93 protein-coding genes and 1 pseudogene (1 of these 94 running past the window's edge) are annotated in these 115343 nt (G+C 72.1%); 32 read left to right on the top strand and 62 right to left on the bottom strand.

Going from position 1 to position 115343, the window contains the following annotated elements; translation table 11 throughout:
- Nucleotides 1–91, bottom strand: partial view of a pyruvate kinase gene (gene pyk, locus ACFXOA_RS10295; protein ID WP_385024645.1) — the start only. It extends 1343 nt beyond the left edge of the window; the window shows 91 of its 1434 coding nt (coding positions 1–91); the start codon lies at nucleotides 89–91; its stop codon lies beyond the left edge, outside the window.
- Between the two features lie 250 nt (nucleotides 92–341).
- On the opposite strand from pyk, the gene ACFXOA_RS10290 reads away from it, so the two are divergent.
- Nucleotides 342–2153: a bifunctional metallophosphatase/5'-nucleotidase gene (locus ACFXOA_RS10290; RefSeq protein WP_385024643.1), complete on the top strand. Its 1812-nt coding sequence runs from the start codon at nucleotides 342–344 to the stop codon at nucleotides 2151–2153.
- A 67-nt stretch (nucleotides 2154–2220) separates the two neighbouring features.
- Here the strand turns inward: ACFXOA_RS10290 and ACFXOA_RS10285 are convergent, their stop codons facing one another.
- From ACFXOA_RS10285 to ACFXOA_RS10265, 5 genes are all read right to left on the bottom strand, one after another.
- On the bottom strand, nucleotides 2221–2523 hold the full coding sequence (locus ACFXOA_RS10285; RefSeq protein WP_385024641.1) for a hypothetical protein: 303 nt from the start codon (nucleotides 2521–2523) through the stop codon (nucleotides 2221–2223).
- Between the two features lie 132 nt (nucleotides 2524–2655).
- Entirely contained in the window at nucleotides 2656–4083 is a 1428-nt protein-coding gene (locus tag ACFXOA_RS10280) for a lysine N(6)-hydroxylase/L-ornithine N(5)-oxygenase family protein (RefSeq protein WP_385024639.1), read from the bottom strand.
- Nucleotides 4080–5480: a pyridoxal phosphate-dependent decarboxylase family protein gene (locus ACFXOA_RS10275; RefSeq protein ID WP_385024637.1), complete on the bottom strand. Its 1401-nt coding sequence runs from the start codon at nucleotides 5478–5480 to the stop codon at nucleotides 4080–4082. The genes ACFXOA_RS10280 and ACFXOA_RS10275 overlap by 4 nt, the downstream gene beginning before the upstream one ends.
- 218 nt (nucleotides 5481–5698) lie before the next feature.
- Nucleotides 5699–8239 (bottom strand): aminopeptidase N, encoded by a 2541-nt coding sequence (gene pepN, locus ACFXOA_RS10270; protein WP_385024635.1) that lies wholly within the window; start codon nucleotides 8237–8239, stop codon nucleotides 5699–5701.
- 226 nt (nucleotides 8240–8465) lie between these two features.
- A complete protein-coding gene (locus ACFXOA_RS10265; RefSeq protein ID WP_385024633.1) occupies nucleotides 8466–8789 on the bottom strand; it encodes a chorismate mutase in 324 nt (107 codons plus the stop codon).
- Nucleotides 8790–9059: 270 nt separating this feature from the next.
- Between ACFXOA_RS10265 and ACFXOA_RS10260 the strand changes: the two genes are divergently transcribed.
- Nucleotides 9060–9968 (top strand): hypothetical protein, encoded by a 909-nt coding sequence (locus ACFXOA_RS10260; RefSeq protein WP_385024631.1) that lies wholly within the window; start codon nucleotides 9060–9062, stop codon nucleotides 9966–9968.
- Nucleotides 9969–10006: 38 nt separating this feature from the next.
- A complete protein-coding gene (locus ACFXOA_RS10255; protein WP_385024629.1) occupies nucleotides 10007–11086 on the top strand; it encodes an ankyrin repeat domain-containing protein in 1080 nt (359 codons plus the stop codon).
- Between the two features lie 136 nt (nucleotides 11087–11222).
- Here the strand turns inward: ACFXOA_RS10255 and ACFXOA_RS10250 are convergent, their stop codons facing one another.
- The 3 genes and pseudogenes from ACFXOA_RS10250 to ACFXOA_RS10240 form a co-directional block, all read right to left on the bottom strand.
- A complete protein-coding gene (locus tag ACFXOA_RS10250; protein ID WP_385024627.1) occupies nucleotides 11223–12878 on the bottom strand; it encodes a DEAD/DEAH box helicase in 1656 nt (551 codons plus the stop codon).
- Nucleotides 12879–13080: 202 nt separating this feature from the next.
- Complete coding sequence (locus ACFXOA_RS10245) at nucleotides 13081–13284, bottom strand: cold-shock protein (protein ID WP_362543040.1); 204 nt, start codon at nucleotides 13282–13284, stop codon at nucleotides 13081–13083.
- A 587-nt stretch (nucleotides 13285–13871) separates the two neighbouring features.
- Nucleotides 13872–14403, bottom strand: a pseudogene (locus ACFXOA_RS10240) (pyridoxamine 5'-phosphate oxidase family protein).
- Nucleotides 14404–14770: 367 nt separating this feature from the next.
- Between ACFXOA_RS10240 and ACFXOA_RS10235 the strand changes: the two are divergent.
- Together ACFXOA_RS10235 and ACFXOA_RS10230 are read left to right on the top strand one after the other, a co-directional pair.
- Entirely contained in the window at nucleotides 14771–15685 is a 915-nt protein-coding gene (locus tag ACFXOA_RS10235) for a rhomboid family intramembrane serine protease (protein WP_385024625.1), read from the top strand.
- 99 nt (nucleotides 15686–15784) lie between these two features.
- A complete protein-coding gene (locus ACFXOA_RS10230) occupies nucleotides 15785–17047 on the top strand; it encodes an SLC13 family permease (protein ID WP_385024623.1) in 1263 nt (420 codons plus the stop codon).
- Nucleotides 17048–17165: 118 nt separating this feature from the next.
- Here ACFXOA_RS10230 and ACFXOA_RS10225 read toward each other — a convergent pair whose 3' ends face one another.
- From ACFXOA_RS10225 to ACFXOA_RS10215, 3 genes are all read right to left on the bottom strand, one after another.
- Nucleotides 17166–18626 (bottom strand): glutamate synthase subunit beta, encoded by a 1461-nt coding sequence (locus ACFXOA_RS10225; RefSeq protein WP_385024621.1) that lies wholly within the window; start codon nucleotides 18624–18626, stop codon nucleotides 17166–17168.
- Nucleotides 18619–23181, bottom strand: coding sequence for a glutamate synthase large subunit (gltB, locus tag ACFXOA_RS10220; RefSeq protein WP_385024619.1), 4563 nt, complete (start codon nucleotides 23179–23181; stop codon nucleotides 18619–18621). The genes ACFXOA_RS10225 and gltB overlap by 8 nt, the downstream gene beginning before the upstream one ends.
- 423 nt (nucleotides 23182–23604) lie before the next feature.
- Nucleotides 23605–24336, bottom strand: coding sequence for a VIT1/CCC1 transporter family protein (locus ACFXOA_RS10215; protein ID WP_385024617.1), 732 nt, complete (start codon nucleotides 24334–24336; stop codon nucleotides 23605–23607).
- Between the two features lie 223 nt (nucleotides 24337–24559).
- On the opposite strand from ACFXOA_RS10215, the gene ACFXOA_RS10210 reads away from it, so the two are divergent.
- The 7 genes from ACFXOA_RS10210 to ACFXOA_RS10180 are packed head-to-tail and all read left to right on the top strand — an operon-like array spanning nucleotide 24560 to nucleotide 32403.
- Complete coding sequence (locus ACFXOA_RS10210) at nucleotides 24560–25690, top strand: ADP-ribosylglycohydrolase family protein (RefSeq protein WP_385024615.1); 1131 nt, start codon at nucleotides 24560–24562, stop codon at nucleotides 25688–25690.
- A gap of 59 nt (nucleotides 25691–25749) precedes the next feature.
- On the top strand, nucleotides 25750–27000 hold the full coding sequence (locus tag ACFXOA_RS10205; RefSeq protein WP_385024768.1) for an ADP-ribosylglycohydrolase family protein: 1251 nt from the start codon (nucleotides 25750–25752) through the stop codon (nucleotides 26998–27000).
- A complete protein-coding gene (locus ACFXOA_RS10200) occupies nucleotides 26936–28132 on the top strand; it encodes an ADP-ribosylglycohydrolase family protein (protein WP_385024613.1) in 1197 nt (398 codons plus the stop codon). Before ACFXOA_RS10205 ends, ACFXOA_RS10200 begins: the two co-directional genes overlap by 65 nt.
- Entirely contained in the window at nucleotides 28129–29496 is a 1368-nt protein-coding gene (locus ACFXOA_RS10195; protein WP_385024611.1) for an ADP-ribosylglycohydrolase family protein, read from the top strand. Before ACFXOA_RS10200 ends, ACFXOA_RS10195 begins: the two co-directional genes overlap by 4 nt.
- Nucleotides 29493–30377, top strand: a complete 885-nt coding sequence (rbsK, locus tag ACFXOA_RS10190) for a ribokinase (RefSeq protein WP_385024609.1) — start codon at nucleotides 29493–29495, stop codon at nucleotides 30375–30377. Before ACFXOA_RS10195 ends, rbsK begins: the two co-directional genes overlap by 4 nt.
- Nucleotides 30374–31573 carry a CaiB/BaiF CoA transferase family protein gene (locus ACFXOA_RS10185; RefSeq protein ID WP_385024607.1) on the top strand — a complete coding sequence of 400 codons (1200 nt, stop codon included), beginning with the start codon at nucleotides 30374–30376 and terminating at the stop codon, nucleotides 31571–31573. Before rbsK ends, ACFXOA_RS10185 begins: the two co-directional genes overlap by 4 nt.
- Nucleotides 31570–32403, top strand: coding sequence for an HpcH/HpaI aldolase/citrate lyase family protein (locus ACFXOA_RS10180; RefSeq protein WP_385024605.1), 834 nt, complete (start codon nucleotides 31570–31572; stop codon nucleotides 32401–32403). The genes ACFXOA_RS10185 and ACFXOA_RS10180 overlap by 4 nt, the downstream gene beginning before the upstream one ends.
- 56 nt (nucleotides 32404–32459) lie before the next feature.
- On the opposite strand, the gene lgt is transcribed toward ACFXOA_RS10180, so the two are convergent.
- The 11 genes from lgt to hisI form a co-directional block, all read right to left on the bottom strand.
- Nucleotides 32460–33434 (bottom strand): prolipoprotein diacylglyceryl transferase, encoded by a 975-nt coding sequence (gene lgt, locus ACFXOA_RS10175; protein WP_385024603.1) that lies wholly within the window; start codon nucleotides 33432–33434, stop codon nucleotides 32460–32462.
- A 106-nt stretch (nucleotides 33435–33540) separates the two neighbouring features.
- On the bottom strand, nucleotides 33541–34362 hold the full coding sequence (locus ACFXOA_RS10170) for a DsbA family protein (RefSeq protein WP_385024601.1): 822 nt from the start codon (nucleotides 34360–34362) through the stop codon (nucleotides 33541–33543).
- A gap of 75 nt (nucleotides 34363–34437) precedes the next feature.
- Nucleotides 34438–35250, bottom strand: coding sequence for a tryptophan synthase subunit alpha (gene trpA / locus ACFXOA_RS10165; RefSeq protein WP_385024599.1), 813 nt, complete (start codon nucleotides 35248–35250; stop codon nucleotides 34438–34440).
- Nucleotides 35247–36527, bottom strand: coding sequence for a tryptophan synthase subunit beta (gene trpB / locus ACFXOA_RS10160; protein WP_385024597.1), 1281 nt, complete (start codon nucleotides 36525–36527; stop codon nucleotides 35247–35249). The genes trpA and trpB overlap by 4 nt, the downstream gene beginning before the upstream one ends.
- Nucleotides 36528–36659: 132 nt before the next feature.
- A complete protein-coding gene (gene trpM, locus ACFXOA_RS10155) occupies nucleotides 36660–36836 on the bottom strand; it encodes a tryptophan biosynthesis modulator TrpM (protein ID WP_385024766.1) in 177 nt (58 codons plus the stop codon).
- A 48-nt stretch (nucleotides 36837–36884) separates the two neighbouring features.
- On the bottom strand, nucleotides 36885–37694 hold the full coding sequence (gene trpC / locus ACFXOA_RS10150; RefSeq protein WP_014045367.1) for an indole-3-glycerol phosphate synthase TrpC: 810 nt from the start codon (nucleotides 37692–37694) through the stop codon (nucleotides 36885–36887).
- 113 nt (nucleotides 37695–37807) lie between these two features.
- Nucleotides 37808–38284 (bottom strand): DUF2752 domain-containing protein, encoded by a 477-nt coding sequence (locus tag ACFXOA_RS10145; RefSeq protein ID WP_385024595.1) that lies wholly within the window; start codon nucleotides 38282–38284, stop codon nucleotides 37808–37810.
- 102 nt (nucleotides 38285–38386) lie between these two features.
- Nucleotides 38387–38638, bottom strand: a complete 252-nt coding sequence (locus tag ACFXOA_RS10140; protein WP_385024593.1) for an HGxxPAAW family protein — start codon at nucleotides 38636–38638, stop codon at nucleotides 38387–38389.
- Nucleotides 38639–38733: 95 nt separating this feature from the next.
- Complete coding sequence (locus ACFXOA_RS10135; RefSeq protein ID WP_385024591.1) at nucleotides 38734–39393, bottom strand: TIGR02234 family membrane protein; 660 nt, start codon at nucleotides 39391–39393, stop codon at nucleotides 38734–38736.
- A 14-nt stretch (nucleotides 39394–39407) separates the two neighbouring features.
- Nucleotides 39408–40901: an anthranilate synthase component I gene (locus ACFXOA_RS10130; RefSeq protein ID WP_385024589.1), complete on the bottom strand. Its 1494-nt coding sequence runs from the start codon at nucleotides 40899–40901 to the stop codon at nucleotides 39408–39410.
- A gap of 11 nt (nucleotides 40902–40912) precedes the next feature.
- A complete protein-coding gene (gene hisI / locus ACFXOA_RS10125; RefSeq protein WP_385024587.1) occupies nucleotides 40913–41293 on the bottom strand; it encodes a phosphoribosyl-AMP cyclohydrolase in 381 nt (126 codons plus the stop codon).
- 84 nt (nucleotides 41294–41377) lie between these two features.
- Here hisI and ACFXOA_RS10120 point away from each other — a divergent pair, with 84 nt between their 5' ends.
- Nucleotides 41378–42010, top strand: coding sequence for a TIGR03085 family metal-binding protein (locus ACFXOA_RS10120; protein ID WP_385024585.1), 633 nt, complete (start codon nucleotides 41378–41380; stop codon nucleotides 42008–42010).
- 49 nt (nucleotides 42011–42059) lie between these two features.
- Here ACFXOA_RS10120 and ACFXOA_RS10115 read toward each other — a convergent pair whose 3' ends face one another.
- From ACFXOA_RS10115 to ACFXOA_RS10105, 3 genes are all read right to left on the bottom strand, one after another.
- Complete coding sequence (locus tag ACFXOA_RS10115) at nucleotides 42060–43664, bottom strand: cation acetate symporter (RefSeq protein WP_385024583.1); 1605 nt, start codon at nucleotides 43662–43664, stop codon at nucleotides 42060–42062.
- A gap of 563 nt (nucleotides 43665–44227) precedes the next feature.
- Nucleotides 44228–45565, bottom strand: a complete 1338-nt coding sequence (locus ACFXOA_RS10110; RefSeq protein WP_385024581.1) for a PucR family transcriptional regulator — start codon at nucleotides 45563–45565, stop codon at nucleotides 44228–44230.
- A 247-nt stretch (nucleotides 45566–45812) separates the two neighbouring features.
- Nucleotides 45813–48563, bottom strand: coding sequence for a LuxR C-terminal-related transcriptional regulator (locus ACFXOA_RS10105; RefSeq protein ID WP_385024579.1), 2751 nt, complete (start codon nucleotides 48561–48563; stop codon nucleotides 45813–45815).
- A 160-nt stretch (nucleotides 48564–48723) separates the two neighbouring features.
- Between ACFXOA_RS10105 and ACFXOA_RS10100 the strand changes: the two genes are divergently transcribed.
- Nucleotides 48724–49497 carry an alpha/beta fold hydrolase gene (locus ACFXOA_RS10100; RefSeq protein WP_385024577.1) on the top strand — a complete coding sequence of 258 codons (774 nt, stop codon included), beginning with the start codon at nucleotides 48724–48726 and terminating at the stop codon, nucleotides 49495–49497.
- A 68-nt stretch (nucleotides 49498–49565) separates the two neighbouring features.
- On the opposite strand, the gene ACFXOA_RS10095 is transcribed toward ACFXOA_RS10100, so the two are convergent.
- From ACFXOA_RS10095 to hisD, 9 genes are all read right to left on the bottom strand, one after another.
- Nucleotides 49566–50501 carry an alpha/beta hydrolase family protein gene (locus ACFXOA_RS10095; protein WP_385024575.1) on the bottom strand — a complete coding sequence of 312 codons (936 nt, stop codon included), beginning with the start codon at nucleotides 50499–50501 and terminating at the stop codon, nucleotides 49566–49568.
- A gap of 173 nt (nucleotides 50502–50674) precedes the next feature.
- The gene (gene hisF, locus ACFXOA_RS10090) at nucleotides 50675–51430 is read right to left on the bottom strand and encodes an imidazole glycerol phosphate synthase subunit HisF (RefSeq protein ID WP_385024573.1); all 756 of its coding nucleotides are present in this window, start codon (nucleotides 51428–51430) and stop codon (nucleotides 50675–50677) included.
- On the bottom strand, nucleotides 51427–51825 hold the full coding sequence (locus ACFXOA_RS10085; RefSeq protein ID WP_385024571.1) for a RidA family protein: 399 nt from the start codon (nucleotides 51823–51825) through the stop codon (nucleotides 51427–51429). Before ACFXOA_RS10085 ends, hisF begins: the two co-directional genes overlap by 4 nt.
- A complete protein-coding gene (gene priA / locus ACFXOA_RS10080) occupies nucleotides 51822–52547 on the bottom strand; it encodes a bifunctional 1-(5-phosphoribosyl)-5-((5-phosphoribosylamino)methylideneamino)imidazole-4-carboxamide isomerase/phosphoribosylanthranilate isomerase PriA (protein ID WP_362547665.1) in 726 nt (241 codons plus the stop codon). The genes ACFXOA_RS10085 and priA overlap by 4 nt, the downstream gene beginning before the upstream one ends.
- Entirely contained in the window at nucleotides 52547–53188 is a 642-nt protein-coding gene (hisH, locus tag ACFXOA_RS10075) for an imidazole glycerol phosphate synthase subunit HisH (RefSeq protein ID WP_385024569.1), read from the bottom strand. The genes priA and hisH overlap by 1 nt, the downstream gene beginning before the upstream one ends.
- A gap of 8 nt (nucleotides 53189–53196) precedes the next feature.
- Complete coding sequence (locus tag ACFXOA_RS10070; protein WP_014156783.1) at nucleotides 53197–53364, bottom strand: hypothetical protein; 168 nt, start codon at nucleotides 53362–53364, stop codon at nucleotides 53197–53199.
- Complete coding sequence (hisB, locus tag ACFXOA_RS10065; RefSeq protein WP_385024567.1) at nucleotides 53361–53963, bottom strand: imidazoleglycerol-phosphate dehydratase HisB; 603 nt, start codon at nucleotides 53961–53963, stop codon at nucleotides 53361–53363. The genes ACFXOA_RS10070 and hisB overlap by 4 nt, the downstream gene beginning before the upstream one ends.
- Complete coding sequence (locus ACFXOA_RS10060; RefSeq protein WP_385024565.1) at nucleotides 53960–55078, bottom strand: histidinol-phosphate transaminase; 1119 nt, start codon at nucleotides 55076–55078, stop codon at nucleotides 53960–53962. Before ACFXOA_RS10060 ends, hisB begins: the two co-directional genes overlap by 4 nt.
- Entirely contained in the window at nucleotides 55075–56397 is a 1323-nt protein-coding gene (hisD, locus tag ACFXOA_RS10055) for a histidinol dehydrogenase (RefSeq protein WP_385024562.1), read from the bottom strand. Before hisD ends, ACFXOA_RS10060 begins: the two co-directional genes overlap by 4 nt.
- A 162-nt stretch (nucleotides 56398–56559) precedes the next feature.
- Between hisD and ACFXOA_RS10050 the strand changes: the two genes are divergently transcribed.
- From ACFXOA_RS10050 to ybaK, 4 genes are all read left to right on the top strand, one after another.
- Entirely contained in the window at nucleotides 56560–58161 is a 1602-nt protein-coding gene (locus tag ACFXOA_RS10050) for an oxidoreductase (RefSeq protein ID WP_385024560.1), read from the top strand.
- 220 nt (nucleotides 58162–58381) lie between these two features.
- Nucleotides 58382–59422: a hypothetical protein gene (locus tag ACFXOA_RS10045; RefSeq protein ID WP_385024558.1), complete on the top strand. Its 1041-nt coding sequence runs from the start codon at nucleotides 58382–58384 to the stop codon at nucleotides 59420–59422.
- Between the two features lie 11 nt (nucleotides 59423–59433).
- Nucleotides 59434–60210 (top strand): LON peptidase substrate-binding domain-containing protein, encoded by a 777-nt coding sequence (locus ACFXOA_RS10040; protein WP_385024556.1) that lies wholly within the window; start codon nucleotides 59434–59436, stop codon nucleotides 60208–60210.
- Between the two features lie 16 nt (nucleotides 60211–60226).
- A complete protein-coding gene (ybaK, locus tag ACFXOA_RS10035) occupies nucleotides 60227–60727 on the top strand; it encodes a Cys-tRNA(Pro) deacylase (protein WP_385024554.1) in 501 nt (166 codons plus the stop codon).
- A gap of 49 nt (nucleotides 60728–60776) precedes the next feature.
- On the opposite strand, the gene ACFXOA_RS10030 is transcribed toward ybaK, so the two are convergent.
- The 4 genes from ACFXOA_RS10030 to ACFXOA_RS10015 all read right to left on the bottom strand — a co-directional run bounded on the left by ACFXOA_RS10030 (nucleotide 60777) and on the right by ACFXOA_RS10015 (nucleotide 64790).
- On the bottom strand, nucleotides 60777–61490 hold the full coding sequence (locus ACFXOA_RS10030) for an ABC transporter permease (RefSeq protein WP_385024552.1): 714 nt from the start codon (nucleotides 61488–61490) through the stop codon (nucleotides 60777–60779).
- A gap of 34 nt (nucleotides 61491–61524) precedes the next feature.
- On the bottom strand, nucleotides 61525–62373 hold the full coding sequence (locus ACFXOA_RS10025) for an ABC transporter permease (RefSeq protein ID WP_385024550.1): 849 nt from the start codon (nucleotides 62371–62373) through the stop codon (nucleotides 61525–61527).
- A gap of 55 nt (nucleotides 62374–62428) precedes the next feature.
- Nucleotides 62429–63412, bottom strand: coding sequence for an ABC transporter ATP-binding protein (locus ACFXOA_RS10020; RefSeq protein ID WP_385024764.1), 984 nt, complete (start codon nucleotides 63410–63412; stop codon nucleotides 62429–62431).
- 118 nt (nucleotides 63413–63530) lie between these two features.
- On the bottom strand, nucleotides 63531–64790 hold the full coding sequence (locus ACFXOA_RS10015; RefSeq protein ID WP_385024548.1) for an NYN domain-containing protein: 1260 nt from the start codon (nucleotides 64788–64790) through the stop codon (nucleotides 63531–63533).
- 271 nt (nucleotides 64791–65061) lie between these two features.
- On the opposite strand from ACFXOA_RS10015, the gene ACFXOA_RS10010 reads away from it, so the two are divergent.
- The gene (locus ACFXOA_RS10010; RefSeq protein WP_362665696.1) at nucleotides 65062–65241 is read left to right on the top strand and encodes a hypothetical protein; all 180 of its coding nucleotides are present in this window, start codon (nucleotides 65062–65064) and stop codon (nucleotides 65239–65241) included.
- A gap of 87 nt (nucleotides 65242–65328) precedes the next feature.
- Complete coding sequence (locus ACFXOA_RS10005; protein WP_385024546.1) at nucleotides 65329–66543, top strand: IS30 family transposase; 1215 nt, start codon at nucleotides 65329–65331, stop codon at nucleotides 66541–66543.
- A gap of 77 nt (nucleotides 66544–66620) precedes the next feature.
- Here ACFXOA_RS10005 and dnaE read toward each other — a convergent pair whose 3' ends face one another.
- A complete protein-coding gene (dnaE, locus tag ACFXOA_RS10000) occupies nucleotides 66621–70160 on the bottom strand; it encodes a DNA polymerase III subunit alpha (protein ID WP_385024544.1) in 3540 nt (1179 codons plus the stop codon).
- A gap of 213 nt (nucleotides 70161–70373) precedes the next feature.
- Here dnaE and ACFXOA_RS09995 point away from each other — a divergent pair, with 213 nt between their 5' ends.
- Genes ACFXOA_RS09995 through ACFXOA_RS09985 form a run of 3 tightly spaced genes read left to right on the top strand, consistent with a single transcriptional unit; the run spans nucleotide 70374 to nucleotide 73350 of the window.
- Entirely contained in the window at nucleotides 70374–71699 is a 1326-nt protein-coding gene (locus tag ACFXOA_RS09995) for a DUF2252 domain-containing protein (RefSeq protein WP_385024542.1), read from the top strand.
- A 60-nt stretch (nucleotides 71700–71759) separates the two neighbouring features.
- Nucleotides 71760–72485, top strand: a complete 726-nt coding sequence (locus ACFXOA_RS09990; protein WP_385024540.1) for a hypothetical protein — start codon at nucleotides 71760–71762, stop codon at nucleotides 72483–72485.
- 49 nt (nucleotides 72486–72534) lie between these two features.
- Complete coding sequence (locus ACFXOA_RS09985) at nucleotides 72535–73350, top strand: DsbA family protein (RefSeq protein WP_385024538.1); 816 nt, start codon at nucleotides 72535–72537, stop codon at nucleotides 73348–73350.
- Nucleotides 73351–73746: 396 nt separating this feature from the next.
- On the opposite strand, the gene ACFXOA_RS09980 is transcribed toward ACFXOA_RS09985, so the two are convergent.
- Nucleotides 73747–74325 carry a dienelactone hydrolase family protein gene (locus tag ACFXOA_RS09980; protein WP_385024536.1) on the bottom strand — a complete coding sequence of 193 codons (579 nt, stop codon included), beginning with the start codon at nucleotides 74323–74325 and terminating at the stop codon, nucleotides 73747–73749.
- A gap of 37 nt (nucleotides 74326–74362) precedes the next feature.
- On the opposite strand from ACFXOA_RS09980, the gene ACFXOA_RS09975 reads away from it, so the two are divergent.
- Entirely contained in the window at nucleotides 74363–75508 is a 1146-nt protein-coding gene (locus ACFXOA_RS09975; protein ID WP_385024534.1) for a mechanosensitive ion channel family protein, read from the top strand.
- 76 nt (nucleotides 75509–75584) lie between these two features.
- On the opposite strand, the gene ACFXOA_RS09970 is transcribed toward ACFXOA_RS09975, so the two are convergent.
- The 5 genes from ACFXOA_RS09970 to ACFXOA_RS09950 all read right to left on the bottom strand — a co-directional run bounded on the left by ACFXOA_RS09970 (nucleotide 75585) and on the right by ACFXOA_RS09950 (nucleotide 80757).
- Complete coding sequence (locus ACFXOA_RS09970; RefSeq protein ID WP_385024532.1) at nucleotides 75585–77171, bottom strand: Na+/H+ antiporter; 1587 nt, start codon at nucleotides 77169–77171, stop codon at nucleotides 75585–75587.
- 110 nt (nucleotides 77172–77281) lie between these two features.
- A complete protein-coding gene (locus tag ACFXOA_RS09965; protein ID WP_385024530.1) occupies nucleotides 77282–77755 on the bottom strand; it encodes a GNAT family N-acetyltransferase in 474 nt (157 codons plus the stop codon).
- Nucleotides 77752–78693, bottom strand: coding sequence for an RluA family pseudouridine synthase (locus tag ACFXOA_RS09960; protein ID WP_385024528.1), 942 nt, complete (start codon nucleotides 78691–78693; stop codon nucleotides 77752–77754). Before ACFXOA_RS09960 ends, ACFXOA_RS09965 begins: the two co-directional genes overlap by 4 nt.
- Before the next feature lie 70 nt (nucleotides 78694–78763).
- A complete protein-coding gene (gene lspA, locus ACFXOA_RS09955) occupies nucleotides 78764–79372 on the bottom strand; it encodes a signal peptidase II (protein ID WP_385024526.1) in 609 nt (202 codons plus the stop codon).
- A 527-nt stretch (nucleotides 79373–79899) separates the two neighbouring features.
- A complete protein-coding gene (locus ACFXOA_RS09950) occupies nucleotides 79900–80757 on the bottom strand; it encodes a TraR/DksA C4-type zinc finger protein (protein ID WP_385024524.1) in 858 nt (285 codons plus the stop codon).
- A gap of 576 nt (nucleotides 80758–81333) precedes the next feature.
- Between ACFXOA_RS09950 and ileS the strand changes: the two genes are divergently transcribed.
- On the top strand, nucleotides 81334–84483 hold the full coding sequence (gene ileS / locus ACFXOA_RS09945) for an isoleucine--tRNA ligase (protein ID WP_385024522.1): 3150 nt from the start codon (nucleotides 81334–81336) through the stop codon (nucleotides 84481–84483).
- Nucleotides 84484–84933: 450 nt separating this feature from the next.
- On the opposite strand, the gene ACFXOA_RS09940 is transcribed toward ileS, so the two are convergent.
- From ACFXOA_RS09940 to rsmH, 16 genes are all read right to left on the bottom strand, one after another.
- Nucleotides 84934–86079, bottom strand: a complete 1146-nt coding sequence (locus ACFXOA_RS09940) for a DivIVA domain-containing protein (RefSeq protein WP_385024520.1) — start codon at nucleotides 86077–86079, stop codon at nucleotides 84934–84936.
- Nucleotides 86080–86128: 49 nt separating this feature from the next.
- The gene (locus ACFXOA_RS09935) at nucleotides 86129–86425 is read right to left on the bottom strand and encodes a YggT family protein (protein WP_014156754.1); all 297 of its coding nucleotides are present in this window, start codon (nucleotides 86423–86425) and stop codon (nucleotides 86129–86131) included.
- A 68-nt stretch (nucleotides 86426–86493) separates the two neighbouring features.
- Nucleotides 86494–87105 (bottom strand): cell division protein SepF, encoded by a 612-nt coding sequence (locus ACFXOA_RS09930; RefSeq protein WP_362547593.1) that lies wholly within the window; start codon nucleotides 87103–87105, stop codon nucleotides 86494–86496.
- 127 nt (nucleotides 87106–87232) lie between these two features.
- The gene (locus ACFXOA_RS09925) at nucleotides 87233–87952 is read right to left on the bottom strand and encodes a YggS family pyridoxal phosphate-dependent enzyme (RefSeq protein ID WP_385024517.1); all 720 of its coding nucleotides are present in this window, start codon (nucleotides 87950–87952) and stop codon (nucleotides 87233–87235) included.
- 3 nt (nucleotides 87953–87955) lie between these two features.
- Entirely contained in the window at nucleotides 87956–88690 is a 735-nt protein-coding gene (pgeF, locus tag ACFXOA_RS09920; RefSeq protein WP_385024515.1) for a peptidoglycan editing factor PgeF, read from the bottom strand.
- A gap of 17 nt (nucleotides 88691–88707) precedes the next feature.
- Nucleotides 88708–89925, bottom strand: a complete 1218-nt coding sequence (gene ftsZ / locus ACFXOA_RS09915) for a cell division protein FtsZ (protein WP_385024513.1) — start codon at nucleotides 89923–89925, stop codon at nucleotides 88708–88710.
- A gap of 276 nt (nucleotides 89926–90201) precedes the next feature.
- Complete coding sequence (locus ACFXOA_RS09910; protein ID WP_385024511.1) at nucleotides 90202–90996, bottom strand: cell division protein FtsQ/DivIB; 795 nt, start codon at nucleotides 90994–90996, stop codon at nucleotides 90202–90204.
- A 49-nt stretch (nucleotides 90997–91045) separates the two neighbouring features.
- On the bottom strand, nucleotides 91046–92140 hold the full coding sequence (gene murG, locus ACFXOA_RS09905; protein ID WP_385024509.1) for an undecaprenyldiphospho-muramoylpentapeptide beta-N-acetylglucosaminyltransferase: 1095 nt from the start codon (nucleotides 92138–92140) through the stop codon (nucleotides 91046–91048).
- Between the two features lie 6 nt (nucleotides 92141–92146).
- Nucleotides 92147–93571, bottom strand: a complete 1425-nt coding sequence (gene ftsW / locus ACFXOA_RS09900; protein ID WP_385024507.1) for a putative lipid II flippase FtsW — start codon at nucleotides 93569–93571, stop codon at nucleotides 92147–92149.
- Between the two features lie 131 nt (nucleotides 93572–93702).
- On the bottom strand, nucleotides 93703–95136 hold the full coding sequence (gene murD, locus ACFXOA_RS09895; protein ID WP_385024505.1) for a UDP-N-acetylmuramoyl-L-alanine--D-glutamate ligase: 1434 nt from the start codon (nucleotides 95134–95136) through the stop codon (nucleotides 93703–93705).
- Entirely contained in the window at nucleotides 95118–96188 is a 1071-nt protein-coding gene (gene mraY / locus ACFXOA_RS09890; protein ID WP_385024503.1) for a phospho-N-acetylmuramoyl-pentapeptide-transferase, read from the bottom strand. Before mraY ends, murD begins: the two co-directional genes overlap by 19 nt.
- Nucleotides 96185–97603 (bottom strand): UDP-N-acetylmuramoyl-tripeptide--D-alanyl-D-alanine ligase, encoded by a 1419-nt coding sequence (gene murF, locus ACFXOA_RS09885; RefSeq protein WP_385024501.1) that lies wholly within the window; start codon nucleotides 97601–97603, stop codon nucleotides 96185–96187. Before murF ends, mraY begins: the two co-directional genes overlap by 4 nt.
- A gap of 4 nt (nucleotides 97604–97607) precedes the next feature.
- Entirely contained in the window at nucleotides 97608–99338 is a 1731-nt protein-coding gene (locus ACFXOA_RS09880; RefSeq protein ID WP_385024499.1) for a UDP-N-acetylmuramoyl-L-alanyl-D-glutamate--2,6-diaminopimelate ligase, read from the bottom strand.
- 16 nt (nucleotides 99339–99354) lie between these two features.
- On the bottom strand, nucleotides 99355–101343 hold the full coding sequence (locus tag ACFXOA_RS09875) for a peptidoglycan D,D-transpeptidase FtsI family protein (RefSeq protein WP_385024497.1): 1989 nt from the start codon (nucleotides 101341–101343) through the stop codon (nucleotides 99355–99357).
- A gap of 4 nt (nucleotides 101344–101347) precedes the next feature.
- A complete protein-coding gene (locus ACFXOA_RS09870) occupies nucleotides 101348–101857 on the bottom strand; it encodes a septum formation initiator family protein (protein ID WP_385024495.1) in 510 nt (169 codons plus the stop codon).
- A 49-nt stretch (nucleotides 101858–101906) separates the two neighbouring features.
- Nucleotides 101907–102872 carry a 16S rRNA (cytosine(1402)-N(4))-methyltransferase RsmH gene (rsmH, locus tag ACFXOA_RS09865; RefSeq protein ID WP_385024493.1) on the bottom strand — a complete coding sequence of 322 codons (966 nt, stop codon included), beginning with the start codon at nucleotides 102870–102872 and terminating at the stop codon, nucleotides 101907–101909.
- A 408-nt stretch (nucleotides 102873–103280) separates the two neighbouring features.
- Between rsmH and ACFXOA_RS09860 the strand changes: the two genes are divergently transcribed.
- From ACFXOA_RS09860 to ACFXOA_RS09830, 7 genes are all read left to right on the top strand, one after another.
- Nucleotides 103281–103835 (top strand): beta-class carbonic anhydrase, encoded by a 555-nt coding sequence (locus tag ACFXOA_RS09860; protein ID WP_385024491.1) that lies wholly within the window; start codon nucleotides 103281–103283, stop codon nucleotides 103833–103835.
- A 189-nt stretch (nucleotides 103836–104024) separates the two neighbouring features.
- Complete coding sequence (locus tag ACFXOA_RS09855; protein WP_385024489.1) at nucleotides 104025–105068, top strand: AAA family ATPase; 1044 nt, start codon at nucleotides 104025–104027, stop codon at nucleotides 105066–105068.
- Nucleotides 105068–106441 carry a DUF58 domain-containing protein gene (locus ACFXOA_RS09850; protein WP_385024487.1) on the top strand — a complete coding sequence of 458 codons (1374 nt, stop codon included), beginning with the start codon at nucleotides 105068–105070 and terminating at the stop codon, nucleotides 106439–106441. The genes ACFXOA_RS09855 and ACFXOA_RS09850 overlap by 1 nt, the downstream gene beginning before the upstream one ends.
- A complete protein-coding gene (locus ACFXOA_RS09845; protein WP_385024486.1) occupies nucleotides 106438–108963 on the top strand; it encodes a DUF3488 and DUF4129 domain-containing transglutaminase family protein in 2526 nt (841 codons plus the stop codon). Before ACFXOA_RS09850 ends, ACFXOA_RS09845 begins: the two co-directional genes overlap by 4 nt.
- A gap of 600 nt (nucleotides 108964–109563) precedes the next feature.
- Nucleotides 109564–110571, top strand: a complete 1008-nt coding sequence (locus ACFXOA_RS09840; RefSeq protein ID WP_385024484.1) for a hypothetical protein — start codon at nucleotides 109564–109566, stop codon at nucleotides 110569–110571.
- A 142-nt stretch (nucleotides 110572–110713) separates the two neighbouring features.
- Nucleotides 110714–114022, top strand: coding sequence for a S8 family serine peptidase (locus tag ACFXOA_RS09835; protein WP_385024482.1), 3309 nt, complete (start codon nucleotides 110714–110716; stop codon nucleotides 114020–114022).
- Nucleotides 114023–114206: 184 nt separating this feature from the next.
- Complete coding sequence (locus ACFXOA_RS09830) at nucleotides 114207–115235, top strand: aspartate-semialdehyde dehydrogenase (protein WP_385024480.1); 1029 nt, start codon at nucleotides 114207–114209, stop codon at nucleotides 115233–115235.
- Nucleotides 115236–115343 lie beyond the last annotated feature (108 nt).

Here is a 115343-nt window from a genome sequence, read left to right as displayed (position 1 = left end):
CGATGTCCATTCCCGCTTCCACGAGCGCTTTGATCTGCTCGTATGTGTCGGTTGCGGGTCCCAGGGTACAAACGATTTTCGCTCGGCGCATGATTCGAGCCTAGACCTTACCTGCGGGTAGGTAATTGTGTCCGCATGACTGGTCAACGGCCTTTACGTGAAGGGTTATTGACAACTGTTGAATTGTGCGACGGCGTGCTCCTTTGAGCGCGCGCCGGGGGTGGCGGGGTCGGGTGCGGCAGGCGCCCGGGTCATCAGATCGAAACCTGCGCGGGGTGTTGCCGGTGGGGGTGGCTGGGCCAGAATCTACGCGCGTTGTTCGATCGAGCGAGGAGTCAAGGATGTCGTTGAACCGCAGGGCGTTTCTGGGCAGTTCGGCCGTGGCCGGGGCGGGTGTGGCGCTGGCCGGCGGGGCCGGGGCGGGAACGGCGGTGGCCTCGGAGTCGAAGGGGCGTGGTCACGGGCGTCCGCCGAAGCGCTACTCGTTCACGGTGATGGGGACGACGGACCTGCACGGGAACGTCTTCAACTGGGACTACTTCACGGACAAGGAGTTCGACGACTCGGCGCACAACGACGTCGGCCTGGCGAAGATCTCGACGCTGGTGAACCGGATCCGCGAGGACCGGGGGCGCCGGAACACCCTGTTGATCGACGCGGGTGACACGATCCAGGGCACCCAGCTGTCGTACTACTACGCGAAGATCGATCCGATCACGGCGAAGCGCGGACCGGTGCATCCGATGGCGCAGGCGATGAACAGGATCGGCTACGACGCGGCGGCGCTGGGGAACCACGAGTTCAACTACGGCATTCCGGTGCTGCGGAAGTTCGAGGAGCAGTGTGATTTCCCGTTGCTGGGGGCGAATGCGCTGGATGCGAAGACGTTGCGGCCGGCGTTCGCCCCGTACGTCATCAAGCGGGTGCGTACTCCGCACGGCCGGGACGTGCGGGTGGCGGTCCTGGGGCTGACGAATCCGGGGATCGCGATCTGGGACAAGGCCAACGTGAGCGGGAAGATGGTGTTCCCGGGGCTGGAGGAGCAGGCCGCGAAGTGGGTTCCGAAGCTCCGCTCGATGGGTGCGGACGTGGTGATCGTCTCGGCGCACTCGGGCTCGTCGGGGACGTCGTCGTACGGTGACCAGCTGCCCTACGTGGAGAACGCGGCCGGCCTGGTGGCCGAGCAGGTACCGGGGATCGACGCGATCCTGGTGGGTCACGCGCACGCGGAGATCCCCGAGTACTTCGTGACCAACAAGCGGACGGGCAAGCGGGTCGTGCTCTCGGAGCCGCTCAAGTGGGGGCAGCGGCTGACCCTGTTCGACTTCGACCTGGTGTGGGAGAAGGGCCGTTGGGTGGTCGAGAAGGCCGGCGCCTCCGTGCTGAACTCGAACACGGTGGAGGAGGACCCGCGGATCACCTCGCTGCTCGCGGACGAGCACCGGGAGGTCGTGGCGTATGTGAACCAGGTGATCGGTACGTCGGTGGCGGCTATGACCACGGCCGACGCACCGTGGAAGGACGAGCCGGTCATCGACCTGATCAACCTGGTGCAGGCGGAGACGGTGAAGGGCGCTCTGGCGGGCGGGGAGTACGCGGCGCTTCCGGTGCTGTCGCAGGCCGCGTGTTTCTCACGTACGGCGGCGATTCCCGCGGGCGAGGTGACGATCAAGGATGCGGCGGGCCTGTACCCGTTCGAGAACACGCTGGAGGCACGGCTTCTGACGGGTGCCCAGCTGAAGGACTATCTGGAGTATTCGGCTCGGTACTACGTACAGACGGCCGCGGGTGCTCCGGTGGACACGTCGAAGGTGACGAATGCGGAGGGCATTCCGGATTACAACTATGACGTGGTGTCCGGGGTGACATATGACATCGATATCGCGAAGCCGGTGGGCTCGCGGATCGTGGGGCTGTCGTTCGGGGGTGCGCCGGTGGATCCGGCGGCGCAGTTCGTGTTCGCGGTGAACAACTACCGGGCGAGTGGCGGGGGCAATTTCCCGCATGTGCCGGGTGCGAAGCAGTTGTGGGCGAATTCGGACGAGATCCGGAACACGATCATCGGGTGGGTGAAGGCGAAGGGTTCGGTGGATCCGGCGGAGTTCGCCTCGGTGGACTGGCGTCTGACGCGGGATGGTGTGCCGGTGTTCTGAGGGGTGCGCTGATCCGGTGGCGGCCGTTCTCCTTCGGGAGGGCGGCCGCCGACGTGTCGGGGCGGGTTCAGTGGGTGGCGATGATCGCGCTGATCGCGACGAGTACGAGTCCTCCTGTGCTGATGACGATGCCGAAGTATCTGAAGTAGGAGCGGCCGACACCGTCCGTCTCGCTGAGGCCGAGATTGCCGGTCTGCTGTGCTTTGAGTTCGAGCGCGGCTCTTCGGCGAGCCAGGGTCGCGTCTATGGCGCCTCGGACGTCGAGAGCCCATCGTCCTCCGTATCCGACGGCGCCGATTCCGAGCAGTGCGATGAGGACGACGGCTCCGGTGGGGGTGGGGTCGCTCGCGGGTGATGCGGTGATGATCATGGTGGGCATCATGGCATCCGGTGGCGGTGGCGTGCAGGGGTTGCGGCCTGGGCTTTTCTGATTCGTGGTGTATGGGTCCGGGGTTCGGGGCGCTGGTCGAGACGAGTGCGAGTCGTCGGGCTGTCCGCCGCGTCAGTTGCCTTGTGCGAGGGGGGTGAGTGGGGTGCCCTGTCCGGGGACGGCGGGTGTGGTGCGGGGGCTGAGGCCGAAGGTGGTGAAGGCCGTCCGGCTGGGGAGGCGGTAGGGGGTGGCGCCGGTGAGGTGGTTGAGGATGGTGGCGCTGCGCCAGGCGGCGAGGCCGAGGTCGGGGGCGCCGACTCCGTGGGTGTGGCGTTCGGCGTTCTGGACGTAGATGTTGCCGGTGACCGCGGGGTCGAGGTCGAGGCGGAAGTCGGCGTGGATGCGAGGGCGTCCTCGGGTGTCGCGGCGGATGTGGGGGGTGATGCCGGTGAGGAGGGTGTCGAGGGGGCGTTCGCGGTAGCCGGTGGCGAGGACGACGGCGTCGGTGGTGAGGCGGGTGCGGGTGTTCTGCTGGGTGTGCTCGAGGTGGAGCTCGATCCGGTTGCCGGCGCCGGAGAGGCGGCCGGCGGTGCGGACGCTGACGCCCGGGGTGAGAGTGGCGTCGGGCCATCCGCCGTGGAGGGTGCGCCGGTAGAGCTCGTCGTGGATGGCGGCGATGGTGTCGGTGTCGATGCCTTTGTGGAGCTGCCACTGCTGGGGGACGAGTGTGTCGCGTACGTCTTCGGGGAGTGCGTGGAAGTAGTGGGTGTAGTCGGGGGTGAAGTGTTCGAGGCCGAGTTTCGAGTACTCCATGGGCGCGAACGCCTGGGTGCGGGCGAGCCAGTGGATCCTCTCGATGCCGCGGGGGCGGGCGCGCAGGAGGTCGAGGAAGATCTCGGCGCCTGACTGGCCGGAGCCGATGACGGTGATGTGGTCGGCCTTGAGGAGTCCTTCGCGGTGGTGGAGGTAGTCGGCGGAGTGGATGACGGGGACGCCGGGTGCTTCGGCGAGGGGGCGCAGGGGCTCGGGGATGAAGGGCGCGGTGCCGACGCCGAGGGCGATGTGACGGGTGCGGGTGCGGCCGTGTGCTTGGCCGTGGGGTCCTCGGTGGGTGTGCTCGACTTCGAAGAGCTGGTGGCCGGGGTTCCAGCTGACCGCGTCGACGTGGTGGTCGAAGTGGATGGTGGGGAGCTGTTCGCTGACCCAGCGGCAGTAGGCGTCGTACTCGGCGCGGTGGATGTGGAACTGCTCGGCGAAGTAGAAGGGGTAGAGACGGTCGCGGGTGCGGAGGTAGTTGAGGAAGGTCCAGGGGCTGGTGGGGTCGGCGAGGGTGGTGAGGTCGGCGAGGAAGGGGACTTGGAGGGTGGCGCCGTCGATGAGGAGGCCGGGGTGCCAGTGGAACGCGGGGCGCTGTTCGTAGAAGGCGGTGGTGAGGGGCTGCCGGCCGGGGGTGGTGGGGATGCCGTCGGCGAGGGCGGCGAGGGAGAGGTTGAAGGGGCCCAGGCCGATGCCGATGAGGTCGTGGGTCCGGTCGCCTTCGGGGGTGGTCCGGTCGCTCATCGGGGGGTGCTGCCTTCCGTGGTGGCGCGGGTGTGGGCGTGGGTGACGAGGGTGAGGAGTTGCCGCAGGTCGTCGGGGGTGGTGTGGGGGTTGAGGAGGGTGGCTTTGAGCCAGAGGCCGTCGGCGGTGCGGGCGCGGCCGAGGACGGCTCGGCCTTCGTCGAGGAGGGTGCGGCGGATGGTCGCGACGGTGGTGTCGTCGGTGTTCCTGGGGCGGAAGAGGACGGTGCTGATGGCGGGGCGGTCGTGGAGGTCGAGTGCCGGGTCTTCGTCGATGAGTGCGGCGAGCTGGTGTGCGGCGGCGATGGTGCGGTCGATGAGGTCGGCGAGTCCGTCGCGGCCGAGTGCCTGGAGGGTGACGGCGATCTTGAGTGCGTCGGGGCGGCGGGTGGTGCGGAGGGAGCGTCCGAGGAGGTCGGGGAGGCCGGCTTCGGTGTCGTCGTGGGCGTTGAGGTAGGGGGCGTGGTGGTGGAGGGGGTCGAGGTCGTGGTGGTGGGGTACGGCGAGGATTCCGGCGGATGCGGGCTGCCAGCCGAGTTTGTGCAGGTCGAGGGTGACGCTGTGGGCATGGTGGAGGCTGCGTAGGGCGTGGCGGTGGGTGGGGCTGAAGAGGAGGGGTCCTCCGTAGGCGGCGTCGATGTGGAGTTCGGCGTCGTGGGTGGTGGTGAGGTCCGCGATGTCGGTGAGGGAGTCGATCTGGCCGGTGTCGGTGGTACCAGCGGTGGCGGTGACGAGGAGGGGGCCGTGGTGGTGGGTGAGGGCGTGGTGGAGGGCGGTGGTGTCCATGACGCCGGTGGGGGCGGGGATGACGATGGGGCGGGGCAGGCCGAGGAGCCATGCGGCCCGGGTGATGCTGTGGTGGGCGTTCTCGGCGCAGATGGTCTGTACGGGGCCGTGGCGTTCGCGGGCGAGGAGCAGGGCGAGCTGGTTGGCTTCGGTGCCGCCGGTGGTGATGAGGGCGTCGGGCCGCTGGGTCTGGGGGTAGATCTCGGCGGCGAGCGCGGCGGTGAGGGTGGCTTCGAGGGCGGACGCGGCGGGGGCCTGGTCCCAGGAGTCCATGGAGGGGTTGAGAGCGGAGGCGGCGAGGTCGGCTGCCGCGGCGAGGGCGAGGGGCGGGGTGTGGAGGTGGGCGGCGCAGTGGGGGTGTGCGGGGTCGGCGGCGCCTTCGGCCAGGGCGGTGACGAGGGTGCGCAGGGCCTGGTGGGGGCCGGTGCCGTGGTCGGGGATGAGGGGTGTGGTGGTGAGTTGGAGGTGCCGGTCGACGGTCTGGGGGCCGCCGGTGGGGAGGGGGCCGTTTCTGCGGGTGGCACCTTCGTGGAGCGCGGTGAGGACGGTGTCGAGGAGGGGGCGCAGGTGGGTGGGGCCTGCGGTGCCTCCGGCGAGGGGTGGGGTGGGCATGGGCGGTGTGGTCCTTCGGGTGCGCGGGGCGGTGGGGCCAGCTTGTCCGGATTGCGGAGGGGGCGGCCGAAGAGCCCAACGATCTGAACCCGAAAGGGGTACTGGGGTGTGGTGTGGGGGCGTGGGCGGCGGTGGGGCTGGTATGGGCGTTCGTGGTTCGCATGGGTGTGCCCGGCCTCCTGGTGGGGGCCGGGCACGGTGGTGGGGTGTGTTCCGGGTCAGTGGGCTTCGCGTACGGCGAGGGCGCGGCGGAGGTCGTCGATCTGGTCGGTGAGTTTGCGCCGGAGGGCGGGGGTGAGTGCGGGGTTGGCCAGGGCTTGTTCGCCGAGTTCGACGGTGCGGGGGTCGACGGCGTGGGCGGGGAAGGCGTGTCGTCCGGCGGCCTCGGCGATGGCGGGTCCGCGGCGTGCGGCGAGGGCGATGGCGTCGGGGAAGTACCGGCTGGTGTAGGGGTGGAGGAGTTCGGTCTGCTCGGGTTGCCAGAAGCCCTGGGCGGTGGCGGTGAAGAGGTAGTTGGACAGGGTGTCGTCGGTGAACATGGCGTGCCAGGCGGCTTGTTTGGCTTCGGGGGTGGGGAGGGCGGCGCGGCAGCGGGCTGCGCCTTCCTGGCCGGTGGCGCTGGGGTCGTGGTCGAGTTCGCGGGCGATGGCCGCTTCGTCGGTGGCCCCGAGGACGGCGAGGCGGGTGAGGATGCGCCAGCGGAGTTCGGGGTCGAGTTCGGGTCCGCCGGGGACGGTTCCTTCGCGCAGCCAGTCCTGGATGGTGTCGGGCTGGGTGGCGGCGTCGATGAAGTGGCGTACGGCGGTGAGGCGGAGGCCGGGGTCGGGGCTGTCGGGTGTGGCCGCGTGGTGTTGTTCCCAGTCCTTGGCGGTGAGTCCTTCGGTGCGGCGGAGGAGGTCCCGGCAGAGGGCCGTGAGGGTGGTGAGGGCGGTGGGGCGGTCCTCGGGTGTGAGGTAGCGGTCGGCGATGTGGGTGGTGGCGAAGCCGAGGACGCCCTGGACGAGGGCGAGGTCGGTTTCGTAGGGGAGGTGGGTGCGGGCGGCGGTGAGGTGGACGGTGGGGTGGAGGAGGCCGTCGCGGACCATGTCGCGGGCGGTGTTCCAGACGAGTGCGCGGGTGAGGCCGTCGGGGATGCCGGAGAGGTGGGTGAGGGCGGTGTTCCAGGAGTGGGGGTCGAGGCGGATCTTGGCGTAGGTGAGGTCGTTGTCGTTGATGACGACGAGGTCGGGGCGGTTGCCGGGTCGGGTGGTGGGTGTCTTCTGGGGGATGTCGATGTCGAAGCGGTCGCGCAGGACGAGTTGTTCGGCGCCGGTGAGCGTGTCGAGGCTGTGGTCGTAGGCGCCGGCGGTGATGCGGTGGGGGCGTTCTCCGTCGTGGTCGACGGTGAGGGTCCAGTTGTTGTCGGCGTTCTCGGTGTGTGCGCTGAGGGTGTCGATGCCGGTGGTGCGGAGCCAGGCGGTGGCCCAGGTGTGTACGTCGCGGTCGGTGGCGCCGGCGAGGTTGTCGATGAAGTCGGCGAGGGTGGCGTTGGCGAACTTGTGGCGGGCGAAGTGGGTGTTGATCCCGGCGAGGAAGTCCTTCTCGCCGAGCCAGGCGACGAGTTGGCGCAGCGCCGAGGCGCCCTTGGCGTAGCTGATGCCGTCGAAGTTGAGGAGGGCGGAGGCGGTGTCGTTGACGGCGTCGGGGGCTACGGGGTGGGTGGTGGGGCGTTGGTCGGCGTCGTAGCCCCAGCCCTTGCGGGCGACGGCGAAGTCGGTCCAGGTGTCGGTGAAGCGGGTGGCTTCGGTGAGGGTCTGGTAGCCCATGTACTCGGCGAAGGACTCGTTGAGCCAGATGTCGTCCCACCAGGTGAGGGTGACGAGGTCGCCGAACCACATGTGGGCCATCTCGTGGGCGATGACCATGGCGCGGGTCTGGCGCTCGGTGTCGGTGACGGCGGAGCGGTAGATGAATTCGTCGCGGAAGGTGACGAGTCCGGGGTTCTCCATGGCGCCGGCGTTGAATTCGGGGACGAAGGCCTGGTCGTAGGAGTCGAAGGGGTAGGGTTCGTCGAATTTCTCGTGGTAGCGGTCGTAGCAGGCGCGGGTGATGCCGAGGATCTCGTCCGCGTCGGTGTCGAGGTGGGGGGCGAGGGAGCGGCGGCAGTGGATGCCGAAGGGGATGCCGGCGTGGTGGGTGGTGATGCTGTGCCAGGGGCCCGCGGCGATGGCGACGAGGTAGGTGGAGACGGGTGGCGTGGGGGCGATGGTCCAGTGGCCCCGGGTGACCTGGGTGGCGGTGCCGTTGCCGAGGACGGTCCAGGTGGGGGGTGCGGTGACGGTGATGTGGAAGACGGATTTGAGGTCGGGTTGGTCGAAGGCCGCGAAGACGCGCTGGACGTCGTCGAGGAAGAGTTGGGTGTAGACGTAGGTTTCGCCGTCGGCGGGGTCGGTGAAGCGGTGCATGCCTTCGCCGGTGCGGGAGTAGCGCATGGTGGCGTCGACGGTGATTTCGTGGGTGCCCGGGGTGACGCCTTCGAGGGGGTAGCGGTTTCCGTCGAGGCGTCCGGGGTCGAGGGGGTGTCCGTCGAGGCTCAGGGAGCGCAGGGTTTCCGGCTTGATCTCGACGAAGGTGTCTCCGGTGGTGTGTGCCGTGAACCGGATGACGGTGCGGGAGTCGAAGGTCTCCTCGCCGGTGGTGAGGTCGAGGTCGACGGAGTAGCTGTGCACGTCGAGGAGCTTGGCGCGGGTCTGCGCTTCGTTGCGCGTCAGTACGGACATGGGGGCCATGCTGCCGTACGGGGAGGGGCCCGTGCAGGGGGGTTCTCGCAGGGCTGACGCCGCGGGGTCCGCCCGGGTGGGGCCGGTGTGGCGGGCGGGTCCGCGGGGGCGCGGCGGGCGGTTCCCGGGGGGTGCGGGTGCGCTCGCCGGAGCGGCGTGGAGGGGCACCTGGGTGCGGATTCCGGGGGCCGGCGGTGCGGGCCCCCGGGTCTCCGGGCGGGGTGGGTCAGGCGTCGGGGCCGGCGGCTTCCTCGGCGATGCGTTCGTGGTGGCGGATGACTTCGGCCACGATGAAGTTGAGGAGCTTCTCGGCGAAGGCGGGGTCGAGCCTGGCGCTCTCGGCGAGCTGGCGCAGCCGGGTGATCTGGCGGGCCTCGCGGGCGGGGTCGGCGGGCGGCAGGTGGTGTTCGGCCTTGAGGTGGCCCACCTGCTGGGTGGCCTTGAAACGCTCGGCGAGCATGTGGACGACTGCGGCGTCGATGTTGTCGATGCTTTCGCGCAGCCGGTTCAGTTCTGTGGTGACGTACTCGTCGGTGTCGCTCGTGGTCATGGTCGTCGAGCTTAGACGTCCGGGGCGCGGGGGTGCGGGTGGGTGCGGTGTGCGGGGACGGGGGGCGCCCGTCGTGGCGGGCCCCGTGCGGGGTGGGTCGGCGTGTGGCGTCGGAGCCGGTGCGTCGCCTGGCGGGGGAGGTCCGAAAGGCGGACGCGTTCGTACGTCCCCGCGACGGGTCGAGCCCCGTGCCCGGAGTCGCGCGCCTGCCGGGCGGCGTGTGGCTGCCCTTAGAGTGAAGACCGGCCGAGGGCGCGAGGGGGTTGGGGCATGGGCGGTGCCGGCAACGGTGGCGGCGGTCCGGTCGTCCACGGCTTTCCGCATCTCGGGGCGGTCCGCTCCGCGATCACCGCGCTCTACCGGCGCGTCTCCCCCGACGGTGTCCGCGCGTACGCCACGAGTCTGGCCCCGGCGGAGGCGGCCTTCTCCGACGTGGACGACCTGCACCTCGGCGCCCAGCGGGTGGCCGGCGCCCTCGTACGGCACCTGCGGCTGCCGCAGGCCCGGGTGGTCGTCGGCTTCCGGCGGATGGAGCATGCCGCGAGCGTCGAACTGACCGCGGGTCCGGAGTACTTCATCGAGCTCAACGACCGGTTCCGGACGCACCGCAGGGACATCGGGGCGGCGCTGTCGCACGAGATCACTCATGTGCTGCTGCACCGGCTGGGGCTGGAGCTCCCCGGCACCCACGAAAACGAGATCCTCACGGACACGGTGACGGCGTACCTCGGAGCGGGGTGGCTCCTGCTGGACGCGTTCCGTCAGGACGCGGTCTCCAGCCAGAAGCTCGGCTATCTCACGCCGGAGGAGTTCGGGTACGTCCTGGCCAAGCGCGCGCTCGTGTTCGGTGAGGATCCCTCCGTGTGGTTCACCAGCCCTCAGGCGTACACCGCCTACACGGAGGGAAGGGCCGAGGCGCTGCGGGATCTGCGGCGGCCCCCGCTGACCGCCGCCGGGTGGGCCGGCCGGCGGCGCTACGCCCGGGACCGCCGCCGTGCCGCGGATCATCCGGGCGCCGCCCAGGACCCCTCGGTGCCGTACGCCTTCGAGAGCGCTGACGACGGGCTGCGGGTGTGCTTCGCGTGCCCCGTGTGCCACCAGCGGGTCCGGGTGCCGGCGCGCGGACGGACACGGGCCAGGTGCGGGCTGTGCCGCACTGTCCTCGAGTGCGACACCTGAGCATTCGTCCCCGCTGCGGGTGGTCGTAGGGTCGGTGTATGACAAATGGTCCGGTTGGGGGTGCGAGGCGCCTTTTCGAGGCATTGCACGAGGACGAGAACGCGGTGGTGAGAGCGCTTCGCGCCGGGGCCTCGGCCGAGTCGGCCGACGAGGACGGCACGACCGCGCTGTATCTCGCCTCCGTGCAGGACCTGCCCGGGGTGGTACGCCTGCTGCTGGCCGCGGGTGCCGATCCGGACCGGGCGAGCGGCCCCGACGCGGGTGACCTGCCGTTGTGCGGTGCGGCGTGCGGCGGTCACGCGGAGGTCGCCGAGGCGCTTCTGTCGGCGGGGGCGGACCCGGACCTGAGCGAGGAGTTCGGCTTCACCGCGCTGCGCTGGGCGGCGGGCCTGGGCCACGCGCGGGTCGTGGAGGTCCTCCTGGCCCACGGCGCGAACCCTGATCTGCCGGGGCCGCGGGGTGAGACTCCTCTGGTGGTCGCGGCGCGGCGGGGGTCCGCGCACACCGTGCGGGCCCTGCTCCGCCACGGCGCCCGCGCCGTGGCACCGGCGCTGGAGGAGGCGGTGCGGATGCTCGCGGTGGACGTGGAGCAGGAGCTGCGCGACGCGCTTCGGGCGATGTACGGCGAGGAGGGCCACGAGAGCGCGGTGCACCGGGAGACGGTCGACGGCGGGGTGACCGTCACGGTCGAACTCCTGCGGGACGGCGAGCCGTTCGCCGCCCAGGACGTGCAGACGGGTCACGGGGCGATCGCCACGCTGCTGGAGGGCGAGCTGGGGGTGCGGGCCCCGTTCGACGAACTGGCCGCTCGCGGGGTGCGCGGCGGGGGGCCCGGGCTGGACAACTGGCTGGTGACGGTGGGGGCGTTGTGGCTGCGCGGCGACGAGGAGACGTTCCAGGCGGCCGCCGCCTGGACGGCGAGCGAGGATCCGCTGCGGCAGGCGTTCGGCGCGGACGTGCTCGGGCGCCTCGGGTTCCACGACGGTGAGAAGCCCTTCGCCGCACGGGCGGTCCCCCTGCTCCGGGAGCTCGCCCGGTCGGGTTACCCGGTGGCGGCCGAAGCGGCGGTGCGTGCGCTGGACCGTTACGAGGAGGGTCCGGCGGGTGCGCGGGACTGAGGCGTGACGCTCACACAGGCCCCCGCTTTCCCGTGGACCCCGGCTTCCCCGTGGACCCCGGCACCGGGGCCTGTGCGGAGCTCCCCGGGTGAGCGGGGCGCGGTGGCCGGCTGGACCGGTCACCGCGCCCCTCGTGTCATGCCGCCCTGCGGCCCCGGCCCTGGGCGGTGCCACGCCCGCTGCCGCCGGACCGCCCGGATCCGGCACCGCGGGCGGAACCGCCGGCGCCGCCGCGGGCCGTGCCTCCTGCGGTCGCGCCGCGTGCGCCTCCGCCGGTGCCACCGCGGGCGGCGCCACCGGTCTGGGCCGCGCCCGAACCGGCACCCGCTCCCCCGCGCCGGCCCCGGCCCCGGCTGCCGGAGCGGAAGGCGCCTCCGCCGCCCTGGCCCGTGCCTCGGGTGCGCGGTGCCGGCTGTGCCTGCTGCGGTACCTCGATGACGACCGCGACGCCCGACGGCTCACGGGCGCCGGTGATACGGCTGAGTTCCTCGTCGCTGGACTTGATGCGGGTGGTACGCGGGTCGATTCCCGCGTCCTGCATCAGCCGGCTCATGTCGCGCTTCTCCTCGGGGAGCACGAGCGTGACGACGCTGCCGGACTCCCCGGCGCGGGCGGTGCGCCCGCCTCGGTGGAGGTAGTCCTTGTGGTCGGTCGGCGGGTCGACGTTGACGACGAGGTCCAGGTCGTCGATGTGGATGCCACGGGCTGCCACGTTCGTCGCGACGAGGGCCGTGACCTGCCCGTTCTTGAACTGGTCCAGGGTCCGGTTGCGCTGCGGCTGGGACCGTCCGCCGTGCAGGGCCGCCGCGCGCACACCGCTGGCGAGGAGCCGCTTGGCGAAGCGGTCGGCGGCCCGCTTGGTGTCCACGAACATGATGACCCGGCCGTCACGCGCGGCGATCCGGGTGGCGACGGCCTTCTTGTCGGTCTCGTCCGCCACGTGCAGCACGTGGTGCTCCATGGTGGTCACCGCTCCGGCCGACGGGTCGACGGAGTGGACGACGGGGTCGGTGAGGAACATCTTGACCAGCCGGTCGATGTTCTTGTCGAGGGTCGCGGAGAACAGCATCCGCTGGCCGTCGGGCTCGACCTGCTTGAGCAGCCCGACGACCTGCGGCATGAAGCCCATGTCGGCCATCTGGTCCGCCTCGTCGAGCACGGTGACCGAGACCTCGTCGAGGCGGCAGTCGCCTCGTTCGATGAGGTCCTTGAGCCGGCCCGGGGTGGCGACGAGTACCTCGGCGCCGCGCCGCAGCGCGCCGGACTGCCTGCTGATCGACATGCCGCCGACGACGGTGGCCAGGCGCAGGTTGACGGAGGTGGCGTACGGGGTGAGGGCGTCGGTGACCTGCTGGGCGAGCTCGCGCGTGGGGACGAGGACGAGGGCGAGCGGGGCGTGCGGCGCCGAGCGGCGTCCCGCGGTGCGTGCGAGCAGGGCCAGGCCGAAGGCCAGGGTCTTGCCGGAACCGGTGCGGCCCCGGCCGAGGATGTCCCGGCCGGCCAGCGAGTTCGGCAGGGTCGCGCCCTGGATGGGGAACGGGTCGGTGACGCCCTGCGCGGCGAGGGTCTTCAGCAGCGCGGCGGGCATGTCCAGGTCGGCGAACGCGTCGACGGCGGGCAGCGCGGGGGTCAGCGTCTCGGGCAGGGCGAATTCGCCGCCCTGGACGGGTGCGGGCCTGCGCCGGGCCGGTGCCCTGCCGGATCCTCGGTTGTTCGCCTGTGTACGGTCGGCGCCGCGCGCCCTTATCGGGCGGTTGCGGGCGGGTCGGTCCTGGCGTTCGGAACGGGTCATACGGAATTTCCCTCCTGGGGGATTCCTGGGATTACTGGCCGGCTGCTGCGGACTGCAGTTCTTCTGTGCGCCCCAGGATGCGAGCACAGAGCAGTTTTCCCGGAGGCGTGGACGACCGGGGACGGTATGAGCCGGAAACAGCACAAACCGGGGCCCGCACCGTGTAGGTGCGGGCCCCGGCTGCGAGGTACGCGTCCGGTGATCAGGCCGGGACGATGTTCTCCGCCTGCGGGCCCTTCTGGCCCTGCGTGACGTCGAAGGAGACCTTCTGGCCCTCCAGGAGCTCACGGAAGCCCGAGGTGGCGATGTTGGAGTAGTGGGCGAAGACGTCGGCGCCGCCGCCGTCCTGCTCGATGAAGCCGAAGCCCTTTTCCGAGTTGAACCACTTCACGGTTCCAGTAGCCATGTCATTCTCCTAAAAGAGGTGCAGTGCCGGAAATCCGCACTTTACGGATTCCAAGTCGCCGCATTGAGCCCCATCCGGAGAAAGCCGGAAAACAATAATGCGCCTGAGGAAAGTTCCCGTCAGGCGCACATAAAGTTCATGGGTACCAAAACTGCAACGCGGCAACCGTAGCACGTTCCGTCGGCGGCGGGTGGATCATGCCCTCCCGGCGCGCCCGGAGATCCGGCCTGCCCGGCGACGGGGCGGGGCGTCCGCGGTGCCTGGGAATCGGCTTCCGGGTGCGCCCGGATCAGTTCTCCCTTGGCTGCCGGCCCCGGCACGGCCTGCCGGGTCCCGGACGTCCGCGACGGTCCGCCCCGGGTCCGGGGCGCGCGGCGCCGGATGCTGTTTCACCCGGACGCCGTAGTGGATCCCCCGGGCGGCTCGGGGACCGCGGTGGGGATTCCCCGGAGGGTGTTGCGCCGTCCGGGTGAGCGGCCTCGGGCCGCCTGAAGGCCGTCCTCCGGCGTGCCGGTGGTCCGGCACGCCGGAGGACGCCGTGCCGGACGGGGCGGACCGCGAGGCGGGACGGCCCTCCGGCGGGGTCGTCACGATTCACGGACGGGGCTGTCGTCGGCGCCCCGGCGAAGGGTGCGCAGGCGGTGACCCGGGCGCCAGACCTGCAGGACGAGGTCGTCGCCGTCGATGCCGGTGCGGACGACTTCTGCCGGATCGGCGCGGAAGAGGAGGGAAGGGCTCCGGTGGGGTGACCTCCTCGACGAAGCAGGCCAGTACGGCCGGGTCGGTGATCTCGACGGCTCGACCCGAGATCCGCACGTCCCCGTCGGCCATCTCGGCGTCGGGGCCCGGGTTCGCCTGGACGGCGAAGCGCGGGTCCCGGCGCAGGTCGAGCGCTTTGCGGGAGTGGGGCATCATGCCGAACCACATGGCGTCCATCCTGAACTCCACCTCCAGGCCGGTGACGCGCGGGGACCCGTCGGCGCGGACGGTGGCGAGGACGTGGTGCTTGTACTGCTTGAACCGTGTGCGCACGGTGTCCGCGAGGTCCGGTTGCTCCGTGCGGAAGGTCTGCCAGGGGACGGGGCCGGTGTTCGGTGTCTTGGGTGTCATGGGTGTCATCGAACCCGTCGATCCGGACATCCTCTGTCGTGATTCACGGCGGATTCACCGGATCGGACGCTCGTGGGTGCCTGGGCCCGGTTCTCCGGGGACCGCCCGGCACGGGCCGCTCGCGCCCGGGGCCACTCGGGCACGAGCCGTTCGCGCTCGTGGCCCCTCGCGCCCGGGGCCACCTCGGGCGTCGGTCGCCCGGCTGTGGAAGAGCCCCGGCGACTTCCGAAGGGCCCGGAGTGCGCCGCGTAACGGCTGACGGGAGCTCAGGGGCCGCCGTCGCCGTACCCGGTGACCGGGCCCCGGGGCCCGTTCGCTATCTTGAGCGCCGCCGCCCCGGCGGCCCTCCTCCCGTTGACGAATGAAGGAGCCGGCCATGGAGGCCGCCGCCACCAGGTGCTACCGCCACCCGTCGTACGAGACGTATGTGCGCTGCACGCGCTGCGACCGGTACATCTGCCCGGACTGCATGCGTGAGGCGTCGGTCGGTCATCAGTGCGTGGAGTGTGTGAGGGCAGGCCAGGCGTCGGTCCGTCAGGCGCGGTCGGTGTTCGGCGGCTCGGCGCGGGGCGGGGTGACTCCGCTGGTGACGTATGTGCTGATGGCGCTGAACGTCCTCGCGTACGTCGTCGAGGTGGTGCGTTCCGGGACGGTGGACCGGTTCGGGATGCTCGGGGCGGTGCTGGTCGACCCGTCGGGCGGCCAGTACTACTACCGGGGGGAGACCTATCCGGGCCTGGAGCTGACCGGGGTGGCCGACGGGGAGTGGTACCGGCTGCTGACGGGGGCGTTCCTGCACATGCCGCCGGACTCGCCGTTCGGTGTGATGCATCTGGTCCTCAACATGCTCGCCCTGTGGAATCTGGGCCGGATCGTGGAGGGGCAGCTGGGCCGCGCCCGCTATCTCGCCCTGTATCTGCTGTCCGCGGTGGGCGGTTCGGTGCTGGTCTACCTGGTGTCTCCGGAGACGACGGCGGTCGGCGCGTCGGGGGCGATCTTCGGTCTGGCCGCGTCGTTCTACGTCATCAGCCGCCGTCTGGGCCAGGACATGCGGGCGGTCAACCGTTTCATGGCGGGATTCCTGCTGTGGCTGGTGATCTCGGCGGCGTTCACGTCGTGGGAGGGGCACCTCGGCGGACTGCTGACGGGTGGCCTGGTCACCTACGGGCTCGCGTACGCCCCGGCGAGGCTGCGGACGTCGGCCGTTCAGGCCGCCGGCGGGGTGGTGCTGGTGGTGCTGCTGGCCGCCGTGGTCACCGTACGGACGGCGCTGCTGACCGGAGTGCTCTGACACGGCGAGGGGTCCGGGTGCCGAGGAGCCCGGGCGACCCGGTGCGGCGGTGAACCCGCAGGTGGCGGGTGTGGGGCGGCGCTCTGGGATCATCACCGCATGGCAAGAGATTCATCGGCGGGGGAACCCGCGGGTACGGCCCTCGAGGGCCGGGGTCCGGGGAGTGGCCCCGGCCGCTTCCTCCGGCGGCTGCATCCGCTCGACTGGCTCGCGGCCGGTCTGCTGGTCCTGGGGCTGCTCGCGGTGGTGACGGGGCTGCTGCCGTCGGAGCCCGCCGCCGAGGAGATGCGGCGTGTGGGCCCGCTGCTGGCGTTCCTGGGCACGGTGATCGTGATGGCGGAGCTGACGGGCCGGGCCCAGGTCTTCGACGTGGTCGCGGCGTGGGTGGCACGGGCGGGGCGGGGACGCTATCCGCTGCTGTTCGGCCTGTGCGTGCTGTTCGCGTCGCTGACCACGATCACGCTGAACCTGGACACCACGGCGGTGCTGCTCACCCCGGTGATGCTGGCGCTGGCCGGTCGGGTGGGGATCGCGGCGGTGCCGCTGGCGATGACGACGGTGTGGCTGGCCAACACGGCGAGTCTGCTGCTCCCCGTGTCGAACCTGACGAATCTGCTGGCGGCCGACCGGGTGGCGCTCTCGCCGTCGGGGCTCGCGGCGGTGATGTGGCTGCCGCAGCTCGCGGCGATCGGTATGACCGCGGTGTGCCTGTGGGTCTTCTACTGGCGTCGCGGCAGGCGCGGCGCCGACCGTTACGTCCCTCCCGGTGCGCCGGTGGCGGAGGATCCGCTGCTGCTGCGGGTCTGCGCGGTGGCGTGCGTGGGATTCCTGCTGGCGATCCTGGTGGCCGACGTTCCGCTGTGGTCGGCGTCGCTGACCGCGATGATCGTCGTGGTGGTGGCGTTCGCGGTACGGCGGCCCGGGGAGTTGCGGCTGTCGTTGGTGCCGTGGCGGCTTCTGGTGCTGGTGCCCGGGATGTTCCTGGTGGTGCAGACGGTCGACGCGCACGGTCTGCACGAGTTGCTGGAGTCCCTGCTGGGGACGGACGACGGCTTCCTCGGGATGCTGCGGTCCGCGGCCGTGGGGGCAGGCGTGGCGAACGTCCTGAACAACCTGCCGGCGTATCTGGCGGGCGAGGCGGTCGTTCCGGCGGGGAACCAGGGGCAGTTGCTCGCTCTGCTGATCGGGGTGAACGTGGGGCCTCTCGTCACTCCGTGGGCGTCGCTGGCGACGCTGCTGTGGTTCGAGCGGTGCCGGTGGCAGGGGACGAGGATCGCCCTGGGGCGGTTCGTCGGGACGGGGCTGGTGCTGTCGGTGACGGGCACGCTGGCGGCCGTGTGCGCGCTGGCGCTGACGGTCTGACGTACGGGAGGGAGGGCCCGGCTCACGCCGCGGCGCCCGCCCCATGTCCGGTCGGGGACGGGGGCGGGCGCCGCGTTCAGTTCCGTACGCCGTTGTACGGGACGTCTGTGTGCCGAGGTCAGACCATCAGGGAACGGTCCGTCGGGCGGATCGGGGCGGGCAGTGCGCTGGCCCCGGTCAGGTAGCGGTCCACGCCGCGTGCCGCGGAGCGGCCCTCGGCGATGGCCCACACGATGAGGGACTGGCCGCGGCCCGCGTCACCGGCGACGTAGACGCCGTCGACGTTGGTCGCGTAGTCCTCGTCGCGGGCGATGTTGCCGCGCTCGTCGAGGTCGAGGCCGAACTGCTGGACGAGGCCGTTGGCCTGGTCGGTGCCGGTGAAGCCCATGGCCAGGGTGACGAGCTGGGCCGGGATGACGCGCTCGGTTCCGGCCTTCTGCTCCAGCTTGCCGTCCTTGAACTCCACCTCGATGAGGTGCAGGGACTGGACGTTGCCGTCCTCGTCGCCCTCGAAGTGGGTGGTGGAGACGGAGTAGACCCGCTCGCCGCCCTCCTCGTGCGCGGAGGTGACCTTGTAGAGCATGGGGAAGGTCGGCCAGGGCTGGTTGGCGTTCCGCTCCTCGCCCGGCTTGGGCATGATCTCCAGCTGGGTGACGGAGGCCGCGCCCTGGCGGTGGGCGGTGCCGACGCAGTCGGCGCCGGTGTCGCCGCCGCCGATGACGACGACGTGCTTGCCCTCGGCGGTGATCGGGGAGACCGTCAGGTCGCCCTCCTGCACCTTGTTGGCGAGCGGGAGGTACTCCATCGCGAAGTGCACGCCGTTCAGCTCGCGGCCCGGGACGGGCAGGTCGCGGGAGACGGTGGCACCGGCGGCGATGACGACCGCGTCGTAGCGGCGGCGGAGCTTGGCGGCGTCGAGGTCCTTGCCGATCTCCACCTCCGTACGGAACTTGGTGCCCTCCGCGCGCATCTGCTCGATGCGGCGGTTGATGTGGGACTTCTCCATCTTGAACTCGGGGATGCCGTAGCGGAGGAGTCCTCCGATGCGGTCCGCGCGCTCGTAGACGGCGACGGTGTGGCCGGCCCGGGTCAGCTGCTGGGCGGCGGCGAGTCCGGCCGGGCCGGAGCCGATGACGGCGACGGTCTTGCCGGAGAGCCGCTCGGGCGGCTGCGGGGTGACGTCGCCGCTGTCCCACGCCTTGTCGATGATGGAGACTTCGACGTTCTTGATGGTGACGGCGGGCTGGTTGATGCCGAGGACGCACGCCGACTCGCACGGGGCGGGGCACAGGCGGCCCGTGAACTCCGGGAAGTTGTTCGTGGCGTGCAGGCGCTCGGACGCGGCGGTCCAGTCCTCGCGGTAGGCGTAGTCGTTCCACTCGGGGATCAGGTTCCCGAGCGGGCAGCCGTTGTGGCAGAACGGGATGCCGCAGTCCATGCAGCGCCCGGCCTGCTTGCTGATGATCGGCAGCAGCGATCCCGGAACGTAGACCTCGTTCCAGTCCTTGACGCGCTCGCCGACCGGGCGGGTCTCGGCGACCTCGCGTCCGGTGGTCAGGAAGCCCTTGGGGTCAGCCATTGGTCGCCGCCTCCATCATCTTCTCGGTGGTCTCCTGCTCGGAGAGACCGGCGAGCTCAGCGGCGTCCTTGGCGGCGAGCACTGCCTTGTAGGTGGACGGGATGATCTTGCTGAAGCGGGTGACCGCGGTGTCCCAGTCGGCCAGCAGCTTCTCGGCGACCGTGGAACCGGTCTCCTCCTGGTGGCGGCGCACGACGTCGTGCAGCCACTGCTTGTCGGTGTCGTCGAGGGCTTCGACGGCTGCGGCGTTGCCGGTGTTGACGTTGTCGAGGTCGAGGTCGACGACGTACGCGATACCGCCGGACATACCGGCCGCGAAGTTGCGTCCGGTCTCGCCGAGCACGACGGCGTGTCCACCGGTCATGTACTCGCAGCCGTGGTCGCCCACGCCCTCCGAGACGACGGTGGCACCGGAGTTGCGGACGCAGAAGCGCTCGCCGGTCCGGCCGCGGAGGAACAGCTCGCCGCCGGTGGCGCCGTAGCCGATGGTGTTGCCGGCGATGGTGGAGTACTCGGCGAGGTGGTCGGCGCCGCGGTCCGGGCGGACGACGACACGGCCGCCGGAGAGGCCCTTGCCGACGTAGTCGTTGGCGTCGCCCTCCAAGCGCAGGGTCACGCCGCGGGGGACGAAGGCACCGAAGGACTGGCCGGCGGAGCCGGTGAAGGTGATGTCGATGGTGTCGTCGGGCAGGCCCGCGCCACCGAACTTCTTGGTCACCTCGTGGCCGAGCATGGTGCCGACGGTGCGGTTGATGTTGCGGATCGCGACCTGGGCCCGGACGGGCTGGGCGGCCTCGGGGCTGTCGGCGCCGAGGGCGTCGGCGGCGAGCCTGATCAGCTCGTTGTCGAGGGCCTTGGCCAGTCCGTGGTCCTGCTCCGCGATCTGGTGGCGCACCGCGCCCTCGGGGAGGTCGGGCACGTGGAAGAGGGGCTCGAGGTCCAGGCCCTGGGCCTTCCAGTGGGTGACGGCCCGGTCGGTGTCGAGGAGTTCGGCGTGGCCGACGGCCTCCTCGATCGTGCGGAAGCCGAGCTCGGCGAGGATCTCGCGGACCTCTTCGGCGATGAACTCGAAGAAGTTGACGATGTATTCGGCCTTGCCGGAGAAGCGGTCACGCAGGACCGGGTTCTGGGTGGCGATGCCGACGGGGCAGGTGTCGAGGTGGCAGACGCGCATCATGACGCAGCCGGAGACGACGAGCGGCGCGGTCGCGAAACCGAACTCCTCGGCGCCGAGCAGCGCGGCGATGACGACGTCGCGGCCGGTCTTGAGCTGGCCGTCGGTCTGGACGACGATGCGGTCGCGCAGGCCGTTGAGCAGCAGGGTCTGCTGGGTCTCGGCGAGGCCGAGCTCCCAGGGGCCGCCCGCGTGCTTCAGGGAGGTCAGCGGCGACGCGCCCGTTCCGCCGTCGTGGCCGGAGATGAGGACGACGTCCGCGTGCGCCTTGGAGACACCCGCGGCGACGGTACCCACGCCCACCTCGGAGACCAGCTTCACGTGGATGCGGGCCGCCGGGTTGGCGTTCTTGAGGTCGTGGATCAGCTGAGCCAGGTCCTCGATGGAGTAGATGTCGTGGTGCGGCGGGGGCGAGATCAGGCCGACGCCCGGGGTGGAGTGCCGGGTCTTGGCGACCCACGGGTAGACCTTGTGGCCGGGCAGCTGGCCGCCCTCACCGGGCTTGGCGCCCTGGGCCATCTTGATCTGGATGTCGTCGGCGTTGACGAGGTATTCGCTGGTCACACCGAAGCGGCCGGAGGCCACCTGCTTGATGGACGAGCGGCGTGCCGGGTCGTACAGGCGCTCGGCGTCCTCGCCGCCCTCGCCGGTGTTGGACTTCCCGCCGAGCTGGTTCATGGCGATGGCAAGCGTCTCGTGGGCTTCCTGCGAGATCGAGCCGTAGGACATCGCGCCGGTGGAGAAGCGCTTGACGATCTCGGACGCGGGCTCGACCTCGTCGATGGAGATCGGGGAGCGCGATCCGCCCTTGAAGCCGAAGAGTCCGCGGAGCGTCATGAGGCGCTCGGACTGCTCGTTGACCCGCCCGGTGTACTTCTTGAAGATGTCGTACCGGCGGTTGCGGGTGGCGTGCTGGAGGCGGAAGACCGTCTCGGGGTCGAAGAGGTGCGGCTCGCCCTCGCGGCGCCACTGGTACTCGCCTCCGATCTCCAGCGCGCGGTGCGAGGCGGAGATGCCGGAGGCGGGGTACGCCTTGGCGTGGCGGGCGGCGACCTCCTTGGCGACGACGTCGAGGCCGGCGCCGCCGATCTTGGTGGCGGTGCCGTTGAAGTACTGGGCGACGAAGGCCTCGTCGAGGCCGACGGCCTCGAAGACCTGGGCGCCGCGGTAGGACGCGACGGTGGAGATGCCCATCTTCGACATGACCTTGAGGACGCCCTTGCCGAGGGCGTAGATCAGGTTGCGGATGGCCAGCTCGGGCTCGATGCCCTCGATGAACGTGCCGGCGCGGACGAGGTCCTCGACGGACTCCATCGCGAGGTACGGGTTGACGGCGGCGGCGCCGTAACCGATGAGGAGGGCGACGTGGTGGACCTCGCGGACGTCCCCGGCCTCGACCAGCAGGCCCATCTGGGTGCGCTGCTTGGTGCGGATGAGGTGGTGGTGGACGGCCGAGGTGAGGAGCAGCGACGGGATCGGCGCGTGCTCGGCGTCGGAGTGGCGGTCGGAGAGGACGATGAGGCGTGCGCCGTCCTCCATGGCCGCGTCGACCTCGGCGCAGATCTCCTCGATGCGGGCGGCCAGGGCGTCGCCGCCGCCGCTGACGCGGTAGAGGCCGGCCAGGGTGGCGGCCTTCATGCCCGGCATGTCGCCGTCGGCGTTGATGTGTATCAGCTTGGCGAGCTCGTCGTTGTCGATCACCGGGAACGGCAGCGTGACGTTTCGGCACGTCGCGGCGGTCGGCTCCAGGATGTTGCCCTGGGGGCCGATCGTGGAGCGCAGCGAGGTGACGAGCTCCTCGCGGATGGCGTCCAGCGGCGGGTTGGTGACCTGGGCGAACAGCTGGGTGAAGTAGTCGAAGAGCAGCCGGGGGCGCTCGGAGAGCGCGGCGATCGGCGAGTCGGTCCCCATCGAGCCGAGGGGTTCGCCGGCGGTGCGGGCCATCGGGGCGAGGAGGACGCGGAGCTCTTCCTCGGTGTAGCCGAAGGTCTGCTGGCGGCGGGTGACCGAGGCGTGGGTGTGGACGACGTGCTCGCGCTCGGGGAGGTCCTCGAGCTCGATCTCGCCGGTCTCCAGCCACTCGGCGTAGGGCTGCTCGGCTGCGAGGGACGCCTTGATCTCGTCGTCCTCGATGATGCGGTGCTCGGCGGTGTCGACGAGGAACATCCGGCCGGGCTGCAGGCGGCCCTTGCGGACGACCTTGGCGGGGTCGATGTCGAGGACGCCGACCTCGGAGGAGAGGACGACGAGGCCGTCGTCGGTGACCCAGTAGCGGCCGGGGCGCAGACCGTTGCGGTCGAGGACCGCGCCGACCTGGGTGCCGTCGGTGAAGGTGACGCACGCCGGGCCGTCCCAGGGCTCCATCATCGTCGCGTGGTACTGGTAGAACGCGCGGCGGGCCGGGTCCATGGAGGCGTGGTTCTCCCATGCCTCGGGGACCATCATCAGCACGGAGTGCGGCAGCGAGCGGCCGCCGAGGTGGAGGAGTTCCAGCACCTCGTCGAAGGACGCCGAGTCGGAGGCGTCGGGGGTGCAGACGGGGAAGATCCGGTCGAGGTTCTCGGTGCCGAAGAGGTCCGAGGCGAGCTGGGACTCGCGGGCCCGCATCCAGTTGCGGTTGCCCTTGACCGTGTTGATCTCGCCGTTGTGCGCGACGAAGCGGTACGGGTGGGCGAGCGGCCAGCTCGGGAAGGTGTTGGTGGAGAAGCGGGAGTGGACCAGCGCGACCGCGGTGGCGAAGCGGCGGTCGGAGAGGTCCGGGAAGAACGGCTCCAGCTGCCCGGTGGTGAGCATGCCCTTGTAGACGATGGTGCGGGCGGAGAGCGAGGGGAAGTACACCCCTGCCTCGCGCTCGGCGCGCTTGCGCAGGGCGAAGGCCTTGCGGTCCAGCACGATGCCGGTGCTGGTGCCGTCGGCGACGATCACCTGGCGGAACTCGGGCATGGTGGCGCGGGCGCCGTTGCCGAGGATGTCCGGCGTGACGGGGACCTCGCGCCAGCCGAGGACGTCGAGGCCCTCCTGGGCGGCGATCTTCTCGATGCGCTGGACCGCGGCGGTGGCGTCGTCCGCGGGGAGGAACGCGATGCCGACGGCGTAGGAGCCGGCGTCGGGGAGCTCGAAGGCGACCTCTTCGCGGAGGAAGGCGTCCGGGATCTGGAGGAGGATTCCGGCGCCGTCGCCGGAGTCGGGCTCGGATCCGGTGGCTCCGCGGTGTTCGAGATTGCGCAGTACGGTCAGCGCCTGCTCGACCAGCTCATGGCTGGCCACACCGGTCAGAGTGGCCACGAACCCGACACCACAGGCGTCGTGCTCGTTACGGGGGTCGTACATCCCCTGCTGGACAGGGCGACCGTCCATGGGCGACCAGGCGTCGGAACGCATCGGCTCTCCCGTCGTCGTCGTGGCATGTGCTGTGCCGAGGGACGACGCTGGCCCTCTGCGAAATTTCGTGCAGGTTACATGATGGAACGCTTCTCAAAAAGCGAATAGTCCGTTCCATCATGCGGACACCGCGGAGTCGCGGTGCGAGTGGGTCACGATCGGACGGAGCCTTGTGGATCATCGTCCGGGGAAACCGCAGAGCGCAGGCGTCGTTGCCCGCGATGTCTACGGCTCTTGCCCAGTGGTCATGGATTCGAAACCGCTGGGTAACGGCTACTTATGTGTAGCACTGCATAGGGTCTCACTTTAAGGGGGCCGCGGCCCCCAGCCCAGTGACATGCGCCAAGACGTACGTCACACGGTGGCAACACGGGGGGCGCGCCGCGCATGCCCGCCCGGGCCCGTGGGGCCCCTCACGGGCCGTCAGCCTGCGGCGACGCCGAAAAGGGTGCCGAGGCCGTAGGTGACCGCGGCGGCGGCTCCGCCGAGCAGGAGCTGGCGGGCCCCGCTGAACCACCAGCTGCGGGCGGTCACCTTCGCCACCACCGCGCCGCACCCGAACAGGCCGGCGAGGGAGAGCAGCACCGCGGGCCAGAGCTGTCCGGCGCCCAGGAGGTAGGGCAGCACGGGGAGCAGGGCGCCGAGGGCGAAGGCGCCGAAGGAGGAGACGGCGGCGACGAGCGGCGAGGGCAGGTCGCCCGGGTCGATGCCCAGCTCTTCGCGGGCGTGTATCTCCAGCGCCTGCTCCGGGTCTCTGGAGAGCTGGCGTGCGACCTCCTGGGCGAGGGCGGGCTCCACACCTCGCGACTCGTAGAGCGCGGCGAGTTCACGCATCTCGTCCTTGGGGTGCCTGCGCAGCTCACGGCGTTCGACGTCGAGCTCGGCCTCGACGAGTTCGCGCTGCGACGCGACGGACGTGTACTCCCCCGCAGCCATGGAGAAGGCGCCCGCGGCGAGTCCCGCGAGGCCGGTGATGACGACGGTCTGCTGGGAGACCGCGCCTCCGGCGACACCCGTCATGAGCGCGAGGTTGGAGACGAGCCCGTCCATGGCGCCGAACACCGCGGGCCGCAGCCAGCCGCCGTTGACATCCCGGTGGGTGTGGTTGTCGCGGTGCGCCTCGTGCAGTACGGCGTCGGTCTCGATGATGGACACAGCTCTCCCCTTGTCCGGGAGCGGGCCCCGTGGTAGTTCCTCCGCTCCGCACCGTCGAAAGTACGCACGAAAACGGGCTCCCGCCAGCAAGGAAGGCCGTACTTACCCGCCTCGGCGCACTCACCCGACCGGTCGATTTGTACGAAGTGCGCGCCTCTCCCGGCGGCGATCGGGGAAACCTCGCATATCCGGTGGAACCGGTTCGGAGCGAAGGGTCGGCACGATGGAGCAGAGGGCGGACGGTCCGGGCGACCGGGCACGGGGGGCAATGCTGGGGCTCGCGGTGGGGGACGCGCTGGGCGCCCCGGCGGAGAATCTGCGGCCGTCCGAGATCCGCCGCCGCTGGGGCCGTATCGAGGGCTTCGTCAGCGACGATCCGGCGGGGACGGACGACACGGAGTACGCGATCTTCTCGGGGCTGCTGCTGGCCAGGCACGGGTCGGCTCTCACCGTCGCCCATGTGGAGCGGGCCTGGCACCACTGGATCGCCGACCTGGACGAGGGACCGTTCCGGGGGGCCGGGTTCAGCGAGCGCGGCACGCTGGAGAATCTGCGGCGTGGGCTGGCCGCCCCCATCTCGGCCCAGCACCGGCACGCGTGGAGCGACGGTCTCGCGATGCGCGCGGCCCCCTTCGGGGTGTTCGCCGCCGGGAGGCCCGCCGAGGCCGCCCGCCTGGTGGCGGTGGACGGGCAGGTCAGCCACGACGGCGAGGGCATCTACGGCGGCCAGGCCGTCGCCGCTGGTGTGGCCGCCGCGATGGTCGGGGCCGGACTCGCCTCCGTGATCGCCGCCGCGCTCTCGGTCGTGCCGATGGACTCCTGGACGGCGCGCTCGCTGCGCCGTGCGGTGACGGCGGCGCAGCGCCCGCACCCGGACGGACCGGCGGCGGAGCGTGCGGTGCGCTCGGCGGTGGTGATCGGCGGCTATCCGTGGACGGACCTGGCGCCGGAGGCGGTGGGCCTCGCCTTCGGCGCGCTCACGGCGGCGCGCGGTGACTTCCGTACGGCGGTGCTGACCGCGGTGAACATGGGCAGGGACGCCGACACGACGGCTGCGGTGGCGGGGGCACTGGCCGGAGCGCTGCACGGGGCGTCGGCGATCCCCCGCGACTGGGCGTCGGCGATCGGACCGGTACGGGGCAGCTGTCTGCCGTCGATGCGGGGGTACCACGTGCTGGACATCGCGGAGCTGCTGACACCGGACGACGGGGAGGATCCGCCGGGCGGGGACACCGCCGGGGTGCCGCGGCTCGGGAGGCCGGCGGCCGGGCCCGGCGAGGAGCGGACGGTGCCGGTCCGGGAGACCTCCGGCGCCGGGGCCGCCGGTCACGGCGCACGGCGGGACGCGCGGTGACCGGGGCCGGGCGCCCCGCCCAGGACGTCACCGCCGCCCCGCCCGGGGCCGGCCCCCGGGTGGCCGTCCGGATCGCCGGGGAGCGGCCCGCCGCGAGCGCGGCCGGCGACCGGGCGGCTACCGCGAGGCGGGCCAGGATCGAGGGGCTGCTGCTGGGGCTGGCGGCAGGGGACGCCGCCGGATGGCCCGCCGCACGGCACCGGGCCGCCCGGATGCCGGAGTGGACCAGGCGCCTCACCCGGGAGCTGGACACCTTCGCGGAGCAGAACGCGACCACGACGCTGCCCGTGCCGATCGCACTCAACCAGCCGCCCGAACCGCTGCGCCTGGGGCCGTCCGACGACGCCGAGTGGGCCGCGTTCGCGGCCCGCACCGTGCTGGCGGCCGCCGACGGCCACTCCCCCGGCCACGGGATGCGGGACGCCGTCGACCGGGCGTGGCACGCGCTGGCCGCGCAGGTGGCCGCGGCCAGCGCCCGGGCACCCGAGGTGGAGTCGGCCGTCCTGCCGCTGAGGGCCCGGATCTCCGTACGCGCCGGGCTCGGGAACCTGGCGGCGGGTCTGCGACCTCCCGCCACGGGGCATGACAACCCGCACTACTTCGACGACGCGGCCTGCGTGCGGGCGGCGGTGCTCGCGGTCGTGCATCCCGGGGATCCCGCGGCGGCGGCGGAGCTCGCCGAGTTCGACGCCCGGTACACCCAGGACGGTGACGGGGTGCACGGTGCGCGGGCGATCGCCGCCGCCGTCGCCGAGGCTCTCGCCGGGGCGGACGTCGACACGGCGGTGAACGCCGCGCTCGACCGCCTTCCCGAGGGCACCGAGATCGCCCGGAACGCCGTGCACGCCGTGCGGCTGGCCCGTGACTTCGCCGGTGAGGCGGCCGGCGCGTTCGCGCTGGTGCCCGTGCTGGAGCATCAGATCGTCGACCACGTCTACAGCTACGGGATCGCCGCGGCGGAGACCGTACCGGTGGCGCTGGCTCTCGCGACCGCCGCCAGGGGCGAGATCACACAGGCCGTCCCCGCCGCAGCGTGCCTCTCCCGGGTGGCGGACTCGGCGCCGGCCCTCGCCGGGGCGCTGACCGGGGTGCTGGGCGGCTCGGCGTGCGTACCGGCGGGCTGGCGGGAGGCGTGCCGGACGCTGGCCGGGTGCGCTCTGCCCCGGCTCGCGGGTACGGATCTCGTGGAACTCGCCGGGCTCCTCGCAGCCACGGAACCAGCCACCCCGGGTGGACAATTCGGGCATGACACACAAAACATCCGGACCGTTCGCGGCCGGCACACCCACCACGACGCTCACCCTGGATGAACGCGTCACCGGCGCGCTCGTCGGCGCCGCCGTCGGGGACGCGCTCGGCGGCCCGGTCGAAGGCTGGACGCCCGAGCAGATCGCGGAGCGCCACGGCGGCAGGGTGACCGGCGTCGTCGGCCCCTGGTACGGCGACGACTGGCGCACCGCCCGCCCCATCGCCCCGTACCACAAGGGGGACGGGCACGTCACCGACGACACCCTGATGACCCACGCGCTCATCCGGGTCTACGAGACCGTTCGCGACCACCTCGACGCGTACGCGGTCGCCGAGCACCTCGTCCCCGACCTGATGTCGCGTCCGCGCTGGATCCCGGAGCTGGAGGCGGAGGCGCTGCCCCTCCAGCGGATCTTCCTCGCCGAGAAGTGGATCGTCACCCGGCTGCACTACGGCCACGCCGACCCCCGGGAGGCGGGCTCGGGCAACATCGTCAACTGCGGGGCCGCGATGTACATGGCCCCGGTCGGCCTGGTGAACGCCGGGAACCCGGAGGCCGCCTACCGTGAGGCCCTGGACGTCGCGGGGGCGCACCAGTCCTCGTACGGCCGGGAGGCGGCCGGGGTGCTGGCCGCCTGTGTCGCCGCGGCGTGCGCCCCGGGCGCCACGCCCGGCTCCGTCGTCGAGACCGCCCTGGCGCTCGCCAAGGACGGCACCCGGGCGGCGATCGAGTCGGTCTGCGAGGTGGCCGCCCGCCACACCGACACCGAGTCGGCTCTGGTCCCGCTGCGAGAGGCGGTCGCCCCGTTCGACACGGTGGGCCCCCACTACCGGGACCCCTCGCTCGGCGCGAGGCGGCCTTCCCGGCTGCACTCGATCGAGGAGCTGCCGATCGCGCTGGGCATGCTCCTGGTGGGGGACGGCGACTACCGCCGCACGGTGCTGGGCGCGGTCAACTACGGCCGCGACTGCGACTCCATCGCCACGATGGGCGGGGCGATCGCGGGTGCGCTCCACGGGGAGCAGGCGATCCCGGTGGACTGGGTGAAGACGGTCGCCGAGGCGAGCCGCCTGGACCTGCACGCCCCTGCCGCGGCGCTGGCCGAGGTCGCGCGCGAGGTGTTCGCCCGTGACGTGGTCCGCCGCCGCGCGCACGAGGCCGCCTTCGCCGGGCTGGCGGGCGACGAGCGGTGACCGTCCGCGTGTCCTGGGTCCAGCCCGAGGACCTGATCGGCCACGAACTGCGCCAGGCCGCGCAGGACGGCCGCGACGCCGGAGACGTGGAGCGGCGCTGGCACGCGGCGGGCGGCCACCCCGCGCCCGACCGGGCGGGCGCCTCCGATCCCCCGGCCCCGGGTCGGCTGCGCGCGCTCGCCGAGGAGCTGCTGGACGAGCTGGCGTCCCTGGACGTCCCCTCGGCCGCGGACGAGCCGACGGACCTGCCCTCGATCCGGGCGGCCTGCCCGCGCTGGCCGGCGCCCCCGGGCCGCCCCGTCCCCCTCGACAGCGACCGGCTCCACGCGGCCTGGCTCGGGCGGGCGGCCGGCTGCCTGCTCGGCAAACCCGTCGAGAAGCTGCCCCTGCAGGGGATCCGCGCCCTGGCGCGCGCCACCGGGAACTGGCCCCTGCGGACCTGGTTCACCGCACGGGGGCTCCCGGCCGGGCTGGCCGCCGCCCATCCCTGGAACCGTCGCTCGGCACCGACATCCCTCGCCGAGAACATCGACGGGATGCCGGAGGACGACGACCTCGACCACCCGCTGCTGACCGTGCTGCTGCTCCAGAGGTACGGCCACGGATTCAGCACCGCCGACCTCGCCCGGCTCTGGCTCGACGAGCTGCCTGCGGGCCGTGTCTTCACCGCGGAGCGCGTGGCGTACCGCAATCTCCTGGACGGTGTCGAGCCGCCCCGGACCGCTGTGCGGCGCAACCCGTTCCGGGAGTGGATCGGTGCCCAGATCCGGGCCGACGTGCACGGCTGGGTCCACCCGGGCGACCCGGGCGCCGCCGCCGAGCAGGCGCACCGGGACGCGGTCCTCACCCACACGGCCAACGGCGTGTACGGGGCGATGTTCACGGCCGCCGCCCTGGCGCAGGCCGCGGGCGGTGAGACGGACGTGCACGGCTGTCTGGCGGCCGGGCTGCGGGTGGTGCCGCCCCGGTCGAGGTACGCGCACGCGGTGCGGCTGGGCATCGGGGCGGCCCGTGCGGAGGCGGACTTCGACGCCGTCGTGGACCGGCTCCACGCGGCCTACGCGTCCACCCACCACTGGGTGCACGTCCTGCCCAACGCGGCGCTGCTGGCCGCCGCCCTCACCCGTGCGGACGGTGACTTCTCGCGCTCCGTCTGCCTCGCCGTGTCCGGCGGCTGGGACACGGACTCCAACGGCGCGACCGCCGGTTCGCTGGCGGGTCTGCTGGCCGGGCGGGCGTCGGCGCTCCCCGACCGGTGGACGGCACCGTTGAAGAACCGTCTCGCCACGTCCGTGGCCGGCTTCGGCACCATCGGCTTCGACACCCTCGCGGAACTGACCTATCAGGAGGTACGCCGCCCATGACAGCGATCGCGGTGCTCGGCAGCACCAACATGGACCTGGTCGCCTACGTGGCCCGGGCACCCGGGCGCGGGGAGACCGTGACCGGACGGGAGTTCCGTACGGTTCCCGGCGGCAAGGGGGCGAACCAGGCACTCGCCGCGGCGCGCGCGGGGGGCCGGGTGGTGATGATCGGAGCGGTGGGGACCGACGAGTTCGGCTCGGCGCTCCGGGCGAACCTCGACCACGCCGGCGTGGACACCGAACTCCTGCACACCGTCGCCGGACCGAGCGGCACGGCGCACATCGTCGTCGACGACGATGGTTCCAACGCGATCGTGGTGATCCCCGGCGCGAACGGCACCATGACCTCGCTCGGCCCGGGCGACAGGGCCGCCGTCACCCAGGCCGACCTGCTGCTGCTCCAGCTGGAACTCCCCCTCGCCACGGTGACCGAGGCGGCACGCGCCGCGCGGGCCCGCGGGGTACGCACGATCCTCACCCCCTCCCCCGTACAGCCGCTGCCCCCCGAGCTCCTGGACGCGGTCGACCTGCTCGTCCCCAACGAGCACGAGGCGGCGAGGCTGACCGGCAAGGTGGAACCGCACGCGGCCGCCCAGCTGCTCCTGCGCCAGGTCCCCGAGGTCGTGATCACCCTGGGCGGGAAGGGCTGCCTCCATGCCGCCCGGGGCAGCGAACCGGTCCTCCTCCCCGCCCACCGGGTCTCCGTCGTCGACACCACCGGCGCCGGGGACACCTTCGTCGGCGCGCTGGCCGTGGCACTGGGTGAGGGAAGAGCGGCCCCGGACGCGGTGGCGTGGGCGTCGAAGGCCGCCGCGCTCTGCGTGCAGCGGCACGGCGCCTCCACCTCCATGCCCTACCGCGAGGAGATCGACGCCTCATGAGTGCCGTGGAGAAGGGGCCGCTCACCGGTCTGCGGGTACTGGACCTCGCCACCCTGTTCGCCGGGCCGCTCGCGGCCACCATGCTCGGGGACTTCGGCGCCGAGGTGGTCAAGGTCGAGCACCCGGGCAAGCCCGACCCCTCACGCGGCCACGGCCCCGCGAAGGACGGCGTCGGCCTGTGGTGGAAGCTGCTGGGCCGCAACAAGCGGACCCTGACCCTGGACCTGTCGTCGCCGGGCGGGCGGGACGTGCTGCTGCGCCTGGCCGCCGAGACGGACGTGGTCGTGGAGAACTTCCGGCCCGGCACCCTGGAGCGCTGGGGGCTGGGCTGGGAGGAGCTGCGGGCTGTCAACCCGCGGCTGGTGCTGGCCCGGGTCACCGGCTTCGGGCAGTCCGGCCCCTACGCGCACCGGCCCGGCTTCGGCACCCTCGCCGAGGCCATGAGCGGCTTCGCCGCCGTCACCGGGGAGCCGGACGGTCCGCCGACCCTGCCGCCGTTCGGGCTCGCCGACTCGATCGCGGCGCTGGCCACCGCGTACGCGGTGATGACCGCCCTGGCGGGACGGGACCGCACCGGCGCCGGACAGGTGGTGGACATGGCGATCATCGAGCCGATCCTGACGGTGCTCGGGCCGCAGCCCCTCTGGTACGACCAGCTCGGGTACGTCCAGCCCCGGACGGGCAACCGCTCGCGCAACAACGCCCCGCGCAACACCTACCGCACCGCGGACGGCCACTGGGTGGCCGTGTCGACGTCCGCCCAGTCGGTCGCGGAGCGGGTGATGCGTCTGGTGGGACGCCCGGAGCTGATCGAGGAGCCCTGGTTCGCGGCCGGGACCACCCGGGCCGAGCACGCCGACGAACTCGACGAGGCGGTGGGCCACTGGATCGCGCGGCGCACCCGGGAGGAGGCTGTGGACGCCTTCGAGAAGGCGGAGGCGGCGATCGCGCCGATCCACGACGTACGGGACGTGATGGAGGATCCCCAGTACCGGGCCCTGGGGACGATCACCGAGGTCGACGATCCGGAGCTCGGGCCGCTGCGTATGCAGAACGTGCTGTTCCGCCTCTCGGAGACACCGGGGGCGATCCGCTGGGCGGGCCGGCCGCACGGGGCGGACACCGACGAGATCCTCACGGAGCTGGGTCTCACCGGGCCCGCGATCGCGGCGCTGCGGGAGGAGGGAGCGCTGTGACCGGTCCGGCGGTGGCACTCACCTGGCTGTACGTTCCCGGGGACCGGCCCGAGGTGGTCCGCAAGGCACTCGGTTCGGGCGCCGACGTGGTGATCGTCGATCTGGAGGACGCGGTCGCCCAGGACCGGAAGGAGTACGCGCGCTCCGCGACGGCCGAGCTCCTCTCCGATCCCGTGACGGTGGATCCCGCCGCGGTCCCCGTCCACGTCCGGGTCCACGGCGAGGCGGATGTGAGGGCCCTGGCGGGGCTCCCCGGGCTGTCCGGGATGCGGCTGCCCAAGATCACCCATGCCGCCTCCGTCCACCATGTCGCGGCCCTCGCGCCGGGAACGGGTCTGTACCCGCTGCTGGAGTCCGCGCTGGCGATCGAGCACGCGTACTCGATCGCCGGATCGCACCACGCCGTGCGCGGTGTCGCCCTGGGCGAGGCCGACCTCCGCGCGGACCTGGGGGTACGGGTGGACTCCGGGCTGGACTGGGCGCGCAGCCGGGTGGTGACCGCCGCCAGGGCTGCGGGGCTCGATCCGCCGGTGATGTCGGTGTTCCCCGACGTCAAGGACCTGTCCGGGCTGCGGGCGTCCTGCGCGCACGGCCGGGACCTGGGCCTGCTGGGCCGGGCGGCGATCCACCCCCGGCAGCTTCCCGTCATCGAGCGGGCGTTCCGGCCGACGTCGCGTGAGATCGAGGCCGCCGAGCAGGTCCTGGAGGCCTCACGGACCGGGGGCACGGGGGCCCAGGCCCTGCCGGACGGGCGGTTCGTCGATGCGGCGGTCGTGGCGACGGCGACCCGCACGCTCGCGCTGGCCGGACGGCGTCGCCTGGGCCGGTGACACGAAGGGGGCCGCCGGACTCTCGGTCCGGCGGCCCCCTCCGGGCTCTGCGGGTGTCAGCTCCGGTCGGCCTTCTCAGGTGCCTCGCCGGCCGCGGGCGTCTGCTCCGCGGGTGCGTCCGCGTCCTCGGGAGCGGCCGCGGCCGGGTCCGCCTGCCCGGTGTCTCCTTCGGCGGCCGCCGCACCGTCCTTGCCCTCGGTGCCCTCCGACGGGGCGACCGCGGCGGGTTCGACGATCTCCTCACGGCCGGGGCGCAGCTTCGACGAGATCACGATGTACGTGACGGCGAGCGCGAAGACGATGATCGCGGTCCACACGTTGAGCCTCAGGCCCAGCACGTGGTGGGCCTCGTCGACCCGCATGTACTCGATCCATCCGCGGCCCGTGCAGTAGGCGGCGACGTAGAGCGCGAACGCCCGGCCGTGTCCCAGCTCGAAGCGGCGGTCGGCCCAGATGACGAGGAACGCGACGCCGACGCACCACAGCGACTCGTAGAGGAACGTCGGGTGGTAGATGCCTTCGACCCGGTTCACCCCGTCGCTGATCTTCAGGCCCCACGGCAGGTCGGTCTCCTTGCCGTAGAGCTCCTGGTTGAACCAGTTGCCCCAGCGTCCGATCGCCTGGGCGAAGGCGATACCGGGGGCCAGGGCGTCCGCCCAGGCCGGGAGCGGGATGCCGCGCCTGCGGCAGCCGATCCAGGCTCCGACGGCGCCGAGCGCGATCGCGCCCCAGATGCCGAGCCCGCCCTCCCAGATCTTGAAGGCGTCGACCCAGTCCTCACCGTCGCTGAAGTACAGCTGGTAGTCGGTGATCACGTGGTAGAGCCGGCCGCCGACGAGGCCGAAGGGCACGGCCCATACGGCGATGTCGGCGACGGTGCCGGCTCGGCCGCCGCGGGCGACCCAGCGCTTGTTGCCGAACCAGACGGCGACGAAGACACCGATGATGATGCAGAACGCGTAGCCGCGGAGCGGGATCGGGCCGAGCTCGATCACGCCGGTCGACGGGCTGGGAATGTAGGCAAGGTTCATGACGGGACCGACGCTACCCTGCCTGACCGGACGTACGGCAAGCGGTCGGGCAACTTCTGGGTAACGGCCCCCCGCGGGAGTACCCGCCGGGGGCGGGCCGGCCGGCTCACGACGGTGAGGGCGTGGCCCCGACCGTGGCGGGCTTCTTGCCCTTGTTGGCCTCCTTCACCCACTTCTCGAGGTTGGCCACGGAGATCTGTTCGTCGCCCTTCTTCGGGAAGATCGGCTCGCCGTTGAGGAGTGCGGTCGGTGTGCCCTGGAAGCCGCCCTCGGTGAACGCCTTGTTCGACTTCTCGACCCACCCGTCGTGTGTGCCGTCCTCGACGCAGCTGCGGAAGGCGGGGGTGTCCAGTCCCTTGACCTTGCCCGCCAGCTCGATCAGCTTCGCGTTGTCGCCGAAGGCGTCGTCGGTCTCGGCGGGCTGGTTGCGGTAGAGGACGTCGTGGTACGGGGCGAACCTGCCGACGTCCTGGGCGCAGGCGGCGGCGTTGGCCGCGCGCAGCGATCCGCTGCCACCGAGGTTGCCGTCGATGATGGTGGCCAGGTGGTACTCCACCTTGATCTGGCCGCTGTCGGCGAGTTCGGTGATCGTGTCACGGAAGGCGTTCTCGAACTGGGCGCAGACGGGGCAGCGGAAGTCCTCCCAGATGGTGAGCGTGGACGGTGCGCCGTCCGCTCCGACCTGGAGGGCGAGGCCGTCCTCCCCCTGCGCGCCGGACGGCGTGACGGCGGGTCCGGCCTCGCTGTCGCCGTCCTTGCCGGCGTTGGCCGCGATCACCCCGATCACGGCGGCCAGCGCCAGGACCCCCACCACGGCGGTCGAGACGATCAGGGTCCGGCGGCGGCGCTCACGCGCACGGTCCTGCTCACGCCGCTGGACGAGCCGGTCGCGCGCGGCTCTGCTTCGGTCTTCGTTCTTCTCGCTCACACCGCGCAAACGAACCGGGGAGGCACGTGAGCGCCTCCCCGGTCCCAGGTCCACCCTTACGGATGACGCGGGCTGTCAGCGCTTTCGAACGCCTTCGGCCAGTTCGGCCGCCAGCGCGCGGACGGCGGCGAGGCCCGCGGCCTCGTCCGGGGCGTCGAGCATCCTCTTGACGAAGGCCGAGCCGACGATGACGCCGTCGGCGAATCCGGCGACCTGCTGGGCGTGCTCGGCGGTGGAGACGCCGATGCCGACGCAGACCGGCAGGTCCGTGGTGGCGCGGGTGCGCCGTACGAGGTCCTGGGCCTGCTCGCCGACCGATTCACGGGTGCCGGTGACGCCCATGAGCGAGGAGGCGTACACGAAGCCGGAGCCGGCCGCCGTGATGGTGGCGAGGCGCGCGTCCTTGCTGCTCGGAGCGACGACGAAGACGGTGGCCAGGGAGTGCTTCTCGGCGTGCTCCCTCCAGAGTCCCGACTCCTGGACCGGCAGGTCGGGCAGGATGCACCCGGCGCCGCCCGCCTCGGCGAGCTCGGCGGTGAAGCGCTCGACGCCGTAGCGGTCGATCGGGTTCCAGTACGTCATGACGAGGATCGGCGCGCCGGTGGCCTCGTGCGTCTCGCGGACGGTGCGCATGATGTCGGCGATCCTGACGCCGCCGCGCAGCGCGATGTCGTCGGCGGTCTGGATGACCGGTCCGTCGAGCACCGGGTCGCTGTGCGGGAGGCCGACCTCGATGACGTCGGCGCCGCCGGCGACGGCCGCCTTGACGGCCTCGATCCCGCCGTCGACGGTGGGGAAGCCGCCGGGCAGGTAGGCGATGAGCGCCGCGCGGTCCTCGGAGGCCGCACGGGCGAGTGTCGATTCGAGGAGTTCCCGGTTGCCGCTCACTTGGTGACCTCTTCCTCTCCGTCGGCCACGTCGGCCTCGACGACCCCGTCGGCTCCGTCGTACAGCCCGAAGTAGCGGGCCGCTGTGTCCATGTCCTTGTCCCCGCGGCCGGACAGGTTGATGAGGATCAGCCCGTCCTCCCCGAGCTCCCGCCCGACTTCGAGGGCCCCGGCCAGCGCGTGCGCGCTCTCGATGGCGGGGATGATGCCCTCGGTGCGCGACAGCAGGCGCAGCGCCTGCATCGCCGCGTCGTCGGTGACGGCCCGGTACTCGCCGCGTCCGACGTCCTTGAGGTAGGCGTGCTCCGGGCCGATGCCCGGGTAGTCGAGGCCGGCGGAGATGGAGTACGGCTCGGTGATCTGGCCCTCGTCGTCCTGGAGGACGTAGCTGCGTGAGCCGTGCAGGATGCCGGGCTCCCCCGCGGTGAGGGTCGCCGCGTGTTCGCCGGTCTCCACACCGTGGCCGGCGGGTTCGCAGCCGATCAGGCGGACCGCGGCGTCCGGGATGAAGGCGTGGAAGAGGCCGATGGCGTTGGAGCCGCCGCCGACGCAGGCGACCGCGGCGTCCGGCAGCCGGCCGGCCCGCTCCAGGATCTGGCGGCGGGCCTCGACCCCGATGACCCGGTGGAAGTCGCGGACCATGGCGGGGAAGGGGTGCGGTCCGGCGACCGTGCCGAAGAGGTAGTGGGTGCGGTCCACGTTGGCGACCCAGTCGCGGAACGCCTCGTTGATGGCGTCCTTGAGGGTCCGGGACCCGGACTTCACGGCGATGACCTCGGCGCCGAGCATCCGCATCCGCGCCACGTTCAGCGCCTGCCGCTCGGTGTCGATCTCACCCATGTAGATGGTGCATTCGAGCCCGAAGAGGGCGCAGGCCGTCGCGGTCGCGACACCGTGCTGGCCCGCGCCGGTCTCGGCGATGATGCGGGTCTTGCCCATGCGCTTGGTGAGGAGGGCCTGACCCAGCACGTTGTTGATCTTGTGTGAGCCGGTGTGGTTGAGGTCCTCGCGCTTGAGGAAGACGCGGGCGCCCCCGGCGTGCTCGGCGAAGCGTGAGACCTCGGTGAGCGCGCTGGGACGGCCCGTGTAGTCGACCATCAGCGCGTTGAGCTCGGTGGCGAAGGCGGGGTCGGCCTTGGCCTTGTCGTAGGCGACGGCAACCTCGTCCACGGCGGCGACGAGCGCCTCCGGGATGAACTTGCCGCCGAACGCGCCGAAGTAGCCCTCGGCGCTGGGGATCAGACCCTCGGGGTCCGGGATGAAGAAGTCGGACGACATGCGGTGTGCTCCTCGAATCGCAACGGGTGATGACACCGTGTGCGCCGTGGCGGAGCGCCGCGCCGGCCGGTGGACGGTCGGTGCGGTGGGGCGTGCGGATCCCGCCGGGGGCGGGGCGACGGCCGGGGCTCGCTACGGCGCGGACCCCGTGCGCCATCGCATCCCGTTGACCTGTCCGGGCTCGTCACCGATGACGTACCGCACCCGCCGGCCGTGCACCCGCCGTGCCGGCGCGCGGCAGCCGCGCGGGCGGCAGCCGCGCGCCAGGGGGGCGTGCGGGTCACGCGTGCTCGCGGCGGCCGGGCGCAGGCCCGGCCGGACGCGGGTACGGGGACGGTCGGCGGTCACGGGTCGGGGTCAGCCCCGTCCGTGCCGGAGGGCCGGGTGGGCGCCGGCGGCGACCAGGTCGGCGACGGCGGCCCGGGGGTCGCGGCCGGTGACCAGGGACTCACCCACGAGCACGGCGTCGGCGCCGGCGTTCGCGTACGCGATGAGGTCGTGCGGGCCGCGGACACCGGACTCGGCGACCTTGACGATGTGGTCGGGGATCTCGGGGGCGACGCGTTCGAAGGTGGAACGGTCGACCTTGAGGTCCTTCAGGTTGCGCGCGTTGACACCGATGATCTTCGCCCCGGCGTCCACCGCACGCTCCGCCTCCTCCTCGTCGTGGGCCTCGACGAGCGGCGTCAGGCCGATCGACTCGGCCCGCTCGATCAGCGAGACGAGAGCCTCCTGGTCGAGTGCGGCGACGATCAGCAGGGCGAGGTCGGCGCCGTAGGCGCGTGCCTCCCAGAGCTGGTACGAGGTGACGATGAAGTCCTTGCGCAGGACCGGGATGTCGACCTTGGCGCGGACGGCCTCGAGGTCGGCGAGGGAGCCGCCGAAGCGGCGCTCCTCGGTGAGGACCGAGATGACGGACGCTCCGCCGGCCTCGTAGTCCGCGGCGAGCGCGGCCGGGTCGGCGATGGCCGCGAGGGCTCCCTTGGAGGGGCTGGAACGCTTGACCTCGCAGATGACGGTGACGCCCTCGCCACGCAGCGCGGCGACCCCGTCCTTGGCCTGGGGAGCGCGTGCGGCGCGTTCCTTGAGCTCGTCGAGGCTGACGCGCGCCTGCCGCTCCGCGAGGTCGGCGCGTACGCCGTCGATGATCTCGTCGAGCACACTCACGCGAGCGGCCCCCTTCCGAAGCGGTGATGGGAACAGGATCAGCCATCACGATGGTATCCGCAGGAGGGCTCAGACCTCGCATCCGACGGCCGTGCGTCCCACTACCTGGTCATTCACGGTGCCAGCCACGAGCCGAAGGGCAGGTTCCTGACCACGGAGAACGCGAGCAGCACGGCGCCGACGGCCCACCAGTGGGCGGGGGCGAGGCCGATCCTCACCGGGCGTCCGCGGCTCGCGCGGACCGCCCAGACCACCCAGACCACGGCGAAGACCAGGTAGCCGGCGACCGCCGCGGCGTTGGCACCGAGCGCGGTGAGGAGGTCACCGTGCGCGAAGGCGTGGGCGCTGCGCAGACCGCCGCAGCCGGGGCAGAGCAGCCCGGTGAGCCGGAGCAGGGGGCAGACGGGGTAGTGCCCCGGTTCGTTGGGGTCGACGGTGGCGACGTAGCCGAAGGCGCCGACGACGGCCGCCATGACCCCGGCGGGTGCGGCGAGCCTTCGGAGCCTGGTGGGCGGGACCGGTGCGGGCACCGGGCGGCCCGGTGCGGCGGGGTCCGGGACGGGGGCTGCGGGAGAGGCTGAGGCGTCCACGCGGTGATTGTGCCCTCTCACGCGAAGAGGCGCAGCCCGCCGGGGGCTGCGCCTCGCGTCGTGTCCTGGTGCGGCCCGGTGGGCCGCGACGGGGATCCGGGCTCAGGCAGAGATCTGGGCCTGGGAGGCCCGGGCCCTGGCGGCGGCCATCTCCTCGGACTCCTTCGGCATGCCGAGGCCGGCCATCTTCATCGCGTAGCCGACGACACCGCCGAGGAGGATGACGGCGATGCCGGCCCAGAAGCCGAGCGTGTTGGCCGAGACCATGAAGAGGCCCGCGATGCAGAAGCCGATGAAGGAGATGATGACACCGGTCCAGGCGGCCGGGGTGTGTCCGTGGCTGCTGCCCGCCATGAGTTGCTCCTAGTTGGTGTTGCGCTGAAGGTATCGCTGCTTGAAAACGTTCGGTCCCATTGTCCCGTACGCGCCGGTCGGCACGAGGCTGGGGGTCATGCGTCGCGCGTCGGGTCCTCGCCGCGGTCCAGTGCCTTCCACAGTTCCTCGGGGCGGTCGGGGTCCGGGGCTGTGCGGGCGGCCTTGCGGGGGCGGGGGGTGCCGTCGCGTTCGTACCGGCCGGACATGGTGGGCCAGCGGTTGCCGTAGCGCAGGGCGAGGAGCCCGGCGAGCAGGATCAGCAGTCCGCCGACGGCGGTGACGTAGGGCCAGGCGGTGTGGCTGAGGGCGTCGACGGTGGCGGCGGTGTCGCCGGTGGTCTGCGCGGCGCGCTCGTCCAGGGCCGCGCTGTCCGAGGCCCCGGCCCAGGCGCTCACTCCGGCGCCGAGGCCGCTGAGGGCCAGCAGGGCGGCGACGACCAGCCGGCCGCCGCCGCGGACGGCGAAGACCGCGACGAGGGCGGCCAGGCCGACCACGGCGAGGGCCGCGGGGAGGCCGGTGACGTCCTGGCCGTCGGCGCTGAGCGGCAGGGTGCCGCCGCCGACGGCGGCCTTGCCCTCGGCCCAGATCTGGCCGGAGGCGAGAAGTACGACGGTGGCGCCGGCCGCCCCGAGGAGCAGGCCGGCCGCCAGGCTCCGGCGGCTCCCCGCGCTGTCGGGCGCGGAGGCGGCTCGGGCACGGGGCTGGGGTACGGGAACAGCACTCACGTACCCCACTATCCCCTACCGGTTCAACTGTCCCCGAGGCGGTTCGCCGTATGCACGGCGCGCAGGACCGCGGCGGCCTTGTTGCGGCACTCGGCGTCCTCGGCGACGGGGTCGGAGTCCGCCACGATGCCGGCGCCGGCCTGCACGTAGGCGGTGCCGTCGCGCAGCAGGGCGGTGCGGATGGCGATGGCGGTGTCGGAGTCCCCGGCGAAGTCGAGGTAGCCGACGCAGCCGCCGTACAGGCCCCGGCGGGAGGGTTCGAGTTCCTCGATGATCTGCAGGGCGCGGGGCTTGGGGGCCCCGGACAGGGTGCCCGCGGGGAAGCAGGCGGTGAGGACGTCGAAGGCGGTGCGGCCCTCGGCGACCCGTCCGGTGACGGTGGAGACGATGTGCATCACGTGGGAGTAGCGCTCGACGGACATGAAGTCGACGACCTCGACGCTGCCGGGCTCGCAGACCCGGCCCAGGTCGTTGCGGCCGAGGTCGACGAGCATCAGGTGCTCGGCGCGTTCCTTGGGGTCCGCGAGGAGTTCGTCGGCGAGTGCCTGGTCCTCCTGGGGGGTGGCTCCGCGGTGCCTGGTCCCGGCGATCGGGTGGACCATCGCGCGTCCGTCCTCGACCTTGACGAGGGCCTCGGGGCTGGAGCCGACGACGTCGAAGCCGTCGAAGCGGAAGAGGTACATGTACGGCGACGGGTTGGTCGCCCGCAGCACCCGGTAGACGTCGAGCGCGCTCGCCGTGCACCGGGTCTCGAAGCGCTGGGAGGGCACGACCTGGAAGGCCTCGCCGGCCCTGATGCGTTCCTTGACGTCCTCGACGGCGTCCATGAAGGCCTGGCCGCCCCAGAGGGCGGTGTACGGCGGCAGTTCGGAGGGCGGCAGCGCGGTGGGGGCGCTCTCGACCGGCCGGGACAGGTCGCGTTCCATGGCGTCGAGCCGGGCGACCGCGTCCGCGTACGCCTCGTCGACGCCGGTCTCCAGGTCGTTGTGGTTGATGGCGTTGGCGATCAGCAGGACGGTGCCCGTCCCGTGGTCGAGCACGGCGAGGTCCGAGGTGAGCAGCATCGTCAGCTCGGGGAGCTTCAGGTCGTCGCCGCCGTGCTCGGTGATCCGCTCCAGGCGGCGTACGACGTCGTAGCCGAGGTAGCCGACCATGCCGCCGGTGAACGGCGGGAGGCCGTCGCCGCCGACGAGGTCCCGCGGGGTGTGCAGGGTCTCGACGGTGGCCCGCAGGGCCTCCAGGGGGTCTCCGTCGACGGGGACGCCGACGGGGGGCGTGCCGAGCCAGTGGGCCCGGCCGTCGACCGCGGTGAGCGTGGCGGAGCTGCGGACGCCGACGAAGGAGTAGCGGGACCAGGTGCGGCCGTTCTCCGCGGATTCGAGCAGGAAGGTGCCGGGGCGTTCGGCGGCGAGCTTGCGGTAGAGCCCGACCGGGGTGTCGCCGTCCGCGAGGAGCCGGCGGCTGACGGGGATGACACGCCGGTCGACGGCGAGCTTGCGGAAGGTCTCGAGATCCATGGCGGCTGACTCTATCGGGGCGTGGTGACCGGGAGGACGTCCTCGTCGAAGCAGGTGCGTGCACCGGTGTGGCAGGCGGCACCCGTCTGGTCGACCTTCACCAGGACGGTGTCGGCGTCGCAGTCCAGGGCGACGGACTTCACCTGCTGGACGTGGCCGGAGGTGTCGCCCTTGACCCAGTACTCCTGGCGGCTGCGGGACCAGTAGGTGCAGCGGCCCGTGGTGAGGGTGCGGTGGAGTGCCTCGTCGTCCATCCAGCCGAGCATGAGCACCTCGCCGGTGTCGTACTGCTGGGCGACCGCGGGGAAGAGTCCGTCGGGGCCGCGCTTGATGCGCGCCGCGACGGCCGGGTCGAGATTGCTGGCGGGCGTGGAGCCGGGCGTGCTGGTCATGGGCCCATTGTGCCGCGCCGGGCGGCGCGGCCGGGCCGTGCGTCCACTGGGCGGACCCGGGGCGGCGGTCGTACGCTGGCGGGCATGTCGACCCATGCGAAGCGTGAACGTCTCCTGCTCGCCGACCTGTTGGAAGCGGCCGGCCCCGAGGCCCCGACCCTGTGCAACGGCTGGAGGACCCGTGACCTGGCCGCCCACGTCGTGGTGCGTGAACGCCGCGCGGACGCTGCGGGCGGGATCCTGGTGGGTGCCCTGAAGAACCGCCTGGAGCGGGTGCAGGCGGAATTCGCGGCGAAGCCGTACGAGGAACTGATCCAGCTCATCCGTACGGGTCCCCCTCGCATGTCGCCCTTCGGGCTGAAGCAGCTGGACGAGGCGGCGAACACCGTCGAGTTCTACATCCACGCGGAGGACGTGCGCCGGGCGCAGCCCGAGTGGTCGCAGCGGGAGCTGGACCCGGTCTTCGCGGACGTGCTGTGGTCGCGGACCGAGAGGACCGCCAGGATGCTGGGCCGGCGGGCCCCGGTGGGTCTGGTCCTGCGCAGGCCGGACGGGCAGACCGCGGTGGCGCACAGGGGCGCCCCGGTGGTGACGGTGACCGGCGAGCCGGGGGAACTGCTGCTGTTCGCGACCGGCCGGCAGGATGCCGCGCGGGTGGAGCTGGACGGCGACAAGGACGCGCTGGCCCGGCTGCACACCGCCGAGCTGGGTTTCTGAGGGCCGACGGACGGGGTCGCGGCCGGCCGGCCGCGGCCCCGTCCGTCGCTCAGGCGTCGCTGCGGGCGCGGTCGGGGCCGTTCCAGCGCGCCCGGTGGCGGTGGCGCTCGCCGGGGGCGTCCTTCCCCGCCCGCGAGGATCCGAGCAGGCCGAGGAGGAAACCCACCGGGATCGTGACGAGGCCGGGGGTCTGGAGCGGGAAGACGTGGAAGTCCCACTCGGGGAAGAGGGCGACGGGCGTCCCGGAGAACGCGGGTGACAGGACCATCAGGACCCCGATCAGCGGCAGCGTCCCGTACACCGTCCAGCGCACCCCGCGGGCGTCGAAGTGCCGGTTGAACAGGGCGTGGAGCAGCACGGGCGGCAGGACCGAGGCGGCCGCGGCGAAAGAGAGGGAGAGCAGCACCTGCGGGTTGCGGTCGTGGGTGTACGCCGAGAGGAGCACGGCGAGCGCGCCGATGCCGGCGACGGCCCAGCGTGCGCGCCTGATCTCCCGGCCGGAGGCCTTGCCCTCGCCCTGGGCACCCGACGTGCGGGTGAAGTCGCGGGCCACGGACGAGGCGGCGGCCAGGGTGATCCCGGCGACCGCGGCGAGGGTGGTGGCGAACGCGGCGCAGGCCACGAGTGCGAACAGCGGGCTGTCCCTGGGTCCGGCGGCGCCGGGGTCGAGGGCGCCGGTCACCATGAGGAGCGCGGTGCCCCCGGCCGGGTCGGCGGCCCGCAGGAGTTCCCGGCCGATCAGCGCGGACGCGCCGAGTCCGACGACGACGATGCCCGCGCAGAGCAGGGCGACGGGGCCCACGGCCCAGAGGCCGGCCCCGCGGGCGGTCCTGGCGTCGCGGATCGGGTGCAGCCGCATCATGATGTGCGGCATGCACGCGGCGCCGAGCACGAGGGTGGCCTGGAAGCCGACGAGGTCGAGCGCGCCGACGAACCCGTGGCCGAACTGCAGTCCCGGCCTGGAGTACGCGGCTCCGGCTCCGCTGCCGGCCCGCGCCGCGTCGTAGAGGGCGAAGGGTGACCAGTCGAAGCGGGCGAGGACGAGCCCGGCGAGCAGGGTGACGGCTCCCAGGACGACGGCCACCTTGAGGATCTGGATGTAGCCGGTACCGCGCATCCCTCCGAAGGCCGAGTAGCAGACCATCAGCGCGCCGCTGGCGACGGTGCAGCCGGTGAGGGCGCCTTCGGGCAGTCCGAACATGGAGGTCATGACGTGGCCGGCGGTGGTCAGCTGGACGAGGAGCAGGGGCGCCAGCACCACGAGGGTGGCCACGCCGAGCGCCCGGCGCACGGAGCTGTCGCCCAGCCGGTCGGCCAGGAAGTCGCCCAGGGTGAACACCCCTTTGCGGCGCAGGCGTTCGGCGAACAGCCGCATGACCAGGACCAGCGAGGCGACCGTGGCCAGGGCGAACAGGAGGCCGTCGAAGCCGGCGAGCGCCACGGATCCGGTGGTGGACAGCAGCGTGGCGGCGGAGACGTAGTCCCCCGCGATGGCGAGTCCGCTGCCGACCGGGCCGAGGGTGGATCCACCGGCGTAGAAGTGTTCCGGGTCGTCCTGGTCGGCCGCGGCGAGCCCGCACAGCAGCAGGGACACCGCGACGAAACCGAGGAAGATGACGACGGCCAGGGACCGGGCGTCGATCGCGCCGCTCACCGGACACGCTCCGCCGGTGGCACGGCTCTGCAAGAGGCAGCTGAAGACATGCGCGCCATGGCACCAGGGAGAACGCGGGCCGCACAGACGGGAGTTGCGGGGCGCGGCAGTGGTACAGGGACCGGGGCGCGGAGGTGTGCGGGCGCACAGTCCCGGTGGCGTACGGGGCGCGCGCGGCAGTGTCCTCGGGCGGCTGCGGCGGCCGGGCCTCGTGGGGTGGATCCGGCACCGGACGGGGCTGCGGGCCTTGGTCGTGATCCTTGGGTCGCGGGCCCTGGGCCGTGGCCCTCGGGCTTGAGCCGTGAGTCGTGAGCCCTGGGGCCGTGGGTCTCGGGCTTGAGCCGTGAGCCGTGAGCCCTGGGGCCGTGGGTCTCAGGCTTGAGCCGTGAGTCGTGGCCCTCGGGCCGTCCGGAGGACTGCTGCGGACGGCAGGGGGGATGGCCGGCGGGCCGCGAACGGGGCCGTCGGTGCCGTACCGGGTGGCCGTGTGCCGTCCGGTACGGCGTTCGCGGACGGCCGGCGGGTGCCGCGAGCGGGAGGAGGCACCCGCTCGCGGCACCCGGTCACCGCGCCAGCAGCCGCCTGGCCGTGAGTGCCAGGGACACCTCGACCGCGTCCGACGGCCGGGTCAGGCAGCGCCCCGTCAACTGCTCGAAGCGGCGCAGCCTGTTGAGCACGGTGTTGCGGTGGCAGTACAGCTTGGTGCCCGCCCGCTGGGCGGAGCCGTCCGAGTCGAGCCACGCGGTCAGCGTCTCGATGAGGACGTCGCGGTCGGCCGGGTCGATCCGGTCCAGTGGGCCGAGGACCCGGTCGGCGAGCGCGGTCCCCAGGCCCGGCGAGGTGACGACGAGTGCGGCGGGGAGGTGTTCGTCGAGCAGGACGGTGCCCCCGGAGGCCGGGCAGGCCCGCAGGGCTGTCTCGGCCAGCCTTCGCGCGTCACCGACCGAGGCGAGACCCTGGACCACGGAGCTGATGCCGACCCGGGTGCCGGGAGGGGCGGTCAGCCCTTCGGCCAGCAGCGCCAGTTCCCGGCCGGGGCCGTCGCCGCCGCCGGGCCCGTCCCCCGTCTCGCCGTCCTGCGGGGCGCAGCCCTCCGGGGCGAGGGAGCCGAGCGGCAGCACGGCGAGCTCCACGTCGTTCGCCGAGTGCCACAGCACGGGGATCGGCTCCGGCAGCCGCACCGGCGGCGGACCGGCCTCGTGCGGGGTCTTGACGCCGTCGACGGCGAGAACCGCGTACGGCCCGTGGACCGGCAGGCCGAGCGCGGCGGCGGCGTCCGGGAGATCGGCGATGCGGGCGGTGCCGTCCAGGAGGGCGGCCGTCATCAGGCGCTGCTGGTTCTCGCGGCGCCATGCCAGGCGGCGTTCGGCCTGCCGGTACGCCTCGGCGACCACCCCGCAGTGCTCGTCGACGAAGTTCCACACGTCGGCGGCGATGTGGACGAGCAGCGGGGTGTCCTCCGGGTGGCGCCTGGCCGTGTCGTCGACCAGGTCCTGCCAGACCATGGCGCCGCCCATCCGGAAGGCGTGCAGGACCGCGTCGAGCGGGATGCCCTGTTCGGCCCGGCTCTCGCCGATCCAGCGGGAGGTGCGGTGGGCGGCGTCGCGGAACTCCCGCGGCTGGATGAGGGAGGCGACGTTGTTCCGCAGGGAGTGGTGGACCTCCTGCCAGATCTGGGCCGGCTCGGTCTCCAGGGCCGCCCGGTAGGAGGGCTCCTGCTGCCTCAGCGCCTCGACGAGGCGGTCCGCGAGCTCGGGCAGCGACTCCAGGAGCACCCGGGCGGCGCGGTGGAGCACCGCCACTGCCTCGGAGTCGGCCAGGGACCGGATGCGGTAGGGCACCGGCCCCGCGGGGGGTGGTCCGTGCAGCGCTCTGATCCGTGAACGTACGACCTGTGGCATGTCGGCCTCCACCGGGAATCGGCCCGCCGCCGTCCCGCGGCCGGCCCCGGTGTGCGTCCGCCGGCGTTGGGCGGACGCACACCGATCGATCCTGACGGACGCAGAATGGCATACCGCCCGGTCGGTACCTAGAGGTGTGCGCGGTTCTTCTGGTCACGGTCCGGCATCCTTGCCGCACTCCGGGTGTACGGACGGGCCCCGGGGCGCCCGCGCGCCCGCGCGTCACCCCCTCGGGCCGGACGTGTCCTCAGCGGTCCAGCAGCCTGGCGAGCTCGGTCCGGGAGCGGATGCCGAGCGCCGCGAAGACGTTGCGCAGATGGTGGTCGACGGTCCTCGGACTCACCGAGAGCCGTACCGCCACCTCCCTGTTGGTGGCCCCCTCGGCGACACAGCGGGCGATCCGCTGCTGCTGCGGGGTCAGCCCGGCGAGCGGCCCGGGACCGCTCTGGTCCGGCGCGTCCACCGCCTCACCGGCGGCCCGCAGTTCACCGCCGGTGCGCTCGGCCCAGACACGTGCCGAGCAGCGTTCGAAGGCGACCAGCGCGTCGCGGAGCGGCCCGCGGGCCTCGCGGGTGCGGCGCAGCCTGCGGAGCAACTGGCCGTGGAGGAGCTGGGTTCGGGCCCGCTCGAAGTCGCCTCCGGCGCGGTCGTGATGGGTGAGCGCGTCCTCGTAGAGGGCGCCGGCTTCCTCCGGGGGCGCGAGCAGGGCGCGGCAGCGGGCCAGCTGGGCGGGCACCTGAGGGTCGGTCGTCCGGGCGGTCCACAGGGCGAACTCCCTTACGGAGGACTCGAGTTCACCCCTGGCCTCGTCGGCCCTGCCGGAGAGGACCACGGCTTCGACGTAACAGGGTACGGCGAGCATGCGCATGGCGAAGTGTCCGGTGCCGGGGCCCGGCCGGACCAGGGGTCCCAGCCTGGCCGCGGCCTCGCCGGGCCGGCCCGCCGCAAGGTCGGCCCTGGCGACGGCCCAGGTGGCGAGGGTGGCCGCCTGGACGAGGCCGTGCGGCCCGGCTCCGGCGAGCGCCGCGTCGGCGTGGGCCGCGCACGCCTCGGCCGGTCCTTCCACCGAGGCGGCCAGCGCGAGGACGGCGTGCAGGTTCGTGGCGGAGTTCTGCTGGCCGGTGCGGCGGGCGGCGTGCAGTCCTTCCAGGGCGTGGGCCCGGGCCCTGGCGTGCTGCCCGGCGCGCAGTTCGGCGTAGGCCAGCTGCTCCAGGGCGTGCGGCAGCATGCCCTCCGGGCCCCGGGTGCGTACGGCGGAGAGGGCGCGGGCCCCCGCGCGGCACGCGGCGTCGACCTCCCCGAGCACCAGGGCCGAGGCGCCCGCGCGCAGGAGCTCTCCCGCGTCCTCGGCGCGCTCGGCGGAGTCGAGGCAGCAGCGCAGCAGGGCGTGGCCCCGGTCGGTGTGGCCGGCGAGCACCGCGCACATTCCGGCGCGGTACTGCGCCATGGACCGGTCGGTGGCCGCGACGGGGATACGGTTCATGGCGTCGAGGTAGGCGATCGCGTCCCCCATGTCCCAAGCCGCTTCCGCGGCCCCGAACAGGGCGTCCAGGGTGCGGCGCGGATCGTACGGGGCGAGGATCTCCGCGGCGTTCAGGAGCGCCTCCCGGGCATCGGCCACCGGCCCGTCGCGCAGGGCGAGCATGCCGCGTACGTACGGTGCGGCGCCTGAGGCCGGCTGGGGTCCGACGCGGGCGAGCATCGCGCGGGCGCGGCCCGTGTCGCCCGCGAGCCGGGCCTGCTCCGCGGCGGCGGCGAACCGTGCGGCACGCAGGGTGTCGTCGGTGGAGAGGGCCGCGGCGCGGGCCAGCGCGGCGGAGCGTTCGCCGTGCGGCCGGGGTGGGGCGGCCGCAGCCTCCAGTCGGGCGGCGAGGGCGGCGTCGGGACCGGTGGCGGCGCAGGCGCGCTGCACGAGAGCGGGCAGCGGGGCGGCGCCGGGTCCGCCGAGCAGGCCCGCGAGCAGCTCGTGCACCGCCCGGCGGCGGCTGTGGGACGCGCGGTGCAGGACCGCCCGGCGCAGCAGCGGATGACTGAAGTGCACCCTGCTGCCCGCGCGTTGGAGGGCTCCGGCCGTCCCGGCGGGTGCGAACAGCACCCGGTCGAGGTGGGCCGTCGTCAGTCCGGCCCGGGCGCCGGCCCGCAGGAGGAGGGCGGCGTCGGCCCCCGCACCGTCCGGCTCGTGCTCCTCGGCGGCGGCGGCCAGCAGGAGGAGGGTGTGGGTGTCGGGGGGCAGTCCGTCGAGGTGCTCGGCGTGGGCGTCGAGGACGCTCTCGGCGCCGGGCAGCGGGTAGGGCAGCGCGACGCGTCCGGCCAGCTGTCCCGGGGTGAGACGTCCGACGAGTCCGGCCAGCAGCCTCGGATTGCCGGCCGCCTCGCGCAGCAGTTCGCTGCGGACCACGGGGTCGACCTCCGCGGTCCCCTCGGTGAGCCGGTCCAGCAGTGCGGTGGCGGCGTCGTCGTCGAGCGGGCCGAGCCGCAGCGCGGGCAGCCCGGCGAAGGCGGTCTCGTCGCTGGCACCGATGACGACCGCGACCCGGCTGCCCGCGCCGAGTCTGCGCGCGGCGAAGCCGAGGGCCGCGCGGGAGTCGGGGTCCCAGGCGTGCGCGTCGTCCACGCAGACCAGCAGGGGCTGTTCGGCCCCCAGGCCCCGGAGCAGGCCGAGGAGCCCTCCCGGGCTGATCCCGGAGCGCAGCACGGTGTCGGGGGCGAGGGGCAGGGGCCCGGGAGCGGCGCAGAGCAGGGCGTGGAGCCCGCTGTAGGGGAGGCGTCGTTCGGTGGGGGACGCGGCGGCGTACATGACGGGGCCGCCGTGGCTTCCGCGGTAGTGGGCGGCGGCCCGGAGCAGCAGCGCGGTGCGGCCGAGTCCGGGGGGTGCGGTGAGCACGAGGGCTCCGCCGTCACCCGCCCGCAGCCGGCCCGACAGGGTTTCCAGGATGGCCAGTTCACCGCTGCGGCCGTACAGCCGGAGCGGACTGTGCACGGTCGTCGATGGGGTCACGCTTTCACGTTACTTCCGCGTAAACAGCGTCGGAAGGCTCGCGTCCGCTCCTCGTTCCCGGGCGGCCCCGAGCGGTGCCGGCTCCCAACGCGAACGCGGACGCGCTGTGCCGGGGCACACTCCCGGTCCGTTCCCCGGCGGCTGCCCGTAGCGTCGGTACATGACTCACGAATTGCGTACACATGACGGTCTGATGCTGCGTTACCTGTCCTGGTCGCGCGATCCCGATCCCGCGCTGCCCCCCGTGGTGCTGCTGCACGGCTTCGCCGCGGACGCCCGGACGAACTGGGAGGGGCCCGGGATCGTCGAGGCGCTCGTGGCACGGCGCCGGCGGGTGTACGCCCTGGACGCGCGCGGCCACGGCGAGTCCGACGGGCCGCACGACGACACCTACTACGGCGAGGCGCTGATGGCCCGTGACGTGAGCCTGCTCATCGACCGGACGGGTGCGCGGGACGTCCACGTGGTGGGTTACTCGATGGGGGCCGTGGTGGCGCTCCTCGCCGCGGCCCGGGACAGCCGGATCAGCCGCCTGGTCGCGGGTGGCGTCGGCGCGGGAGCGGTGGAGGTGGGCGGGCTGGACACCCGGGTGATGCCTCCCGAGCTGGTGTCGGCTGCCCTGACGGCCGAGGACGCGGCGGACGCCCCGGAGCGGACCCGGGCCTTCAGGGCGCTGGCCGACGCGGTCGGCGCGGACCGGCTCGCTCTCGCCGCGCAGATACGGGCGGTGCACCGGGGCGCTCTGCCGCTGGACCGGATCGTGGTGCCCACCCTGGTCCTCACCGGCGACGGTGACGCGCTGGCCACCCGGCCCGAGGTGCTCGCGTCCTCGATCGCCGGGGCGGAGCTCACCGTACTGCCGGGAGACCATCTGACGGTCGTACGTGACCCCGGATTCGCCGGGGCGATCGGATCGTTCCTCGCGCGGCGCTGACACGGCGACGGCGAGGAGGGACCGGACCGCGGTACGCGCGGCCCGGTCCCCCGTCCGTCCCCCGTGGTTCAGGAGGTGTGCGGGCAGTTGCCCCGGTACTCGGCGATCGTGAGGCCGGCCGACGGCAGCGGGCAGAGGAACTGGTCGTAGCGGGTGTCGTTGTCGATGAACCGCTTCAGCCAGCTGATGCTGTACTTCGCGATCGTCGTGTTCGACGTGTTCGGGGTGAAGTGCGTGGCCCCGCGCAGCTCCAGGTACGCCTTGTCCAGCGAGCTGGGCAGCGAGTTGTAGAACGGCTTGGAGTGCGTGGCGACGGGGGCGATCGTGTCGCCGTCGGCGCCGATGACGAGGGTCGGGGTCTTGAGCTCGGGCCAGGTCTTGTCGGTGTTCCAGCCGGTCAGCGGGATCGCCGCCTGGAGCGACGGACGGTCCTTGGCCGCTTCCAGCGTGCCGCCGCCTCCCATCGAGTGGCCCATCACCCCGAGCCGCGAGGCGTCGACCCGGCTGCGCACCGAGCTGGACCCGGTGAGGTAGTCCAGCGCGGCCAGCAGCTGGTCACCGCGGCTGGCCGGCTGGTCCACCGTGGTGTTGGTGTCGATGGTGAAGACGACGAAGCCCTGGGAGGCGAGCCGCTCCCCCAGCCAGGCGATGCTCGACTGGTAGGCGGTGAAGCCGGGCGAGATGACGACGGCGCCGAACGTCCCGTCGGAGGTGGTCGTCGGGTAGTAGATCGTGCCGCCGCCAAAGCCTCTGACCAGCAGCGACGACACGGAGACGTCGGAGACCGAGTAGGGGCCGCGGAGCGCCTCGATGCTGGAGTTGCTCGGCGCGGGACCCCGCTCGTACGGGTTGGCGGCGGCCTGGGCGCCACCGGGGACGAAAGCGGTGAGCAGACCGGCGGTCGCGGCGGCGGCCACCAGCGCGCCCTTGACGGTGTGGGAGCGGCTCTTCGAAATCCGGTGGCGGCGCGGGGAGGTGTCGCCGGAGGGGAGGTGCTGCTGCACGAGGGGGTCCTCTCGGTCTGGGCGCACCACACCGCCGGATCCGGATGACCCGTCGTCCCGGGGCTCCGGGGGGATACCGCGTGGGTGGCGCCGTCATGGGCTGACGGCGCCACTCTGGCGGCAGCGGACCCGCGCGGGCATCGGCGATATCACCGGTCCTCGCCCCGCCGGGATCAGCGGACGGGGTGTCCGGCCTCCCGCAGGGCGCCCTTGACCTCGGAGATCCGCAGGTCACCGAAGTGGAAGACGGACGCGGCGAGGACCGCGTCGGCCCCGGCCGCGACGGCGGGCGCGAAGTCGTCGAGCTTGCCCGCACCGCCGGAGGCGATGACGGGAACCGTGACGTGGGCGCGTACCGCCTCGATCATCTCGGTGTCGTAGCCGTCCTTCGTGCCGTCCGCGTCCATCGAGTTGAGCAGGATCTCTCCGGCGCCGAGCTCGGCCGCGCGGTGCGCCCACTCGACGGCGTCGATGCCGGTGCCCTTGCGTCCGCCGTGGGTCGTCACCTCGAAGGTGCCCCCAGGGGTGCGGCGGGCGTCCACGGAGAGCACGAGCACCTGCCGCCCGAACCGTTCGGCGATCTCACGGATCAGGTCGGGGCGCGCGATGGCCGCGGTGTTGACCCCGACCTTGTCGGCGCCGGCCCTCAGCAGCTTGTCGACGTCGTCCGGGGTGCGGACCCCGCCGCCGACGGTGAGCGGGATGAAGACCTGCTCGGCGGTGCGGCGCACCACGTCGTACGTCGTCTCGCGGTCACCGCTGGAGGCTGTGATGTCCAGGAAGGTCAGCTCGTCGGCGCCCTCGGCGTCGTAGAGCTTGGCCATCTCGACGGGGTCGCCCGCGTCGCGCAGGTTCTGGAAGTTGACGCCCTTGACGACACGGCCGTTGTCGACGTCCAGGCACGGGATGACCCGTACGGCGAGGCTCATCGCCCACCTGCCCGGTAGGCCTCGACCTCGACCTCGACGACGAGGGAGGGGTCGACGAAGCCCGACACGATGATCATCGATGCCGCGGGGCGGATGTCGTCGAACAGCTCCTTGTGGGCGCGGCCCACCTCGTCGACGTCACGCGCGTGGGTGATGTACATCCGGGTGCGCACGACGTCCTCACGGCCGAGACCCGCCTGCCCCAGGGCGTCGAAGGCGACCTGGAAGGAGGTGACGGCCTGCTCGTACGGACTGCCCGCGGAGATCTGCCCGTTGACCACGGAGGTGCAGCCGGAGACGAGGACGAGCCCGTTGGGGAGTTCGACCGCGCGGGAGTATCCGAACTTCTCCTCGAAGGGGACGTCGGAGGAGAAGCGGTTGACGGAGTCCGTCATGCGGCGACCGCCTTGAGGGCCTCCTCGAGGGTGAACGCCTTGGCGTACAGCGCCTTGCCGACAATGGCGCCCTCGACACCTTCGGGGACGAGGAGCGAGATCGCGCGCAGGTCGTCGAGGGAGGAGACACCGCCGGAGGCGACGACCGGCCGGTCGGTGGCGGCGCAGACGTCCCGCAGGAGGCCGAGGTTGGGACCCTCCAGGGTGCCGTCCTTGGCGATGTCGGTGACGACGTAGCGGGCGCAGCCCTCGGAGTCGAGGCGTTCCAGGGTCTCGTACAGGTCGCCGCCGTCACGGGTCCAGCCGCGGCCGCGCAGTGTCGTGCCGCGGACGTCGAGGCCGACGGCGATCTTGTCGCCGTGCTCGGCGATGACCTTGGCGACCCACTCGGGGGTCTCCAGGGCGGCGGTACCGAGGTTGACCCGGCGGCAGCCGGTGGCGAGGGCGGCGGCGAGCGACGCGTCGTCGCGGATGCCGCCGGAGAGCTCGACCTTGATGTCCATGGCGCCGGCCACCTCGGCGATCAGCGCGCGGTTGTCGCCCGTGCCGAAGGCGGCGTCCAGGTCGACGAGGTGCAGCCACTCGGCGCCGGAGCTCTGCCACGCGAGGGCGGCTTCGAGCGGGGAGCCGTAGGAGGTCTCGGAGCCGGACTCGCCGTGCACGAGGCGGACGGCCTGTCCGTCGCGGACGTCGACGGCGGGGAGCAGTTCAAGCTTCGGCATTACAGCGTCTCGATCCAGTTGGTCAGCAGCTGGGCGCCGGCATCGCCGGACTTCTCGGGGTGGAACTGGGTGGCCCACAGCGCGCCGTTCTCCACGGCGGCCACGAACCGCTCTCCGTGCGTGGCCCAGGTGACCCTGGGGGCACGGATCTTGGCGTTGGTCACTTCGAGGGACCAGTCGTGCACCGCGTAGGAGTGCACGAAGTAGAACCGGGCCTCGGGGTCCAGACCGGCGAAGAGCTGGGAGTCCTCGGGGGATTCGACGGTGTTCCAGCCCATGTGCGGGACGACGTCGGCCTTGAGCGGTCCGACGGTGCCGGGCCACTCGTCGAGGCCCTCCGTCTCGACGCCGTGCTCGATGCCGCGCTCGAACAGGATCTGCATCCCGACGCAGATGCCCATGACGGGCCGTCCGCCGGACAGCCTGCGGCCGATGATCCACTCACCGCGCGCCTGCTTCAGTCCCGCCATGCACGCGGCGAAGGCACCGACGCCGGGGACGAGCAGCCCGTCGGCGTTCATGGCGGTGTCGAAGTCCCGGGTGATCTCCACGTCGGCGCCGACGTGGGCGAGGGCGCGCTCGGCGGAACGGACGTTGCCGAAGCCGTAGTCGAAGACGACGACCTTCTTCTTGTCAGTCACGGATTTCCTCAGTCCCAGAGTCCCTGGATCCGCATGACGCCCGCCACCAGGCACATCACGGAACCGATCCCGAGGAGCACGACGACGCCCTTGGGCATGCCCTGCTTCCAGAAGGAGTAGACCCCGCCGGCCAGGAAGAGGCCGACGAGGATCAGCACGGTGTTGAGGCCGGTCACAGGGCGCCCTTCGTGGAGGGGAGGATGCCGGCCGCGCGCGGGTCGTGCTCACTGGCGTACCGCAGGGCGCGGGCCAGTGCCTTGAACTGGCACTCCACGATGTGGTGGGCGTTGCGCCCGTACGGGACGTGGACGTGCAGGGCGATCTGCGCCTGGGCGACGAAGGACTCCAGGATGTGCCGCGTCATCGTGGTGTCGTACTCGCCGATCATCGGCGCCATCTTCTCCGGCTCGGTGTGCACCAGGTAGGGGCGGCCGGAGAGGTCGACGGTGACCTGGGCGAGCGACTCGTCCAGCGGGACGGTGCAGTTGCCGAAGCGGTAGATCCCGACCTTGTCGCCGAGCGCCTGCTTGAAGGCGGCGCCGAGCGCGAGGGCGGTGTCCTCGATCGTGTGGTGGCTGTCGATGTGCAGGTCGCCCTCGGTCCTGACCGTGAGGTCGAAGAGCCCGTGGCGGCCGAGCTGGTCGAGCATGTGGTCGTAGAAGCCGACCCCGGTCGAGACGTCGACCTTGCCGGTGCCGTCGAGGTTGATCTCGACGAGCACGGAGGTCTCCTTGGTGGTCCGCTCCACTCTTCCTACGCGGGCCTCGCGAGTCATGCGTCGTGCTCCTTCTTCAGTTCGCGCACCGCATCGAGGAACGCGTCGTTCTCTTCCGGGGTCCCCGCGGAGACGCGCAGCCACCCCGGTACGCCGTTGTCGCGGACCAGGACGCCCTGGTCGAGGATCTGCTGCCAGGCGGCGTGGCTGTCGGCGAATCGGCCGAACTGGACGAAGTTGGCGTCCGAGTCGGTGACGGCGAAGCCGAGACCGCGCAGCCCGTCGACCAGCCGGTCGCGCTCGCTCTTGAGCTGGGCGACGTACCCGAGCAGCGTATCGGTGTGTTCGAGGGCGGCGAGCGCGGTGGCCTGGGTGACGGAGGACAGGTGGTACGGCAGGCGCACCAGCTGGACCGCGTCCACGACCGCGGGGGCCGCGGCGAGGTAGCCGAGGCGCAGTCCGGCGGCGCCGAATGCCTTGGACATGGTGCGGGAGAGCACCAGGTGGGGGCGGCCCTCGATGAGCGGGAGCAGCGAGGGGTGGTGGCTGAACTCCCCGTACGCCTCGTCGACGACGACCATCGAGGGCCTGGCGGCCTGGGCGGCGTCGTACAGGGCGAGGACGGTCTCCGCGTCGACGGCGGTGCCGGTGGGGTTGTTGGGCGAGGTGATGAAGACGACCTCGGGCCGGTGCTCGGCGATCGCCTTCTTCGCCGCCTCCACGTCGATGGTGAAGTCCTCGTTGCGGGGCCCGGAGATCCAGCCGGTGCCGGTGCCGCGCGCGATGAGGGCGTGCATGGAGTACGAGGGCTCGAAGCCGATCGCGGTGCGCCCGGGTCCTCCGAAGGTCTGCAGCAGCTGCTGGAGTACCTCGTTGGAGCCGTTGGCCGCCCAGACCTGGGCGGCGGAGACCTCGTGCCCGGCGGTGCGGGTGAGGTAGCGGGCGAGCTCGGTGCGGAGCTCGACGGCGTCGCGGTCGGGGTAGCGGTTGAGGTCGCGGGCGGCCTCGCGGACGCGTTCGGCGATGCGGTCGACGAGCGCGTCGGGCAGCGGGTACGGGTTCTCGTTGGTGTTCAGCCGTACCGGTACGTCGAGCTGGGGTGCCCCGTACGGGGACTGGCCGCGCAGTTCGTCCCGGATCGGGAGCGCGTCCCAGGGACTGGTGCTGTTCGTCACGCCTGCGGAACCTTCCAGCCGAACCTGGCCTTGAGTGCGGCGCCGTGGGCGGGGAGGTCCTCCGCCTCGGCGAGGGTCACCACGTGGTGGGTGACCTCGGCCAGCGCGTCACGGGTGTAGTCGACGACGTGGATGCCGCGCAGGAAGGACTGCACGGACAGGCCCGAGGAGTGGCAGGCGCATCCGCCGGTGGGCAGGACGTGGTTGGAGCCTGCGCAGTAGTCCCCGAGGGAGACGGGCGACCAGGGGCCGACGAAGATCGCGCCGGCGTTGCGGACGCGGTCGGCGACGGCGGCGGCGTCCGCCGTCTGGATCTCCAGGTGCTCGGCGGCGTACGCGTCGACGACCTTCAGGCCGTCCTCGATCGAGGAGACCAGGACGATCGCGGACTGGCGGCCGGCCAGCGCGGGCTCGATCCGCTCCTTGACGTGCCTGGTCGCGGCGACCTGCGGCGCCAGCTCGGCCTCGGTGGCCGCGGCGAGCTCCTCGGAGTCGGTGACGAGCACGGCGGCCGCCATCGGGTCGTGCTCGGCCTGGCTGATGAGGTCGGCGGCGACGTGCACCGGGTCGGCGGTGGCGTCGGCGAGGATCGCGATCTCGGTGGGGCCGGCCTCGGCGTCGATGCCGATGCGCCCCTTCAGGAGGCGCTTGGCGGCGGCGACGTAGATGTTGCCGGGTCCGGTGACGAGGTTGACGGGCGGGCAGTCCTCGGTGCCGTAGGCGAACATCGCGACGGCCTGGGCGCCGCCGGCGGCGTAGACCTCGTCCACCCCGAGCAGGGCGCAGGCGGCCAGGATGGTGGGGTGCGGCAGTCCGCCGAACTCCTTCTGCGGCGGGGAGGCGACGGCGAGGCCCTCGACGCCCGCCTCCTGGGCCGGGACGACGTTCATGACGACGGAGGACGGGTAGACGGCGCGGCCGCCCGGGACGTAGAGCCCGACGCGCTCGACGGGGACCCACTTCTCGGTGACGGTGCCGCCGGGGACGACCTGGGTGGTGTGCGTGGCGCGGCGCTGCTCGCGGTGGACGAGGCGCGCGCGGCGGACGGACTCCTCGAGGGCGGCGCGTACGGCGGGGTCGAGGTTCTCCAGCGCTCCGGCGATCGCCTCGGCGGGGACCCGGACCGATTCGAGGCGTACGCCGTCGAACTTCTCCCCCCACTCGATCACTGCCGTCGAGCCACGATGGCGTACGTCCTCGCAGATGGGCCGCACCGTCTCCAGGGCGGCTTCCACGTCGAACTCGGCACGGGGCAGCAGGTCGCGCAGGTCGCCGCCCTGGGGGAGGGCGGTGCCGCGCAGATCGATTCGAGAGATCACACCGCAATTCTCTCAGACCGCTTCCGGCGTCCGGTCGCCCGTATCACTGGCTGATACATGCCCCGGCTGTCACTGCTGACCGTTAGCGTTCACGTCGTCACACAGAGGGAATGAAACGGGTGGACGGGCGCGGCACGGACCGCGCGGGGCGGAGGTGTGGCGGTGACCGAACCGCACGACGGCGAGATCCCGGACGGGCTCAGCGCGGCGGAGCTGGGCATGTGGCAGTCGTTCCGCAACGGCACCACCTACGACCTGAGGTCGCACGATTCGGTGCGCGACGATCCGTTCGCGCCGCACATCTGGGGGCCTGAGCGCAGCGTGGGCGCCCGGACGGTGGCGCGGCTGCTGCTGAGCGGGCCGTCCGCGCGCCCCGGCCGGGTGGCCGCCCTGAAGCTGAGGGGCGTCCGCATCACGGGGAAGCTTGACCTGGCGGGCGGCCGGGTGTCGCCGTACGTCGAGCTGACGGGGTGCCGTTTCGAGCAGGAGGTGGTGCTGCCGGAGTGCCACTTCACCACGTTGCGACTGGTGGGCTGCGCGGTGCCGCGGCTGGACGCCGCCCGGCTGCACACGGAGGGCGATCTGCATCTGCCGAGGTGCCGGGTCGAGCGGGGCATCCGGCTGACGGACGCGCAGATCGGCACGGACCTGCTGATCAACCAGATCCGGGTCGGCCCGGACCGGCGCGGCCGCTCGTTCGTGGGCGACGGGATGTCGGTGGCGCAGGACCTCCAGGCCGAGATGATCGAGACGCGCGGCGAGCTCAGTCTGCGCGGGACGACGGTGGGCGGTTCGCTGAGCCTGCGCGGCAGCCGGCTGCGGGCCTCGGACGGCCGCCGGGCGCTGAACGCCCCGCAGCTGAGCGTGGAGCGCACGCTGTACCTGACGGAGGCGTGGGTCAGCGTCGAGACGGGGAACCAGGGCACCACTCCCCCGTACGGCATCCCCCGTGGCGGCGGCCCGGCGCGCGGGACGCGCGCGCAGGTCTTCGAGTGCCGGGGCGCGGCGCGGTTCGACGACGGGCGCTTCGGGGACGCGGTGGACCTGCACGGCGCCCGTTTCACGCTGACCGGCGGCGAGGAGCTGTCGCTCCGCCGGATCGTCACCCCCGAGCTGCGCTTCAACGCGGAGCGCCCGCGCGAGGGCAGGGTCGTGCTGAACGGCGCGAAGGTCGTCACGCTGATCGACGTCGCCGGCAGCTGGCCCGGTCCGGGCGGCCTGGCCATGGGCGGGTTCGTGTACGAGAACCTCGTCCCGTACGGCCACTTCCCGCTCTCCCGGCGCCTGGAGTGGGTGCTGGCCGCGACCCCGGAGTACGTGCCGGAGCCGTACGAGCGCCTGGCCACGGTGCTCCGCAACTGCGGTGAGGACGCGGACGCCCGGGAGGTGCTGCTGGCCAAGCAGCGCAGACGGCGCGAGACGCTGCCGCTCGCGGGCCGGGTCTGGGGCTATCTGCAGGACTGGACGGTGGCGTACGGCTACCGCCCGGGGCGGGCGCTGGTCTGGATGGCGGTGCTGTGGGCCGCCGGGGCGCTCGCCTTCTCGTGGTACCGCCCCGAGTCGATCAAGGGGAGCGAGCACCCCGAGTGGAATCCCGCGCTGTACTCCCTGGATCTGCTGGTCCCTGTGATCGATCTCGGGCAGGACGGCTACTGGCTCCTGGAGGGCGGCTGGCAGTGGGGGGCCGCGGCTCTCGTGCTGCTGGGGTGGATATTGGCCACGACGGTCGCGGCGGGGGCGTCCCGGCTGCTCCGGCGCGGATGACGCACAGGGCGTCGCACATCGGCCGCGCCCCTTGCCCGGTGGCGTGCGAGTGGGCCGCCGGTGCGGGGCGGGCCGGTCGCGGTCGATTACCGGAAGGGCCGTTTCGAGCCAACACACCGCCCTTCCTTTGCCTTTTCTTGACCTCGTTCCGGGCAACCCTCCTACTTGGCACAGAAGCTTCACAAGCCCCCTCTGGCGCCGCCCCCACCTGGGCTTTTCAATGGTCTGCACCATGGCTTCCCTCCGCGCACTGCTGACCTCCGCGCGCTCCAGGTACGGCCCCGGGCCGGCGGCCGGCCACCCGGAGCTGCCGGCGGACGACGCGGTGATGCTCGACGCCCCCGACGGCGGCCTCTCCCCCGCGCTGGTGGCCGCGGCGCTGGGGGACTTCGAGCCCGCGGCCAAGCTCCTCGCGACCACGCGGGACGCCGGGGACTGGGAGGCGCGCGACCGCGTCCTGGCCCGGCTCGTCGCCTTCGCCCGCAGCCGTGACGACTGGCTGACCGGGTGGCTGGCCGCCGCGCCACGGGACCCCGACGCCCTTCTGGTCAAGGCCTCGCTGGCGGTGCGCCGGGCCTGGGACTCGCCCGCCCACGCCGAGCTGCTGCGCGAGGTGGGCCCGCTGATCACCGCGGCGGCGGACGCCGAGCCACGGGACCCGGTGCCCTGGCGTCTGGCGCTCGACCACGCCCGGGGCACGCACGCGCCGCACACGGTCTTCGAGTCGCTGTGGGAGCAGGCCGTGCGCCGGGCCCCGCACCACTACGGCAGCCATGTCTCCGCACTGCGCTACCTCTCGGCCGAGTGGTACGGCTCCCACCGCGAGTGCTTCGACTTCGCCGAGCGGGCGGCCGAGGACGCCGCGGCCGACTCCCTGGTCCAGGCGCTGCCGGTCCGGGCGGCCTTCGCCCTGCTCCGGGACGAGGAGGCGACGGCGCGGGCGACGTCCGTCCAGCGGGACCGGGTGGACTCGGCCGCCGATCTCGCGATCGGCTTCTCCGCCCGCTTCCCCGTGGCGGACCCCTGGCCCGCGGAGGTGCGGAACCTCCTGGCCTGCGTCCTGGTCGCACGGGGCCGGGCGGCCGAGGCGCTGGAGGAGTTCCGGCGGATCGGACCGTACGCGACCTCCTTCCCCTGGGCCACGGTGACCGGTGAGGCGCTCGGCGGGTTCCTCGCCGCGCGGGCGGATGTCAGGGCGCGAGTCGCCTCGGCCGCCGCTTCGCGCGGGAGGCCGGAACACGGCGGCCGCCGCGGCCATTAGGCTTGGCGGCTGTGACCACCGCTCGCCTGCCCCTCTTCCCGCTGAACGCGGTGCTGTTCCCCGGCCTCGTGCTGCCGCTCAACGTCTTCGAGGAGCGTTATCGCGCCATGATGCGCGAGCTGCTCGAGATCGACGAGGACGAACCGCGCCGCTTCGTGGTGGTCGCGATCCGCGACGGCCGCGAGACCGCTCCGACGGCCACCGGGATGCCGGACACCGCGGCCACCGCTCCCGCCGTGGAGCGGGCACCCGCCGACGGCTTCGGCCCCGATCCCGTCCAGACCTTCCACCGCGTGGGCTGCGTCGCCGACGCGGCCAAGATCCGTGAACGCTCCGACGGGAGCTACGAGGTCCTGGCGACGGGGACCACCCGGGTCAGGCTGCTCTCCGTCGACGCGAGCGGCCCGTTCCTGACGGCGGAGGTCGAGGACCTGCCCGAGGACCCCGGCTCCGCCGACGGGGACGACACGCCCACGGACGAGGCGGGCGCCCTCGCCGAGGGCGTCCTGCGGGCCTTCCGCAGCTACCAGAAGCGTCTCGCGGGGGCCAGCGAGCGCTCCCTGACGACCGGTGCGGACCTTCCCGACGATCCGTCCGTCGTCTCGTACCTCGTCGCCGCGGCGGCCGTGCTGGACGTGCCCACCAAGCAGCGGCTGCTGCAGGCCCCTGACACCGCGACCCGGCTGCGGGAGGAGCTGGCGCTCCTGCGCAAGGAGACCGCCGTCATCCGGCATCTGCCGTCGCTCCCGGCGACCGATCTGACCCGCGATCCCACGCACCCCAACTGACCCGAGGATCTGCCCGGTGGCGAAGAAGTCCAGGAAGCAGCAGTCCGGCGGAACCCCGGCCACGGTCGCGCTGAGTGCGGCCGGGACCGAGTTCACCGTCCACGCCTACGAGCACGATCCCGCGTCCCCGTCCTACGGGGAGGAGGCGGCCGAGGCCCTCGGGGTCTCCCCGGACCGGGTGTTCAAGACCCTGGTCGCCGAGGTCGACGGCGAGCTGGTCGTGGCCGTGGTGCCCGTCGCGGGTTCGCTGGACCTGAAGGCCCTCGCCTCGGCGGTCGGCGGCAAGCGGGCGGCGATGGCCGATCCGGCCGCGGCCGAACGCACCACGGGCTACGTGAGGGGCGGGATCTCCCCGCTCGGACAGCGCAAGCGCCTGCGGACGGTGCTGGACGCCTCGGCCGGGTCGCATGCGACGGTGTGCGTCTCGGCGGGCCGCCGGGGCCTGGAGGTCGAGCTCTCGCCCGCCGATCTCGCCGCCCTGACCGGGGCTTCCCTCGCCCCCATCGGCCGCGCCTGAGAGACCTGCCGCCGGTGTTCCCGGCCGGCGGCCCCGGGAGGGCCTGGGGTCAGGAGTTCCCCTGGCCCTTGTCCGGCCACCCCGGGTACCCGCCGGCGCCCTCGGGCCCGGGGTGCGGGGTCTGCTGCCCCGAGTCGTACGGCGCCCCGTGGTGGACCTCCCACTCCGGCTCGGGGTCCCGCGGCCCGAACAGTGCGGTCAGGCCGAGATGGGCGATCATGGCCGCGACGGGCCAGGCGAGGATCGCCGCCCCCACCGCGTGCAGTTCCAGCGGCGCGTCGAAGGTGACGCCCTTCCCGACCTCCTTGGCGTGGGCCACCACGTCCGAGGTCGGGCCGAACCAGGTGCCGATCCCCCACGCGAGCAGCGAGCCCAGGATCCCGCCCAGGGCGAGCCCGACCACCAGGGGAATGCCTCCGCGCCTGCGGAAGAGGAAGACCGCGGCGCCGGTGACCAGACCGAAGGCGAGTCCGAGCAGGACGAAGGTGCCGTCGGCCCCGATGGCGTCCTCGCTCTCGCTGTTCTTGAGGAACACGGCGGTGTCGTCGGAGACGAGAGGGACCCTGGGCGCCAGCCAGAGCCAGAGCAGGCCGAGCGCGAGCCCCGCGGCCGTCAGCAGCACGGCGATCACCGCGCCCTGTCTGATCTCCGTGCGCCGCTCGTCGCCCGGCCGGCCTCCGGGCACGGCATGCGACCCGGAGGGCGTGGCCTGCCACGGGTCGTTCGGCTGGGGCTGGTGCGGCGGCGTCAACGGTGCGGTCACGGTGCCATCGTGCCAGGCCCGGGACGGCGCCGCTTCACCGGACCGCCGCGCGGCGGTAGGCCCAGGTGGCCGCGGCGAGCGACAGCACCCCGACCGCCGCGCAGACCGCGAGGTCGAGCGCCACGACCGCCCAGTCGGGGTGGGCGTCGAAGGACCGGGACAGCGCCTCGACCCCGTAGGTGGAGGGCAGCAGGTCGCGAGCCCACCCCACGGGTCCGGGAAGCCGCTCGGCGGGCAGCACGCCCAGCAGGAGGGCGGCAGACATGCCCAGCTGCCCCAGCAGCGTCGCCAGTTCCTGCCGGGGCGCCAGCAGGCCGAGCGCGGCGCCCAGCCCGGACAGCGCGGCCCCGGACAGCGGGATGACCGCGACGAGCACCCACAGGTGCGTCATGGGCAGCCCGAACAGCGCGCTCCCCGCGACCGCGGTGACGATCGTGCCGGGCACGGTGAAGGAGGCGTACGCGCCCGCGGCTCCCAGCACGACCGCCGCGGGAGGCACCGGCAGTGTGGCGTAGTGGTCGAGTCCGCCGTCGGCCCGGAGCCGGCCGAAGTACTGGGCCAGCAGGTTGAGCGCGACGAAGGCCACGACCAGCACGCTTGAACCGGCCACGACGGCCCGCGCCTCGGAGCCGCCGTCGACGACCCCGCGCATCAGGACCATGATCCCTACGGACTGGAAGGTCGCCACGAACAGCAGCGGGATGCGGGCGACCCTCGCCCGCGACAGCTGCGCCCGGTAGACGGCGGCCAGCGAGGGCAGCAGTCCGGCGCGCGGCGCCAGGGCGGCCGGGACCGTCCGGGCGGGCGGACCGCCGGGGACGGCGGAGGTCCGCGCCTTCGTCTCGGACACCTGCACGACCTCCGTGGGAACGATGCTCGTCACCTTGCGGCGCCCCCGTCCGACTCCGATACGAATCCCGGCACCTTCACCGTCCTGATCACGCCTTCACCAGTCCCTCGGCAGCCCTGGCGGCGTCCCCGCCGAGGGCGAGGTAGACGTCCTCGAGGCTGGGCGTGGCCAGCGTGAAGTCGTCGAGCGAGGAGAACGCCGCCCCGCCGGTCACCGCGGCGACCGCGGCACGTGCCTCGTCCGGGCCGAGCCGCAGCACCCAGGTACGCCCCGACTCCCGCGCGGAGCCGCGGAGCGCGGCGACCTCCGGGACCTCCAGGGGGGCGCGCTCGCGCCACACCAGCTCGACCCTGACCTCACCGGCCACCCGGGCCTTGAGCCCGGCCGGGGTGTCGCAGGCGATGACCGCGCCGCGCTCCATGACGGCCACCCGGTCCAGGACCGTCTCGGCCTCGATGACGTTGTGGGTGACGAGCAGCACCGTGGTGCCGAGTTCGGCCCTGCGCCGGTCGACGGCGGACCACACCGAGCGCCGGGCGACGGGGTCCATGCCGGTCGTCGGCTCGTCCAGCACCAGCAGGGGGCGTTCACCGACCAGCGCCGTGGCGAAGCAGGCCAGCCGGCGCTGTCCGCCGGACAGCTTGTTCAGCGGGCGCGCGGCGAGCCCGGTGAGGCCGAGCTCCTCCAGCACCTCGTCACGCGCTGCCCGTGCCTCCCGCACGGGCAGGCCCCTCAGCCGCCCGGTGGTCTCCGCGGCGAGGGACACGGTCAGCTCGTCGAGCGCGGTGGACTCCTGCCCGAGGTAGCCGATGAGCCGGGAGGCGCGTTCCGGGTGGCGTACGAGGTCGTGCCCCAGTACCTCGACGCTCCCGGAGTCGGGGCGCATCAGGCCGGTGAGCTGGCGTACGAGGGTGGACTTGCCCGCCCCGTTGGGGCCGAGCAGCCCGAAGATCTCGCCGCGCCGGACGTCGAGGCGTACCCCGTCGGTGGCCCGCACCTCGGGGGTGGCCGCGCGGCCGCGCCGACCGCGGACGGCGGGGTAGGTCTTGACCAGGTCACGCACCGCGCACACGGTCTCGGTCCGCGCCTGTGCCGTGTCCGTAGCCTGTGCTGTGCCCGTACTCACGAGGTATGAGACTACGGGGTCGGATGCCCCGTATTGCGCCCGGGTCCGGGCAGTGCCGCCCCGCTCACTCCCCGGCGGGCACGTGCTCGGCGGCGGCCCGTACGTCGATCTCCCGCCAGAACCCCGCCCTGATGGCGTAGCGGTCGTGCTCGTCGATCTGGTCGTCCTTGTGGGCGAGCAGACCGAAGCGCGCGGCGTACCTCAGCAGTTCTCCGTCGATGCGGTGCGGGATCCGGGGGTACATGGTGGACAGCTTCTGCAGGTGGACGGTCTCCGGGAGGCGTTCCAGCCACCGCCGGGCGAAGACCTGGCCGACCTCGAAGGGGTCGCCGCCGACGGTGGTGATGTCCTCCTCGCGGTCCGCCCACCGCTGTTCCGCGCTGGTGAGCTGCGCCAGGGTGGGCAGGGATGCGGTCTCCGCCGGTTCGCCGAGGGGGCCGCCGCGTTCGACCCAGCCCTTGTCGGAGGACCAGCGCAGTGTGGCGTTGGCGGCGGGCGGCTGGGGGGTGTGCTGCGCCGCCCGGTCGCCGGGGGCGCGCAGGCTCGCCAGGTCTTTGGGGGTCGGGACGCCCTTGTGGCCGGGTGCCGGATGAGGGTGCGGGGCCTCCTCGGGGGCCGGCGTGCGGGTGGCGCCGTTGCGGGCGGCCGCCTGGGCCTCGGAGGCCCGTTCCGCCGAGGCGGCGAGCGCGGCCTCGGGCAGGGGGGCGGAGAGGATCGCGGCGATCTCGGGCCGGGTGACGGGCGCGGGGGCGCACACACCGCCGGTCTCCTTGGCACGTACGGCCTTGGTGATCCAGGCCCGGTCGAGGACCCGCCGTTCGTCGGCCTCGGCGACCAGGTCCTCGGACTGGTTGTAGTCGCCGTCCGCGGCCTGGACGGCCCACAGGTGCACGGCGACGCCGTGTTCCTTGGCGGACATCAGGCCGGGCAGCAGGTCTCCGTCGCCGGTCACGAGCACCACGTCGGAGCAGGCCCTGTTCCTGGCCAGCTCGGTCAGTTCCGCGTGCATGGCCGCGTCCACGCCCTTCTGGGCCCACCTCCCGTCACTGCGGGTGAGGGCTCCCAGCCGTACGGTCACCCTGGGCATGACCCGGAGCCTGCGGTGCTCGGGCTGGGGCACACGGTCGGGGGCGCCGTCGAACCAGTAGATGCGCAGCAGGGGCTGTTGCGTGTCGGCCTCGGCGCGCTCGCGCAGGCCCTGGATCAGGGCCGCGTGGTCGACGGTGATGCGGGAACGGGCGGGCTCTCCGGCCAGCAGACTCGCGGCTGCGCCCAGCAAGTAGCCGGCGTCCACCAGGACGACGCAACGGTCCACGCGTTCCACCCTCTTCCAGTTCGGGAGCGGAGCGGATCGGCGGATCCGGACAGGGGGGTGAGCCCGCCGACCCTGGTTCGCTTACTCAGGGTTTCCTTCGAGTCTGCCCGACGGCAACGGCGTTAAGGTCCGGAACTCGATCATCGGCGTGGCGGATCCGGAAGCGGCGCATGATACCTCGCCTACTACGCTCCGTAATGATCCAACATGCGTCCTTTGTGGTGCTATGTGAGTCTGACAGCGGTTCTGGACCCCCAGATCTCCCACAGGAGGCATGACGATGGCGAAGAACAAGAACCGCAAGCAGGGCAGCCAGCGCGACCGCGCGTCCGCCGCGGAGCGCGGCACCGAGGATGCGAAGTCGGCGGCGTACGAGTCGCAGACCCAGGCGCAGTCGCAGGCGCAGGGCAGCCCGGCCGACGTGGCGCGCAAGCACCAGAAGCGCTTCGGCCACAACTGACGGTTCGCAGGGCCGACAGGCCGAGAAGGGCGCCCCGCCGTCCTTGGGTTCTAGGAGTCGTTGCAACACCCCAGTTCAGGGGATGCAATGGACTTCGAGATCCGTAAGATCCGGACGGCTCAGGGGCCTGTGAAGCTGAGCCGGGAGCGGGAGGCATACTCCCGGCTCGTGCAGCAGGGCGTGAGCAACCGGGAAGCGTGCCGGATCGTCGGGATCAACAGACGGACCGGCCAGAAATGGCGTAACGGCCGCAGCGCCGACCGCAGGCAGAGGGCGGCACCACCGATCCACACGGTGGTGCCGCCCTCCGCTCCGTCCCGGTTCCTGCGTGAGAGCGACCGCATCCACATCGCCGACCGGCTGCGTGAGAAGGCCACGGTGCGCACGATCGCCGCCGAACTCGGCCGCAGCCCCTCCACCATCAGCCGCGAAATACGGCGCAACCGGCATCCGGGCAGCGGCGCTTACCGGCCGCACGCGGCTCAGGCCCGCGCGGATGCCCGCCGGCCGCGCCCCAAGCTCCGGAAGATCAACGACACCCCGGAACTACGGGATGTGGTCCAGGGGATGCTGGACGAGAAGTGGAGTCCGGAGCAGATATGCCAGGCTCTGCGGGCAAGGTTCCCCGACCGGCCGGAGATGCACGTGGTCCACGAGACCGTCTACCAGGCGCTCTACGTCCAGGGCCGGGGGCAGCTGCGACGCGAACTCGCCGCCGCCCTGCGCACGGGCCGCGCCCGCCGCAAGCCCCGCCGGCAGGCCAACTCCCGTCAGCCCCGCTTCGCCACCCCGATGGTCATGATCAGCGAACGCCCCGCCGAGGCTGAGGACAGGGCAGTCCCGGGGCATTGGGAAGGCGACCTGATCATCGGCAAGGACGGCAAGTCCGCCATCGGCACGCTGGTCGAACGGTCCACCCGCTACGTGCTGCTCCTGCACCTGCCGGGCGACCACGGAGCCGAGGCCGTCCTCGGTGCCCTGACGGCCACCGTCCAGACTCTGCCCGAACACCTCAAGCGCTCGCTGACCTGGGACCAGGGCAGCGAGATGGGACGCCATCACGAGTTCACCATCGCCACCGACGTCCCGGTCTACTTCTGCGACCCCGCGAGCCCCTGGCAGCGCGGCTCGAACGAGAACACCAACGGCCTGCTGCGGCAGTACTTCCCCAAGGGCACCGATCTGTCGACCCATCCCCCGGAGCACCTGGCCGCAGTCGCCGACCAGCTCAACCGCCGCCCACGCAAAACGCTCGGCTGGGAAACCCCAGCCGAGCGCCTGCATAAACTCCTCGCGGCCTGATCAACACGACCACGTGTTGCGACGACCCCTGGAAACCGCCGTCGGCAGGGCGCCCTTCTCGTGGGTGTGCCGAGGTCTCAGCCGGCCAGGCAGGACGGGCCGAGCAGCACCTTCAGGTCACCGAAGAGCGCGGGGTCCGGCTTGACGCGGTGCCGGTCGAGCCGGAGCACGGTGGTCTTGCGGGGCCCCTGGAGCCTGATGCGCACCTCGGTGTCGCCCCGGTGGTTGCTGAGGACCTCACCGAGCCGGCTGACCATGGGCGGGGTGACCCGGACCGTGGGGATGGTCAGGACGACGGGCGCGTTCGACCCGGCGTTGGAGATGTCGGGGACCTGCATCTCCATGGCGACCAGGCGCGGCACGTCCTCGCGCTTGTCGAGGCGTCCCTTGACGAAGACGACGGTGTCCTCGACGAGCTGGGTGGAGACCAGCTGGTAGGTCGCGGGGAAGAACATGCACTCGATGGACCCGGCGAGGTCCTCCACGGTCGCGATGGCCCAGGCGTTGCCCTGCTTGGTCATCTTGCGCTGGAGGCCGGAGATGATGCCGCCCACGGTGACGATCGCCCCGTCGGCGTGCTCTCCGCCGGTGAGCTGGGAGATCGCGGCGTCCGACTTGTCGGACAGGACGTGCTCCAGCCCGAAGAGCGGGTGGTCGGAGACGTACAGGCCGAGCATCTCGCGCTCCTGGGCGAGCAGGTAGGACTTCTCCCACTCGATGTCGGAGAACTCCACGTCGAGGCCGAAGCCCGGCTCGTCGCTCGCCTCGTCGCCCATGCCGCCGAAGAGGTCGAACTGCCCCTCGGCCTCCTTGCGCTTGACCTGCACCACGTTGTCGATCATGGGTTCGTGGTGGGCGACCAGCCCCTTGCGGGTGTGCCCCATCTCGTCGAAGGCTCCGGCCTTGATGAGCGACTCGATGGTGCGCTTGTTGCAGACGACCGCCTCGACCTTGTCGAGGAAGTCGGGGAACGTGGAGTACTTCCCCTTGGCCTTGCGGCACCTGATGATCGAGTCCACGACGTTCTGCCCGACGTTGCGGACGGCGGTCAGGCCGAAGAGGATCACGTCGTCGCCCTGGGCGGCGAAGTTCGACTCGGACTCGTTGACGTTCGGCGGGAGCACCTTGATGCCCATGCGCCGGCATTCGTTGAGGTAGACCGCGGACTTGTCCTTGTCGTCCTTGACGGAGGTCAGCAGGGCGGCCATGTACTCGGCGGGGTAGTTCGCCTTGAGGTAGGCGGTCCAGTAGGTGACCAGGCCGTACGCGGAGGAGTGCGCCTTGTTGAAGGCGTATCCCGCGAAGGGGACCAGCACGTCCCAGAGCGCCTGGATCGCCGCGTCGGAGTAGCCGTTCTTCTTGGCGCCCGCCTGGAAGAGCACGAAGTTCTTCGCGAGCTCCTCGGGCTTCTTCTTGCCCATCACGCGGCGCAGGATGTCGGCCTCGCCGAGGGAGTACCCGGCGATGATCTGGGCGGCCTTCTGGACCTGCTCCTGGTAGACGATGAGGCCGTAGGTCAGGCCGAGCGTCTCCTTGAGGGGCTCCTCCAGCTCCGGGTGGATCGGGGTGATCTCCTGGCGGCCGTTCTTGCGCTCGGCGTAGTTCGTGTGGGAGTTCATGCCCATCGGGCCCGGCCGGTAGAGGGCCGAGACGGCGGAGATGTCCTCGAAGTTGTCGGGCTGCATCTGGCGCAGCAGCGAGCGCATGGGGCCGCCGTCGAACTGGAACACGCCGAGGGTGTCGCCGCGGCAGAGGAGTTCGTACGTCTTGGGGTCGTCCAGCGGCAGGGCGAGCATCTCCAGGTCGATGCCCTTGTTGGCCTTCACCATCTTGATGGCGTCGTCCATGATCGTCAGGTTGCGCAGGCCGAGGAAGTCCATCTTCAGCAGGCCGAGCGACTCGCACTGGGGGTAGTCCCACTGCGTGATGGTGACGCCGTCGGTGTGCCGGACCCAGACGGGCGCGTGGTCGACGATGGGCTCGCTGGACATGATCACGCCGGCCGCGTGAACACCCATCTGACGGACGAGGCCCTCGACGCCCTTGGCGGTGTCGATGACCTTCTGGACGTCGGGCTCGTTCTCGTACATCCCCCGGATCTCGCCGGCCTCGCTGTACCGCGGGTGCTTGGGGTCGGTGATGCCGCTGAGGTCGATGCCCTTGCCGAGGACGTCGGCGGGCATGGCCTTGGTGAGGCGGTCGCCCATCGCGTAGGGGTAGCCCAGGACGCGCGCGGAGTCCTTGATCGCGTTCTTGGCCTTGATCTTTCCGTAGGTGCCGATCATGGCGACCTTGTCGGCGCCGTACTTCTCGGTGACGTACCGGATCACCTCGACGCGCCTGCGCTCGTCGAAGTCGATGTCGACGTCGGGCATGGAGACGCGCTCGGGGTTGAGGAAGCGCTCGAAGATCAGCCCGTGGGTGATCGGGTCGAGGTCGGTGATGCCCATGGCGTACGCGACAATCGAGCCGGCCGCGGAGCCCCGGCCGGGGCCGACCGCGATGCCGTTGTTCTTGGCCCACATGATGAAGTCGGCGACGACGAGGAAGTACCCGGGGAACCCCATCTGGATGATGATGTCCATCTCGTACTCGGCCTGCTTCTGCCGGTCCTCGGGGACGCCGTCCGGGTAGCGGCGGCCCATGCCGACCCTGACCTCCTCCTGGAACCAGGTGACCTCGGTGAAGCCGTCCGGGATCTCGAACTTCGGCATCAGGTCGCGCTTCTCGAACATGCCTGCGGTGTCGATCTGCTGCGCGACCAGGAGGGTGTTCGCACAGCCCTCCTGCCAGGCGTCGGAGGAGTCGACGGCGTACATCTCGTCCGTCGTCTTGAGGTAGTAGCCGGTGCCGTCGAAGCGGAAGCGGTCCGGGTCGGAGAGGTTCTTTCCGGTCTGGATGCAGAGCAGCGCGTCGTGCGCGGTCGCCTCGTGGGCGTAGGTGTAGTGCGAGTCGTTCGTCACGAGGGGGGGGATGCCGAGCTTCTTGCCGACCCGCAGGAGGTCGTCTCGGACCCGGCGCTCGATGTCGATGCCGTGGTCCATCAGCTCCAGGAAGTACCGGTCCTTGCCGAAGATGTCCTGGTACTCGGAGGCCGCCTTGACCGCCTCGTCGAACTGGCCGAGGCGCAGCCGGGTCTGCAGCTCACCCGAGGGGCAGCCGGTGGACGCGATCAGGCCCTCGGACCACTGGGAGATGGTCTCCTTGTCCATGCGCGGCCACTTCTGGAGCCAGCCCTCGGCGTAGGCGTCGGAGGAGAGCTTGAAGAGGTTGTGCAGTCCCGTGTTGTTCGCCGCCCAGATCGTCTTGTGGGTGTAACCGCCGGAACCCGAGACGTCGTCGCGCTTCTGGTGCGGCTGCCCCCACTGGATCTTCCGCTTGTGCTTGCGGGACTCGGGCGCGACGTACGCCTCGATCCCGATGATCGGCGTCACACCGGCCTTCTTGGCCGAGTGGAAGAAGTCGTAGGCGCCGTGGAGGTTGCCGTGGTCGGTCATCGCGATGTGCGACATGCCCATCGTGTTGGCCGCCTCGAACATGTCCTTGAGCCGCGCGGCACCGTCCAGCAGCGAGTACTGGGTGTGGACGTGCAGGTGCGTGAAGGGCGGCTTGGTCACGGCGCTGTGCCTCCGGGAGTAGGTGATCGGTGTGGCGCGGGGCCCCTGAGCGAGGGGTGACGGACGGCGGGTGAACGGTCGGGGGGACAGCGTGGAAGTCTACGTCTCCGCGGTCCCGGACGGCGGGCACTCCGGGGTACGGTCACGCGTTGGAAGGGCGGGGACCCCCGTCCCTTTTGTCATGAACGCCCACGCACCAGGAGGCAGCCAGCGATGTCGGACACCCGGACCGGCGCGGAACAGCGCGGGGAGCAGATTCTCGAGGTCTTCGACACCGCCTTCGGCCGGCTCCTCGCCGCCGACCCCGCGGCCTTCCGCGTGAAGTTCCGCAAGATGGCGGGTTCCGCCTTCGCGTTCTACCGGGGCTCGGCCGCCCTGTTCTACGCCGATCTGGACCGCGAGCAGCACGCCGGCCCCTACCTGGACGAGCGGACCAGCCGGGTCTGGATCCACGGCGACCTGCACGCCGAGAACTTCGGCACGTACATGGACGCCAACGGCCGTCTGGTGTTCAACGTCAACGACTTCGACGAGGCGTTCGTCGGCCCCTTCACCTGGGACCTCAAGCGCTTCGCGGCCTCGGTCGCGCTCATCGGGTACTCCAAGGCGCTGGGAGACGACCAGATCACCGAGCTCGTCCGGGTCTACGCGGCGGCCTACCGCGAGCGGATCCACGCCCTGGCGACGGGCGCCAAGAACGACGAGGTGCCCCCGTTCACGCTGGACACCGCCGAGGGCCCGCTGCTCGGCGCGCTGCGGGTCGCGAGGTCGCTGACCCGCTTCGGGCTGCTGGACTCGATGACGGAGATCCGGGACTTCGAGCGGCGCTTCAGCGCGGGCGGCGGGGCGATCGACCTGGACGCGGCGACCCGCTACAAGGTCCTGGCGGCGTTCGACGGCTATCTGGAGACGCTGCCCGAGTCGAGCCTCGCCCGGCCCGACTCGTACCGGGTGAAGGACGTCGTGGGCCGCCGGGGCATCGGTATCGGGTCGGCGGGCCTGCCCTCGTACAACATCCTCCTGGAGGGCAACAGCGACGCCCTGGAGAACGACGTGGTGATCTACGTCAAGCAGGCGCAGACCCCGGCGGTCTCCCGGCACGTCACCGACTCCGCCGTGCGGGAGTACTTCCAGCACGAGGGCCACCGCACGGTGATCTCGCAGCGCGCCCTGCAGGCGCACGCCGACCCGTGGCTCGGCTGGACGGAGCTGGACGGTGCCGGGCAGCTGGTCGCCGAGGTCTCCCCGTACGCGGTCGATCTGGACTGGTCGGACATCGACGAGCCGGAGGAGATCGCCGCCGTGGTCGCCGACCTCGGCAGAGCCACGGCGACGATGCACTCGGCGGCGGACGACGAGAGCGGGCACTCCCTGGTGCCGTTCTCGACCGAGCGCGCCATCGACGCGGCCGTCGCGGCCGACGAGGAGGGCTTCGCGGATCTGCTGGTGGACTTCGCCCACAGCTACGGCGCGCGTGCCCGTGCCGACCACCAGATCTTCGTGGACCTCTTCCGCAACGGCCGGATCCCGGGGCTGTAGCGGCGGACCGGCGGGCTCCTTAAGGACCCCTTACAGGAACACATGGCACACTCTGCGGCGATGGACGTATCAGGGACCCGGATCAGAGCGGTACGCGCGGCGCTGTTCACCGCGCTCGTCGTCACGCTCTCGTCCGCCTCCCATGTGCTGCTCTCGCGGGTCCCGCTGCCGCTTTCCGTGGTCGCGCTACTGGCGGGGGCCGTCTTCGCCGTGGCGTACGCGCTGGCGGGCCGGGAGCGCGGTTTCGGGGCGATCGCGGGGCTGCTGGTCCCGCTGGAGCTGGCCGCCGACACCGTGTTCACGACCGGCCAGCACCTCTGCTACGGCGCGGCCGGCGGCCCGATCGCGGGTCCGCTGCGCTCCGTGGGCGTCGATGTGCTCTGCGGGGGCGAGGCGGGCCACGGCCCCGAGGGGCTCTCCGGTGTCGCGGCCGTCGGCACACCGCTGGCCGGTGTGACCACCGGCGGGGATCGCGCCGCCGCTCTGCTGGCCGCCCCCGGGCCCGCCGTGCCGTGGCTGCTGCTGGCCGCGCACGTGACGGTGGGCCTGCTGGCCGCGGCGTGGCTGCGGCGAGGGGAGTCCGCGCTCGCGGCGCTGCTGCGGGCGGCGGCGGCGGTCGCCTTCCGTCCGCTGCTGGTCGCCGTCACCGCGGTCGGTGCGATGCGACGGCCCACGCGGCCCGGCGGCCGGGGTGCGGGTGGCCCGCGCCCGCTCGCGCCGGCCCGTTTCCCGGTGCACTCCGTGGGGCGGAGGGGTCCGCCGCGCTCGGCACTCAGCCCTGTCTGAGTCCGCGGCACCCCCTGTTTTCGAGCATCCCCCTTTACGGAGCACCCCCATGAGCAAGCGCAACAGCCAGGCCAACAAGTCCGCCGCACGTGAGCGGCTGCGCGTCGAGCGCGAGCGCCAGGCGAAGAAGGACAAGGCACGCAAGCAGATCGTCGTCGGCGTCTCGGTGGTCGCCGTCCTCGCGATCGCCGGCGGTGTCAGCTACGGCGTGATGCAGCTGAACAAGCCGTCCGCCTGGGAGGCGGCGGCCGACGCGAAGAACGTCACCGCCCCGAAGAACACCTCGGGCACCGACGGCACCACCGTCGTGATCGGCAAGGACAGTGCCAAGAAGACGCTGGAGCTGTACGAGGACTCGCGCTGCCCGATCTGCGCGACCTTCGAGCAGACGGTCGGCGAGACGGTGGCCGAGGACGTCGAGTCCGGCAAGTACAAGATCAAGTACGTCGGTGCCACCTTCATCGACAACTCGGACAGCGGTGAGGGCTCCAAGAACGCCCTGAGCGCGCTGGGCGCGGCACTCGACGTGAGCCCCGAGGCCTTCCTGCAGTACAAGACGGCCCTCTACTCGGCGAAGTACCACCCCGAGGAGACCGACGACAAGTTCGCCAAGGACAGCTACCTGATCGAGGTCGCCGACTCGGTGGACGCGCTCAAGGGCAACAAGGCGTTCCAGAAGGCCGTCGAGGACGGCACGTACGACGCCTGGGCGGTCAAGATGTCCAAGACCTTCGACAAGAGCGGGGTCCAGGGCACGCCGACCCTCAAGATGGACGGCAAGAAGGTGACCGCGGAGGGCAGCGAGAACGCGCCCATGACGGTGGCCGAGTTCAACACGGCGATCACCAAGGCCCTGAAGGGCTGACCGGCGCGGGTGGACCGGAGCACCGCGCCCCTCGGGTGCGGCCGGTGGAGCCCACGGCGCCTCGAGACCGACGGGGCGGGCGAACTTCCTTTGTTCGCCCGCCCCGTCGGTTTTACCCGCCCGTGGGTCTCGCCCGCCCGTCGGTCCTACCCGCCCGTGGGTCTCGCCCGCCCGTCGGCCCCGCCCGTCACGAGGGTGGTGGCCCGCGGCCGGGCGAGAGCGGTCCCGGACGGGTCGGACCGGAACGGGGCCCGGTCGTGGGTACGCCCCTACCGGACCCGCGGGGCGGCACCCGGACGGTCGAACGAGCCGACGCCCCGGGGCGCTGAGCCCTTCCCCAGCCGGGCCCGCGCGGCCTGGTGCGGGGCTCCGGGCGGCTTCGGGGCTCCGGGGCGGCTACAGGGTGGCGAGGAAGCCCAGCGCGACCTTCCACGTCAGGTCGGCGGCGGCCTGGTCGAAGTCGGGCAGGTCCGCGTCGGTGTAGAGGTGCCCGGCACCGGGGTAGCGGTAGATCTCGACGTCGGCGCCGGTCCGCTGCATCTGGAGGTACCAGCTGTTCAGCCAGTCGCCGGACTCGAACGCGTCGGGGTCCGCGACGTGCAGCTGCACGGGCAGTTCGTCCACCGTGACGTTCGGGGCCAGGTCCGACGTGCCGTGCAGGAGCAGCAGCCCTCGCGCCTTGGCGTCACCGAGGGCGAGCGTCTGCGCGATCGACGCGCCCAGGGAGAAACCGGCGTAGACGAGCCCCTGGTCCGAGTAGGGGGCCGCGGCCAGCACCGCCCGCTTGAGCAGCTCGTCCTTGCCGATCTCCTCCTGGAAGGCCATTCCCTCCTCGACCGTCTCGAAGGTGTGACCCTCGAAGAGATCGGGCACGCGCACCTCGTGGCCGGCTGCGCGCAGCCGGTCCGCCGACGCGTGCACGGCCGGCCGCAGACCGTAGGTCGAGTGGAAGAGCATGATGTTCATGCGGTCCATGGTGCCAGGCGCGCCCAGACTCTTGGAGGACGACGGAATGGAGAACATACTGCGGCCGCTGCTGGTGGTGGGCGGTTCGGTGGTGATCACCCTGGTCCTGGGCTGGGTGGTCGACCTGCTGCTGCGGCGCGCCGACAGCCGGCACCACGAGACCCCGCTGTGGGGCCTCCTGCGCCGCTGCCGGCCACCCCTTCAGGTGGTGTTCTGCACGGCGCTGCTGAGGGCGACCTTCACCCAGATCCGTGTGGACCCGGTCAAGGACCACCGCGCCGTGATCGGCCAGGCCCTCACCCTGGTGCTGATCGCCGCCTCGGCCTGGCTGGTCCTGCGCGTCGCGGCGACGGTGGTGGAGTCGTCGTACGCCCGCTACGCCTCGGCCTCCCGGGACGCGGCGCGTGTACGCCGGGTCAGGACGCAGGTCACCCTGATCCAGCGCGTGGTCACCTTCGTGGTCGCGACCGTGGCGATCGCCGCGATGCTGCTCACCTTCCCCGAGATGCGCACGGTCGGTACCTCGATGCTCGCGTCGGCCGGTGTGGTCGGCATCGTCGCCGGTGTCGCGGCCCAGTCGACGCTCGGCAACCTCTTCGCCGGGTTCCAGATCGCCTTCGGCGACATGGTGCGCATCGGTGACACGGTCGTGGTGGACGGCGAGTGGGGCACGGTGGAGGAGATCACGCTGACCTTCCTCGCCGTACGCACCTGGGACGAGCGGCGGATCACGATGCCCGTGTCGTACTTCACCAGCCGGCCGTTCGAGAACTGGTCGCGCGGCGGGGCCCAGATGACCGGCACCGTCTACTTCCAGCTGGACCACTCGGCGCCGATCGCCGCGATGCGGGAGCGGATGCGGGAGATCCTGGGCGAGTGCGCGGCGTGGGACGGCCGGACCTGGTCCCTGGCCGTGACGGACACCACCCCGACGACGATCGAGGTGCGCGCGGTGGTCACCGCGAAGGACGCCGACGACATCTGGACCGCCCGGTGCGCGGTGCGGGAGCAGATGATCGGCTGGCTCCGGGACGAGCACCCGTACGCACTGCCCCGTGTACTGACCGCGCCGGCCGCGCTCACACCGGGCGACCACTGGCCGGAGCTGACGGGCGCCTCCCCGCGCAGGAGCCCTTCGGCGAACGGGCAGAGGCCCGAGATGGACAAGGCCCCCCGTACGGGCCGCGGCTGAGACCTCCGGGAGACCGCCCGGCGCGGCCTGCGCCCACGGGGCGCGTCACAGCGCGGCCTTCGCCCGACGGCTCCCGTCAGCGCAGGCTGCGCATGTCCAGGTTGCGCAGCACCCGGTCCACGACCTCCGGGTCGGAGCCGGGTTCGCTGCGCGCCGAGAGCACCGCGTGGCGGGCGGCGGAGAGGAGTTCCCGCTGCACGCGGCCGAAGGTCCTGATCCGTTCGGCCCGCTGGGTGTACGCCTCCCGCCGCTCCTCGTCGACCATGTCCGGGCTGATCCGGGCCCCGATGTCGTAGGCGGCCCGCTGCAGCCGCTCCTGAACCTCCTCGGGGAAGTCCTCGGCCTCCTCGATCTCCTTGAGGCGCTTCCTGGCCGCCTTGGCCGCCCGGATCGCGAGGGTTCGTTCCAGGGCCTGTTCGGCGTCGGTGTCGGCCCTGACGCCGAGCTTCCGCACCAGCCACGGCAGCGTGAGCCCCTGGACGACGAGGGTGGCCATGACGACGGCGAAGGCGATGAAGACGATCTCGTCCCGCCCGGGGAACGGCTTCCCGTCGTCGGTCTCCAGGGGGATCGCCAGGGCGAGCGCCACGGAGGCCACGCCCCGCATCCCCGCCCACCACATGACGGTGGTCTCACGCCAGTCGGTGGGGATCTCCTCGTCGTAGTCCCGGCGCTTGTGGAGCCGGGTGGCCAGCCAGGTGGCGGGCAGCAGCCACAGCAGGCGTGCGCCGACGACGACCCCGACGATCGCGAGCCCCCAGCCCAGCAGTTCCAGTTCGCGGCCGTCGGCCGTGCCGAAGACGCTGTGGAGTTCGAGCCCGATGAGACCGAAGGCGACTCCGGTCACCAGGGTGTCGACGATCTCCCAGAAGGACCGGCCGGCGAGCCTGCCGAGGACGTCGTCGGCGTCGGCGGTGTGCTCGGCGAGGAAGAGCGCGGTGGTGAGGACGGCGAGCACGCCCGAGCCCCAGAGTTCCTCGGCCAGCACGTAGCTGACGAAGGGCACCAGGAGGGTCAGTCCGACCTGGAGGGTCGCGTCGCCCAGCAGCCCCATGAGTTTGATGGTGAGCCAGCCGAGCACCAGCCCGACCACCACGGCGACGACAGCGGAGAGCACGAGCAGCCCGAACGCCTCCGGGAGCGAGAAGGTGCCGCTCACGGCGGCGGCGATCGCCACGTGGTACAGGACGATCGCCGTGACGTCGTTGAACAGCCCCTCCCCCTCCAGGATGGAGACGAGCCGGCGGGGAAGTCCGAGCGACCCGGCGACCGCCGTGGCCGCGACGGGGTCGGGCGGGGCCACGAGCGCCCCGAGCGCCACGGCCGCGGCGATGGGCAGCCCGGGGACGATCGCGTCGGCGACCGCCGCGACGGCCGCCGTCGTGACGAAGACGAGGGCGACCGCCAGCAGGAAGATGGGCCGCTTGTTGGCCGCGAACTGCCGCCAGGAGGTGCGCTGCACGGAGGCGTAGAGCAGCGGGGGCAGCAGTGCGGGGAGGATGATCTCCGGCGGGATGTCGACGTCGGGCACGAAGTCGGCGAAGGCCATCCCGATCCCGGCGAGCGTCATGAGGACGGGCGCGGGGAGACCGAGCCGTTCCCCCAGTGGCACCGTGACCACCGCTCCGAGGAGAAGCAGGAGCAGGAGTGCCATCTGGTCCACGTGGTGCCGTCCCAACCGCGCCGGGACCGGTCCCGCCGATCAGCGGGCCGGGGCCCCCAGCCTGCCACGCCGGGCCGGTGGCGTTCCGCCACCCCCTGCGTGCCGCGTGGTCAGAGGACCCGGCGCATCGACCGGTGCGGAATCCCGGCGTCCGGGAACTCGGGGCCGTACGCGGCGTATCCGAGCCGCTCGTAGAAGCCGAGGGCGTGGGTCTGGGCGTGCAGGTCGACGGCGGCGAGGCCCAGCCCCCGCGCTTCCTCCTCGATGGCGCGGACCAGCGCGGCGCCGACCCCGAGGCCGCGGGCCGCCTTGGTGACCGCGAGCCTGCCGAGCGAGCCGACGGTGAGGTCACCGCCGGTGCGGTCCCCGGCCTCCTCGCCGTGCAGCAGGCGGCCGGTGCCGAGCGGTGTGCCGTCCGCGGCCACGGCCAGGACGTGCACGGCCGTGGCGTCGAGCGCGTCGTACTCGATGTCCTCCGGGACCCCCTGCTCACCGACGAAGACGTCCTTGCGGACCTGGAAGCAGGCGGCGCGGTCGCCCTCGTCGAGTGCCCTGCGGGTGCTGTACGGGGTGGCGGCGGTCACTGGCTCTCCGCGGAGATGGTGTCGAGGGCGTGGCGCAGGTCGTCGGGGTAGTCGCTGGCGAATTCGACCCAGCCGCCGTCGGCCGGGTGCTCGAAGCCGAGACGGACCGCGTGGAGCCACTGCCGGGTCAGGCCGAGGCGCTTGGCCATCGTCGGGTCGGCGCCGTAGGTGAGGTCACCGACGCAGGGGTGGCGGTGGGCCGACATGTGCACCCGGATCTGGTGGGTGCGGCCGGTCTCCAGCTTGATGTCGAGCAGGCTGGCCGCCCGGTAGGCCTCGATGAGGTCGTAGTGGGTGACGGAGGGCTTGCCCTCGGCGGTGACGGCCCACTTGTAGTCGTGCTGCGGGTGGCGGCCGATCGGTGCGTCGATGGTGCCGCTCATCGGGTCGGGGTGGCCCTGGACCAGCGCGTGGTACTTCTTCTCGACCACCCGGTCGCGGAACTGCGCCTTGAGCAGGGTGTACGCCCGCTCGGACTTGGCGACGACCATCAGGCCGGAGGTGCCGACGTCCAGCCGGTGCACGATGCCCTGGCGTTCGGCCGCACCCGAGGTGGAGATGCGGTAGCCGGCCGCGGCGAGGCCGCCGATCACGGTGGTGCCGGTCCAGCCGGGGCTCGGGTGGGCGGCCACGCCGACCGGCTTCATGATGACCACGATGTCGTCGTCGTCGTGGACGATCTCCATGCCCTCGACGGGCTCGGCGACGATCTGGACCGGAGCGGGTGCCTGAGGCATCTCCACCTCCAGCCAGGCGCCACCGTGCACCCGCTCGGACTTCCCGGCGACCGCGCCGTCCACCTGGACCTTCCCGGCGGCGGCCAGCTCGGCGGCCTTCGTGCGGGAGAAGCCGAACATCCGGGAGATGGCGGCGTCGACGCGCTCGCCCTCCAGACCGTCGGGTACGGGCAGGGTGCGGACCTCGGGATACGTACTCACCAGTCGAGTATGCCTTGCGCCCGTCGGTGCCGTGACCGGAGGTTTGCCTTTCCGGTCACGGCAGCGGCCCTCAGTCCTTGTGGACGGTGCCGTCGGGGTCCAGGCCCTTGAACGAGAGGATCACGATGAGGATTCCGCCGCACACGATGGCGGAGTCGGCGAGGTTGAAGACGGCGAAGTGCGCTGGGGCGATGAAGTCCACCACCGCGCCCTTGAAGACGCCCGGCGCGCGGAAGATCCGGTCGGTGAGGTTTCCGAGCGCCCCGCCGAGCAGCAGCCCCAGGGCGATGGCCCAGGGAAGGCTGTAGAGCTTGCGGGCCAGCCGGACGATGACGACGATCACCACGGCCGCGATGGCGGTGAAGATCACCGTGAACGCCTCGCCGATCCCGAAGGCGGCACCGGCGTTGCGGATCGCGTCGAACTTCAGCCAGTCGCCGAGGATCTCGACGGGTTCCTCGTGCTCCAGTTTCGCGACCACGATCATCTTGCTGACCAGGTCGAGGAGGTAGGCCAGCACGGCCACCCCGAGGAGTACCAGGATCTTCTTCCTGCCCCGTCCGGCCGGCTCGCCGCCGGCCGGGCCCCGGCCCTCGGCGGGCTGCCCGCCCTCGGGCCCGTCAGCCCCTTCGGCATCGGGGATATCCGGCGTACCGATGATGCGCTCCGCCTCTGCCACGTGAGTCCCTCAACCTAGGTGCCTGACTGAGGACGAGGGTACGACACACCCGGCTGAACGGGGGCCCCAGGCCCGGACCGGCCGCCCGGAGTCCCGGGAGACCCGGCCGGGAGGACAGGGACCCCGGGTTACCGAATGGCCGGGAGGCCCCGGCCGGGCGCCGGGACGCCGGGCCCGGAGCCGGGACGCCGAGCCCGGAGCCGGGACGCCGAGCCCGGAGCCGGGACGCCGAGCCCGGTGCCGGGACGCCCGGCCAGGTGCCGGGAGGCTCCGGCCGGGCGCCGGGACGCCGAGTCCGTCTCGGTGGACCGGAACGCCACGCCCCCGGCTCGGCCGGAACGCCGAACGCCGCAGGACGCCGGGCCCGGCCGGTGCGCCCCGCGCCCCGGCCGCACGAGGAGCGGACCGCCTCCTTTACGGCCCGGCCCGTCGTGGCCGGCCCGTGATCTCCGCCGGAGGCCGCCGGCCCGCTCTCAGCCGCGCGGGCGCTCGCGGCCCTCACGGGCCCGGAGGCCCGCCTGCGGCGCTCAGCCGCGCCGTTCCTGCTTCTGCTTGTCCTCCACGCAGAGCGTCGCCCGGGGGAAGGCCTGCATACGCGCCTTCCCGATCGGCTTGCCGCAGACCTCGCAGAGCCCGTAGGTCCCCGCGTCGAGCCGGGCGAGCGCGCGCTCGGTCTGGTCGAGCGTCTCCTGGGCGTGCGCGGCCAGGGACAGCTCGTGCTCGCGGGTGATGTTCTTGGTGCCCGTGTCGGCGTCGTCGTCGCCGGCCCCGTCACCGGAGTCCCGCATCAGTCCCGCCAGAGCCGCCCCGGACGCCTCGAGCTCGGCACGGAGTCTGAGGGCCTCGCCGGCCAGCTCGGTCCGGGCCTCCTCCACCTCCTCCGGGGTCCAGGGATCCTCCCCGGGCCTGACCGCGAGGTCCCCGGGTGCTGTCGCGACCCCTGCCCGGGCAGGGGGGACCGCGGTCGCGGCGCCCTCTCCCGCCGCCGTGGTCCGGGCCGCGCTCTTCTTGGCTACCACCGTGTGGGCTCCTGTCTCCTCGGCGGCCTGGGCCGCCCCCGTGGCCTTCTTCGACGCCTTCTCGGCTGCGCTCTTCTTCGTCGTGCTCTTCTTGGCGGTGCTCTTCTTCGAGGTGCTCTTCCCCGCGGACCCGTGACCGGACGACTCCCCGCCTGCCACCTCCGGGTCAGCGGAGTCCGACGCGGCCCTCTTCGACGCGGCCCGCTTCCTGGCCGTCTTCTTCGCGGCCTTCCTCGCGGTGGCGCCCGCCTGCTCGCCGCCGTCCGTCTCCGGCCCGGCCTCCCCGCCGGCGCCCCCGCTCCCCTCCCCGGCAGCCGCAGCCGTGGATCCTTCGGACGCCGGTACGGCGCTCTTCTTCGCCACCATGGCCGCGGCCCCTTCACATATTGTGATCTTGCACGCGAATCGTGCTGGGACGATAAATCGACCCCAGCCCCGCGGCAACGGGGCACGCCGCCGGTTCGCCCCTCCCCGCGGCAGGACAGTGGCGCGCCTCCAACCGTTGTGCCCAGCTCCCCGCCCGGTAATCCGCCCGTGCGCGCCCCTCGGGACCGCTTCGGTACCGACTGGCCATTCGGGTGCACGGCGCCGGCGCCCGGCGCGGGCGGAATTCGGTCGGCCGTCACCCGTGAGGGCCCGTACACTGGCCGCAGCGAGAGGCATGGATGGGACGAGTAGCGTCGTACGCAGCCAGGAGCGACCCGGGGACGGTGCGAGCCCGGGGGCGAGCGCGTCGTGAAGATCACCCCGGAGCCGCCGGAAGAAAGCTCGGGACAGTGGGCCGCGCCCACGGGCCCCCGAGGCGACTAGAACCGGCTTCGCGACCCCAATGAGGGGGCTCAGGGTGTACTCCCGGGGCCAAGGAGGGTGGTACCGCGGGATCCGATCCGGTTCTCGTCCCTCCGACGGAAGTGGAAGACGTCCGCCGGAGGAAGCCCGCACATGACATCGCCGCAGTACCGCCAGGTACCCGCCCAGGTCGACCTGCCCGCCCTCGAGCACGCCGTGCTCGACTTCTGGCGTGACGGCAAGGTCTTCGCCAAGAGCCTCGAACAGTCCGAGGGCCGCCCGGAGTGGGTCTTCTACGAGGGCCCGCCGACCGCCAACGGCATGCCCGGTGCCCACCACATCGAGGCCCGCGTCTTCAAGGACGTCTTCCCGCGCTTCCGCACCATGCAGGGCTACCACGTCGGCCGCAAGGCCGGCTGGGACTGCCACGGCCTCCCCGTCGAGCTCGCGGTGGAGAAGGAGCTGGGCTTCAACGGCAAGAAGGACATCGAGGCGTACGGCATCGCGGAGTTCAACGCGAAGTGCCGTGAGTCCGTGACCCGGCACACCGACGCCTTCGCCGAGCTCACGACCCGCATGGGGTACTGGGTCGACCTCGACGACGCCTACCGCACGATGGACCCGGAGTACGTCGACTCCGTCTGGTGGTCCCTGAAGCAGATCTTCGCCAAGGACCTGCTGGTCCAGGACCACCGCGTCGCCCCCTGGTGCCCGCGCTGCGGAACCGGACTCTCCGACCACGAGCTGGCCCAGGGGTACGAGACGGTCGTCGACCCCTCGGTGTTCGTCCGCTTCCCGCTGACGAGCGGCCCGCTGGCCGGCGTGGCGGCCCTGCTGGTCTGGACGACGACCCCCTGGACGCTCGTCTCCAACACCGCCGTCGCCGCGCACCCCGACGTCAGTTACGTCGTCGCGACCGACGGCACGGAGAAGCTGGTCGTGGCGCGGCCCCTGGTCGAGAAGGCGCTCGGCGAGGGCTGGGAGCTCACCGGTGAGACCTTCACCGGCCGGGAGATGGAGCGCTGGACGTACGAACGCCCCTTCCAGCTCATCGAGTTCCCGAGCGAGGCGCACTTCGTCGTCAACGCCGAGTACGTCACCACCGAGGACGGTACGGGTCTGGTCCACCAGTCCCCCGCCTTCGGCGCCGACGACCTCCTCGTCTGCCGCTCGTACGGTCTGCCCGTGGTCAACCCGGTGCGCCCCGACGGCACCTTCGAGGAGGGCCTGCCGCTGGTCGGCGGGGTGTTCTTCAAGAAGGCCGACGAGGCTCTCACCGAGGACCTGGACGCCCGGGGGAAGCTCTTCCGCCACGTCCCCTACGAGCACAGCTACCCGCACTGCTGGCGCTGCCACACGGCGCTGCTCTACTACGCGCAGCCGTCCTGGTACATCCGCACCACGGCGGTCAAGGAGCGGCTGCTCCAGGAGAACGAGAAGACCAACTGGTTCCCGGACTCCGTCAAGAACGGCCGCTTCGGCGACTGGCTGAACAACAACGTCGACTGGGCGCTGTCCCGCAACCGCTACTGGGGCACCCCGCTGCCCATCTGGCGCTGCGAGGAGGGCCACCTCACCTGCGTCGGCTCCCGCGCCGAGCTGTCCGAGCTGACCGGGAGCGACCAGTCGGACCTGGACCCGCACCGCCCGTTCATCGACGCGGTGACGTTCGCCTGCACACACGAGGGCTGCGGCCTGGAGGCGTCCCGTGTCCCGGAGGTCATCGACGCCTGGTACGACTCGGGTTCGATGCCGTTCGCACAGTGGGGCTACCCCTACAAGAACAAGGAGATCTTCGAGAGCCGCTACCCGGCGCAGTTCATCTCGGAGGCCATCGACCAGACCCGCGGCTGGTTCTACACGCTGATGGCGGTCGGCACCCTGGTCTTCGACAAGTCCTCGTACGAGAACGTGGTCTGCCTGGGCCACATCCTCGCCGAGGACGGCAGGAAGATGTCCAAGCACCTGGGCAACATCCTTCAGCCGATCCCGCTGATGGACCAGCACGGCGCCGACGCGGTCCGCTGGTTCATGGCGGCGGGCGGTTCCCCCTGGGCGGCCCGCCGGGTCGGCCACGGCACGATCCAGGAGGTCGTCCGCAAGACGCTCCTGACGTACTGGAACACGGTGGCCTTCCAGGCCCTGTACGCCCGCACGTCGGGCTGGGCGCCGTCCGCGGCCGACCCGGCGCCCGCCGACCGCACGGTCCTGGACCGCTGGCTGCTGGGTGAGCTGGGCACGCTGGTGGAGGAGGTCACCACGGCGCTGGAGGGTTACGACACCCAGCGTGCCGGCAAGCTCCTCTCGGCCTTCGTCGACGACCTGTCGAACTGGTACGTCCGCCGCTCCCGGCGCCGGTTCTGGCAGGGCGACAAGGGCGCCCTGCGCACCCTGCACGAGGTCGTGGAGACGGTCACCCGGCTGATGGCGCCGCTGACCCCGTTCATCACCGAGCGGGTCTGGCAGGACCTGGTCGTCCCCGTCACCCCGGACGCCCCGGAGTCGGTGCACCTGTCGTCCTGGCCGAAGGCCGACCCGTCGTCGATCGACCCGGCGCTCTCCTCGCAGATGGCGCTGGTGCGCCGCCTGGTCGAGCTGGGCCGCGCGACGCGGGCCGAGTCGGGCGTCAAGACCCGGCAGCCGCTGTCGCGGGCCCTGGTCGGGGTCACCGGCTTCGAGGCTCTGACGCCGGAGCTGCGCGCGCAGATCACGGAGGAGCTGAACGTCTCCTCGCTGGCCTCGCTCTCGGAGGTCGGCGGCTCGCTGGTCGACACCACGGCCAAGGCGAACTTCCGTGCACTGGGCAAGCGGTTCGGCAAGGGTGTCCAGGCGGTCGCCAAGGCGGTCGCGAACGCCGACGCGGCCGCGCTGTCGCTGGCGCTGCGCGAGGGCACCGCCTCGGTCGAGGTCGAGGGAGAGCTGGTCACCCTCGCCCCCGACGAGGTCATCGTCACGGAGACCCCGCGCGAGGGCTGGTCCGTGGCGTCCGACTCGGGTGCGACGGTCGCACTGGACCTGGAGATCACCCCTGAGCTGCGGGCCGCCGGACTGGCCCGTGACGCGATCCGGCTGATCCAGGAGGCCCGGAAGAACAGCGGGCTGGACGTGGCGGACCGGATCGCGGTCCGCTGGACCTCCGCCTCGCCGGAGACGGCCGCTGCCCTGACCGAGCACGCGGCGCTCATCGCCGACGAGGTCCTGGCCCTGGACTACGCGCAGGGCGAGGCGGACGACACGTACGGCGAGCCGTTCGAGGACGAGGGCCTGGCCCTCACCTTCCGCCTCCGCAAGACGGAGCGCTGAGCCGCCTCCGGCAGCCGCGGGGCCCGTCCGTCCAGGGCGGGCCCCGCGGCACGTCCGCCGCCGGGCAGAGCCGTGGGGCTCCAGCGCCCCGCAGCAGCAGAGCAGCTGCGGGGCGGGGTGTGACGGACCTTCCCGGTCTCCCCCGGCCGCCGGCCGGCAGGGGCACCTGAGCACTCCGGAGCCGCCTGCCGTACGCATCAGCGGGAGCCCGGCCGGACATGTTCCGGCCGGGCTCCTGTCGTTCGGTGGAGGCTCGGTTCCGCGCCTCCACCCGCGCGGCGACCACCGTCGCCCTCGTACACGATGTCCCGCACGGCGTCCCAGGGGCCGGACAGGCCGCTGCGCTCCCCTCCCCGCGCTCCGGACACCACAAAGGGCCGGGCCCCGGGGATACCCCGGGGCCCGGCCCTCTGCCTGCCGACGGCTACGCGCTCAGCGAGCGCGTCCCGCTCAGTTGTCGTCCTCGTCGATCAGGAACCCGCGCATCGGCGACGGGGCCTGCTGCATCGGCTGCGGGGCCTGCGGCCGCACCGGTGCCATCGGCTGCGTCATCGCGGGCGACATCTGCTGCTGGCCGCCACCGTAGGACGGGCCACCGCCCATGGACTGGCTGCCGCCGCCCATCTGCTGGTTGCCGTGGCCACCGTGGTTGCCGCCCATGGTGTGTCCCATGGCACCCGCACCGGCCGGAGCCAGCGAGGGCGACGGCGGCAGCGAGGCGGCTGCGGGGGTCCGCGGCGGAGCCAGCGAGTCGTCGGCCTGGGTCTCCAGCTGACGCAGCTGGCTCTCCAGGTACGACTTCAGGCGCGTCCGGTACTCGCGCTCGAAGCCCCGCAGGTCCTCGACCTTGCGCTCCAGCGTCGCGCGGGCCGACTCCAGCGAGCCCATCGCCACGCGGTGCTTCTCCTGCGCGTCCCGCTCCAGGGCGTCGGCCTTGGCACGGGCGTCACGCTCGAGACCCTCGGCTCGGCTGCGCGCCTCGCCGACGATCTTGTTGGCCTCGGAACGGGCCTCCGCGATCGCCTGGTCGGCGGTCTGCTGCGCGAGGGAGAGGACACGGGCGGCGCTGTCGCCACCGGGGCCCTGACCGGGCTGCTGCATCTGCTGCTGCTGCATCTGCTGCATCTGCTGCTGCGGGGCGTGACCGCCCATGGGGCCGCCCATCGGGCCACCCATGGGACCGCCCTGCATCGGGCCGGGGCCGTGCGGGCCCTGCGGACCGGGGCCGTGGCCGCCCTGAGGACCGTGGCCACTGGGGCCGGCGGGCAGCTGCGGAGCTCCACCGGGCAGCTGGGGGGGACCCATCTGCGGGGGCTGCTGCTGCACCGGCGGACCAGATATGGCGGCGGGCACGGGTGCCCCTGGCCTGTCCTGCTGCTCAGGGGGTTTGCGCATGCCCTGCTGCTGCTGGTTCTGCGCGGCCGCGCGCGTGGCGGCGGCCAGCTTCGCGCGCAGGTCCTCGTTCTCACGGAGCAGACGCGTCAGTTCCGATTCGACCTCGTCGAGGAAGGCATCGACCTCGTCCTCGTCATAGCCTTCTCGGAGGCGGACGGTCGTGAACTGCTTGTTCCGCACGTCCTCAGGGGTCAGCGGCATCTCTTCTTCACCTCTACGTAGTCGTCGGCAGTCGGCAAGACCGTATCGTTCACACGCTGCTCGCAAGCTTGCCCACGAGGCTGAGCAGAATGTAGACGATGATCATCAGAACGAAGAAGGACAGGTCAAGCGCCACGCCCCCGAGACGCAACGGCGGTATGAACCGCCGCAGAAGCTTCAGCGGTGGATCCGTGACAGTGTAAGTGCCCTCGAGAACGACCACCATCGCCTTGCCTGGCTGCCATGAACGCGCGAATTGGAAGACGTAGTCCATGACCAGCCGGAAGATCAGCACGATGAGGAAACACATCAGCGCGATATAGACCACATCCAGTGCGACGCCCATGTCCCGCGCTTCCCTCTCCCCTGGCTCTCGTGGCCCGGCCTCCCGGCCGGGGTTCGTTCCCGGTGTTCTCAGCTCTGGTTGAAGAACCCGCCCTCAGCGATACGGGCCTTGTCCTCCGCCGTGACATCGACGTTAGCAGGCGACAACAGGAACACCTTCTGCGTCACACGCTCAATGCTGCCATGGAGACCGAAGACGAGTCCCGCGGCAAAGTCGACAAGTCGCTTCGCATCGGTGTCGTCCATCTCCGTGAGATTCATGATCACCGGAGTGCCCTCACGGAAGTGTTCCCCGATGGTACGGGCCTCGTTGTAGGTCCTGGGGTGCAGCGTCGTGATCCGGTAGGGCTCCCGCTCGGACACGACCTTGGGCATGATCACCGGTGCGTTCTTCTCCAGGTTCGGGCGGTCAGGTGTGATGGATGCCACGGGGGCGATTCGGGCGGGTCGTCCGCTTTCCGCCGGCAGCTGAACCGGCTCCCGCGGTGCGGGCGGCTGCACCGCTCGCACCGGCTCCTCCCGTTCCCGCTCCACCGGATGCGCGGGCTGATGCCGCCGCCGGTCGCGTTCGGGCTCCGGCTCGGGTTCGAATTCGTCGTCGGGGTCGAACCCCGGACCGTCGTACCCATCGTCCTCCACGAGGCCGAGGTAGACCGCCATCTTGCGCATCGCGCCGGCCATGCTCCGAGTCCTCCGCTCTGTGGTGGATCGGCATTCGTGTCACCAAGTGCCCGAGATCCACTCCGGCCCACCCGCGTCGAGCGGGAATGACCATATTTTCTGCTGTGGTCCGACTTGCTTCGCGACGTTACCCGAGCCGGGGTCGGACTCCGAGTACCGCCGTACCGACGCGTACATGTGTCGCCCCGGCCGCGATCGCGTCCTCGAGATCCGCGCTCATCCCAGCAGAGACCATGTTCGCAGCCGGATGGTTCCCGCGCAGGCGGGATGAGATTTCCATCAGCCGGTCGAAAGCGGCCCGTTGCCGTCCGGCGTAGGCGCCGGCGAGCGGCGCGACGGTCATCAGGCCGTCCAGCCTGAGCCCCCGCGCGGCCTCGACCGACGCGGCCAACTCCTCGACCGCGTCCGGCGCGACGCCTCCCCGGTCGCCGCGCTCACCGCTCCCGGCGTCGAGCGCCACCTGGATGAGGCAGCCGAGCTCGCGTTCCTCCCTGACCGCCGCGGCCGACAGGGCGGTGACCAGCTTCACCCGGTCCACCGACTGCACCATGTCGGCATAACCCGTCACGGATCGGACCTTGTTGGTCTGCAACTGGCCGACGAAGTGCCAGGTGAGCGACAGATCCGCACAATCTGCGGCCTTCGGCGCCGCGTCCTGGTCACGGTTCTCCGCGACGTGACGCACGCCGAGCCCGTGCAGGATACGCACGTCGGAGGCGGGGTAGGTCTTGGTGACGACGATGAGCGTCACCTCGTCCCGCTCCCGTCCTGCCGCCGCGCAGGCGGCGGCGATGCGCTCCTCCACCCGCTCCAGGTTCGCGGCGAGTTGGGTCCTGCGATCCGTCATGCCCTATCCGTCCAGCCAGACATAGCCGGCGAGCCGCCCCGTGGTGCGGTCGCGGCGGTACGAGAAGTGATCGGCCGATTCCAGCGTGCAGTGCGGCGAACTCCGCCGGTCGCGCACCCCGAGCGCCTCCAGCTGGGCATGGACCCCGGCCGTGACGTCCACCGCGGGTGTGCCCCAACTGGTCCGTGACCACGATGCCGGGACCACTTCGGCGACCTCGGCACGCATCCGCTCCGGAACTTCGTAGCACCGGCCGCAGACGGCCGGTCCGGTGCGGGCGACGATCCTGGAGGGCTGCGCGCCGAGTTCGGTCATCGCCTCGACCGCCGCCGGGACGACACCCGCGACCAGGCCGGGACGCCCGGCGTGGGCGGCCGCGGCCACACCGGCGACCGGATCGGCGAGGAGCACGGGGGTGCAGTCCGCGGTGAGCACCGCGAGCGCGAGTCCGCGCCGGGCCGTCACCACCGCGTCCACGGAGGGGATGTCCGGGTCGTCACCCCAGGGGCCGTCGACCACGGCCACGTCACGGCCGTGCACCTGGTTCATCCAGACCACCCGGGCCGGGTCGAGACCGAGGGAACCGGCCGCGCGGGCGCGGTTCGTGACGACGGCGGCGGGGTCGTCACCGACCGCGCCGCCGAGGTTGAGCTCCTCGTACGGAGCGGCGCTCACTCCGCCCCACCGGTCGGTGAAGGCGAAATGGGCGCCGCCCGCCGAAGACTCCGCGGTTTCCACCGCGTGCCGCGGACCTATCACTTCAAGAAGTCCGGTACGTCCAGCTCCTCGGCCTGGCTGTCCTGGTACGGACGGGCCGTCGGGACGTGCGGCGGGGAGACCGGGGGGAGCGAGGTCTCGTTGGCCACCGGGGCCGGCTCCGCCGGCGCCTGGGGCTGCTCCTCACGCGGGGGGACCGAGCCGAGGCCTCCGGTCTGGCGCGGCGGCTCGGCGCTCCGGGCCGGCGGCGCCGGCTCCTCGCGCTTGCCCGCTCCCGCACCGAGGACGTTCTCCCTGCGGGCCGGCGGCTGCCCGCCGTCGAACCCGGCGGCGATGACCGTGACCCGGACCTCGTCACCGAGGGCGTCGTCGATGACGGCACCGAAGATGATGTTCGCCTCGGGGTGGGCCGCCTCGCTGACCAGCTGCGCGGCCTCGTTGATCTCGAAGAGACCGAGGTCGCTGCCGCCGGAGATGGAGAGCAGGACGCCGCGGGCGCCGTCGATGGACGCCTCCAGGAGCGGCGAGGAGATCGCCATCTCCGCCGCGGCCACCGCGCGGTCGTCGCCGCGTGCCGAGCCGATGCCCATGAGCGCGGAACCCGCCTCGGACATGACCGACTTGACGTCGGCGAAGTCGAGGTTGATCAGGCCCGGGGTGGTGATGAGGTCGGTGATGCCCTGGACGCCCGAGAGCAGCACCTGGTCGGCCGACTTGAAGGCGTCGAGCACGCTGACCTGGCGGTCCGAGATGGACAGCAGCCGGTCGTTGGGGATGACGATGAGGGTGTCGACCTCTTCGCGGAGCTCGGCGATGCCGTCCTCCGCCTGGTTCGCGCGCCGCCGGCCCTCGAAGGTGAACGGGCGGGTGACCACACCGATCGTGAGGGCGCCCAGCGAGCGTGCGATGTTGGCGACGACGGGTGCGCCGCCGGTGCCGGTTCCGCCGCCTTCTCCGGCGGTGACGAAGACCATGTCGGCCCCCTTGAGGACCTCCTCGATCTCCTCACGGTGGTCCTCTGCCGCCTTGCGACCGACAGCCGGGTTCGCCCCGGCTCCGAGGCCACGGGTGAGTTCACGGCCGACGTCGAGCTTGACGTCGGCGTCGCTCATCAACAGTGCTTGCGCATCGGTGTTGATCGCGATGAACTCGACGCCTTTGAGACCGACCTCGATCATTCGGTTGATGGCATTGACACCACCGCCGCCGACACCGATGACCTTGATGACTGCGAGGTAGTTCTGCGGTGCTGCCACGTCGAAGGCCTCTCGCCTCGAGTTACGTGTCGTCGCTGCGCGGTTGTCCCGCGGCGACGACGGATGCCGATGGGGCCGGTCCGGACGCCGACCCAAACCCTAACGCTGAAGTTTAGGGTTACCAGTGTGTCTGTTTCTTGGACTCTTCCGAACAGGACACTAAGTCGACAAGTGGCGCACGTTCAACGAACACGCCGAACCTCCCGTTTTTCTTTTCACCCTATGTGATCACCCGTAGCGCTGACCAACCAGGGGGCTGGCCAGGCAAAACGCGCGTCAACTCTTCGACGCCGCCGGTGCGGTGGGCGCGCTCACGTCGAAGTGTCCCGCTTTGGGAGAGGCTTTCATGAGAGCCGTGAGCACCCTCGCCTTGACGGGCCCCTCCTCACTGCTTCCCCACATCACCGTGCGGTCCCGGGTGAGTTGCAGGACCGCGGAGTCGAAGGACGTGATCCGCACGGCCTCGGTCTCCCCGGCCAGCTTCGCCGGGAGGTCCCCCGCGATACGGACGGCTTCCCTCACCAGGCGGTCGGAACCGAAGCGGCGCAGGCTCGGGGAACCGTCCGGCTCCAGCTCCAGCAGGGGGACATGGCCGGGCGCTTCGTCCACCGTGGCGAAACGGACGCCCTCGGCGTCCACTTCGATGAACTTCTCGCCCTTCGCCACCAGCAGGACGGGCTTGCGTTCGGTCACTTCGAGGCGGAGACCGTGCGGCCATGACCGTACGACATCCACGGAGTCGACACGAGGCAGCTTCTGGCGCAGCCGGGCGGCGACGGCCGCCGTGTCCACGGAGACCAGCGGGGATCCGACCGGGGCCGCGGCGGCCGTCTCGACCTCGCTCCGGGTCAGCACGTCGGTTCCGGTGACCGTCACCCGCTCCAGCCTGAGCCAGGACGATCCGTAGAGCACCCACACCGTGGCGGCAGTGGTCGCCACGAGGCCGAGTACGGCCAGAACCAGTCGCGTACGGCCGGTCAGCCGCCGCCCTCCAGGGCCGATATGGGGCGGGCGGGCCGGGGTGTCCGCCCGCTCGGCCTCACCGCGCTGGGCGGTCGTCGGTCCGGCCACGCTCGCTCCTTCGCCGGGCCCGGGGTGCACACCCCGGGCCCGCACCGCCTCACGCCTTGCGGCGTGAGGCAATCGCCTCGTACACCATGCCGACGAGGAGGTCGTCGGCGTCCCGTCGCCCGAACTCCGCGGCGGCTCGGGACATCTCGTACAGCCGGTGCGGATCCGAGAGCACCGGAAGGACGTTGCCCTGCACCCATTCCGGGGTGAGCGCCGCGTCGTCCACCAGCAGTCCGCCGCCGGCGTTGACCACCGGCTGGGCGTTCAGCCGCTGTTCGCCGTTGCCGATCGGCAACGGGACGTAGGCGGCGGGCAGCCCGACGGCGGAGAGTTCGGCGACGGTCATCGCGCCCGCGCGGCAGAGCATCATGTCGGCCGCCGCGTACGCGAGGTCCATCCGGTCCACGTACGGTACCGGGATGTAGGGCGGCATCCCGGGCATGTTGTCGATACGCGGCAATTCGTTCTTCGGACCGACCACGTGCAGGATCTGGATCCCGGACCGCTGGAGCAGCGGCGCGATCCGCTGGACGACCTCGTTGAGGTGCCGGGCGCCCTGCGAACCGCCGGAGACGAGCAGGGTCGGCAGGTTGGGGTCGAGGCCGAAGGCCGCGCGCGCCTCCGGGCGGACGCGGGCCCGGTCCAGGGTCGCGATGGTGCGGCGCAGCGGGATCCCGATGTAGCGGGCGTCGCGCAGCTTGCTGTCCGGGGTCGACACGGCGACTCCGTGGGCGTACCGCGAGCCGATCTTGTTGGCCAGGCCGGGCCGGGCGTTGGCCTCGTGGACGACGATCGGGACTCCGGCGCGCTTGGCCGCCAGATAGCCGGGCAGGGCGACGTAGCCGCCGAAGCCGACCACGCAGTCCGCCTTGGTGCGTTCCAGGATCTGCTCGGCGGCCTTGATGGTGCCGCGCAGCCGCCCCGGCACGGTGATGAGTTCGGGAGTGGGCTTACGAGGCAGCGGCACGGCGGGGATCAGTGCCAGTTCGTACCCCCGCTCGGGTACGAGCCTGGTCTCGAGTCCGCGCTCCGTGCCGAGGGCAGTGATTCCCACGGTCGGGTCCTGCCTCCGCAGGGCGTCTGCGAGGGCAAGCGCGGGCTCGATGTGCCCGGCGGTCCCCCCGCCGGCGAGTACGACATGCACCGAAATTCACCGCTCTCCGGACGGACGCTTCGTGACGCGCCGTCTCATCGTCTTCCATCTGACCCCGGGCCTCCGCATGGCCAGGGCCGCTTTCGCCGCAGGGTCGTCACGCGCGAACGCGATCATGAGCCCGACGGCGAACATGGTCGGCAGCAGGGCCGACCCCCCGTAGGAGAACAGCGGCAGCGGGACTCCGGCGATCGGCAACAGACCGAGCACCGCACCGATGTTGATCACGGCCTGCGCCGTGATCCAGGTGGTCACGCCTCCCGCTGCGTACCTCACGAAGGGGTCCTCCGTGCGTCCGGCCACGCGGATACCCGCATAGCCTAGAGCCGCGAAGAGGGCGAGTACCGACAGCGTCCCCGCCAGCCCCAGCTCCTCACCGGTGATGGCGAAGATGAAGTCGGTGTGCGGCTCGGGAAGTTGACCCCATTTTTCCACACTCGCACCGAGCCCGGATCCGAACCATCCGCCGGAGGCGAGAGCGTAGATTCCGTGCACCGCCTGCCAGCACGAGTCCCCGGGGCCGGGTTCGGACGCTCCGATGCAGCTGAGGCGGGACATCCGGTTGGGGCTGGTCTTGATGAGCAGGAAACCGATCAGGCCGGCGAAGGCGAGCACCCCGGCGAAGAGCCGTGTGGGGGCGCCGGCCAGCCAGAGGAGGCCGAAGAGGATCGCCGTGAGGATGATCGCCGTCCCCATGTCGCCGCCGAGCATGATCAGTCCGAGCAGCATGAAGGCGACGGGCACCAGCGGGACGAGCATGTGCTTCCACTGGGCCAGCAGCCGCTTGTCCTGCTTGCGGGCGAGCAGGTCGGCGCCCCAGAGGATGAGGGCGAGCTTGCCGAACTCACTGGGCTGGAGCTGGAAGGGACCGCCGACGCGGATCCAGTTCTGGTTGCCGTTGACCGACATCCCTATTCCCGGCACCTGGACCAGGACCATGAGGAAGACCGTCACCATGAGCAGCGGGTAGGCCAGCGCCCGGTGGAGCTTGACGGGCATCCTGGAGGCCAGCAGCATCAGTCCGGCCCCGATCACGGCGGCGAGGAACTGCTTGCGGAAGAAGTACGTTCCCGGCCGCGCCAGTTCCAGGGCCTTGATCATCGAGGCGGAGTAGACCATGACGAGGCCGAGCACGATGATCAGCAGACTCGACCCGAGGATCAGGTAGTAGGCGGTGAGCGGGCGGTCCCAGGCCCGTCGCGCCTGCTCGTACAGCCGTCGTGCGCCGGCTCCGCGGCGCGGCCCGGACGGCGGCGCACCGGCCCCGCGCGGGCGGCGTGACGCCGGGGGCCGCCGGGACCCGGCGGCGGGCCCGCTCCGCGCCGCGAGCCCCGGGAAGGGGCCGGCGGGCAGGGGCGGGGTGGCCGCCGCGGTGGCCCGCGGGCGGCCTCCGCGGGCGGCTGCGCTCTCGTCGGCCGGCATTGTCGCTGTCCCCTCCACTGCTCGTGCCCGGGGCCTTCCCACGGTGCCCGGGCCCGCGGCCGTGCCGCTGGTGACCGGGGCTCCGGGCGGCTCCGTCACTCCGGGACAGTACGACGCGGAGTCCGGGCCCGTCAGTCGCTCCGGTCGGCGAGTTGGCGGACGGCGTCCGCGAACGCCTCTCCGCGCTTGTTGTAGTTGACGAACATGTCCATGGACGCGCAGGCCGGGGCCAGCAGTACGGTGTCGCCGGGCCGGGCGAGCCGTGCCGCTTCGCTGACCGCCGCGGACATCGCCCCAGTGTCGGTCCGGTCGAGGTCGACCACCGGCACCTCGGGGGCGTGTCGCGCGAGGGCTTCGCGGATCAGCGCCCGGTCGGCGCCCATCAGCACGACGCCTCTGAGCCGCTCGGCGGCCCCGGCGGCCAGTTCGTCGAAGGTGGCTCCCTTGGCGAGCCCTCCGGCGATCCAGACGATCGGGTCGTAGGAGGCGAGGGATGCCTCGGCCGCGTGGGTGTTGGTGGCCTTGGAGTCGTCGATGTAGGCGACCCCGTCCACGTCGGCGACGTGCTCGATGCGGTGGGCGTCCGGCCGGAAGGCCCGCAGCCCCTCGCGTACGGCGACGGGCTGTACGCCGAAGGCCCTGGCGAGCGCGGCGGCCGCGAGCGCGTTGGCGATGTTGTGCGGGGCGGGCGGGTCGATGTCCCCGACCTCGGCGAGCTCCTGGGCCTGCTTCTGCCGGTCCGCGACGAAGGCCCGGTCGACGAGGATGCCGTCGACCACCCCGAGCTGCGAGGGACCGGGCGTACCGAGGGTGAACCCGATGGCCCGGCAGCCCTCTTCGACGTCGGCCTCGCGGACGAGGTCCTCGGTCGCCGCGTCCTGGACGTTGTAGACGCAGGCGACGCTGTTGCCCTCGTAGATCCGGCCCTTGTCGGCGGCGTAGCCCTCCATCGAACCGTGCCAGTCGAGGTGGTCGGGGGCCAGGTTGAGCACGGCCCCCGAGTGGGCGCGGAGCGAGGGCGCCCAGTGGAGCTGGTAGCTGGAGAGCTCGACGGCGAGGACGTCGTACTTCTCCTCGCCGAGCACCGCGTCCAGCAGGGAGACCCCGATGTTGCCGACGGTGGCGGTGCGCAGACCGGCGGCCTGGAGGATCGACGCGAGCATCCGGACGGTCGTGGTCTTGCCGTTGGTCCCGGTGACCGCGAGCCAGGGTGCGGCGTCGGGCCCCCTCAGCCGCCAGGCGAGTTCGACGTCGCCCCAGACGGGGACGTCCGCCTCGGCGGCTGCCAGGAAGAGCGGCTTTCCGGGCTTCCAGCCGGGGGCCGTGACCACGAGTTCGGTGGACTCGGGCAGGGTGTCGCCGTCCCCGAGGCGCACGGTGACGCCGAGCGCCTCCAGTTCGGCCGCCTGCGCGCGGGAGCGCTCGTCGTCCCCGTCGTTGACGACGGTGACGACGGCTCCCCGCTCGTGCAGGGCGCGGGCCGCGGGGATACCGCTGACACCGAGCCCGGCCACCGTGACGTGCTTGCCCTGCCAGTCCACGTTGCTCACTTCTTGGCTGCCCATCCCGCGTAGAAGAGGCCGAGTCCGACGATGACGCACATGCCCTGGATGATCCAGAAGCGGACCACCACAAGGACCTCGGACCACCCCTTGAGTTCGAAGTGGTGCTGGAGCGGTGCCATGCGGAAGACGCGCTTGCCGGTCATCTTGAAGGAGCCGACCTGGATGACCACCGACATGGTGATCATCACGAAGAGGCCGCCGAGGAGGGCGAGCAGGAACTCCGTGCGGGAGCAGATCGCGAGACCCGCGAGCGCGCCGCCGAGGGCGAGCGAGCCGGTGTCGCCCATGAAGATCTTCGCGGGCGAGGTGTTCCACCACAGGAAGCCGAAGCAGGCGCCCATCAGGGCGGAGGCGACGACCGCGAGGTCGAGTGGGTCTCTCACCTCGAAACAGGCTTCCGGATTGGTCAGGGTGGTCGCGTTGGCGCAGGACTCCTGGAACTGCCAGAGACCGATGAAGGTGTAGGCGCCGAAGACCATCACCGACGCGCCGGTGGCGAGTCCGTCCAGACCGTCCGTCAGGTTCACGCCGTTCGACATGGCCAGGATCATGAACAGTGCCCAGACGCAGAACAGCACCGGGCCGATCGACCAGCCGAAGTCCTCGACGAAGGAGAGCTTGGTGGAGGCCGGGGTGTTGCCGCGGGCGTCCGCGAACTGGAGCGAGAGCACCGCGAAGGCGATGCCGACGATCAGCTGGCCGGCCATCTTGGCCTTGGCGCGCAGACCGAGCGAGCGCTGCTTGACGATCTTGATGTAGTCGTCGAGGAAGCCTACGAGCCCCATCCCCGCCATCAGGAAGAGGACCAGGACACCGGAGAAGCGCATGTCCTCGCCGGTGATCACCTTGGCGAGGACGTACGCGATGATCGTCGCCAGGATGAAGGCGATACCACCCATGGTGGGGGTGCCCTTTTTACTGCCGTGCGTGCGCGGGCCGTCGTCCCTGATGAACTGCCCGTAGCCCTTGCGGGCCAGAAGTTTGATCAGCAACGGGGTGCCGACCAGCGTCAGGAAGAGCCCTATGGCTCCGGCGAAGAGGATCTGCCTCATCGGACGGCGACCTCGCCCTCGGTCGTCTCCAGCAGTGCCTGGGCGACCTTCTCCAGGCCGACCGACCGGGACGCCTTCACCAGCACGACGTCTCCCGGGCGCAGTTCACTGCGCAACAGGTCGACGGCCGCCTGTGCGTCGGACACGTGCACCGACTCCTCACCCCACGAACCCTCGTTATATGCGCCCAGTTGCAGCCAGGAGGCTTCCTGCCCTCCGACAGCGACGAGCTTGCTGACGTTGAGCCGGACGGCGAGCCGTCCGACCGCGTCGTGCTCGGCGAGCGACGCGTCGCCCAGCTCGGCCATCTGACCGAGCACCGCCCACGTGCGCCCCCCTCCCGCCTGTCGGGCCTTGCCCATGGCGGCCAGCGCACGGAGTGCGGCCTTCATGGATTCGGGGTTCGCGTTGTAGGCGTCGTTGACGACCGTCACACCGTCCGGACGCTCGGTGACCTCCATGCGCCAGCGGGAGAGGGTGCCCGCCTCCGAGAGCGCCTCGGCGATCTCGGTCACGGACATGCCCAACTCATGGGCGACGGCGGCCGCGGCGAGCGCGTTCGACACGTGGTGCTCACCGTACAGGCGCAAGGTCACGTCGCTGCACCCGGTGGGTGTGTGGAGCGCGAAAGCGGGCCGCCCGTCCTCGGTGAGCCGCACGTTCTCTCCCCGTACGTCCGCTTCCGGGGCCTCCCCGAAGAGGATCACCCGGGCTTTTGTGCGGGAGGCCATCGCCCTCACGAGCGGATCGTCGGCGTTGAGCACGGCGACGCCGTCCTCCGGGAGGCCCTCCACGAGCTCGCCCTTGGCCTGGGCGATCGCCTCCCGGCTGCCGAACTCGCCGAGATGGGCGCTCCCCACGTTCAGCACGAGGCCGATCCGAGGGGGCGTCAGGCCGGTGAGGTAGCGGATGTGCCCGATGCCCCGGGCCCCCATCTCCAGCACCAGGTGGCGGGTGTCGGGCCCGGCGCTCAGCACGGTGAGCGGCAGGCCGATCTCGTTGTTGAAGGAACCCGGCGTCCAGACCGTCGGCGCCTTGCGCTGCAGCAGCTGGGCGATCAGGTCCTTGGTGGAGGTCTTGCCGGCCGAACCGGTCAGCGCGACGACGGTGGTACCGAGGCGCTCGACGGCGGCGCGCGCCAGTGCTCCGAGCGCGGCCACGACGTCGTCGACGACGATCGCGGGGACACCGACGGGGCGGGCGGCGAGAACGGCGACCGCGCCCGCGTCGACGGCCCGCTCCGCGTAGTCGTGGCCGTCGACGCGCTCACCCGCGAACGCTGCGAACAGGGAACCCTGCCGCACCTCCCGGGAGTCGATGACGACGGGGCCGGTGACGACGGCGGACGGGTCCGGCACGTCGTGCGGCCGCCCGTCGACGATTGCGGCGATCTCGGCGAGGGAAAGGGCGATCACTTCGTCATCCCTGACTGTTGTTCTCATGGGTGTGTACGCGGTCCTCGGGGACGCTCCCGGCGCTCGTGCGTCCCAGGGAGCTCTCGATGGCCTCGCGCAGGACCTTGCGGTCGTCGAAGGGGCGTACCACTCCGTGGATGTCCTGCCCCTGCTCGTGTCCCTTGCCTGCCACCAGGACGGTGTCACCGGGCTCCGCCCGGGCGACCGCCGCGGCGACGGCGGCGGCCCGGTCGGCCTCCACGAGCACGTCGCCGCGCTCGTGGACAGGCACCTCGGCCGCGCCCAGGAGCATCGCGGCGAGGATCGCCAGGGGGTCCTCGGAGCGCGGGTTGTCCGAGGTCAGCACGGCGGTGTCGGCCAGCCGCGCCGCCGCGGCGCCCATCGGGCCGCGCTTCGTGGTGTCACGGTCGCCGCCGCACCCGAGCACGATGTGCACGCGGCCCTCGGTGACCTTCCGCAGCGACCTCAGGACCGATTCGACGGCGTCCGTCTTGTGCGCGTAGTCGACGACCGCGAGATAGGGCTGGCCGGCGTCGACGCGCTCCAGCCGGCCGGGGACGCCGGGGACGGCCGCGACTCCGTCGGCGGCGGCCTGCGGGTCCACGCCGGCGACGGCCAGGGTCGCGATGGCGGCGAGGGTGTTGGCGACGTTGAACGGGCCGGGCAGCGGGGCCCGGGCCTTGATCCGCACGCCCTCGGGGCCGATCACGGTGAAGGTGCTGTCCTGGGGGCCGATCTCGACGTCCCGCGCACGCCAGTCGGCGTCCGGGTGGCCCTCCGCGGAGAAGGTGACGACCGGTACGGACGCCTCCTTCACCAGCCTGCGGCCGTACTCGTCGTCGAAGTTCACCACTCCGAGCCTGCTGCGCCGCGGGGTGAACAGCTGGGCCTTGGCCTGGAAGTAGTCCTCCATCCCGGAGTGGAACTCCATGTGCTCCGGGCTGAGGTTGTTGAACACGGCGACGTCGAAGACACAGCCGTCGACCCGGCCGAGCACCAGGGCGTGGCTGGACACCTCCATGGCGACCGCCTCGACGCCTCGCTCGCGCATGACCGCGAACAGGGCCTGGAGGTCCGTGGCTTCGGGGGTGGTGCGCTCCGACTTGATGCGCTCGTCGCCGATCCGCATCTCGACGGTGCCGATCAGGCCGGTGCTGCGTCCGGCACCACGCAGTCCGCCCTCGACGAGGTACGCGGTGGTGGTCTTGCCGGAGGTTCCGGTGATCCCGATCTGGAGGAGGTCCTCACCGGGGTGTCCGTAGATCTCGGCGGCGATCTCGCCCATCCGGCCGCGCGGGTCCCCGGTGACCAGGACCGGGAGGCCGGTGGCCGCCGCCCGGTCGGCGCCGGACGGGTCGGTGAGGATCGCGGCGGCGCCGAGACCGGCGGCCTGGGCGGAGAAGTCGGCGCCGTGGAAGCGGGCACCGGGCAGGGCCGCGTACACGTCCCCCGGGCGTACGGCCCGGGAGTCGTGGGTGATTCCGGTGACCTCACCGGAATCCTGCGGTCCGGCACCGAGCCGGTCTGCCAGCTCTCCGAGGGCGGTCGGCCTGAGCCGGTCCGGTCGGGGCGCTCCCGGGTAGGTCACAGGCGCGTCCTTCTGAGTGGTTTGGCACTGATCAGCGTGGGGCACGGCGGTGAGCGTACCGGGCGGACCCGGCCTCTCGCGAAGTGAGGGCCGGTGGTTGCGGTACTTCTCGTTCCGGTTCCCGGGATCGGGGGTGATGGTCGTCACTGAGGGTTCCCCCGAGTCACTCGCCGGGCTTGAAGGACACCGGCAGCCTGGCTGGATCGCTGCCGGAGGGAGGTGTCTGGAGGGTCTTGAGCGCGAACTCCATGACCTTCTTGTAGATCGGGCCGCAGATCTGGCCGCCGAAGTAGCTGCCCTTGGTCGGGTTCTGGATGGCGCAGTAGACGGTGATCTGCGGGTCGTCGGCGGGGGCGAAGCCGGCGAAGGAGGCGGTGTAGCCCTTGTAGACGCCCCGTACCGGGTCGACCCGGTTGGCCGTACCCGTCTTGCCGGCGACCCGGTAGCCCTCGATGTGGGCCTTGGTCCCGGTGCCCTCCCGGTCGTCCACCACGGACTCCAGCATCTTCGACAGGGTCCTGGCCGTCTTCTCGCTGACCACCCGGGTGCGCTTCGGCGCCTCCGAGGCGGTGTAGCGGCCGTCCGCGTCCTTGGTGCCGCGGACCAGGGTCGGCTCGATCCTGACGCCGCCGTTGGCGACCGTCTGGTAGACCGATGCCGCCTGCATGGCGTTGAGCGAGAGTCCCTGGCCGAAGGGGATCGTGTACTGCTGGGAGGTCGACCAGTCCCCGGGCTTGGCGACGATGCCGGGCGACTCGCCGGGGTAGTCCAGGCCGGTGGTGCTGCCGAGGCCGAACTTCCGCAGGTAGGAGTAGAGCACCTTGTTCGCCTCGGCCTGCGTCTTCCCGAGCTGGCCCGTCGCCAGGATGGTGCCGATGTTGCTGGACTTGGCGAGCACGCCGTTGAGGGTGAGGTACCAGGTGGGGTGGTCGATGTCGTCCCTGAAGAGCCGGTCCCCCCGGTGCAGCCTGTTGGGGACGGTCACGTGCGTACCGGGCGTGGCGACGCCCTCCTCCAGCACCGCGGCCATCGACATGACCTTGCTGGTGGAGCCGGGCTCGTACACGTCCTGGAGCGCCGCGTTCCCCAGCGCCGCTCCGTTGGCCTGGGCGAGGTCGTTGGGGTCGTAGCCGGGGGCGTTGGCCATCGCGAGCACCTCACCGGTCCTCGTGTTCTGGACGATGACGTAACCGCGGTCGGCCCCGGACTTCTCGACCTGGTCGGCGATGGCGCGCTGGGCTGCCCACTGGATGTCGCGGTCGATGGTCAGCTCGACGTCGGTGCCGGCGACCGCGGGGATCTCGGTGGATCCCGCGGTGGGTACGGGACGTCCGCCGGCCTGGGCGTATCGGATCTTGCCGTCCTCGCCCTGGAGCCGTTCGTTCAGCTGCGCCTCGAGCCCGCCGCCGCCCTTGCCCTCGGCGTTGACGAATCCCAGTATCCCGGCGGCGAGGTCGCCGTTGGGGTACACGCGCCTGGTGGTGGGCTCCTGGAGCACCCCGGCCAGCACGTTGGCTCCGGGGCCGCCCTTCGCGGCGTCCTCGGCGGCCTTCTGGGCGAAGGCCGCCTTGAGGTCCTTGATCTGCTTCCACACCTGCGGGGTCTGGCGCCTGGCCAGCACGGTGTACCGGCTCTTGGGGGTCGAGAGCTTCTTGGCCAGCTCCGCCTCCTCCTTGCCCAGGATCGGGGCGAGCAGGGCGGCGGCCTGCTGGGGCGCGTCCGGCGCCTTGCTCTCCTCGGGGGTGAACAGCAGCGGGTCGGCCGTGATGTCGTGGGCGTCGACGCTGGTGGCCAGGGCGATTCCGCTGCGGTCGGTGATCTCGCCGCGCTCGGCGGCGACCGTGTACTCGAGGTAGCGGTTCTTCTCGGCCTTTGCCGCGTACGTGGCGGCGTCGACCGCCTGTACCTGGAGGAGGCGGACGACGAACGCGATCATGACGAGGGTCAGGCAGAGACTGATGAGGCGCAGCCGGGGCCGGGGACTGCCCAGCCGGATGGACTGCCGGGAGCCGCCGCGCCTCGGGGGCGCCGGGCGCCGGGGCCGGCGGCTCTCGGGCCGGGCGGAGGGCCGGGGGCGCCCCGATCCGCCGGCCGCGTTGCGTGGGCGCGCGGGGCCGGGCACCCGGCGGCGCGGCGGTTCCTTCGGGGGCACTGCGTCACCTGCCGGAGCTCGTCGGAAGTGGGGTGGTCGGGGTCGCGGAGGCTGCCGGGGACGACGGCTGCCCGGAGCCGGACGGTGAGGCCGTCACCGTCGCCGCGGTCGTGCTCGTCGCCGGTTCGGGGACCGGGGACGGCTGCGCGGACGCCCGTTCGGGCACACCGCGGACCTTGCCGTCGGGGCCGAGGAAGGCGGGGTTGCCGCCGGGCACCATGCCGAGTTCCCGGGCCCGGCGTTCGAGGGCGTCGGGTTCGGAGTAGCCGTCGACGTCCCGCTGCAGGGCCTGCTGCTCGTCGGTGAGCTCGGTGGTCTCCCTCTTCAGCTTGCTCAGCCTGAACGATCCTTCGTTGAGGGCGGAGTTCAGCAGCAGGAGCGAGATCAGGCCACCGGTGAGCAGCAGCACGACCAGCAGGACGAAGGGGGTGCGGGCGGCTGTGCTCGGCCCCGCCGGCATCAGCCGCGCGAGCCGGCCGGCCCGCCCCTTCATCTGCTCGGCCGCCTTGGTCACCGCGGTGCCACCGTCCTCTTCCGCGTACGGCCGGTGGGCCAGGAGCCGCTCATCGCTCCTCCTCCCGGATCCTCTGGGCACCTCGCAGCCGGGCGGGAGCGGCACGCCGGTTCTCGGCCACCTCTTCCTCCGTGGGCAGTTCGGCACCCCTGGTCAGCAGTTTCAGCCGCGGCTGATAGCGCTCGGGTACGACCGGCAGTCCCGGGGGTGCGGTGTTCGCCGCGCCGGCCGCGAGGACCTGCTTGACGAGCCGGTCCTCGAGCGAGTGATACGAGAGCACGGCGATCCGCCCTCCGACGGCGAGGCTGTCGACGGCGGCCGGAACGGCCCGCTCCAGGACGCGGAGTTCACCGTTGACCTCGATGCGCAGGGCCTGGAAGGTCCGCTTGGCCGGGTTGCCGCCGGTTCGCTTGGCCGCCTGGGGCAGGGAGTCCCGGATCAGTTCGACGAGGCGCGCGCTGGTGTCGAAGGGCTCCTTCTCGCGTTCGCGCACGACGGCCGAGACGATGCGCTTGGCCTGCTTCTCCTCGCCGTACGCGCGCAGGATGCGCACGAGTTCGCCCGGCGGGTAGGTGTTGAGCACCTCGGCCGCGCTGATGCCGGTCGTCTGGTCCATCCGCATGTCGAGCGGCGCGTCCTGGGCGTAGGCGAAACCGCGGTCCGCCTCGTCCAGTTGCATGGAGGAGACCCCCAGGTCGAACAGGACGCCCTGGACCTTGGGGATGCCCAGCCGGTCCAGGACCTCGGGAAGTTCGTCGTAGACGGCGTGGACGAGGGTGGCGCGGTCGCCGTAGGGGGCGAGGCGTTCGCCGGAGAGCCGGAGCGCCTCCTTGTCCCGGTCGAGGGCGATCAGCCGGGCCTCGGGGAACGCGGTGAGCAGCGCCTCGCTGTGTCCGCCGAGCCCGAGGGTGCAGTCGACGACGACCGGGGGCTGTGGTCCGGTCGCCTCCAGAGCCGGGGCCAACAGGTCCAGGCATCGCTGGAGCATCACCGGGACGTGTCGGGTCTGGCTCAAAGCGCCCTCTCAGGCTCTGTCCGCGACGGCCGCACGTGCGGCCGGGTCCCCACCCGCCCGGAAGGGGAGGTCGGCCGGCGCCGGGGAAGGGGCGTCGGCCGGCCACGGGCGGGAGAGGGCCGGGCCGCACGTGCGCCGCACATCACGGGGAAGTCGAAACATGTAGAAATATGCATAATGCGCAGGCAGGTCGGTAACTTCGGGTCACTTTAGTCCACCCTGCCATTCGATCCATTCCCGATCAACGAACGGCGCAGCGCGTCGCACGGCATCGGCGGGCCGGGGGGTCTCACCCGGCCGGACCCACGGGGGTGAGGCTTGTGGGTTCCCTCACAACAAGACCCGTTGATGTTCTTTGTCCCCTTCCACTGCACGCCTGGGGCCCGTGCGGCGGCTAACGTCGTCTCCATGTCGACTTCTGCGCACACTTCCGCCGGGACCGATTCCCCCACCGGCGCGGGGACCGTCACCGACCGTCTCGTCGAGCTCAACACCCGGTACTCGGAGGCGTTCACCGATCCCGGGATGGACGCCAAGCCCGTTCTCCGCGTCGCGATCGTCGCGTGCATGGACGCCCGTCTCGACCTCCACCGCGCGCTCGGTCTGGAACTCGGCGACTGCCACACGATCCGCAACGCCGGCGGCGTGGTGACCGACGACGTCCTGCGGTCGCTGACCATCAGTCAGCGCGCCCTCGGCACCCGCAGCGTCGTGCTGATCCACCACACGAACTGCGGGATGGAGTCGCTGACCGAGGACTTCCGCAAGGACCTCGAGCTCGAGGTCGGCCAGCGGCCGGCCTGGGCCGTCGAGGCGTACTCGGACGCCGACCAGGACGTGCGGCAGTCGATGCAGCGCGTGCGCACCTCGCCCTTCCTCCTGCACACCGACGACGTGCGCGGCTTCGTCTTCGACGTGACGACGGGCAAGCTGCGCGAGATCCCGCCCGTCGCCGCCGCCTGAACCTCCTCGACATACGGACCACATCCGGCATATCGCTCCCACTTGTCCGCAGGCGAGTGACACGAAGCGGTAACGGCAACAAGAATGCGGGTGTGACATCTCTCCGGGTCCTCCGGAGAGTGTCCGTATTTCGGGGCGGGACGGGCGCTTTGCGCGCCGGCCCGTGCACAAGGGGCCGAGGAGGGCCGGGTGACGACCTATGACGATCGAGCGAGCCTCACTGATCTGACCACCACAGCCGAGCGGGTACGCAGGTCGGTCGAGGGTGTGATCGAGGGCAAGCCGGAGGTCGTGAGGCTCTCGCTGACCGTGCTGCTCGCGGAGGGGCACCTTCTCATCGAGGACGTGCCCGGGGTCGGCAAGACGATGCTGGCGAAGGCGCTGGCGCGGTCCATCGACTGCTCGGTCCGCCGCATCCAGTTCACCCCCGACCTGCTGCCCTCCGACATCACGGGCGTCTCGATCTTCGACCAGCAGCGGCGGGACTTCGAGTTCAAGCCCGGCGCGATCTTCGCCCAGATCGTGATCGGTGACGAGATCAACCGGGCTTCGCCCAAGACCCAGTCGGCACTGCTGGAGTCGATGGAGGAGCGCCAGGTCACGATCGACGGCCACTCCTACGAACTCCCCGACCCCTTCATGGTCGTGGCCACCCAGAACCCGGTGGAGATGGAGGGCACCTACCCCCTCCCCGAGGCGCAGCGCGACCGGTTCATGGCCAGGGTCTCGATCGGCTACCCCAGCGCCGAGGCCGAGCTCCAGATGCTGGACGTGCACGGCGGCGCCTCCCCCCTGGACGACCTGCAGCCGGTGGCGCACGCCCACGACATCGTGAAGCTGATCGACGCGGTGCGCACGGTCCATGTCGCGGAGGCCGTCCGCCGTTACGCCGTGGAGCTGGTGGGCGCCACCCGTCAGCACCCGGAGCTCAGGCTCGGCGCCTCGCCGCGTGCCACCCTGCACCTGCTGCGTGCGGCCAAGGCGTCGGCGGCGCTCGCCGGGCGGGACTACGCGCTGCCGGACGACGTCCAGGCCCTGGCGGTCGCGGTGCTCGCGCACCGCCTGCTGCCGACGGCTCAGGCGCAGCTCAACCGCCGCACCGCCGAACAGGTCGTACTGGACATCCTGCAGCGCACGCCGGTGCCGGTCTCGGGCGGTGCGGCCCCCGGGGCACAGCCCCCGCACGGGCCCGGCGCACCGGTGTACGGCCGGCCCGGCGCACGGCGGCTGTGATGACGGCCGGGGCGCCCGGCCCCGTCGACGACAGCGATGCCAAGGGCGGTCTCCGGGCCGCTCTGGGCGGTCTGACCACCCGGGGACGGTCCTTCCTGGCCGCCGGTACGGCGGCGGCGGTCTGCGCCTATGTACTGGGCCAGGGGGACCTGCTCAGGGTGGGCCTGCTCCTGGCGGTGCTGCCGCTGGTGTGTGTCACCGTCCTGTACCGCACGCGCTACCGGGTGGCGGGCAGCCGCCGGCTGTCCCCGTCGCGGGTACCGGCCGGCTCGGAGGCCCGGGTCCACCTGCGCATGGACAACGTGTCCCGGATGCACACGGCTCTCCTGATGCTCCAGGACCGCGTTCCGTACGTCCTCGGCCCCCGGCCCCGGTTCGTGCTGGACCGGGTGGAGCCCGGGGGTGTCCGGGAGGTGTCCTACCGGGTGCGGTCCGATCTGCGGGGCCGCTATCCGCTGGGGCCTCTGCAGCTGAGGCTGAGCGACCCGTTCGGGATGTGCGAGCTGACGCGCTCCTTCAGCGCCTACGACACCCTGGTCGTCGTCCCCCGCACGGAGCCGCTGCCGGCCCTGCGGCTGGCCGGGGAGTCCTCCGGCCACGGCGACGGCAGGCAGCGTTCGCTGGCCCTGGCCGGGGAGGACGACATCATTCCGCGCGGCTACCGCCACGGCGACGACCTGCGGCGGGTCCACTGGCGCTCCACCGCCCGCTACGGCGAGCTGATGGTGCGCCGCGAGGAACAGCCGCAGCGTGCCAGGTGCACGGTGCTCCTGGACACCCGGCGGATCGCCTACGAGGGCGGCGGCCCCGGGTCGGCCTTCGAGTGGGCGGTGTCAGGTGCAGCGTCGGCCCTGACGCACATGGTGGAGCGCGGCTTCGCGGTGCGGCTGGTCACGGACGAGGGGGCGGTGGTTCCCGGTGAGGGTGCCGACGGGTTCACGGGATCACCGCAGGAGTCCGCGGACGCGGTGGGGCTGATGATGGACACCCTCGCCGTCGTCGACCACTCCGACGGGGGCGGTCTCTCCCGGGCGCAGGAGGTGCTGCGCGGTGGCGGTGACGGACTGCTGGTCGCGTTCCTGGGCACGCTCGACGAGGAACAGGCGGCGCTGGTCGCGAGGATGCGGCAGCGCAGCCGCAGAGCCGTCGCGTTCGTGCTGGACGGCGACGACTGGGCAGGGGGCGGGCCGGGGCCCGGCCCCGGACCCGCGATGCCCGGGCATCTGCGCCTGCTGCGTGAGGCGGGCTGGACGGCGGTGACGGTGCGGCCCGGTGCCGAACTCGCCCGGCTGTGGCAGCAGGCGGGGCAGGGTGACCCGGGCGCACCGGCCCCGGCGGCCGGTGCCGCGGGCGTCCCCGGGGGGTGGTCATGAACCGGCGTATCCGGCTGACGCTGTGCGCCTTCGCCGCCACGATGATGGCGTCGGGCGCCCTGGTCCCCTTGGTGGACACCTCCGCCTGGGTGCTGCAGGCCGCCCTCATGCTGGCCGTCCAGAGCGGCGCGGGCGCGCTCGCCCGCCGTATCCACCCGGCGCGGGTGCTGACGGTCTCCTTCCAGGTGATCGTCACCCTGCTGACCCTGACCGTGGCCTTCGCCGCGCCGTACGCCATGTTCTCCGTGGTGCCGGGCCCGCCGGCGGTCCAGCACCTCGCCGACCTGCTGTCCACGGGCGCGGACGACGTCAGCAGGTACGCGATCCCCGCACCGGCGACGGACGGCATCCGGCTGATGCTGATCGGCGGGGTGCTGCTGATAGGGCTCGCGGTGGACGTCCTCGCGGTGACGTTCCGCGCGACGGCTCCGGCCGGTCTGCCGCTGCTGGCCCTGTACTCGGTCGCCGCCGGGCTCTCCGACGGCGGGGCGGGATGGCTCTGGTTCCTGCTCGCGGCCGGCGGGTATCTGCTTCTGCTGCTGGCCGAGGGCCAGGAGCGGCTCTCGCGGTGGGGCCGTGTCTTCGGCGGGGTGTCCCGTACGTCGGGCGGCCTGGCGGACGGGCTGAGCGGACCGGGGCGGTCCGTGGCGCCCGTGCGTACGGGCAGGCGCATCGGAGCTGTGGCGCTCGGCATCGCCCTGGCGGTGCCGGCGGCCCTGCCCGCCCTGGACGGCGGGCTGCTCGGCTCGGCAGGCGGTGGGGGCGGCAACGGGGGCGGCGGGGGCACGATCTCCGCGGTGAATCCGCTGATCTCCATGCAGGACAACCTCAACCAGCCGGAGAACCGGGAGGTGTTGTCCTACCGCACCGATTCCGGGAGCCCGCAGGACTTCTATCTGCGCATCCTGGCCCTGGACCAGTTCAGCGGCGGTGAGTGGCGTTCGTCGACCAGGCGGCTGAGCGACGTCCCGGAAAGGCTGCCGCAGCCCGCCGGGCTGAACGGGGACGTCGGAGTCACCGAGGTCCGGACGAACATCTCGGCGTCGCGTTCGTACCAGCAGACGTATCTGCCGCTGCCCTACCCGGCGAGCCAGGTCGAGGTGCCGGGGCGCTGGCGGTACGAGCCCGAGGGGCGCACCCTCGTGGGCGACGAGGGGCAGACCACGGGCGGCGCACGCTACGAGGTCCGGAGCCTGGTGGTGGAACCGACGGCCAGTCAGCTCGCGGGGGCGCCGGCACCGCCCTCCGAGGTGGTCCGTGAGTACACGCGGGTGCCGTCCTCGCTGCCCGGCGTGGTCGAGGACACCGCACGCAAGGTCACCGAGGGTGCCGACAACGACTACGAGCGGGCGGTGAAGCTGCAGGACTGGTTCGCGTCGGAAGGCGGCTTCCGGTACGACACGTCGGTGACCTCCGGCACGGGCACCGCGGCGATCGAGCGCTTCCTGAAGGCCAAGGAGGGATTCTGCGTCCACTTCTCCTTCACCATGGCCGCGATGGCCAGGACCCTGGGCATCCCCGCCCGGGTCGCGGTGGGCTTCGCGCCGGGCACGGTCCAGACGGACGGCTCCGTCTCGGTCGGCCTGCGGGACGCCCACGCCTGGCCCGAGCTGTACTTCGAGGGTGTGGGCTGGACCAGGTTCGAGCCGACGCCGTCGCGCGGCAGCACGCCCGCGTACACCCGGCCCGACGTCCCCACGCAGAGCCCGGGCGCCACCGCACAGCCGACGGACGGCGCCTCCGTCGCACCGTCGGCCGCCCCGTCCGCCTCGGAGTCCTGCCCGCCGCAGATGCGCCGACAGGGTGAGTGCGGCGTGGCGGCGGCCGCCGGGGCGTCCGACTCCTCGGACACGGGCTTCCCGCTGGGCACCGTACTGCTGTGGGTCCTCGTCCCCCTGGCCGTGCTCGTCCTCCTGCTGCTGCCGATGCTCTGGCGGCTCCGCGCCCGGCGCGGGCGCCTCGGGCCCCCGGCGGGGCTCCGGGCGTCGAGGCCGTCCGACGGGGACCTGACGGCCCGGCCGGGAACCGGCGGTACGTTCCCGGACGACGGGCTGCGGGGCCGGTCCGCCTCCCCGGTGGGACGTACGGCCGCCGACACGCCCGTACGGGTACTGGCGGCGTGGCGGGAGATCACCGATACGGCCTGGGACCACGGCATCCCGCCGGACGATTCGCTGACCCCTCGCAAGGCCGCTGCCCGGGTCGTGAGGCTCGGCGGTCTCGACGGTCCGGCCGTCGCCGCGGTCCATCGCGTGGCGGGATCGGTCGAGCGGGTGCTGTACGCGCCGGAGCCGGGGCCCGTCGCCTCGCCCGCCGAGGAGGTGCGGGTGATCCGGAGGGGCCTCGCGGCGGCGGCCGGCCGCTGGGGCAGGCTGCGGGCCACACTCGCGCCACGTTCGGCCGTTCGGGTGATCTGGGCGGCTTCGGAACGCCGCGCGGAGATCGCCCGCGGCTTCTCCGCCTGGATCGGGCGCCACCCCTGGGCCGCACGGCTACGCCCACCGTCCCGGCAGCAGGGCTGAGGGCCGGGGCCGTTCCGGGGCCGGGGGCCCGCCCGGCGGCGGTGGGCAGGGCCGTCGGGCCGCCGGATCTGCCCCCCCCTGGTCAGGGACCGGCGCGGAGGGCTTGGCCGCCCGGCCACCCGCCCGACGCCTGGCAGCGCCCGGTCCCAGGGCCTGGCTGCCGGGTCCTCCGCCCACGCCGGGCCCTCGTGGCCGGAGACCAGTTGCCCCGGATCCGGCGGCCGGACCGGGGCGGTCGCTTGATCACGGCCGCAGGATCGGGCCCGCCGAGTGGGGGCCGGCCGAGTGGGGGGCCGAGGGCAGCTGACGAGATCCGGGACCTGTCGCCGGATCCCAGCCGCCGGGAACCGGCTGTCGCCTTGCCGGGGCCAGGCCGCGAACGTGGGGGTGGGGGGGGGGGGGTGTTTGCGGGCGGGGGGGGGGCGCGCCCCGGGGGCCCCCGCCCCCGCGCCCGGGGGGGGCGCCCGCGCCTCACAATCCCCGTCGGGCCCACCCTTTTCGGCAGTCGAACTCCTGTGCATCTGGACGGTGTCGTCCTGGAATGTCGACGGACGTGTAACACGGGTTACCGCGCCCCCGTGCTGCGGCAACCTCCCCGGCATGACCAAGAACGCCCCGCTGTCCCCGCACCCCGTCCACGAACCCGCCCACCGCGTGCAGTCCTCCGCACAGCTGCGCGCCCGAGGCGTGTCGGCCGCGCAGACCGCCGCGCAGTGTCTGCCGGGCGGCTCCTGGCAGCAGTTGCTGCCGAGCGTGTACCTCCTGCACCCGGGTCCGCCCACTCACGAGGACCGGGTCCGCGGCGCTCTGCTCTACGCGGGGCGTCCTCCGGCGGGCGCGCGGCGCACGGTGCCCGCCCAGTCGGGCCCCGGCTACGGAGAGGCCATGGTCACGGGTCTGGCCGCGCTGGCCCTGTACGGCTTCGCGTCCGCTCCCCCGGTGATCGCCCTCCACCGGATCGACGTCCTGGTCCCGCGGACCAGGCGTCTGCGCTCCACCCGGTTCGTCCAGGTGATCCGGTCCGCCTCCCTGCCGAGGCCGCAGCGCCGCGAGGGGGTGCCACTCGCCCCGGTCGAGCGCGCTCTGGCCGACGCGGTGGGAGCCCTGACCGACGCCTCCTCCGTCCGCCGGATCGTGACCGAGGCGGTGCGCGACGGCCACTGCGAACCGGCCTCGGTCGTACGGGAGCTGAGCGCGGCGAAGCTGCTGGGGCGCCCGCACGTCGTGGACGCCGTGGACACGCTGCTCGTCGAGGGCCGCGCGGTCGCGGAGGGCAGGCTGTACGCGATGGTGCGCGCCCACCGCCTGCCGGAGCCGCTGTGGAACGTGGAGCTCTCCCTGCCGGGCGGCGGGTTCCTCGGCGGGGTGGACGCGTTCTGGCCGGAGCAGGCCGTCGCGCTCGAACTGGGCGCCCGCTCCCCCGGCCAGGAGCACGTCGCCTTCGCCGCGGAGCGGGAACACCTGGAGCGGCTCGGGGTGACGGTGGTGCGGGTGACGCCGCAGCAGTTGCGGGACTCCTCGGCACGGTCCGCGGTGGTGCTGCGCACGGCGATGATGGCGGCCGAGGACCGTGAGCCCGCCGCGTACGTGGTGGTCCGCCCGCGGTAGTGGCGTGATCGGTCAGGTGGCGGATCTACGCCATGTCCCCTTCTCGCCCCCGTCAGCTCTCCACAAACCCCTGTCCGGTAGGAAATGCTGAGCGGTCATCCGGTACCGAATTCCGGACTCTCTCTTTCTTTCACCAACAGGGATGCTGATGACCAAGGAATCCCCCAGCTCCATACCGGGGGCCAGACGCGCGGCCCGTATCGCGGCCGCGGCCGGCCTCGTGGCCGCGCTGGCCGCCTCCGGTGCCGCTCCGGTGTTCGCCGCCGACGACCCGGCCGCCTCGCCCGTGAAGCCCGCCGCCACCAGCGCGAAGGGCGACAAGCTGGGCCGGGCCGACGCCGATGTGCTGGCGAAGGCCGAGGCCAAGGGCGAGAAGAACGTCACCATGATGGTCGCCACCACCCCGGGTGCGACCGAGCAGGTGGCCCAGCAGCTGGACTCCGTCAAGGGGTCCGTCGTGGGCAAGACCTACGACAAGCTCGGCTACGTCCGGGCCACCGTGCCCACGGCGACCGCCGAGGCCACCATCAAGGCGGCGCAGAAGCTCTCCTCGGTCCAGGGCATCGATCTCAAGCAGGAGATCAAGCTCGACGACCCGACGCCCGCGGGCGACCGGGCGACCGGCGCGAAGCAGGAGAAGTCGACCGGCAGTTACCCGGCACCGGGGAAGAACACCCCCGCCGAGAACCCGTACAACCCGTCGTTCGAGACGGGTGCCGTCGACTTCGTGAAGCAGCACCCGAAGGCCGACGGCCGCGGGATCACCATCGGTGTCCTGGACTCCGGTGTCGACCTCGGCCACCCGGCTCTGCGGAAGACCACCACCGGCGAGCGGAAGATCGTCGACTGGGTGACGGCGACCGACCCCGTCAGCGACGGCGACGGCACCTGGCTGCGGATGACGGCCGACGTGGCCGGCCCCACCTTCACCATCGGTGGCCGCACCTACTCCGCCCCCAAGGGGTCCTACAAGATCCAGCTCTTCTCGGAAGCCGCCACCAAGGGCGGCGACATGGCCGGGGACCTGAACCGGGACGGCGACACCACCGACGTCTGGGCCGTGCTCTACGACCCGGTCGCCGGCACCGTCCGCGTGGACCTGGACAACGACGCCGACTTCGGCGACGAGACCGCCATGAAGCCGTACAAGGACAAGTACCAGGTCGGCTACTTCGGCACGGACAACCCGGCGACCCAGGTCGTCGAGCGCATCCCGTTCGTCGTCGAGGCCCGCAAGAACGTCGTCTACAACGCGGCCGGCGACACCGCCGACTACGTGAACATCGGCGTCATCGAGAGCGAGCACGGCACCCACGTCGCGGGTATCACCGCGGCCAACGGCCTGTTCGGCGGCAAGATGAACGGTGCCGCCCCCGGCGCCAAGATCGTCTCCTCGCGCGCCTGCACCTGGTCGGGCGGCTGCACCAACATCGCGCTGACCGAGGGCATGATCGACCTCGTGGTCAACCGCGGTGTCGACGTCGTCAACATGTCGATCGGCGGCCTCCCGCCGCTGAACGACGGCAACAACGCCCGCGCCGAGCTCTACAAGCGGCTCATCGACGTCTACGGCGTCCAGCTGGTCATCTCGGCCGGCAACGAGGGCCCGGGCGTCAACACCATCGGTGACCCCGGCCTCGCCGACCACGTCATCTCGGTGGGCGCGTCCATCTCCAAGGAGACGTGGGCGGCCAACTACGGCTCGAACGTCACCAAGAAGTACGACATGCTGCCCTTCTCCTCGCGCGGTCCGCGTGAGGACGGCGGCTTCACGCCGACCCTGACGGCCCCCGGCGCGGCGATCAACACCACCCAGACCTGGCTGCCCGGCAGCCCGGTCAAGGAGTCGGGCTACACCCTGCCGGCCGGCTACTCCATGCTGCAGGGCACCTCGATGTCCTCGCCGCAGGCCGCCGGTGCGACGGCGCTGCTGCTGTCCGCCGCGAAGCAGAAGCACATCGAGCTGCCCCCGGCCGACCTGCGGACCGCGCTGACCAGCACCGCCACCCACATCAAGGACGTGCCCGCGCACGCCCAGGGTTCCGGTCTGATCGACATCGTCTCCGCGTGGAAGATGATCGAGAAGCAGGGCGCCCCGGCGCACGAGTACTCGGTGAAGGCCCCGGTCGACACCGCGATCGACTTCGCACTGAAGGAGCCGGGCTTCGGCACCGGCCTGTACGACCGTGAGGGCGGCCTGCAGGCCGGCCAGAAGAAGTCGTACGACGTCACCATCACCCGCACCACGGGTCCGGACAAGGACGTCAAGCACAAGCTGTCCTGGAAGAACGACGACGGCACCTTCTCCCTGACCGGTTCGAGCACCGTCTCGCTGCCGCTGGGTGAGCCGGTCACCGTCAAGGTCCAGGCGAAGCCCCGCACGGCCGGTGTCCACAGCGCGATCCTGCAGGTGGACGACGCGAAGACGTCCGGCATCGACCAGCAGATCCTCGCGACCGTCGTGGTCGCCAAGGACCTGGTGAAGCCGGGCTACTCCTTCTCCACGACCGGTTCGGTGCAGCGCAACGGCACCACGTCGTACTTCCTGAACGTCCCCGAGGGCGCCAAGACCCTCGAGGTCGCGATGAGCGCCCTGCGCTCGGGCAGCCAGACGCGGTTCATCTCCATCCACCCCTACGGGGTCTCGGTGGAGGACAGCTCGACGATCTTCTGCTACCCGAACTACGAGAGCCCGACCAACACCTGCCGCCCGGACACGCGCTCCTACAAGGACCCGCAGCCCGGCGTCTGGGAGATCGAGGTCGAGGCCCGCCGTACGTCGCCGCTGCTGGACAACCCGTACAAGCTGGATGTCTCGCTGCTCGGCGCCACCTTCGACCCGGCGGTGCAGACGCTGCCCGAGGCGAAGATCGGCACCCCGGCCGCCGTCGACTGGACGGTGACCAACAACGCGGGTGACCTGAAGGGCTCCCTGAAGGGCGGCACGCTGGGTTCGGCCGCCGTCGCGCGCCCCTCGATCAGCACGGGCGGCGAGTACACCCGGACGGTCACCATCGGTGCGGGCGTCGAGAAGCTGGACGTCGCCATCGGCAACCCCTCGGACGCCAACGCCGACATCGACCTGTACGTCTTCAAGGGCGCCACGCAGGTCGGCGCCTCGACGACGGCGGGCTCGGAGGAGTCGGTCAGCCTGGTGAACCCGGCGGCCGGCACGTACACCGTGGTCATCGACGGGTACGACGTCCCGTCCGGCACCACCGAGTACGACTACCGGGACGTGTACTACTCCCCGTCGCTCGGTGAGATCAAGGTCGACGAGTCGAAGGCCGTGAACCTGGCCAACGGCGCGTCCGCCGAGGTCGGCGCCGATGTCGTCGTCGCCGGTGCGGCCCCCGAGGGGCGGCAGTTCTTCGGCGAGGTCCAGCTGGTGAACGCCCGCGGCACCGCGGCGGGCACCGGCAGCGTCGTGATCGGCAAGGTCACGCCGTAGCCGTAGGGACGGTGTGATCCGCACGACACCGGAAGACCGTGGGGCGGGTGCTCGCAAGGGCGCCCGCCCCACAGCCGTGTGCGGGGGCCGTCCGCCTGCCGGACAATGGATTGGACAGGGAGGCCGTGGACATACGCATCATGGACCGGCAACCGTGCCCGTTCGCGTCTGTGAGGGAGTTCTCGTGAAGGTCGGAATCGTCGGCGCCACCGGTCAGGTCGGCACAGTCATGCTCAGGATCCTGGCCGAGCGGAAGTTCCCCGTCGCCGAACTGCGGCTCTTCGCCTCCGCGCGCTCCGCCGGCTCCACCATCGCGTACGAGGGCAAGGACGTCACCGTGGAGGACGCCTCGACGGCGGACTACACCGGGCTGGACATCGTGCTCTTCTCCGCCGGTGGCGCGACCTCGAAGGCGCTGGCCGAGAAGGTCGCCTCCCAGGGCGCCGTGGTGATCGACAACTCCTCCGCCTGGCGCAAGGACCCCGAGGTCCCGCTGGTGGTCTCCGAGGTCAACGCGCACGCGATCGCCGACCGCCCCAAGGGCATCATCGCCAACCCGAACTGCACCACGATGGCCGCCATGCCGGTGCTGCGCCCGCTGCACGAGGAGGCGCAGCTCGACGCGCTGACCGTCGCCACGTACCAGGCGGTCTCGGGCTCCGGTCTCGCCGGTGTCGCCGAGCTGCACGGCCAGGCGTCCAAGGTCGTGGCCGACGCGGACAAGCTGACCCACGACGGCGAAGCGGTCGACTTCCCGGAGCCGGGCGTCTACAAGCGCCCGATCGCCTTCAACGTGCTCCCGCTCGCCGGTTCGATCGTCGACGACGGCTCCTTCGAGACGGACGAGGAGCAGAAGCTCCGCAACGAGTCCCGCAAGATCCTGGAGATCCCCGGCCTCAAGGTCTCCGGCACCTGCGTCCGGGTCCCGGTCTTCTCCGGCCACTCCCTGCAGATCAACGCCCGCTTCGCCCGCCCGATCAGCGTCGAGCGCGCCTACGAGCTGCTGAAGGACGCCGAGGGCGTCGAGCTCTCCGAGATCCCCACCCCGCTCCAGGCAGCCGGCAAGGACGCCTCCTACGTGGGCCGCATCCGCGTGGACGAGACCGTGGAGCACGGCCTCGCGCTCTTCGTCTCCAACGACAACCTGCGCAAGGGCGCCGCGCTGAACGCGGTCCAGATCGCGGAGCTGGTCGCGGCAGAGCTGAAGGGCTGACGCCGGCGCGTCTCCACCGTACGAGGAGGGGCGGGGGGGCCCGGGGGGGGGGGGGGGCCCCCCCCACGGGAGGCCGCCCCCGCCGGAGGGGCGGTGGGGTGCGGGGAC

The sequence above is a fragment of the Streptomyces sp. NPDC059166 genome (genome assembly GCF_042755185.1).
GTDB lineage: Bacteria > Actinomycetota > Actinomycetes > Streptomycetales > Streptomycetaceae > Streptomyces.
Note: the sequence above shows the minus strand (reverse complement) of the source record. Positions and strands in the feature narration are given on the sequence as shown.

Excerpts from the sequence above, each read along its gene's own strand:
- ACFXOA_RS09925 (WP_385024517.1), bottom strand. The coding sequence starts at position 87,952 with ATGACGGATCGCAGGACCCAACTCGCCGCGAACCTGGAGCGGGTGGAG.
- ftsW (WP_385024507.1), bottom strand. The coding sequence starts at position 93,571 with ATGCCGGCCGACGAGAGCGCAGCCGCCCGCGGAGGCCGCCCGCGGGCC.
- priA (WP_362547665.1), bottom strand. The coding sequence starts at position 52,547 with ATGCCGAAGCTTGAACTGCTCCCCGCCGTCGACGTCCGCGACGGACAG.
- lgt (WP_385024603.1), bottom strand. The coding sequence starts at position 33,434 with ATGAACCTTGCCTACATTCCCAGCCCGTCGACCGGCGTGATCGAGCTC.
- ACFXOA_RS10265 (WP_385024633.1), bottom strand. The coding sequence starts at position 8,789 with ATGACCACGAGCGACACCGACGAGTACGTCACCACAGAACTGAACCGG.
- ACFXOA_RS09860 (WP_385024491.1), top strand. The coding sequence starts at position 103,281 with ATGTCGACTTCTGCGCACACTTCCGCCGGGACCGATTCCCCCACCGGC.
- ACFXOA_RS09950 (WP_385024524.1), bottom strand. The coding sequence starts at position 80,757 with ATGGTGGCGAAGAAGAGCGCCGTACCGGCGTCCGAAGGATCCACGGCT.
- ACFXOA_RS09980 (WP_385024536.1), bottom strand. The coding sequence starts at position 74,325 with ATGGACCGCATGAACATCATGCTCTTCCACTCGACCTACGGTCTGCGG.
- ACFXOA_RS09850 (WP_385024487.1), top strand. The coding sequence starts at position 105,068 with ATGACGGCCGGGGCGCCCGGCCCCGTCGACGACAGCGATGCCAAGGGC.
- ACFXOA_RS10250 (WP_385024627.1), bottom strand. The coding sequence starts at position 12,878 with ATGACCCGTTCCGAACGCCAGGACCGACCCGCCCGCAACCGCCCGATA.
- ACFXOA_RS09975 (WP_385024534.1), top strand. The coding sequence starts at position 74,363 with ATGGAGAACATACTGCGGCCGCTGCTGGTGGTGGGCGGTTCGGTGGTG.
- ACFXOA_RS10260 (WP_385024631.1), top strand. The coding sequence starts at position 9,060 with ATGGGCGGTGCCGGCAACGGTGGCGGCGGTCCGGTCGTCCACGGCTTT.
- ACFXOA_RS10230 (WP_385024623.1), top strand. The coding sequence starts at position 15,785 with ATGGCAAGAGATTCATCGGCGGGGGAACCCGCGGGTACGGCCCTCGAG.
- pepN (WP_385024635.1), bottom strand. The coding sequence starts at position 8,239 with ATGTCCGTACTGACGCGCAACGAAGCGCAGACCCGCGCCAAGCTCCTC.
- ACFXOA_RS10085 (WP_385024571.1), bottom strand. The coding sequence starts at position 51,825 with ATGACGGACTCCGTCAACCGCTTCTCCTCCGACGTCCCCTTCGAGGAG.
- ACFXOA_RS10005 (WP_385024546.1), top strand. The coding sequence starts at position 65,329 with ATGGACTTCGAGATCCGTAAGATCCGGACGGCTCAGGGGCCTGTGAAG.
- gltB (WP_385024619.1), bottom strand. The coding sequence starts at position 23,181 with ATGCGTTCCGACGCCTGGTCGCCCATGGACGGTCGCCCTGTCCAGCAG.
- ACFXOA_RS09940 (WP_385024520.1), bottom strand. The coding sequence starts at position 86,079 with ATGCCGCTGACCCCTGAGGACGTGCGGAACAAGCAGTTCACGACCGTC.
- ACFXOA_RS09835 (WP_385024482.1), top strand. The coding sequence starts at position 110,714 with ATGCTGATGACCAAGGAATCCCCCAGCTCCATACCGGGGGCCAGACGC.
- ACFXOA_RS10110 (WP_385024581.1), bottom strand. The coding sequence starts at position 45,565 with ATGCCACAGGTCGTACGTTCACGGATCAGAGCGCTGCACGGACCACCC.
- ACFXOA_RS10225 (WP_385024621.1), bottom strand. The coding sequence starts at position 18,626 with ATGGCTGACCCCAAGGGCTTCCTGACCACCGGACGCGAGGTCGCCGAG.
- rbsK (WP_385024609.1), top strand. The coding sequence starts at position 29,493 with ATGACAGCGATCGCGGTGCTCGGCAGCACCAACATGGACCTGGTCGCC.
- ACFXOA_RS10120 (WP_385024585.1), top strand. The coding sequence starts at position 41,378 with ATGTCGACCCATGCGAAGCGTGAACGTCTCCTGCTCGCCGACCTGTTG.
- mraY (WP_385024503.1), bottom strand. The coding sequence starts at position 96,188 with ATGAGGCAGATCCTCTTCGCCGGAGCCATAGGGCTCTTCCTGACGCTG.
- ileS (WP_385024522.1), top strand. The coding sequence starts at position 81,334 with ATGACATCGCCGCAGTACCGCCAGGTACCCGCCCAGGTCGACCTGCCC.
- ACFXOA_RS10290 (WP_385024643.1), top strand. The coding sequence starts at position 342 with ATGTCGTTGAACCGCAGGGCGTTTCTGGGCAGTTCGGCCGTGGCCGGG.
- ACFXOA_RS09840 (WP_385024484.1), top strand. The coding sequence starts at position 109,564 with ATGACCAAGAACGCCCCGCTGTCCCCGCACCCCGTCCACGAACCCGCC.
- ACFXOA_RS10275 (WP_385024637.1), bottom strand. The coding sequence starts at position 5,480 with ATGCCCACCCCACCCCTCGCCGGAGGCACCGCAGGCCCCACCCACCTG.
- murD (WP_385024505.1), bottom strand. The coding sequence starts at position 95,136 with ATGGGCAGCCAAGAAGTGAGCAACGTGGACTGGCAGGGCAAGCACGTC.
- hisF (WP_385024573.1), bottom strand. The coding sequence starts at position 51,430 with ATGAGCCTCGCCGTACGGGTCATCCCGTGCCTGGACGTCGACAACGGC.
- ACFXOA_RS10280 (WP_385024639.1), bottom strand. The coding sequence starts at position 4,083 with ATGAGCGACCGGACCACCCCCGAAGGCGACCGGACCCACGACCTCATC.
- ACFXOA_RS10185 (WP_385024607.1), top strand. The coding sequence starts at position 30,374 with ATGAGTGCCGTGGAGAAGGGGCCGCTCACCGGTCTGCGGGTACTGGAC.
- ACFXOA_RS09985 (WP_385024538.1), top strand. The coding sequence starts at position 72,535 with ATGAGCAAGCGCAACAGCCAGGCCAACAAGTCCGCCGCACGTGAGCGG.
- ACFXOA_RS10045 (WP_385024558.1), top strand. The coding sequence starts at position 58,382 with ATGGTCTGCACCATGGCTTCCCTCCGCGCACTGCTGACCTCCGCGCGC.
- ACFXOA_RS10245 (WP_362543040.1), bottom strand. The coding sequence starts at position 13,284 with ATGGCTACTGGAACCGTGAAGTGGTTCAACTCGGAAAAGGGCTTCGGC.
- ACFXOA_RS10140 (WP_385024593.1), bottom strand. The coding sequence starts at position 38,638 with ATGGCGGGCAGCAGCCACGGACACACCCCGGCCGCCTGGACCGGTGTC.
- ACFXOA_RS09930 (WP_362547593.1), bottom strand. The coding sequence starts at position 87,105 with ATGGCCGGCGCGATGCGCAAGATGGCGGTCTACCTCGGCCTCGTGGAG.
- ACFXOA_RS10200 (WP_385024613.1), top strand. The coding sequence starts at position 26,936 with ATGACACACAAAACATCCGGACCGTTCGCGGCCGGCACACCCACCACG.
- ACFXOA_RS10235 (WP_385024625.1), top strand. The coding sequence starts at position 14,771 with ATGGAGGCCGCCGCCACCAGGTGCTACCGCCACCCGTCGTACGAGACG.
- hisI (WP_385024587.1), bottom strand. The coding sequence starts at position 41,293 with ATGACCAGCACGCCCGGCTCCACGCCCGCCAGCAATCTCGACCCGGCC.
- ACFXOA_RS10100 (WP_385024577.1), top strand. The coding sequence starts at position 48,724 with ATGACTCACGAATTGCGTACACATGACGGTCTGATGCTGCGTTACCTG.
- ACFXOA_RS09845 (WP_385024486.1), top strand. The coding sequence starts at position 106,438 with ATGAACCGGCGTATCCGGCTGACGCTGTGCGCCTTCGCCGCCACGATG.
- ACFXOA_RS10130 (WP_385024589.1), bottom strand. The coding sequence starts at position 40,901 with ATGGATCTCGAGACCTTCCGCAAGCTCGCCGTCGACCGGCGTGTCATC.
- ACFXOA_RS10285 (WP_385024641.1), bottom strand. The coding sequence starts at position 2,523 with ATGATCATCACCGCATCACCCGCGAGCGACCCCACCCCCACCGGAGCC.
- ACFXOA_RS10255 (WP_385024629.1), top strand. The coding sequence starts at position 10,007 with ATGACAAATGGTCCGGTTGGGGGTGCGAGGCGCCTTTTCGAGGCATTG.
- ACFXOA_RS10210 (WP_385024615.1), top strand. The coding sequence starts at position 24,560 with ATGGAGCAGAGGGCGGACGGTCCGGGCGACCGGGCACGGGGGGCAATG.
- ACFXOA_RS10010 (WP_362665696.1), top strand. The coding sequence starts at position 65,062 with ATGGCGAAGAACAAGAACCGCAAGCAGGGCAGCCAGCGCGACCGCGCG.
- hisB (WP_385024567.1), bottom strand. The coding sequence starts at position 53,963 with ATGACTCGCGAGGCCCGCGTAGGAAGAGTGGAGCGGACCACCAAGGAG.
- trpB (WP_385024597.1), bottom strand. The coding sequence starts at position 36,527 with ATGTCGTCCGACTTCTTCATCCCGGACCCCGAGGGTCTGATCCCCAGC.
- ACFXOA_RS09990 (WP_385024540.1), top strand. The coding sequence starts at position 71,760 with ATGGACGTATCAGGGACCCGGATCAGAGCGGTACGCGCGGCGCTGTTC.
- ACFXOA_RS09995 (WP_385024542.1), top strand. The coding sequence starts at position 70,374 with ATGTCGGACACCCGGACCGGCGCGGAACAGCGCGGGGAGCAGATTCTC.
- ACFXOA_RS09935 (WP_014156754.1), bottom strand. The coding sequence starts at position 86,425 with ATGGGCGTCGCACTGGATGTGGTCTATATCGCGCTGATGTGTTTCCTC.